Below are 112,121 nucleotides of genomic sequence, written 5' to 3'. Positions count from 1 at the left end.
AGAGCTCGGCGAGGGCTCGGCCCTGCCCAGCGAGCGGGAGCTGGCCGAGCGGTTCGAGGTGTCGCGGGTGACGCTGCGGCAGGCGGTCACCGAGCTGGTGCTCGAAGGCCGCCTGACGCGCAGGCAGGGCAGCCGCACCGTCGTCGCGCCGCCGAAGCTGGTGCAGCCGCTGCAACTGGCGAGCTACACCGAGGGCGTCCGGTCGCAGGGCCTGGAGCCGGGCCGGACGGTGATCGGCGTCGAATCCCGGTCGGCCGACGCGCAGCTGGCGGCGGACCTCGGTCTGGCCCCGGGCGGCGAGGTGGTGCACGTCGAGCGGGTGCTGCTGGCCGGCGGTGAGCGCGTCGGCCTGGAGTCCAGCTACCTGCCGAAGGACCGCTTCCCGGAGCTGCTCGGGGATTTCGACCCCACCGGCTCGCTGTACTCGTTCCTGCAGGACGAGCTGGGCGTGCGCTTCGGCGAAGCGGAGGAGCGCATCGAGACGGTCCTGGCGACGCCGCGCGAGGCACTGCTGATCGGCACCAATCCGGCGACCCCGATGATCCTGCTGCACCGTCGCTCCTGGACGCCGGAAGGCGAACCGATCGAACGCGTCCGCTCCCTCTTCCGAGGCGACCGCTTCAGCTTCATCACCCACCTCCGCGACTGACCCGGGGCGGGAGGGCCGTGCAAGGTCACGAACGGATAACTGATCTAGTCCTTCGGTCGGTGTTCACCTGGGGTTCGGTCGGTTTCCACTGGGGATTCGCGGACGGCCGCGAGCGTGTGCGGCGTGCGAGTTCTGATTGTTGGCGGCGGCGTGCTCGGCACCATGCACGCGCTGCGGGCCCTGGAGCGGGGCCACGAAGTGGTGCACCTGGAGCGGGAAGCCGAGGCCCGCGGGGCTTCGGTCCGCAACTTCGGGCTGATCTGGGTCAGCGGCCGGGAACCCGGGCCGGACCTGGAGGTGGCCCTGCGCGCCCGCCAGGACTGGGAGCGCATCGCCGCGGACGTGCCGGACCTCGGTTTCCGCGGCAACGGCTCGCTGACAGTGCTCCGCACGCCCGGCGAGATGGCCGTCGCCGAGGAGTTCGTCGCCCGGCCCGACGCCGCTGAGCGTGGCACCGAGCTGCTTGACGCCGCCGAGGCTCGGACGCTGAATCCCGCGCTGCGGGGCGAAATGCTCGGCGCGCTCTGGTGCGAGCAGGACGGCGCGGTCGAGTCGCGGACCGCGCAGCCCGCGCTGCGCGCGCACCTGGCGAAGACCGGCCGCTACACCTGGCTCCCCGGTCGCGAGGTCCGCGACGTCGGCGAGGGCTGGGTGCGCGATGACACCGGGCGGCGCCACGAGGCCGATCTGGTGGTCCTCTGCACCGGCGCGGCGCTCGGCGGTCTGGTGAAGGAACTCCGCCCGGAGCTCCCGGTGCGCCGGGTGCGGCTGCAGATGATGCAGACCGACCCGCTCGACGAGCAGCTGACCACGTCGCTGGCCGACGGCGACAGCATGCGCTACTACCGCGGCTACCGGGGCGAGGAGCTCGACGCGCTCAACGCCACCGAGCCGCAGCCGCCGGTGGCCGCCGCCAACGGCATGCAGCTCCTGCTCGTCCAGCGGCTGCACGGCGGGCTGACCATCGGCGACACCCACGAGTACGACGAGCCGTTCTCCTTCGACGTGCACGAGGACCCCTACGAGCACCTGCGGCAGCGCGCCGAGGAACTGCTCGGCCGCCCGCTGCCGCGGATCGTGCGCCGCTGGGCCGGGGTTTACGCGCAGACGGCGGACAAGTCGCTGGTCGTGCACCGCGAGCAGGTGCTGCCGGGCGTCTGGCTGGTGACCGGCCCCGGCGGGCGCGGCATGACCTGCTCGCCCGCCATCGCCGCCGACACGTGGCAGGAGGTCGAGGGATGATCGAGCTGGCAGTGCTGGACATGGCGGGCACCACGGTCGCCGACGACGGCCTCGTGGAGCGGGCGTTCACCCAGGCCATCGCCGACATCGGCGTCACGCGGCGGCCGTCCATGCTGGAGCACGTCCGCCGCACCATGGGCGAGTCCAAGATCACCGTCTTCCGGCACCTCTTCGACGGCGACGAAACCCTCGCGCAGCAGGCGAACCAGGCCTTCGAGCACGCCTACGCGGAGCGGGTCGCCGACGGCGAGTGCCGCCCGATCGACGGCGCGGAGGCCGCCATCCGGCAGCTCCGCGACAACGGCGTGCGGGTCGCGCTGACCACGGGCTTCTCCGAGACCACGCAGCGCCAGATCCTGGCGGCGCTGGGCTGGGAGGGCCTGGCCGACCTCACCCTCACCCCGGCCCAGGCGGGCCGCGGCCGCCCCTACCCGGACATGGTGCTCACCGCGCTGCTGCGGCTGGGCATCGACGACGTGCGCGCGGTCGCCACCGCCGGCGACACCGTCTACGACGTCCGATCAGGACTCCGCGCCGGCGCCTCCGTCGTCGCAGGCGTCCTCACCGGCGCGCACTCGCGCGAGGCGCTCACCGGCGCCGGTGCCACCCACGTCCTCGAATCCGTCCGAGACCTCCCGGAACTCCTGTCCGCAAAGGAAGAACAGTCGTGAAACGGATCAGTCGAGTCCTCGTCGGACTGGCCGCGGTCGGCCTGCTCGCGGGGTGCGGCCCGAGCGCCGCGCAGCAGGGCGGTGACTCCGACCAGCTGGTGTTCGCCGCCATCCCGTCGGAGGAATCCGCCAGCCTGCAGCAGGACTACCAGCCGGTGCTGGACCTGCTGGCGAAGGAGACCGGCAAGAAGATCACCTTCCAGAAGGCCACCGACTACGCCGCGATCATCGAGGGCCAGCGCGCGGGCAAGATCGACATCGCCAAGTACGGGCCGTTCTCCTACGTGCTGGCCAAGCAGCAGGGCGTGGCGGCCACCGCGGTCGCCGGCCAGGTCGAGGAGAAGGGCGCCGAACCCGGCTACACCTCCTACGCCATCACCCGCCCGGACACCGGCATCCGCTCGCTGGCCGACTTCCGCGGCAAGAAGGTCTGCTTCGTCGACCCCACCTCGACCTCCGGCTACCTGTACCCGAAGGCGGGCCTGCTGGAAGCGGGCATCAACCCGGACACCGACGTGCAGGCGGTCTTCGCCGGTGGCCACGACGCCTCGGCGATCGCCGTCGCGAAGGGCGACTGCGACGCCGGTTTCGCCTACGACAGCATGGTCGACCGGCAGCTGATCGAGAAGGGCCAGCTGCAGGCCGGGCAGCTCAGCGCGGTGTGGAAGTCGGCGGTGATCCCGGGCGACCCGATCGCCCTCTCCGACGACCTCGACCCGGCGGTCAAGGACAAGATCACCGCCGCGCTGCGGGACAAGGCCAACAGCGATGCCCTGCGGGAGAACGGCTTCTGCACCGGTGACTGCAAGATCGGCGACATCGGCGGCTACGGCTTCGCCCCGGTCGACGACGCCTTCTACGACGGCATCCGCGAGGTCTGCGCGACGACCAAGGACGAGCAATGCCAGTGATCAGCTTCGACCGGGTCGGCAAGTCCTTCGGTGAGGTGCGGGCGCTCGACGAGGTCACCCTCGACGTCGAGCCCGGTGAGATGGCGGTGCTGCTCGGCCTCTCCGGCTCGGGCAAGTCGACGCTGCTGCGACACGTGGACGGACTGCAGCGCGCCACTTCCGGCACCGTGCAGGTGCTCGGCGAGGACGTCGGTGCGCTGCGCGGATCGGGTCTGCGCGCGCTGCGGCGGCGGGTCGGGTTCGTGTTCCAGCAGTTCCACCTGGTCGGCTCGCTGACCGTGCTGGAGAACGTGTGCACGGGCGCGCTCGGCAGCCTGCGCGGCCCGCGCCTCGGGCTGTTCACCTATCCCAAGCGCGTGCGGTTCGCCGCGATGGAGCAGCTGGAGCGGGTCGGCCTGACCGACCAGGCGCTGCAGCGGGCGGACACGCTCTCGGGCGGTCAGCAGCAGCGCGTCGCGGTGGCCAGGGCGCTGCTGCAGAAGCCGGAGATCCTGCTCGCCGACGAGCCGGTCGCCTCGCTCGACCCGGATTCGGCGGCGCAGGTGATGAACCTGATCGCGGAGATCGGCCGGGAGGACGGGCTGACCGTGCTGTGCAGCCTGCACCAGGTGGACCTGGCGCTGAGCTGGGGCCACCGGATCATCGGGCTGCGGTCCGGGCAGGTCGTGCTGGACACGCCGGTCGAGGGCCTGGACCGCGACGCGGCGATGTCGATCTACGCCAAGGTCGGTTCCGCCGACCTCGCCGCGGTGGGGTGAAATCCTTGACCACCACCGCAGAAGCGCCGCGCCGCACGCTCGCCCGCCCGACGCCGACCGGCACCGCGGCGGCCGTGGTCGTGCTGGCTCTGCTGGGCGCGGCGATCTGGGCGTTCAGCTCGCTGCGCCTGAACATCGCGACGTTCGTGGACGGCGCGGCCAACGCGGTCGACTTCGCCGGCCGGACCCTGCCGCTGGACTTCCCGCCGCTCGGCGAACTGCTGGCGCTGTGCGGGCAGACGCTGGCGATCGTGGTCTGCGCGACCCTGCTGGCCTCGCTGATCAGCGTGCCCGTCGCGGTCCTCGCGGCGAGCAACACCGCCCTGGGCGGCACCAGCCGGTTCGGCGCGCGCGTGATCATCGTGGTGGCGCGGGCGATCCCGGACGTCGTGCTGGCGATCGTGTTCTTCCGGATGTTCGGCTTCGGCGGCCTGACCGGCGTGCTGGCGATGGGCCTGCACTCCATCGGCATGATCGGCAAGCTCTACGCCGACGCGATCGAGCAGATCGACGAAGGCCCGCGCACCGCCATCCGCGCGGCGGGCGGGACCAGGCTGCAGCAGCTGGTCACCGGCGTGCCGCCGCAGGTGCTGCCGTCGTTCGTGGCGACCTCGCTGCACCGCCTGGACATCAACCTGCGGGTCTCGGTGGTGCTGGGGTTCGTCGGCGTCGGTGGCCTCGGCCAGGCGATCTCCGACTCCCTGCGCACCCTCGACTACCAGCGCGGAATGGCGCTGGCGTCGGTGGTGTTCGGGCTCTGCGTGCTGGTGGAGGTCGTCTCCGGCGCGATCCGCCGCGGCCTGCTCGGCGTGCGGGAAGAGCGCCGCGGCCCGCTCGCGGCGGTCCGGCGCCGGGTGCAGATCCCGGCTCCGCGGCGGGAGACCGCGATCGTCGCCGAGCGGGCTTCGTCGCCGCGGCCGATCAGTCCACCGTGGACGGCCGGGCGAGTCCGCCGCACCGGCTGCTGGCTGGTGACGGCCCTGGTGGTGGTCGCCTCCGTCTGGGGCGCGGACATCTCGCTGGCCCAGTTCCAGCGCGCGATCACCGACTTCGGCCCGACGCTGGCGCTGTTCTGGCCACCGGAAACCGGCGGCATCCTCCCGGAGCTGCTGGCCGAACTCCTGGTCACCGTCCAGATCGCCCTGGCGGCCACGCTGATCGGCGCGATCCTCGCGCTGCCGGTGGGTGCCCTGGCGGCGAACAACGTGGCCCCGAACCCGGCGGTGGCGAAGTTCTTCCGCGGTGTGGTGCTGGCGGTCCGAGGCGTCCCGGAACTGGTGCTGGCGATCGTGTTCGTGGTGATCACCGGCCTCGGCGCGGTGGCGGGCGCGCTCGCCCTCGGCGTCGGCTCGGTGGGCCTGCTCGGCAAGCTGGTGGCGGACTCGCTGGAGGAGGTGGACCGCGGCAAGGAACGAGCGCTGCGGGCCACGGGTGCGAGCCGCCTCCAGGTGTTCTTCGCGGCGACGGTCCCCCAAGCGGCCCCGGCCTTCGTCGCGCACGTCCTGTACCAGCTGGACACCAACCTCCGCTCGGCGACCCTGCTGGGCCTGGTCGGAGCGGGCGGGATCGGCTACTACCTCCTCAACGCCTCCAGGGTCCTGGAGTTCGGGGTGGTGACGACGGTCCTGGCACTCACCTTCGCGGTGGTGATGCTGGTGGAACTCCTCGCCCTCTGGCTCCGAAGGCTCGTCCGCTGACGGCGAGGCGTCCGCCCCGGTACCCGTGAGTGCTTTGTGGGGCTATAGCACCCCAAAGCACTCACGGGTCAGGACCTGCGAAAGTTCCACAGCCAGCCCGCCTCTTCCGCAGCACGAGCACGGGCGAGCCGGTGGCTGGAGCGCGGGTTCAGGTTAGGGCGAGGAGGCTGACGGCGACGGCCGCCGTGCCCAGGCCGATGAGCTGGCCGCGGTGGATGCGCTCGGCGAGGACGCCTCGGGCGAGCAGGACCGTGCCCGCCGGGTAGAGGGCGACGATCACGGCCACGACGGCCAGGTCGCCGCTGCGGGCGGCGAGCAGGAACAGCAGGTTCGCCGCGGAGTCCAGCGCTCCCGCGGTCGCCGAGATCGCGTACGCCGGGCGCTCGGGGCCGAGTCTGCGGTGCAGCAACGCCGCCGCCGTCAAGGTGATGGCCGAGGAGACCGCGCGGCCGACGATCAGCGGAGCCACTCCGCTGTCGGAGGGCGCTCGGTGCAAGAAGATCAGCTGGAGTGCGATGGCTGCCCCGGCGCCGAAGGCCAGCAGCAGGGCAGTGCGCGACGGGCGGGCTGAGCGCGCGCCGGGCCCGGCGCTGACCAGCACCACCGCCGCCAGCGCGAGCGGCAGGCCCACCAGTCCGGCGGCGGCCAGGTGCTCGCCCTGCAGCAGCCCCGCGCCGACCGGCAGCACGGCGGAGACCAGCGCGGTCACCGGGGACAGGACGTTCATCGGGCCTATCGCCAGGGTGCGGTAGAGCAGGACGAACGCGGCGGCCGATGCGACGCCCGATGCGGCGCCCCAGCCGACGGCGGCCGTGCTGAACGAGGCGCCGAGCAGCGGCCACAGCAGCAGTTCGACCACGAGGCTGGCAGGCGCGGCGATCATCACGGTGCGCAGCACGTGGGCCTTGCGCGCGCCGACGCCGCCGAGGAAGTCGGCGCACCCGTAAGCGAGCGAGCTGCCCAGAGCCAGCAGCAGAGCGATCACGAAAAATCCCCTAGAATCAGCAGAACGACCCGACGGTACATCAGATTGACCGGATGGGGCAACCAACCGACCGCGCGGTGCAATCGATTGGTCGGCTGCGAGAGGGTGATCAGATGGCCGAGACGGCCGAAGCGCTGCGAACGGTCGCGCACAACGTCCGGGCGGCGCGGGTGCGCGCAGGCCTGTCCTTGGAAGAGCTCAGCCGCCGCGCCCAGGTCAGCAAGGGTGCGCTGGTGGGCCTGGAGAAGGCGCAGGGCAACCCCAACCTGGCCACCCTCGTCCGGCTGGCCGACACGCTCGGCATCTCGGTGTCGGCCCTGATGCAGGGTGCCGCGGAGGGCCGGGTCCGCGTCGTGGCCGCCGCCGACGTCGAGCCGCTGTGGACCGGGGAGCGAGGCGGCGAGGGCCGGCTCGTGCTGACGACATCAGGCCGGGCCCCGGTCGAGGTGTGGCGCTGGCAGCTGGAGCCGGACGAGGAGTACTCGAGCCATCCGCACCAGGCCGGGGTCGTCGAGACCGTCAACGTAATCGCCGGCCGGATGACCCTGGTCGTCGACGGGGTCGAGCACGCCGTCGAAGCCGGGCAGACGGCCACGTTCGACGGCGACACCGAGCACGCCTACCGCGGCTCCGGCACCGGGACCTGCCACCTGATCATGACGGTCCAGCTACCGCCGGCGGCCTGACCGGCGCGCGAAAGATCCTGCGCCGAGCGTCATTCCCACCAGAACGACCAGGTCCGGCGGCCCCGGATCTCCTGGGCGTAGGCCTCGATGGTGCCCGTCTCCTGGAGGATCCGGTCCGGGCAGAAGGTCCAGTGCTCCGCGGCCACCGCCGCCGCGTGGTCCGGGTCCTGGGGCGGGGCCGCGACGCTGAGGTCGAGGCGGTCCGGGCCGAGGCGGAGGAGGCGGGCGCCGAAGCGCTCCTCCCAGCTCCGCGCCATCGCCGACAGGCCCGCCGTGCGGGACACGTGGTTGGCCGCGCCCGACCAGCCCAGGGCGGTCAGGACGTCGGCGCCCCGGTGCACCGGGATCAGCGCCAGGCGGATGTCCTCGTCGATGAACTTCGGGAGCTGCTGGTTGGCCAGGATGTCCGGGTCCGCCAGCAGGTTCCCGGCCGGGGCCGGTCCGGGGCAGTGGTAGTCGAACGGGGCGAGGACTTCCAGGTCGTAGGCCGGTCCGAGCTCGTCGTCGGCCTGCACCAGGCCGTCCCAGATGCGGGCCATCACGTCGACCACCCGCCAGCGGTCGATGTGGTCCAGCGGTTCCGGCGGCACGACGCCGACGGTGCAGCGCTCGCCGTAGACCTCGTCGTTGTCGCACAGCAGCAGCGGCCACAAACCGCTCTGCCGGTGCTCGGCGCGCAGCGCGGCGACCAGCTGCGGAGCGGGCGGCTCATCGCTGATCCAGCACAGCGGCGCCGGAGCGGCGGCCATCATCGTCTGCTCGGTGAGGATCTCGCCGGGCGGCAGCGGTACCGACACCCCGGTGCCGAAAACCGCGGACAGATCGGCCGGAGCCCCCGCCTCCCGGTCGTCTCGCAACACTTCACCGCCTCCTCGCCGGACGCCCCTCATCGCGGACCACCTTAGAGCCTGCCGCTGGTCGTCCAACGCCTGGCGCGACGAGCCTGCGCGCTGTTCGGAGGAAAGGCCCGGCGGCAGCACGATCCGCCCGGTTTCCCGATCGGAGATGTGCAGGTCCACGGCCTGCGCAGCGGATTCCAGCGGTAACCGGCCCGCGATCGCGGCCGCAACTGTCCACTGGCGACCATTCGGAGCAGCTGCTCCAGGCCCGCGCGGACTCGACGGCGTGCAGGCGGCCTCGCCGGTGCTGCCGAGCAGCGCCACCCGGCGATCCGCCCGGCCGCATCCAAGTGCGGGACGCACCGGGGCCGGAGCCGTGCAGCAGACCAGAGCGCCGCCCGGGGCGAGCATCCGCGCCGACCCCGCCCGGCGCGAGTGCGGCGCCGGAGGCTCACCGGCCGGGGTGCGTGGCGGGGGACTGCGGCCGGTCCGGGTGGGACCGCACCGGCCGCTGCGGGTCAGCGCCCCTGGCGGGGCACGTGGGCTTCGATCTCGCAGTCGCCGCCCGGGTACACCAGGCCTTCGTGCCCGTCCTTGAAGCGCACGAAGTACGGTGGCGCCCCGTCCGGTCCGCGGACCTCCAGGATCTCGGCGATCTGATCGGCCTCGTCGACGTGCTTGCTGTGCACGTGCAGTTGGTCACCCACGGCTGCTCTCATGCCCATCACCTCCGCGGACCCAGACTAAGTGACCGGGGCCACACCTCGCAGGGCGCGGAGGGTGCTCAGCCGCCGACCTTCGAGCAGGTCGTGGCGACCTCCTGGTACTTCTCCAGCTGGGTGGTGGCCCAGTCGGCGCTGGCGTCCAGGTCGATCCGGCCCTCGGCGACCTGCTGCACCGACTGCTGCACGTCGAGCAGGTTCTGCCGCAGCGTCTGGTCGGCGGTCTTCTCGGCCAGCCGGCCGAGCTCGTCGACCTTGGCCTGGGCGTCGGCCTTGGCCTGCTCCGGGTCGGCGAAGTTGGGCATGAAGCTCGCGACGTTGAGCGCTTGCAGGCAGGCGTTCGCGGTGTCGAGGCTCTCCTGCGCGTTCTGGAGCTGCTCGTTGGCGTTCTCCAGGCCCTGCTGCGCTTCCTGCACCTGGCCGCACGCGGCCAGGCCGACCAGCACCGGCAGCGACAGCGCCACTGCCACGAACTTCTTTCGAGCTCGCATCTTCCCTCCGGGGCTCCGAGAGGCGCCGATCAGCGGCGCCTCTCTTGTACCCTATCGGCCGTCGCTCACCTGATGGGCGAAATGTCGCATCCCCTGAGATTTTCGGCGATCATTTCGGGTGGCGGGCCGCGGGCGATCCGGTGCTCACAGGTTGATCCACGCCATGATCTCCGGCGGCAGGTCGAGCTGGGCGAGCCAGGGCGCCGCGCCGATCCGGTAGAGCACCACCGAGCTCAGCACCACCGCCGCGATGGTCAGGCCCGGGCCGATCAGCGCCATCTCGACCTTGCCGCCGGTGCGCATCCGCATCGGTTTCGGCGGGGCCACCGGGTACCAGGTCTTGCCGCCCAGCGGCACCGGCCACAGCATCGGGCAGCCCTGCTCGGTGATCGCGTCGCCGATGAAGTGCGCGATGCAGCCGATCATCACCGCGACGCCGAAGGCCGCCGGGTTGGTCGGCTGGTCTCCCGCCCACGCCCAGCAGGCCACCGTGAGCAGCAGCGACGCCACCGTGATCAGGATCGCGTCCGAGCTCGACGACCAGGTGTGCATGATGCCGCGGACCGCGAGGCCGGCGAAGAAGAACATCAGGATGGCCACCGCCGCGCTCTCGCTGGTCTGCACGATGGCCGTGGTGATCAGCCCGGCGAGCACCGCGAAGACCACGGTGTGCGTGAAGCCGCGGTGGGTGCCCTCGCGATCGCTGTCGCGCTTGGTGCGGGTGAGGCGGTAGAGGAAGCCGCTGAAGCCGCTGATCCCGGCCGACGCACCGCGCGAGATGGCGCCGAAGGTGCTGGCCACGGTCGACTTCGGGTGGTCGATGTCGGGCAGCAGCGCCGCCCCGGAGGCCAGCGTGGCCCCGACCACCCAGGTCTTCGGGGATAATTGCCCGAGCGCGTGCGAATCGGCCAGGGCGGTCACGGCCGCCCATGCGGCCAAGCCGCTCATCGCGTGCGTTGGTCCGGTCGCCACGCCGCCCCCTAGTTGATCGCCTGCGTCGGTGGTCGAGCCTAGAAGAAGATCACGACACGAGGACGACGCGCCGAACAGTGGCGCATCGCGCGCGGATACGGGTGGTGGTCGGCGCGGGCCGGAGGGCACAATCGAACCCGATAGCAGTACGCTCGTACCGCTTGCATTCTCGCGAGAGGAGCACCCCGCCACATGAGCAAGATCAAGGTCCAGGGCACCGTAGCCGAGCTCGACGGCGATGAGATGACCAGGATCATCTGGTCCTTCATCAAGGACAAGCTGATCCACCCCTACCTGGACATCAACCTCGACTACTACGACCTCGGCATCGAGCACCGGGACGCCACCGACGACCAGGTCACCGTCGACGCGGCGAACGCGATCGCCAAGCACGGCGTCGGCGTCAAGTGCGCCACCATCACCCCGGACGAGGCCCGGGTTGAGGAGTTCGGCCTGAAGAAGATGTGGCGGAGCCCGAACGGGACGATCCGCAACATCCTCGGCGGCGTCATCTTCCGCGAGCCGATCGTCATCTCCAACATCCCGCGCTACGTGCCGACCTGGACCAAGCCGATCGTCATCGGCCGTCACGCGCACGGCGACCAGTACAAGGCCAGCGACTTCAAGGTCCCCGGCCCGGGCACCGTCACGATGACCTACACGCCGGAGGACGGCAGCGAGCCGATCGAGTTCGAGGTCGCCAAGTTCGGTGCGGACGGCGGCGTCGCGATGGGCATGTACAACTACCGCAAGTCCATCGAGGAGTTCGCGCGCGCGTCGTTCCGCTACGGCCTGGAGCGCAACTTCCCGGTCTACATGTCGACCAAGAACACGATCCTGAAGGCCTACGACGGCATGTTCAAGGACGTGTTCCAGGAGATCTTCGACGCCGAGTACAAGGCCGAGTTCGACGCCAAGGGCATCACCTACGAGCACCGGCTGATCGACGACATGGTCGCCAGCGCCCTGAAGTGGGAGGGCGGCTACGTCTGGGCCTGCAAGAACTACGACGGTGACGTCCAGTCCGACACCGTGGCGCAGGGCTTCGGCTCGCTGGGCCTGATGACCTCGGTGCTGATGACCGCGGACGGCAAGGTGGAGGCCGAGGCCGCGCACGGCACGGTCACCCGCCACTACCGCCAGCACCAGCAGGGCAAGCCGACCTCGACGAACCCGATCGCGTCGATCTTCGCCTGGACCCGGGGCCTGCAGCACCGCGGCAAGCTGGACTCCACCCCCGAGGTCGTCGGCTTCGCCGACACCCTGGAGCGGGTCGTCATCGAGACCGTCGAGAGCGGCAAGATGACCAAGGACCTGGCGCTGCTCGTCGGCGGTGACCAGCAGTACCAGACCACCGAGGAGTTCCTCGCGACGCTGGACGAGAACCTGCAGAAGAAGATGGCCAACGGCTGATCCTTCGGCAGCTCACGCGAACGCCGCTCCCACCAGGGGGCGGCGTTCTCGCTTTCCGCCGGGACTACTGCCTGCGCACGGGTGACACACGGGCTGTTGAACGGGGCGTGCTGAGGGGTGCTCCGGGTACCGCCGGGCCTGGTCGGCGCTGAAGCTGGGGGCGTAGTGCCCGACCAGGAGGTTTGCCGTGTTCTTCGTGCCCCGCTCACTGCTGCTCGTCGGTGCCGGTGCGATCGGCGCGATCTACTTGATGAGCGCGAACCAGGCCGGTAGCGCCCCCGAAGCCGCCGAGCCCTGCGCCTTCCACGTCGCCGCCGACGTGCTCAACGTCCGCTCCGGGCCCAACGCCGCGGACGGCAAGGTCGGCACCCTGCGGCAGGGCGAGCAGGTCGAGGCGCTGCCCAACGTCGTGGACGGCTTCCGGGAACTCGGCGGTGGCCGCTGGGCGGCGCAGCGATTCCTGCTCCCGGCGCCGGGGAGCAGCTGCGCGCCGTGATTGCCCGGGGTGGTGCGAAGCCGCGATCCGGGCTCCGCTAAGCTCTACGGCACGCGGTCAACACCGCCCCGCGCGATTAGCTCAGCGGGAGAGCACTACCTTGACACGGTAGGGGTCACTGGTTCAATCCCAGTATCGCGCACCAGCTTCGGGAACCCTCGTCGACGTTCAACGCCGACGAGGGTTTTTCCATTCGTGGTCGCCGATCGGCCGCGCACTGCCCGCGGCCGTTTCGCCGCCTCGCCAGCGGTGCCGGAGGGGCACGTCGGGCGGGCGTTCGGGCAAAACCCGCACCGGTGAACCGCTTTCGCTCCGCCGCGCGTGCCACCGTGGTCGTGGCAGAACGGCGGAGCGCCCGATCGGCCGCGGGGCAGGTCGGACACCGGAGAAGTGCGTGGTGGGCGGCTCCGGTCTCGCCGAATGCCGTCCAACTCGGGCAGTGCGGAGCGGGCGGTCCCGAAATCGCGGACACCGCACCGGTTTTCGGCGTAGACTCGCCGAGGTCCCGATCTTCCGCAGGCGGGGCACGGGGGAATCGCGACCGCGAGAACGGTCGGTGAACTCCTCCCGTTTCCCCGGAACACCAGAATGAGGCAGCGGCGTGCCGTCGAATCCGCACGACCGCGGTCAGCGCGGCAACGGTCTGCTGGCCGCGCTGGCCGGGTTGACGCTCCTGCTCGGAGTGCTTGCCGTGCTCGCGCCGGTGAAGGCCGACGCACCGCTGGTCACCTGGCCGCGCGCCGGTGACCCGGCACCGTCGACGGTGCTGCCGCTCTCGCCGTACCGGCCGCTGGACTTCACCGCCACGATCCCGTGCGAAACGCTGCGCACCAGCGCGGGAGCGGCGCTGCGCACGCACTCGCCGGACAATCCCGGCCTGGAAGTGACCGCCGATGCGGGGCGAGCGCGCTTCCTGGTCGACGGCAGCGAGATCCTCGCCGATCCGCTGCGCGCGGCGTGCGAGTACCAGGTGGTCGCCGACGCCGACGGCCTCCGCGTCTCCCGGGACGGCGCGCTCCTGGTGTCCCGGCCGGACCTGCTGCCACCGCAGGTCTCCGAGCTGTCCACCACCGGTTCGACCGACGGCCTCGAAGTCACGCTGCACACCGATGCGCGCTACGAATCCTCGCCCACCGCGCTGAAGATCGCGCTCCTGCTGGCGCACGCGGCGTGCCTGATCGCGCTGCTGGTGCTGGCCTGGCGGCGGTGGCGCGGCGGGCAGTCGATGCGCGGCCTGACGATCCCCCGCTTCGCCGCAGCCGATGCGGTGCTGGTGCTGGTCGCCGCGGCGTGGGTGCTGCTCGGGCCGGTCAACATGGACGACGGCTGGTACCTGATGATGGCTCGCAACGCGAGCGAATCCGGTTACCTCGGCAACTTCGTCTACATGTTCAACACGACGGAGAACCCGTTCGTGGCCAGCCAGTACCTGCTGCAGTGGTGGGGCGAGCTCGGCGGCTGGTCGCTCTGGTGGATGCGCCTGGTCCCGATGTTCTGCGGGATCGTGACCTGGGTGCTGCTGCGCATCGTCCTCGCCACGCTGCTCGGCCGCGCCGCGCACCTGCGCGCGGTGCCCTGGGCGCTGCTGGTCGCGCACCTGGTCTGGTTCCTCTCCTACGGCATGTCGCTGCGCCCGGAGCCGCTGATCGTGGTCTTCGCGGCGGCGGCGCTGCTGTTCGCCGAGGCCGCGAACCTGCGGCACTCGATCGGCGCGCTGGCGGTGGCGACGGTGTTCGCGGCGCTGGCCATGACGGTCTCGCCCTCCGGCCTGGTCGCGGCCGCGCCGCTGGTGCTGTGCCTGCCGTGGCTGCTGCGCTGGCTGCGCCGCCAGCCCTGGTCGGGGCGCATCGCGGCGGTGCTGCTGGCGGCGGCGTCGGCGACCGTCGTGGTGCCGGTGGGTTTCGCCGACGCGACCCTGGGCGACGTCCTCGAAGCGACCGACGTCCACCGCTGGTACTACCTGTCCTTCCCCTGGTACGAGGAGTTCGAGCACTACAAGACGATGCTCAACACGGCCGGCTGGGCGCGCCGGCTGCCGGTGCTGCTGACGCTGGCGATCGTCGCCGTCGTGGCGCTGGCCAGTGGTCGCGGCGGGATGGGCCGGGACCCGATCCGCCGACTGCTGCTCACCAGCGCGATCACCACCGCGATCGCGCTGGTGCTGATCGCGTTCAGCCCGACGAAGTGGGTCAGCCACTTCCACGCGGTGGCCGCCGCGCCGACGGTGCTGCTGGCGGCGGCGCTGCTGCGCTCGCCGCTGCCGCGCCGCGCCGGACCGGTGGTCGTGGGCGCGAGCCTGCTGCTGATCATCGGCGCGGTGTCGCTGAGCTTCGCCGGGGACAACTGGTGGATCCCGTTCTCCGACGCCGGGCAGCGCTTCGGCGAACACCTCAACCGGGATTCGCAGACCAACAACCTCGAACCGCACTTCGGCCCGCTCTACCTGCGAAATCCGCTGCTGTGGACCGGAGTCGCGGTGGTGGCGTTCGGCTGGGCGAAGTGGCGTCGCCGCCATGGCCGTCCGGTGCGCCTGGGCCCGGACCGCGCGGTGCTGGGCGCTGCGTCGGTCGGCTCGGTGCTGCTGATGATCGCGCTGTTCAGCTACGCGCCGATCGGCCAGGCACCGGGCTGGACGATCGCGCGCTCCGGCGTGCAAACCCTCTTCGGCGACGGCTGCGGCCTGGCCAGCGATGTCCGCGTGCAGCTGCCGTCCGGGCGGCTCGGCGCGCCGAGCGAGCCGGAGCTCACCGGTGACTTCCAGGTCGGCAACGTGCTGCCGACCGGTCCGTGGCCGGAGCCGACGACGATCTGGAACACCGACCGCCCGGACGGCACGACACCGGGCGTCGGCGAGCTGGTCACCGGCTGGTACCCGCTGTCCGGCCAGGGCACGCACGTGACGGTGCCGGTGGCCGGGCTGCTCGCGGGCCAGGGTCTGAAGGTCGAGTTCGCCGCTCCCGGCGGGGTCGTCGTGCAGAAGCTGCACCCGGAGCTGCGCCGGTCCGCGCTGCGCGAGTGGCAGCAGCTCGCGACGCCGATCCCGGCGGGAGCGCAGTCGGTGCGGGTCGTCGCGACCGACCAGGTGACCGGCGCGCGGTCGTGGCTGGCGGTCGCGGAGCCGAAGACGACCGAATCCCGCCCGATCACCGAGCTCACCAGCGGCCGCGCGGTGCTGGCCAACCACATCAACGCGCCGCTGTGGCCCTGCGTCGACCAGGTCGGCATCCGCCACGGCATCACCGACACCCCGGCGGTGCGGCTGACCGCCGACGAAGGGCTGCCGCCGGAGTGGCTGGACAACATCAGCTACCTGGAGTGGGGCGGCGCCTGGATGCAGACGACCAGGGAGTGGACGCAGACCCGGCTGGCCGCGGAACTGCCCGGCGGCCCGCCGCGGTTGCCGTGGGGCAACGTGTTCGTGGTCCGCTACCAGCACCCGGTGGGCCGCTACGACCTGACCGTCTCGCAGGAGACCAGGTGGGGCTGGACGCGGCTGCCGACGCTGGCCGACAACGACTACCCGGTCATCGCGCGCAACGCCGGAGTGCAGAAGCCCGACGTCGACAGCTGAGCCTCTTCGGGCAGTCGTCCTTCCCGCGCCGCTGCCGCCCGACTGCCTGCGTGCCTCGTGGCCGACCGGATACTGTGGCCGAAGTCGACCGGGAGAAGCGGGTTCGAAGGATGACGCAGGCTGATCGCGCCCCGGACCACCGCACCGACGGGCGGTCCGGCGCACCGAGGATCCTGGTCGTGGAGGACGATCTCACGGTCGCCCAGGTGGTCACGGGCTACCTGAACCGGGCGGGTTGCACGCCGGTGCACGCCTCGGACGGCGCGATGGGCCTGGAACTGGCGCGGCAGATGGCGCCGGACCTGGTCGTGCTCGACGTGATGCTGCCGGGTCTCGACGGCATCGAGGTCCTGCGCGAGCTGCGCACCTCCAGCCAGGTCCCGGTCATCATGCTGACCTCGCTGGGCGAGGAGGAGCACCGGCTGCGCGGCCTGGAATCCGGCGCCGACGACTACCTCGCCAAACCGTTCAGCCCGCGCGAGCTGGTGCTGCGGGTCCGGTCCGTGCTGCGCCGCACGGCCGCCGTGCCACCGGCGCCGGCCGATGAGGTGCTCCGCGCCGGAGACCTGGTGGTGGACCGCACGGCACGCGTGGTCAGCAAGGCCGGCCGCGAGCTGGGCATGACGGTCAAGGAATTCGAGCTGCTGGCGTTCCTGCTCCGCAACGCGGGCCGCGTGGTGCGCCGCGACGAGCTGATGCGCGAGGTCTGGTCGCACGACTTCGGCGATGCCTCCACCGTGACGGTGCACGTCCGGCGGCTGCGGGAGAAGATCGAGGACGACCCGTCCCGCCCGGCGCTGCTGAAGACGGTGTGGGGCGTCGGCTACCGGTTCGACCTCCCCGGTGCCGGGGCCGGCGGACGATGAACCTGGCGCTGATCGCACTGATCGCGGTGTGCGAATCGCTCGGCGTCGGACTCATCGGCCTGGTCGTCCTGCGGCTGCTCCGCGACTACCCGGTGGGCTATTCGCTGGTGGCGGTCATCATCATCACCGTCGGCGCGATCAACACCAGCACCGTCACCGCGGTGCTCCTGGAGCGCTCGGCGGAGCTGCCCGCCGGGGTGGTCCTCGCGGTCGTGCTGATCGCCGGGGTGGTGGCCGTCGGGATCGGGCTGCTGCTCGGCCGGTCGGTGATGAACGGCAGCCGCCAGCTGGCCGACGCCACCCGCTCGCTCGGCCTGCAGCAGCGGTTCCGGCAACCGGAGGACCTGCCGAGCGCCGAGTTCGCCGAGCTGGCCCGCGAGCTCTGGATCACCAGCGACAAGCTCGCCGAGTCGCGGCGGCGCGAGGCCGAATCCCGCCGCCGCGAGCAGGCGCTCGACGCGTCCCGGCGTCGGCTGGTCGCGTGGATCTCGCACGACCTGCGCAGCCCGCTGGCCCGGCTGCGCGCCCTCACCGAGTCCATTGAGGACGGCGTCGTGGACGATCTCCGGGACTACTGCGGGAAGATCCGCGCCGACACCGAGATCCTCTCCGGGATGGTGGACGACCTGTTCGAGCTCTCCCGGATCCAGTCCGGCGTGCTGAACCTGAGCCCGCGGCAGGTGGCGCTGGACGACCTGCTCAGCGACGAGGTGGCGGCGCTCGGAGTGGTGGCCGGTGAGCGCGGGATCGGCCTGCGGGCCAGGACGATCGAACCGGTCGTGGTCGACGTCGACGACCGGGCCATCACCCGGGTGTTCAACAACCTGCTGGGCAACGCGATCCGGTACGCGCCGGAAGGCTCGGCGGTGACGGTCGACGTCCGCGCGACCGCCGGCTGGGCCGCGGTCTCGGTCAGCGACGAGTGCGGCGGGATCCCGGAAGCCGACCTCGACTCGGTGTTCGACATGGGCTGGCGGGGCGAGGACGAGCGGACGTTCGGCAGCAGCGGTGGCGGCCTCGGCCTGGCCATCGTGCAGGGCCTCGTGCACGCGCACAGCGGAACGGTGTCGGTCCGCAACGTTCCGGGCGGCTGCTGCTTCGAAGTCCGCCTCCCGCTCTCGGCCCGGTAGGCGGGCTGCCTCGGTGCGGCCTGGATCGCGCCGAACGCGGCTTCGCCGTCGTCCGGGGTTGGTACTGTCACGCCATGCCCGTCCCCGAGGCCGTGCGCAAGCGGATCCGGACGTTCCTCGACGAGGACGACGAGATCCGCTACGTGCTGCCCGCCGACGTCCTGATGAGCGTGCAGCCGAGCGTGCTGGTCGTGGTGAGCCGCAAGGCGATCACCGTGCTCTCGACGGGCTTCTGGTCCAGGAAGCGGCCGAAGTCGGTCCTCGCGCGGTTGCCGCGCGGCACCGTGCTCGGGCCGGTGGAGATGCTGCCCTCGCCCTGCTTCCGGATCGACGGCATCGACTACGAGATCGACGAGGAGTACGTCGCGGTGGTCAACGCCGCGGATTCGGAGCTCACCTCGCCCCGGGACTTCCCGCCGGATCCGCTGCCCGATCTCTGATCCGCGGACTCGCACCTTCCGTGAATGAGAGTCACATTCTCGTTGTGCGGTAACACGATTGGGAAAGTCCACTGGGGACTGTTATCCGATTCGATCACCGCGTCGTTACCGATCGCCGCTGGCAACCACCCGTTGTGATGACTCGATGCGAGATTTCCCGACGGCGCTGGTAGAGATCTAACCGGACGTCCGAAAACGCCGTCCACACCCGAAATTTCCTTGCATGGAGGTTATGATGCGCGCTCGCTGGATGCTGGGTGCTCTTGGTGCCATGGCTACGCTCGCGATGGCTCCGGCTATGCCCGCCTCGGCGCAAGCCGAGTGGGGTTACTCCACGGAAATCACGAACGTCGCCAACGGGGCGCACTGGGTCCAGTCCTCTGGCCCGGCTGTCGAAAGCACGAAGCAGCCGATCCACATGCTGGGCGACCGCGCCCAGTGGAACGTCGAACGGCAGGAGGACGGCACGGTCACCATTCGCAACATGGCCTCCAACCAGTGCGCGGAGAGCCTGCTGGAGCCCAACGCTCCGGTCTTCACCGCGCCCTGCAACAAGTGGGACGAGGCTCAGCGGTGGAGCCTCAGCCACCGCTGGGACGGCTTCGTCATCACGCCGGCGTCGACCCCGCACCTGGCGGTCGTCGCGAGCTCTGACGAGTACCGCAGCACCCAGCTGGTGCTCGGCGTTCGCCCGTACGACTCGCAGGACACCCCCAACGCGGTGTTCCGCCTGAACTACTGAGTTCTGCCCGCTTTACCCGGGGCGCTCCCAATTCCGCCCCAGTCGGCTCTGAAGCCCGTTGGCCCGGCGCGGTCGTGCCGGACCAGCGGGCTTCGTCGTGCCCGCGTCGAGTCACCGCTTGGAGTGATCACCGGTGTCGCTGCCGGGGCGGAGTCCGCACTTCCCGATAGGTTTCTGCTGCCCGTCGACCGAGTGGGGGCGACCGGAATTCCATTGGCATATTCCTGCCGATGCCATCCCGGTGATTCGGAAGTGCAATGAAGGGAATCAATTGATGCGTACTGCTAAGCGCGTGGTCACCGCAGCGGTTCTGGGGCTGCCACTGCTGCTGGGTGTCGCGAGCCCGGCGCTGGCCGCTGAAGGCAAGGCCCGGCCGCCGAAGGCGTCGGAAATCCTGAAGCAGCTGCAGTCGCAGGAGACGCAGAACCACACGGTGCAGAACAACATCAACGTCTCGCCGATCACCCAGATCAACAACGGCAAGGGCGAGCAGAACGCGGTGAACTGGGTCGACCAGAGCAACGAGAACGACACGGAGCAGAACGAAGCCGCGATCCAGGACGAATCCTGATTCGCGGCTCGGCTGGATGAGTCTCACCGGCTCGTGCTGCGCGGCGGTTCCGGTCGCGGCCACCGGCCGGTCCGGTCATCCACCGCGGTGAGAGGCGCTCAGCACGCGAACTGCTTGGCCCGGCGATCAGTTTCGCCGGGCCAAGCAGTCATTACCACTGTGCTGACTCAGTGGCGGTCAGTGGCGACCTCAGTCCTCGTCTTCCGCGTACTGGCCGGCGTTCTGCTCGGTGGAGCTCTCGTTGCTCTGGTCGACCCAGTTCACCGCGTTCTGCTCGCCCTTGCTACCGACCTGGAACTGGTAGATCGGGGAGTAGTTGGTGTTCTCCTGCTCGGTGCTGGCTTCCTGCTCCTGCTCCTGCTCCTGGACATCGCCGTGGCACTTCTTCGAGTGGCAGGGCTTGCCGTCGCCGTGGTGACCGTCGGCGAATGCCATGGCCGGAGCACCGAACAGCAGCGGCAGACCCAGGGCGGTGGCAGCGATGACGCGCTTGGCAGAACGCATGTCGAAAATCCCTTTCATAATGACTTTTGTGAATAGCGACGGATGGAATCCGCACAGCAATGTGGGAGCATCGGCTGTGCGGGGCCCTGGTCGGGATTTGAGAAATCCCGCAGCAGCGGGACTGCCCAAAACATAGCGCGCCCGGAACGGCGTGCAACCCGGAAATATCGGTTCTCACCTCATTTGGTGATCGAGAGCGTGAATATTCCGTTGGTCATTTCGCGCTGATGACCGTCGATCGGGCCAGGATGTTCGCTGTCAGCAGCCGTGCCCCGCCGGTGCCGCTCTGATGTGTTCACGCGATCGGGCAGCGGTCATCGTGGCAGTGGTCAGATTAATCACCGTGGGTTGTTCCGGGCTGGATGTATTCGATTTGTGCGCCGACGTGCGCTGCACGAGGAGATGGCGCGGAACTGCTGATTTGTCGATACGAAACCTGTCGGATGCCGTCGAGCGGTGCCGCCAGCGGGTTAATTCGGATTACCGAGAGTCGGGTTTTGGAGTGGATCCGCCGCTGGGTTGGGGCAACCGTCGTCCTGTCGAAGGACGGCGGAGGCGCGGAGGCCGGGCCTACCGTTCGGCGGTGAGTTGCGATCACCGGATCGGGGACGCTCGATCGGTGATCCTTTCTTGCTCGCCCGGAGCGATCGTCTGCGGTGCGGTAAAGAAGAAAAGGGTTTCTTTTCCGCTCGGACGGAGGATGACGCGAAATGTCCGAAATTCGGTTGCTCGGCCGGGCCGCAGCGGGTGTGGCGTGCGCGGTGGCAGTGCTGATCCCCGGAGCCGCTGCGGCGGCCGGTGAGAACACCGCGGGGCAGAGCACGGTGACGTTGTCGGTCACCGAGACCAACCAGCAGACGAGGTCGGTGACCCTGCACTGCGATCCGGTGGGCGGCGACCACCCGCAGGCTGTCGCGGCGTGCCACCAGCTGCAGCTCGTGGACGGGAACATCCAGCGCCTGGACGCGCGCACCGCGAGCAACTGCACGAAGGACCGTCGCGGCGTCAGCGCGGAGGCGAAGGGCAACTGGCGGGGCAAGCCGGTGGAATTCCGGCTCTCGGCGGCCAATTCGTGCTCGCTCAAGGCGCGCACCGGCGTGCTCTTCGACTTCTGACCGGTGCATTCCCCAGGCTTGCCGCGAACGGCAAGGAACGAGGCGTGAAAGCCGCTGTCCCGTGGGCCCCCCTCGCGCACTCCACGGGCCGGAGCCAAGGCGGGCTCGAGCGCCGGGCGTGACTCAGCCCGGCGAGCTGCCTGCGCCCCGTTCTAGGTGGCTCCACCGCGAGGTGGAGCCACCACCACTCGTCGCGCCGGAATTCGGTGGTGAGAGGAGAAGAACCCGGTCACAACGCGAATCGGGGAGCAGGCCCGCGGTCTGCTCCCCGATTCGCGTTGTCGTGCCGGATCAGCAGCGACCGGTCAGCAACCGGTCGACGACGACAGCGCCGCCGCTGGTGACGACGAGCCGGGAGTCCCGGCCGTTGTCGATGCTGATCGCGTTGACCGAGGTCCCGCCGCCGGCGACCTCGCCCGCCGCGCGCTCGGTTCCGTTCACCAAGACCGAATAGCCGACGCGCTGGTCGTCCCTGGCCGTGCTGTGCATCGTCAGCTCGACCATCGGGTAGGTCTGCCTCAGATGTGCCGGGACGAGCGGCGAGTCCAGGCGCAGGCACTGCACCTGGCCCACTTCGACGCGCAGCGGTGGCCCGGCGGGTGCAGCCGTTGCGGCGAACGCCGGGCCACCGGCCGCCAGCGCGCCCAACGCGGCCAGAAAGACTGCTGCCTCGCGGTGAATTCCCATGATCTGCCTCCTCGCGGTACTTCCGTGTCGGGATCGCTAAAGAACGCTAGGTGTGCAGCGCCCGGCGCGCACGGCGAGACCGCTCACGCCGAGTCCGCGCGAAAGCCCTTGGCGCATCTCGAATTCGCCGTGATATTTCCTTGATCGTTTCGTGATCGGGCGGGATCTTACTTCCTGATCTTTGTCGCGGCAGCCGAGTTTCTTCATCTGATCAGTTAAGTTGCGCTCATGGAGAACGATGCGTTGAACGACGCAGTGTGATCGCGCAGCCGCCCGGGTGGCGGTTGATCCACTTTGGTGTGGCAGGAAATGCGGGACGCCCGGAATCGATGGCAACGTATGTCGTGCCGGTCGGCGCACCCCCCAAATCCCGGAAAACCCCGGGAATACTGCCGGTCGGCGATGATCGGATCATGGATGGGAGTCCAAGTAATGCGTACTTCGCTTCGTCTTATCGGTGTCACCGCTGCTTGCGCCACCGTGCTGGCCATCGGCTCGCCCGCCTTCGCCGGCGGCGGGAAGGGGCACGGCAAGGGCAAGGGCGACGACCACGCGTCGTCCCAGGCCTACGGTGGCAACGGTCAGGGTGGCAACGGTGGCGTGGGCGTGAACGTCCTCAGCGGCCTGAGCATCCTGTCGAGCGGTGACGGCGGGAACGCGTCGGCCGGTAACGGTGGCGCGGGTGTCGGCGGCGACGCCTCCTCCATCGCGGGCAACGACTGACGACGGCGGGCAACGCCGTAGCGTCTGGTTGACGAAATATGCCGATCCGCTCAGTGCGGGTCGGCATATTTCATTTTTTCCGAAGCCCCAGGCGTTTTCGTTGCCGTGGCAAGGAAGATCGTTCGCTCCTACGGGTGATCGGCGCTGCGCTTCGCATGTCGATGTGCTTGTCCTGCGGGTTCCGGTGGGAAGGTCCACGCGTCGGTCCGGGTTGTTTCCGCCGGAGAGGTGCGGAGAGCCTGACGGCACTGGTTCCCAATCCGATTGGAGTCATGCAGTGCGCAGTACTGTGCGTGTCCTGTTCGCTGGTCTGTCCGCCGCCGGAGTGCTCGCCCTGGCGGCGTCCCCGGCCTTCGCGGCGAAGAAGGACAAGGAGTCCGACGACGACTCCACGGTCACCGCGGCCGCGGAAGGCGGCAACGGCGGCCACGCCGGCAACGGCGGTTTCGGCATCAACTTCTGCCCGGCGATCGGTGTGCTGGCCCCGGCTTCCGCCGAGTGCGGCGCGGGCAACGGCGGCAGCGCCGATGGCGGCGACGCCGACGCCTACGCCGAGGACGACAGCAAGGACAGGGTGTACAAGCGCGGCAAGTGAGCGTTGCGACCCGGGTGCTGGTTCGCACTGTCCGCACCCGGGCCCCGCAGCGGAAATGGGTCGGCTCCCACTGGGAAGCCGACCCATTCTCGTGTCCGGGCGCGGAAGGCGCCGCCGCTCAGTCCTCCTCGTCGCCGCCCTGGGCGGAGACCGACTCGGAACCGTCCGCGCTCGAACCGTTCGTCCCGCTCGAGCACTCGATGGTGATCGGGTTGCTGGACTGGAGCAGTCGGCAGACACCGAGTCCGCTGCCCTTCTCGCCCGGGCTGCCCGCGTTGCCGCGCTCGGCATCGGCGGAGGGCTCGGCGAGGCCGTCGGGAGCGATGACGAGGCTCGGCGCGATCACGCCGAGACCGAGCACGGCGGCGCTGCCGAGCAGGCGGACAGCGGTGGCCACCGTCCTGCCTCGCGGTCCCGGTCCTCCTCGGTTCGCAGTGGTGGTCGCGCGCGGGGACGTGATCACGCGTGCCGGGGTTTCCCGGTCCGGGGTCGCGTCGAGATCACCTGGGATGCGGTTGGTCGGGGTTGGCACGGGTCAGCTCACTCTTCCTCTTCGTCCCGGCTGTCGTCCTCGGCGTAGGCGTCGGCGTCACCGCCGTTGGCGCTCCCGCCGTTGCCCGCGCCGCAGCTGGCCTCGGCCTTGGCCAGCAGACCGATCGCCGGGCAGGCGTTGATGCCGAAACCGCCGTTGCCGGCGTGACCGCCGTTGCCGCCTTCCGCGGCCGCGGTGACCGTCGAGTCGTCGTCGGACTTCTTGTCCTTCGCGGCGAGCGCCGGGCTGGCGCCCATCGCGAGCAGCCCGGTGGCGGCTGCGCCGGCGAGGAGGACACGAATCGTGGTGCGCACTTCGGAAACTCCGATCTGACTGATTGCCGTTCTGCGTCGAACCGGCCGTGAAACCCGGTTCTTCGGGCCCGGCCGCGTGAGACGCGGACAACCTTCCACCGGCGTGATCGAGTGCGCGGTCAACACGCCGGGGCGCGCTGGCCGACCACACTTTCGTTTAAGTAGTCGGCTCAGCCACCGGCCATGGCGCCGACGATCAGGTACGGCTCCGCGCCGGCGGCGACCTCCGGCGGGAGCGGGGAGTCCGGTGATTCGTGCGAGAGGTCCTGCTCGCAGGCGAAGAAGCGGATGAACGCGCGGCGCTGCTTCGTCTCGCGGTCGCGAACAGCGCCGCGCAGCACGGGATATCGCGCTTCCAGCGCGTCGAGCACCGTGCGCTGCGTCGGTCGCCCGTCGAGGTCGAGGACGACCTCGCGGTCGGTGATCCCGGCCAGCGTGCGCAGGTGGTTGGGGAGTCGGACGCGGATCATGGCAGCGTTTGCACCTCCACGGAGAGCACCGACGGCAGGTCGCGGACGATCGGCCGCCAGCTGTCGCCGGCATCGGCCGATGCGTAGACCTGGCCGCCGGTGGTGCCGAAGTAGACGCCGCACTCGTCGAGCGAGTCGACCGCCATCGCATCGCGGAGAACGTTGACGTAGCAATGACTCTGCGGCAGCCCGTCGGTCAGCGGCTCCCACTCGCCGCCGCCGGTCCGGCTGCGGTACACGCGCAGCTTGCCCTCCGGCGGGTAGTGCTGCTCGTCGCTCTTGATCGGCACCACGTAGACGGTGTCCGGCTCGTGCGCGTGCACGTCGATCGGGAAGCCGAAGTCGGTCGGCAGGTCCCCGCTGATCTCGTACCAGGACTCGCCGGCGTCATCGCTGCGCATCACGTCCCAGTGCTTCTGCATGAACAGCACGTCCGGGCGCTCGCGGTGCACGGCCAGGCGGTGCACGCAGTGGCCGACCTCGGCATCCGGGGACGGGATGCCCTCCGAGCGCAGGCCGCGGTTGATCGGCTTCCAGGTCTGCCCGCCGTCGTCGGTGCGGAATGCGCCCGCCGCGGAGATGGCTGTGTAGAAGCGGTTCGCGTCCTCCGGCGCCTGGATGATCGTGTGCAGGCACATGCCGCCGGCACCGGGCTGCCAGCCGGAGGCCGATCCGTGCTGCCGCAGGCCGGGCAGCTCGTGCCAGCTCTGCCCGCCGTCGGTGGTGCGGAACAGGGCGGCGTCCTCGGCCCCGGCGTAGGCGGTGTCCGGATCGGTGGGCGATGGTTCGAGGTGCCAGACGCGGGTGAACTTCCACGGCTGCTGGCTGCCGTCGAACCACTGGTGGGTGCCGGGCGTTCCCTCGTAGGCGAAGTGGTTGTCGACCGGCTGCCAGCTCCGGCCGCCGTCGTCGGAGCGCTGGATCTGCTGGCCGAACCAGCCCAGCGACATCGAGGCGTAGATCCGGTCGGGATCGGCGGGGGAGCCCTTGAGGTGGTAGAGCTCCCAACCGCCGAAGTGCGGCCCGCTGATGTCCCACTCCTGCCGCTTGCCGTCCGCGGTCAGGACGAACGCACCCTTGCGGGTGCCCACGAGTACTCGGACGCGACTCATCGCTAGCTCCCTGGAAGCTCTTCGACCCGGCGGTTCGGGTCGACTGGACCGGTCGGGGGTACTGTCTACTCCGTTCACGCGCATCTCGCGCGGTCGTTCCACCTAGGTAGACCTGCTCCGAGCGCGTTTCTCACCGCTGCCCGCTGTTGTCAGACAAGAGGGTGGTGACGTGCCGCATACCCGTTTGACTGCCGGGACCGAGCTCTCCTAACTTGTCTGACAACAGCAAGGGAGTTCGGCATGGCGGCCAGGCGTCCGCAGCGACGACCGGTCGTGGAGCTCTACGAGCGGATCGTCGAGGCGATCCGGCGGGGTACCTACCCGCCGGGCTCGACGCTGCCCGCCGAACCGGAACTCGCCGGTGACCTCGGGGTGAGCCGTCCGGCGCTGCGCGAAGCGCTGATCCTGCTGCAGGAGGACGGCGTGATCACCGTCCGGCGCGGCGTGGGCCGCACCGTCAACGCCCGCCCGGCCCGGCGCGGCTTCGAGCGGCTGCAACCGGTCGAGCAGCTGCTCGGCGGGGACGGCGCGGTGGTCCGGCCGCTGGTCCGGGCGGTGGAGGAGCCGACGGATCTGGTCATGCAGCACCTGCCCGTCCCGGCCCGCTGCGAGATTCGGTTCTGGGAGAGCGTGGTCGCCGTCGACGGGGTGCCGAGCTGCCTGGTGGAGGAGTGGTGCGCGCCCGACGATGCGCTGGCCGCCGTCGACCCGGCCCTCCCCGGTGCGCTGACCGCCGCCGCGGCGCAGCCGCGCACGATGCTGCACGCGGTCACCGCCCTGCACCTGCCGCTCAGCGGCACGAGTTCGCTGACCGCGACCGTGCTCGGACGGCGTCGCGGCGAGGTGCTGGGACGGTCGCCGGACACGCCGGTCGTGCTGATCACCCAGGTCGTGTCGGTGGAGAGCGCTCCGCTGATCGCGGCCAAGTACGCGCTGCCCAGCGGCGCACCGGGCATCCCGGTGCGCCAGTCCCGATGACCCGAAGCAGAAAGGCGCAGCAACCGATGGCGTCCGAGGAAACCCTGATCGTCGATTGCGACACCGGCATCGACGACGCGCTGGCGCTGCTGTACCTGCTCGGCGATCCGGGCGTGCGGATCGGCGCGGTGACCACGGTGTTCGGCAACACCGACCCCGGCACGGCGGCGCTCAACACGCTGCGGGTGCTGGAGCTGGTCGGCCGGTCCGACATCCCGGTGGCCGTCGGCGCCGAGCACGACCGGCGCGGCAACAGGCATCTCGCGCCGGACGTGCACGGCGCGGACGGCCTGGGCAACACCGACCTGCCGGCACCCAGGACTTCGCCGATCGCGGAACCCGCCGCCGAGCTGATCGTGCGCATGGCGCGGGAGAACCCCGGCACCGTGCACCTGCTCGCGGTCGGCCCGCTGACGAACCTCGCCGCCGCGCTGCAGCTGGAGCCGGAACTGCCCCGGCTGGTCAAGCACGTCACGATCATGGGCGGCGCGATGCTGCACCCGGGCAACGTCACGCCGGTCGCCGAGGCCAACATCAGCAACGACCCGGAAGCGGCGCGGATCGTGCTGCGCGCCGGCTGGCCGGTGACCCTGGTCCCGCTCGACGCCACCATGACCGAGGCGATCACCGAGGAGCAGCGGCGGCGACTGGCCGAGTTCGGCTCGCCGGTCGCGACCTTCACCGCCGCGATCCTCGACCTGTACCTGGACTTCTACGCGCGGCACGCCTTCGGCGAGCGCAAGGCCGCCTGCCACGACCCGCTGGCGGCGGCGATCGCGGTGGGCGACGTCGAGCCGCTGCTCGCCCCGGTCGTGCCCGTCGACGTGGAGACCGGCGACGGGCCGGCGCGCGGGATGACGGTCGCGGACCTGCGCGGGCAGTACCGCGGCTTCCCGGAGAACGGGGCGGCGACGGTGCGGGTGGTCCTGGAGACGGACCGCACCTTCGGCGACCGGCTGGTCGACCGGCTCTGCTCCGACGTGCCGAACCTGGGCGCGGCCTAGCGTTTTCGCTGGTGGTGGCACGTGAGTGCTTCGGGGCGCTATAGCACCCCAAAGCACTCACGGCACCTGACCGGCGCGGGTGGTGGCTCAGCGGCCGTCGCACAGGGCGGTGTCGACGGCGGCGAGCACCGCTCGGATGTTCTGCTCCGCGTCGTCCTCGCCGGAGGTGCCGGGCAGCGCGGTGACCGCGACTCCGGCGGAGCGGCCGTCGTCGGTGACGCCGCCGCGGGTCTCGTAGCCGAAGATGTCACCGCCGTGGCCCCAGTACTCGCCACCGCAGGACAGCGGCGTCTTCGACAGGCCGAGCCCGTACTCCACGCCGTCGCCCAGGTCGGCGGGCACGGTGGTGCGCATCTGCGCGAGCTGCTCGGCGGGCAGCAGCTTCCCGCCGAGCAGGGCGCTGTAGAACTCGTTCAGGTCGCCGTTGGTGCTGATCAGCGCACCGGCGGCCCAGGCCCAGCCCGGATCGATCTCGGTGGCGTCGACGACCCGGCCGTCCGCATTGGCGGCGTAGCCGCGCGGGTGCGGCCCGCGGACGGTCCGGTCCCCGATGCCGGGCCAGTAGGTGTTGCGCAGCCCGACCGGCCGGATCACCCGGTCCGTCACCTGCTCGGACACCGGGCGGCCGGTGACCCGCTCGATCAGCAGCCCGGCCAGCACGTAGTTGGTGTTGCTGTACTCCCAGCGCGCACCGGGCGGGAAGCTCGCGGGGTGGGCGAGCGCGATGTCGAGCAGCTCCCGCGGCTGCACGTAGCGGTCGCGCAGCGCCTCCAGGTCGTCGACGCCGAGGTGTTCGGTGTAGTTCGGCAATCCGCTGGTGTGCTGCAGGAGCTGGCGCACGGTGATCTGTCGCCCGTCCACGCCCTCGCCGCGGACGAGGCCGGGCAGGTAGTCCTCGATCGGCGAATCGAGGCCGACCTTCCCCTCGGCGACCAGCTGCAGCACGACGACCGCGACGAACGCCTTGGTGTTGCTGCCCGCCCGGATCCGCCCGTCCAGCGGCGGTGGGGTCCGGTCGCCGAGCTCCGCGGTGCCCGCGACGTAGGACCGGGCCCGATCGCCGATGCCCGTGGTGGCGAGCGCGGCGGGGAAGTGCTCGTCGCGGACGAGCCCGTCCAGGCTCTGCTGGATCGCCGTGCGGTCACCGGTGGAAGCGATCGCGGGCCCGATCGCGCCACCGGTCAGCAAGGTCGCGGCGGCCATCCCGGCGAGCAGTGTCCTCTTCATGTCGTCCTCCCTTTCGCTGCGTGCCGACGAAGATTCGCAGCGGGAGCACGTGCCGGACGATGACGCGGGAACCCCGGTGCGGGGTGCAGCCGGCGACACCCCCGGCCGGGGACTCCGTTGGATAGCCTTCGAGCGATGACGACTCCGAAGGAGCGGTTGCGCCCGGTCGACCTGGCCCGGGCGGCGGGCATCTCCACCCAGCAGGTCCGCAACTACCTGGACGACGGCGTGCTGCCGCCGGCGGAGCGCACGGAGGCCGGTTACCGCAGCTTCCGCAGGCGGCACCTGCGGGCGCTGCTCACCTACCGGGCGCTGGTCAGGGGATTCGGCATCGGAACCGGGCAGGAGATCATGCGCGCGGTGCACGCGGACGAGCTGCCGAAGGCGCTGGAACTGATCGACGCGGGGCATGCGGCCCTGCACGAGCAGCGCCGGGGCCTGGACCGGACGGCAGCGGCGCTGGAGGCGGTGGCCGACCGGGTTCGTGCGCCGAAGGCGGATCTGCGCATCGGTGAACTGGCCGGTCAACTGGGAGTGCGGACTTCGGCGCTGCGCGTCTGGGAAGCCGAGGGGCTGCTGACGCCGGACCGGGAGCGGGGCACCGGGTACCGCTGCTACCGCGCCGCCGACGTCCGCGACGCGCAGCTGATCAACATGCTCCGCCAGGGCCGCTACCCGCTCCCGCAGGTCCGCCACGTCCTGGACGAGCTGCGCCGGACCGGCAGCCGCGACGCCTTGCGCGAAGCGATCGCGCAGCGCCGCGCGGAGATCACCGCCCGCGCCGGCGCGATGCTCGAAGCGGCGAGCCACCTGCACGCCTACACCACCGCGCCGGACGATTAGTCCACTGAGGACCCCGATCGAGTTCCCGCGGTCCACCGCGGGAACTCGATCTCTTCGGGGGTTCCCGGGCGCAGTCCACTGAGGACGCAAGCGCCGGGGTCGGGGCGGGGTCTGTGGCGGTGCCGCCGCGTCAGGCGGGGACCGCGAGCCAGGTCGAGCGGCCGGCGTGCGTCGGCATCCAGCAGCCCGCGGCGGGCGAACCCATGTCCGGGGCGGGGTCGGCGAGACCCAGCAGCTCGTTGATCACGTCGCGCGCCGAGCCGTTGGTGCGCCACAGCACCTTGCTCGGGAACAGCACGTCCGGTTCGTCGCCGGGGACCCGGGCCGCGTCGGCGTCGTTCTCCCCGAAGAGCTGCAGGATGTCGAAAACACCCCGGTGCACCCGGATGCCGACCACGGCGACCAGGCCACCGTCGGCATCACGCGGGTGCGCGAACTGGAAGTCGCGCGCGACCAGGGCTTGCAGGCCGTTCGTAATGTCGTACATGGCGCCACCGATATCCGTCGTGCGGTTCGGGCTTCCGCTGCTGCGGAAAGTCCCGGTCCGTCAGGCGATCAGGTCGTCGAACTCGCCGTCCTTGGCCCCGTGCAGGAAGGCGGCGATCTCGTCCCGGCTGTAGACCAGTGCCGGTCCCTCCGGATAGCGGGAATTCCGGACCGCCACCCCACCATCGACCAGTGGTGCCAGTTCGACGCAGTTGCCCACTGCTCCGCTGTGGCGGCTCTTGCGCCACGCCGCGTTGGGCAGCTGCTTCGCGGGCATCCCGTTCTGGATGTTCGGCATCCGAACCCCCCGATTTCCCCGACTAACGCTGCACGACCATCTGCACGTGCAGTTGATCGTGCAGACAAGTTAGCAGGTGCAGATGCACGATTGAATGCACGTGCACGCCGGTGAGACGTTGATCACTGTGGTCTGGACCTGGTGGCCGGTCGTGTGCTCGGTCGTTCGCGCGCGTCAGCACGCCTCGTGACCTGCGGATTTTCCGCGCGCGACGAAGAGAGCTGCGGAATCGGCTGCTCTGGGCGAGTGATCGGCGTGTCTAAAAATGGCCAGCGCGGGCCGGGTGCTCAGGCCTGGGCGAGGGCGGCTTTGAGCGTCTTGCGGGTCTGCTCCGGGGTCTGCGCGTCCACCGCGAGCCGGTGGCTGACCTTGCTGTAGACCTCGACCTCGTCCGGCTTGTCCAGGTAGAGGGCGCCGCAGAGGTGTTCCAGGTAGACGATGTCCGGCAGCTCCGGTTCGGCGAAGCGCAGGATGGTGAACGCGCCCTCCGCGCCCGACCTGCCCAGCTCGAACGGCAGGATCTGCAGCGTCACCGAGGCCAGGCTGGTCGCTTCGAGCAGGAACTCGATCTGCTCGCGCAGCACCTCGCGGCCGCCGATCGGGCGGTGCAGCACCGATTCGTCGATGACCGCCCACACCCGCGGCGCCTTCGGCTGGCTGAACAGCTTCTGCCGCTGCATCCGCAACCGGACCCGGCGGTCCAGCTCGTCCTCGGTGAACTCCGGGCGGCCCTGGGTGGCCACCGCGCGGGCGTAGCCCTCGGTCTGCAGCAGGCCCGGCACGAACTGGATCTCGTAGGTCTGGATCCGGGAGGCCGATTCCTCCAGTCCGACGTAGTCCTGGAACCAGCCCGGCATCAGGTCGTTGTAGCGGTGCCACCAGCCCGGCTCGTTCGAGCGGCGGACCAGGTCCAAAAAGGACTCGCGTTCGGTGTCGTCGGAGATGCCGTAGAGCGTCAGCAGGTCCACGACGTCGCGTTCCTTGAAGCCGACCCGGCCGAGCTCCAGCCTGCTGATCTTCGATCCGGAACCGCGGATCGCGTACCCGGCGTCCTCGCGGGAGATCCCGCTCGCCTCCCGCAACCGGCGCAGCTGGCTGCCGAGCACGAGGCGGCGCGCAGTGGGACCGCTGCTCGTGGCGCTGTCCGGGGCCACGCGAGACCTCCTGGGGAATGGACACTACGACGACTAGTCGTGATCCGACCGTGGAACGTTACGGGACGGCATAGTAGTGGAATCGGGCCGCAGGTCGAGCGCCTTGCCCGGATTGGACCAGCCTACCCGGCCGTAACCAGGCGAAACCGATCAAATACCCTGTGTGCGTCGAGGCGCTGTCGATCGGGGGAGCTCATGACGCGGACCGGTGAGGCGATTCCCGGCGGAATCAACCCGGAGCGGCCGAGCATCGCCAGGGTCTACGACGCCGTGCTGGGTGGCAAGGACAACTACGCGTCCGATCGGGTGGTGGCGGGCGAGCTGCTCTCGGTCGCGCCGGGGCTCGGCGAGCTGGCCCGCGACAACCGGGCCTTCCTGGTGCGCGCCACCCGGTACCTGGCCGGGACCGCCGGGATCGACCAGTTCCTGGACTGCGGCGGCGGCCTGCCCACCGCGGACAACCTCCACCAGGTGGCGCAGCGCGCGAACCCGGACGCCACCGTGGTCTACGTCGACAACGATCCGATGGTGGTGGCGCACGGCCGGGCGCTGCTCGCCGAGAACGAGGACGTCCGGTACGTGGCCGGTGATCTGGCCGATCCGGCGGCGCTGCTGGCCGATCCCGTCATCGCCCGCGGGCTCGACTGGTCGCGGCCGATCGCGCTGCTGCAGCTCTGCACCCTGCACCACCTGCCGGACGAAGTCGGGGTGGCGGAGCTGATGGCGCGCTACTTCGAGGCACTGCCGCCGGGTTCCTACCTGGTGCTGAGCCACCTGTTCCGACCCGGTGCGGAAGACCCGGAGGCCGCCGAGCTGGCCGAACGGCTGGAGCCGGTCTTCCTGCGCAGCGCGCTGGGATCCGGCCGGTTCCGCACCCGCGAGGAGATCGCCGCCTGCTTCGCGGGCGCGGAACTCCTCGACCCGGGCCTGGTGACGCTGTCCGACTGGTGGCCGGACGGCCCGCGCGCGGAGCGGCCGGCACCGGCGCGGCGACTCCTCCTCGGCGGCATCGCCCGGAAACCGTGAAGCTCTCGCCGAGGCTCGCCGCGATCGTCGAGGCGCTGCCGCTGCGACCTGGGATGCGCGTCCTGGAGGTGGGCGGCGCTCCCGGTGCCGCGGCGCTGGCGGTGTGCGAGCGAGTCGGCCCCGACGGGTACGTCCTGGTGATCGACCGCTCGGCGAAGGGCGTCGCGCTCACCGAGCGCAACGCCGCTCCGGCGATCGCGGGCGGACGTCTCGGTGTCCGGCAGGTGGCGGCGGAGGAATTCACCCTGCTGCCCGGCGAATTCGCCTACGACCTGGCGTTCGCCGTCCGGGTGGGCGCGTTCGACGGCCGCCACCCGGAGGCCGGTGTCGCGGCGCGTCGGCGGATCCGGGAAGCGCTCGTGCCGGGCGGGCGGCTCCTGATCGACGGCGGCTCGCCGCTGCGGGAAGTGGCTCTGGCGTGAGCTAGTGCTCGAAGGTTTCGACCGAGGTCGGGCCCGCGTGCCAGGTGGCGATCAGCGTGGAGGCGTCGTCTTCGGTGCTGAACTCCACGCGCAGCCAGCCGTCCGGGTGCTCCCAGGTCTGAACCGTGTAGCCGGGGCGCGGCGTGGCCGAGATCAGCGTCGCGCGTTCCGGGCGCACCGAGAGCACGACCGTGCCGCCGTCCACCTCGAAGGTGCGCACGTCAGCGGCGGTTTCGCTCTCCGGCGGCGGCTCGGGGACTTGGGTGTCCACTGTGGTCGGAGGCGGGGGTTCGGGCGTCGAGGTGCTGCTGGGGGCCGGGAGCGGCGTGCTCGGCGGCGGTGGTGGTGCGACGACGGGACGGGCCGCCTTCGGCGGTGCCGGCTGGTCGAACACCGTGTCCTGGATGATGTCCCGGACGCCGAGCCAGGTCACCGTGACGGCGGCGGTGGTCGCCACCAACCACACGCCGGCGTAGGTGAAGGCTCGATGGATTCGCACGGGAGCGCAATCTTCCACGGTCGCACCGACTTCGCGCAACCACCCGGCCCGGCCGGTGACGTGGCGAGGTTCACCGAAGCACGAACCGGTACCACCGTCCCGTTATGGTGCCCGCCATGGCTGTGGTGCTGGTTGTCGAGGACGATCCGGTGGTGCGCGCTGCGTTGATCCGCGACCTGACCGCGCGCGACTGGGTGGTCCGCAGCGTCGGAACCGCGCTCGACTCGTTGCGGGAGGTCTCCGAGCACCCGCCCGACGTCATCATCCTCGACCTGGGGCTCCCGGACCTCGACGGCGGCGAGACCCTCAAGATGATCCGCGGCGTCTCCGACGTGCCGACCATCGTCGCGACCGCCCGCGACGACGAGGCCGAGATCGTCCGCCTGCTGCGCGCCGGCGCGGACGACTACCTCGTCAAGCCGTTCTCCAGCGAACACCTCAACGCCCGCATCGAAGCCGTCCTGCGCCGCGCTCGCGGTGCGCAGCCGACGCAGCTGATCACCGTCGGCGGGCTGCGCATCGACGTCGAGAGCCGGGTGGCGGTGCTCGACGGCGACGAGCTGGAGCTGACCCGTCGCGAGTTCGACCTGCTCAGCTACCTGGCTTCGCGGCCGGGGCGGGTGGTGCCGCGCCGCGAGCTGCTGTCCCAGGTGTGGCGGCAGTCCTACGGCGACGACCAGACCATCGACGTCCACCTGTCCTGGCTGCGCCGCAAGCTGGGGGAGAGCGCCGCCGAACCGCGCTACCTGCACACCGTGCGCGGCGTCGGGGTCAAGCTCGTGGAACCGGAATGAGGCGCACCGTCGTGCTGGTCGCGCTGGCGGTGACCTCGATGGTCGCGCTGGCGTTCCTCATCCCGCTCGGCCTGATGATCCGCGAGATGGCCCGGGACCAGGCGATGTCCGACGCCGAGCGGCAGGCCGTCGCGCTCGCGCCGGTGCTGGCCACCACGGACGACCGCGGACTGGTCGGCAAGGCGGTGGCCAGCACCCGGGCCGGTCAGCTGAACCGGCTCGCGGTGCACCTGCCCGGCGGCGAGGTCGTCGGCACGACCAGGGTGAGCGCGGCCGAGCTGGCGCGGGCCCACGCGCGGGCCGTGACCGTCGAGGTGCCGGGCGGCGCGGCTTTCGTGCAGCCGATCGCGCTGGACGGCGGGCGCACGGCGGTGGTCGAGGTCTTCGTCGCGGAGGCCGACCAGGTCCGCGGCGTGTGGCGGTCCTGGATGGTGCTGGGCGCGGTCGGGTTGCTGCTGGTCATCGGCTCTCTCCTGGTCGCCGACCGGTTGGCGGCGCAGACGGTGCGCGCGACGATCCGGCTGGCCGAGGCATCGTCGGCGCTGGGCGCGGGAGACCTCGCCGTCCGGGTGGATCCCAGCGGCCCGCCGGAACTGGTGGCCGCGGGTCGGGCGTTCAACACCATGGCCGACCGGGTGCGCCAGCTGCTGGCCGCCGAGCGGGAGATGGCGGCGGATCTCTCGCACCGCCTGCGCACCCCGCTGACCGCGTTGCGCCTCAACGCCGAAGCCCTCGGCGACGACCAGGCCGCCGAGCAGACCAGGATCGCCATCGACCGCCTGGAGCGCGAGGTGGACCTGGTGATCACCAGCGCCCGCCGGGCCGGTCCGCGCGAGGACGCCGACTGCGACGTGGCGGCGCTGCTGCGCGAGCGGCTCGAATTCTGGTCGGCGCTGGCCGAGGACCAGCAGCGGCCGTGGAGCCTGCGCGGCGCGGACGGATCGGTCATCGTCCCGGTGCCCGCCGCGGAACTGGCTGCGTCGGTGGACGCGGTGGTGGGCAACGTCTTCCGGCACACTCCGGAGCGCACCGAGTTCGTGGTGTCGTTGCAGCGCAACGACGGTGTGGTCGGCGTGATCGTGGAGGACGCGGGGCCGGGAGTGGCGGAGCTCTCCGAGGCCGTGGAACGCGGTCGCAGCAGCGCCGGATCGACCGGCCTGGGCCTGGACATCGCCCGCCGGGTCGCGGAGTCCACCGGTGGCCGCCTCGCGGTGGACCGCTCCAGCCTCGGCGGCGCCCGGGTGTGCATGTGGCTCTGGCAGCGCCCGGCGGCACCGAGGCCGAACCGCCGCCGGGACCGCCGTCGCGGCCGCCCGATCAGGTGAGCGGCGGAGGGCGACCCGACCGGAGGCGCCCGCTACCTCGGAAAAGATCATCCGGGCGGGTGGTGACCGCGTGCGTGGATCGTCGGGGCCGGTGGTTACCCTCGCGGGCGTGCTGACTGTGTCGAGCGTGAACGTCAACGGCCTGCGCGCGGCCGCCAAGAAGGGTTTCGTGGAGTGGCTGGCTGCCACCGGCGCCGATGTCATCTGCATGCAGGAGACGCGCGCGGAGCCCGACCAGCTCACCTCCGCCGTCCGAGAACCCGAGGGCTGGCACGCGCTGCTCGCGCCGAGCTCCGCGAAGGGCCGTGCCGGGGTGGCGATCTACAGCCGGGCCGAGCCCGAGGCGGTGCGCATCGGTTTCGGCTCGGCGGAGTTCGACGAGAGCGGCCGGTACGCCGAGATCGACCTGCCGGGTCTGGTGATCGGCAGCCTGTACCTGCCCAGCGGCGAGGTCGGCACCGAGCGGCAGGACGAGAAGGAGCGCTTCATGAAGGAGTTCCGCCAGTACCTGGACGGACTCCGCGAGCGCGCCGCCGCCGGCGGTCGCGAGGTGCTGGTGTGCGGTGACTGGAACATCGCGCACCAGGAGATCGACCTGAAGAACTGGAAGGCCAACCGGAAGGAAGCGGGCTTCCTCCCGGAGGAGCGCGCCTGGTTGACCGACCTGTACGAGAGCGGCTACACCGACGTGGTCCGCCACCTGCACCCGGAGGGCCCCGGCCCGTACTCGTGGTGGTCCTACCGCGGCAAGGCCTTCGACAACGACTCCGGCTGGCGCATCGACCTCCACGTGGCCACCGAGGGCCTGCTGCGGTGCGCGACCGAGGCGGTGGTGGAGCGCGCCGCGACCTACGACCAGCGCTGGTCCGACCACGCCCCGGTCACCGTGACCTACCAGCTCTGATCGCGGTGCGCCCTTCGCTCGACGGCGGATGCTGAGATCCGCTGTCGAGCTGGGCCGGTTCAGGAGCGGGTGAGGGTGTTCTGGCGGGCTGCCACCCACCAGCGGCCCTGTTCTTTCACCAGGACGTAGAGGGCGATCATCGCGGGATCGACGTCGATGAGCTCGCCGTCGGCCGTGGTGGCCCGGGCGTGCTTGTGCGCGATGGCGACGTCCGGGCGCAGGAACGTGATGTCGCTGAGCTCGTACTTCGCGTACTCCTCGCGGAGGAACCCGGCCAGGCCCTTGCGGTTGGACTCCAGCAGCGCGTCCCAGCCGGAGATCTGCACGCCCATGGCGTTGACGACCGTGGCGTTGCGCGTGAAGTGCGCGGTCAGGAGGTCGGGATCGTTGGTGTTGAAGGCGGTTTCGGTATCGGCGATCACCTGCTCGATCGCGGCCACGTCCGGTTCGTGATCGGTGGCGGTGTCCTCGACGACGGGGTTCGGAATGCTCATGGCCATGAGCGTGCAACTTCGAGCAATGTCGAAGTCTCTGCGATGTGCGGCGGATCACCCCGGCGTCGAGGTCTCGCGCGCGTTGGTCGGCACGGTCTCCGGGAACGCGGCGAGCATGTGCGGCAAGTATTCGACTTGGATCACCGAGAGGTTGCCAGGACTGACCGCGGCTCTGCGGCGGTTGCTGTCAGCGTAGGCGGAGCTGTCAGCGCTTGGCGTAGGTCAGGTGGACGACTCCGCCGGGGATGCGTTCGGCGCTGGTCAGGTCGAACTGCTCGGGGCTGAATTCTCCGTCGAACAGGGCAATGCCGGCGCCGGCGACGACCGGGTTGAGCTTGATGATCAGCTCGTCGATCTCCGGGCGCAGGGCTGCCGCCAGCTTCGCGCCGCCGACCAGCCAGATCTTCTTGCCCGGCCGGGCCTTGAGCTCGCGGATCTTCTCGACCGGGTCCGTCGCGACCAGTTGGACTCCAGGATCCGGGCTCTCCGTCAGCGTTCGCGAGAACACGTAGTGCTCCAGGTGCGCGTAGGCGTTGGTGATGCCCGCCCGCAACCCGACCTCGTAGGACCTCCGCCCTTCGACGACGGTGTCGAAGTGCCGGTGCTCGGCCTCGGCGATGCCGAGGGCCTCGCGCGCGTGGGTCGGCACGATCTCCGGGAACGCGGCGAGCATGTGCGGCAGGTATTCCGGGGTGGGCGTCATGAGCCCGTTGCTGCTCTGGTCCGAGCGGTCGGGCGAGGCGATGAAGCCGTCGATGGTCGCCGCGGCCAGGTAGGTGAGCTTTCGCAAGGTCGTCTCCGTTCAGCGCTTGGTGTAGGTCAGGTAGATGACGCCGTTGCCGAAGACCCGGGTGTCGGCCAGGTCGAACTGCTCGGGGCTGAATTCGCCGTCGAACAACGGGATTCCGGCACCGGCGACGATCGGGTGGAGCTTGATGACCAGCTCGTCGATCTCCGGGCGCAGGGCTGCCGCGAGCTTCCCGCCGCCGCAGAGCCAGATGCCCATGCCGGCTTCCCGCTTGAGCTCGCGCACCTTCTCCAGCGGGTCGGTGGCGACGAATTCCACCGTGGGATCGGTGCTTTCGTCGACGGTGCGGGTGAACACGATGTTGCGCAGGTGCTGGTAGGCGTTCGTCATGCCGTCGCCCACGCCCATCTCCCAGGTGCCGCGTCCCTGCAGGACGGTGTCGAAGTGCTTGTTCGGCACGCCTTCGAGACCGAGCAGCGGGCGGAAGTGCGTCGGCATGATCTCCGGGTACTCCTCGCGGGTCGGTCGGGCGTGGTCGCCCTCGATCAGGAAGAAGTCCGGGTTGTCCCCGGCCGGTCCGGTGATGAAGCCGTCGATGGTCGAGGCGATCAGGTAGGTGAGCTTCCGCATGGATTCCTCCGGCGAACCACTGTGGCTGTAGTGCTTCAAATGTAGTACTCTGGATGTAGTGGTTGTCAAGCGGCATTTTCGGAGGAGTCATGGTCCAGAACACCGAACGGCGGATCGCGCTGGTCGACGCGGCGATCGAGGTGCTGGCGCGGGACGGCGCGCGCGGTCTGACCTTCCGCGCGGTGGATGCCGAAGCGGGCGTGCCGAAGGGCACCGCGTCGAACTACTTCGCCAACCGGGACGACCTGCTCAACCAGGTCGGCGCGCACATCCACCGGAAGCTGGCGCTCGACCCGGCGGAGCCGGCGGCGGCGCAGCTGCCGCCGTCGCGCGAACTCCTCACCGAGCTGATGCGCGCGCTCTACCGCCTCATCTCCGAGGACCGCACCGGCTGGCTGGCACTGCTGGAGCTCCGCCTGGAGGCCACCCGCCGACCGGAACTCCAAGCGGCGCTGACGAAAACCCTGCGCGAGAACCTGAGCCTCAACGTCGAGGGCCACCGCGAGTCCGGCATGCCCGGCGACGAGATGACCACGGTGCTGCTCTACTACGCGATGTCCGGCCTGATCCTGGAGCACCTGACGGTCCCCGAAGTCCTCTCCGGCTACGACGAGGACGCCCTGATCGAAACCTTCGTGACCCGCTCGCTCGGAACCTGATTCAAAGGTTCGGCACCTTCGGGCATTCGGTGCGGTCTCGCCTGCCTGCAACAGGTTTCGCGCTCGAAGCAGGTGGTTCGTCGCGGCGATCCCCACCTCGAACGCGTCCACCGACGGCTGCGCGTCGAGGTGTCGGGGCGACCAGTCGGCACACCTGGGCCCAGGAGTGCAGCGCCCAGCCATCGCCGGACACGGCTGACGGGAATCCTCCCGGCCGGCGACGGGCAGTTGCTCGGGCGGTTCCAGGGTCAGCGGGCGATGAGGTCGTTGAGCGGGGTGCCCGGGTCGGCGAGGGCTGCCGTGTCGACCGTGGTGCCCGAGGTGATCAGGGTTCTCAGCTGGTCCTGGACGTCCCAGACGTTCACGTTCATCCCGGCCACGACCCGGCCGCCGTTCAGCCAGAAGGCGATGAACTCGCGTGCCGCCACGTCGCCGCGGAAGACCACCTGCTCGTAGCCGCCCGGCTCGACGTGGCCGAGGAACTCCATGCCGATCCCACCCGCATCGGGGGCGTACTGGTCGGTGAAGAAGTAGGGGAGCTCCGAGTACTCCGCGTCGCGGCCCAGCATCGCGGCCGCCGCGGTCGCCGGCTGGTTCAGCGCGTTCGCCCAGTGCTCGACGCGGATCTGCTTGCCCAGCAGCGGGTTGAAGGCGTTGGCCACGTCACCCGCCGCCACGATGTTCGGGTCCGGGGTGCGCAGCGAGGCGTCCACCAGGATTCCGTTCTGTACCCGGAGACCGGCCTGCTGGGCGAGCTCGACGTCCGGCTCCACGCCCACCGCGACCAGCACCGCCGCTGCCGGGACCTCGGCGCCGTCGGTCAGCCGGACGCCGGTCGTGCGGCCGCCGCTGGTGCGGATCTCGTCGACCGCGGTGCCGAACCGGAACTCCACGCCGTGCGCCCGGTGCAGGTCGGCGAACACCTGCGCGACCTCGGGGCCGAGCACGCGCAGCAGCGGCAGTTCGGCCGTCTCGACGACCGTGACGGCCACCCCGGCGGTGCGGGCCGCGGCCGCGACCTCCAGGCCGATCCAGCCCGCGCCGACCACGACGAGCCGGTCGACCTCGGCGAGGGCCTGCTTGATCCGGTCGGAGTCCTCGACGCGCCGCAGGTGCAGCACGCCCTCGGCTTCGATGCCGGGCACCGGCAGCGACCGCGGGTGCGCTCCGGTGGTGATCATCAGCTTGTCGAAGTCGATCCGGGCGCCGTCGGCGAGCTCGACCTGCCGCAGCGACCGGTCGATCCGCCGCACCGACACCTGGAGCTGGAGGTCCACCCGGTTGTCGGCGTACCAGCCCTCGTCGTGCACGTAGGCCGCGTCGAATCCGGTGTTGCCCAGCAGGTAGTCCTTGGACAGCGGCGGCCGTTCGTAGGGCCGGTGCGGTTCGTCGCCGAGCAGCGCGATCCGCCCGTCGAACCCCAGCGCCCGCAACGCCTCGGCACCCTTGGCACCGGCCATCCCGGCGCCCACGATCACGAACCGCTCCGAATCCCCCACGACGACCTCGCTCCCACCGGTTCCGCGCTCCGGTCGAGCGTCCGTCCCCGGCTTCTCCCGGGCAACCTGGCGAAAAGCGCGGAGGGCACCTCCGCCCGGCCGGAACCGGTCGGAGATGCCCTCCGGCATCACCTGTTCGAGGGGACTCGGATCAGCGGACGGCGTCCAGGGCGTCGATCAGCCCGGCGCCGTAGAAGCCCGCTCCGCTCTTGCCACCGGTGCAGACCGCGTCCGGCTTGCCGTCGCCGTCCGGGTCGTAGTTCTGCGGGCACTCCAGCGCGTCCGCCTGGTTGGCCAGCGCGCCGATCACCTGCTGGCTGCTCCACTCCGGGTGGGCGCTGCGCAGCAGCGCGGCCACACCGGCCGCGTGCGGGCCCGCCATCGAGGTGCCCTGCATCCAGCCCCAGCCACCGCCGGGCACCGAGGACAGCACCCGGCCGTTCTTCGACGGGGTGTCCGGGATCTGGTTCTTGTCACCGCCCGGGGCGGTCACCGTGATGGAACCCATGCCGTAGTTGGAGTAGTACGACTTCACCGCGTCGACGCCCACCGCGGACACCGAGACCACGCCCGGCAGCTCGCCCGGCAGGATGCGGCAGTCGTGCCCGGTCTGGCGGTCCTGCGTCGGGCCGCCGTTGTTCGGGCTGTTGGTGTCGCGGATCGGCTTGGACAGGTCCCAGTTGCTGTTGCCCGCCGACGTCACGGTCAGGACGTCCTTGCTGTTGGCGTAGTCGACGGCGCGGCGCACCGCCTCCGCCGCGGCCCGCTGGTCCGGGTCGCTGTCGCACCACAGGTACCACGGGTCGACGAAGTAGGAGTTGTTGGTGACGTCGATGCCCTGCTCAGCGGCCCAGATGAAACCGCAGATCGCGTACTCGGGGTAGATGAACCCGTCGTCGTCGATGAGCCGCACCGAGGCCAGGTTGACCTCCGGGGCGACACCGGTGATGCCGACGCCGTTGCGCGCCGCGGCGATGGTGCCCGCCACGTGCGTGCCGTGGTCCTGCGTCGGGTCCTGCGGCTGCCAGGACTCCTGCCGGGTGTCCGGGACGCCCTGGTTGACGCAGCTCACCGACTTGGAGACGTCCAGGTTCGGGGCGAGGTCCGGGTGCGTCGGGTCGATGCCGAAGTCCAGCACGCCGACGGTGATGTCCTTGCTGCCCTGGGAGATCTGGTGGGCCTGGTCGGCCTTGATCTGCCGCATGTCCCACTGCTCGGGCTCCAGCGGCTCCTGCCCGGCGGCCTGCGCGGCGAACGCGGCGGCGTTGACGGTGCCCTCCAGCGTCTCCAGCCGCGTCGACTGCGCGGGCGGGAGCTGCTCGGCGAGGTTGCGGGTGTTGCCCGCCTGCTCGACCGCGGGCTGGCTGCGCACCTGGTCGGCGAAGCCGGGATCGGTGGAGGTCGCCACGACGACGCCGATCTGCGGCCAGCTCTGCACCACGGTGCCGCCGACGGCGCGGACCGAGTCCTCGGTCAGCTTCAGGCCGTCCCCGGTCGGTCCGAGCACGACGAAGTGCGCGGGCGCCGCGGTGCTCGCCGGCGCCGGTTCGGCGGTGCCGATGACACCGGCCGGCACCAGCAGAGCCAGTGCGAGGGCCGATCCGGCGATGCGCGCGGTTCTCCCCCTCATTCCTTTGCGTGACACGCGTCCCTCCTATGGAGACAGAGTGTGATCCACCCAGTGGTATTCGTCGGATTCTGCGCCTGATTTGGGGATGGCCGGTAGGGCGAAACGGAGTAATTCACTAGCCGAGAGTGAGCCGTGCGCCACGTCGTTGGTGGCTGCGTTCCCCGGTGCATCGGACTTAGAGTCGGCAGGTGTCGGTAGTAGATCTGCAACTCGCCCAGCCGGAACCAACCCCGAGCGCATCGGCCATGCGCCGAGCGCTCCGCCGGGCCACCGACGGTGTTTCGCTGGACGCCGCCGAAGCCGCCGTGCTGCTGCACGCTCGCGGCGATGACCTGGAGAAACTGCTGGCCGCCGCGGGCCGCGCGCGGGATGCGCACCTGGTCGCCGAGGGGCGGCCGGGCATCGTCACCCACGCCCGCAACGTGTTCATCCCGCTGACCCGGTTGTGCCGCGACCGCTGTCATTACTGCACGTTCGCCACCGTCCCGCACCGCGTCGAATCGGCGTTCCTGGAGCGCGAGGAGGTCGTGGAGATCGCCCGGCAGGGCGCCGCCGCCGGCTGCACCGAAGCGCTGTTCACATTGGGCGACCGGCCGGAGGAGCGCTGGTCGGCGGCCGCGGAGTGGCTGGAGGCGCGCGGCTACTCCTCCACTGTGGACTACGTGCGGTCCTGCGCGATCGCGGTGCTGGAGGAGACCGGGCTGCTGCCGCACCTGAACCCCGGCGTGCTCTCCTGGTCGGAGCTGACCAGGCTGAAGCCGGTCGCGGCGAGCATGGGCATGATGCTCGAGACCACCGCCGAGCGGTTGTGGCGGGACAGGGGCGGACCGCACTTCGGCAGCCCGGACAAGGAACCCGCGGTCCGGTTGCGCGCGCTGGAGGACGCCGGGCGCGTCGCGGTGCCGTTCACCAGCGGCATCCTCATCGGCATCGGGGAGAACCGCACCGAGCGCGCCGAGTCGCTGCTCGCGCTGCGCGGCATCGCCCGCCAGTACGGGCACCTGCAGGAAGTCATCGTGCAGAACTTCCGGGCCAAGCCGGACACCGCGATGCGCGACGTGCCCGACGCCGACCTGCACGACCTGGCCGCCACCGTCGCGGTCGCGCGGCTGCTGATGCCCTCCGGCGTCAGCGTCCAAGCGCCGCCGAACCTGGTCGGCGACCAGCAGCTGCTGATGCTGCGGGCCGGCATCGACGACTGGGGCGGGGTGTCCCCGGTGACCCCGGACCACGTCAGCCCCGAGCACCCCTGGCCCCGGCTGGACGAGCTGGCGGCGACCACCGCGGAGGCGGGCTTCGAGCTGCGCGAGCGCCTCACCGCCTACCCGCGCTACGTGCGGGCGGGGCTCGCGGGCGACAGCACGCAGTGGCTGGACCTGCGGGTGGCCGGGCACGTCGCGGCGCTGGCCGCCGCGGACGGCCTGGCTCGGCCGGACGCCGAGATCGCCGGCCGCGAGTGGCAGGAGCCGGACGGCGGGTTCGACTCCATCGGCCGCACCGACCTGCACCGAAGCATCGACACCACGGGCCGCACCGAGGACCGCCGCGGCGACTTCGACACCGTCTACGGCGACTGGGACGAGCTGCGCGCCCAAGTGCCCGCAGACGCTGCCCCGGAGCGCCTCGACGCCGACGTGCGCGCCGGGCTCCGGCTGGCCGCCTCCGACCCGGCCGCGCTGCTCGACCAAGCGCACCACGACGCGGCGATGGCCTTGCTGACCTGCGACGGAGCGGCGCTGGACGAGCTCGCCCGGATCGCCGACGAGCTGCGCGCGGAGGTCGTCGGCGACGACATCACCTACGTGGTCAACCGCAACATCAACTTCTCCAACATCTGCTACGTGGGCTGCCGGTTCTGCGCCTTCGCGCAGCGCGAGCGCGACGCGGACGCCTACCGGCTCTCGCCGGAGGAGGTCGCCGACCGCGCCGACGAGGCGTGGCGGGCCGGGGCGACCGAGATCTGCATGCAGGGCGGCATCGACCCGCGGCTGCCGGTGTCCGGCTACGCCGACCTGGTGCGCGCGATCAAGCAGCGGGTGCCGGAGATGCACGTGCACGCCTTCAGCCCGATGGAGATCGTCAGCGCCGCGGCCAAGGCCGGGGTGAGCATCGCGGACTGGCTGGCCGAGCTGAAGGAGGCCGGGCTGGGCAGCATCCCGGGCACCGCGGCGGAGATCCTCGACGACGAGGTGCGCTGGGTGCTGACCAAGGGCAAGCTGCCCGCCGCCGAGTGGGTCGAGGTCATCAGCACCGCGCACCGGCTGGGCATCCCGTCCTCGTCGACGATGATGTACGGCCACGTCGACACGCCCGAGCACTGGCTGGGCCACTTCCGGACGCTCGCCGGGGTGCAGGACACCGCCGCCGAGCACGGCAACGCGGGGCTCACCGAGTTCGTGCCGCTGCCGTTCGTGCACCGCAACGCGCCGATCTACCTCGCCGGGCTCGCCCGGCCGGGTCCCACGAACAGGGACAACCGCGCGGTGCACGCGATGGCGCGCGTGCTGCTGCACGGCCGCATCGACAACGTCCAGTGCTCCTGGGTCAAGCTCGGCGACACCGGGACGACCGAGGTGCTGCACGGCGGCGCCAACGACGTCGGCGGCACCCTGATGGAGGAGACCATCAGCCGGATGGCGGGCTCCGAGCACGGTTCGGAGCGCAGCGTCGAGGAGCTGCACGAGCTGGCCGCGAGGGCGGGCCGCCCGGCGCGCCAGCGGACCACCACCTACGGCCGTCCGGGCCGGGTGCAGCTGGGCGTCAGCCCGGCATGAACACCACGCAACTTCCATTGAAATCTCACGTGAGATTTCAATGGAAGTTGCGTGTACTCGGCACCGGACCCGAAAGTGTGTGTCTTAAGTCACACTCGTCACTGGATCGGGTTGCCGGTCGAGCGGCTGATCCGGCCGCTGGCCTGCGTAGTTCTACCTAGGGCAGACCCGAATTCGCGTGCGTCCAGGCGGAAAATATGATCATTCCGTCGTGGTCGGGACACGCAAAGCGACCACGCGCGTAACGGTCGACCGGTACGGTCCGCCACCAGACTCGGACGAATGCTGACCCGAACGGGTCAACTGTCGTTAGGGAGACGCGCTCGTGCGTAGCCGAATATCTCGCGTGGTCACGCGAGTCTCCGCGCTCGGAGCCGCTGTCGCAGCGGCGTCGCTGACGACCGCGACGGCGGCCACCGCCGAACCGCTGGCGCTGACCGTGCGCGGACCGCTGGACTCGCTGGCCACTCCGGTCGGCCTCACCGCGGTCGGGCTCGGCGTGGTCGGCATGGTCGCGGGGGCCTTCCGGAAGAAGAAGGTCCAGCCCGAGAACCAGCGCAAGACCTCCTGACCCGGAGGTCGCTCCGACGGGTGCGGCGGCACTTGCGAGAATCAGCTGCGTGAGCAGCGACACCGCACCTCAGAACAGCCAGTCCGCGGCTCGGCCGCGCGTGTTGTCCGGCATCCAGCCGACCGCCGACTCGTTCCACCTCGGCAACTACCTGGGCGCCCTGCGGGAGTGGGTCGCCATGCAGGACGAGCACGACGCCTTCTACTGCGTCGTCGACCTGCACGCCATCACCGTCGAGCAGGATCCGGCGCAGCTGCGCCAGCGCACCCGGCTGTCCGCCGCCCAGCTGCTCGCCCTCGGCATCGACCCGGACCGCTCCACGCTGTTCGTGCAGAGCCACGTCCCGGAGCACGCCCAGCTCAGCTGGGTGCTGGAGTGCCAGACCGGCTTCGGCGAGGCCGGCCGGATGACCCAGTTCAAGGACAAGTCCGCGCGGCAGGAGGCCGAGCACGTCAGCGTCGGGCTGTTCACCTACCCGGTCCTGCAGGCCGCGGACATCCTGCTCTACCAGGCCGACGCGGTCCCGGTCGGCGAGGACCAGCGGCAGCACCTGGAGCTGACCCGCAACCTGGCGCAGCGGTTCAACTCCCGCTACGGCGCCACCTTCACCGTCCCGGCCGCGCACATCCCCAAGGGCACCGCGAAGATCTACGACCTGCAGGACCCGACCGCCAAGATGAGCAAGTCGGTCCCGGCGGGCGTGGTCGAGCTGATGGAGACGCCGAAGCGCTCGGCGAAGAAGATCCGCTCCGCGGTCACCGACCTGGAGCGCGAGATCCGCTACGACGTGGACAACAAGCCCGGCATCAGCAACCTGCTGGTGATCTACTCGGCGCTGACCGACCGCAGCATCCCGGAGCTGGAAGCGGCTTACGAGGGCAAGGGCTACGGCGACCTGAAGAAGGACCTCGGCGAGGTCGTGGTCGAGTTCGCGACGCCGTTCCAGGAGAAGGTCCACGGCTACCTCGACGACCCGGCGGAGCTGGACAAGGTGCTGCACCGCGGCGCCGAGCGGGCCCGCCAGGTGGCGAGCGAGACGCTGCGCACCGTGTTCGATCGGGTCGGCTTCCTGCCGCCGATGGGCTGAGCTGATCATCCGCGGGTAGCCTGCAGCCGTTCGGGGGAAGCCGTTGCGGCTGGAGGTGCACCGTGGCCGGGCAGCAGGACGAGAAGCCGGGACGGATGGCGGTGCTGCGTCGCAAGCACCCGTGGCTGGACCGGCTGATCCGCGCGTTCGAGCGGTACCAGAAGCAGTACGGCGACTACTACGCCGCGGCGATCACCTACTTCAGCGTGCTCGCGCTGGTCCCGCTGCTGATGATCGCCTTCGCGGTCGCCGGTTTCGTGCTGGCCGGCAACCCCGAGCTGCTCGGGCGGCTGCAGGACTCGATCACCTCGGCGGTGCCCAGCCCGGCGATGAGCCAGATGCTGACCGGCGTCGTCGACCAGGCGATCCGGCAGGCGGGCGCGGTCGGGGTGATCGGTCTGCTCACCGCGCTGTACTCCGGCCTGGGCTGGATGACGAACCTGCGCGAGGCGCTGACCGCGCAGTGGACCCAGGTCCCGGACCAGCAGCCGATGCTGCGCCGGATGGTCTCCGACCTGCTGTCCCTGATCGGCCTCGGCGCGGCGATGGCGCTCTCGTTCGGGATCAGCGCGCTCGGCGGCGTCGGGCTGCGGCTGTTCGAGCTGGTCGGGATCCAGCACACCACGGCGGCGGTGTACTCGCTCCGGGCGCTGACCACCGTGCTGTCGCTGACGGCGAGCTGGCTGGTGTTCCTGTGGGTGCTGGCGAGGCTGCCGCGCAAGCCGGTCACGCTGCGCACGGCGGTGTGGGGCGCGCTGTTCGCCGCGATCGGTTTCGAGATCCTCAAGCAGGTCGCGGTGATCTACCTGAACAGCGTGACCAGCTCGCCGGCCGGAGCGGCGTTCGGCCCGATCCTCGGTCTGCTGGTCTTCGCGAACCTGACCTCGCGGTTCATCCTGTTCGTCACGGCCTGGACGGCGTCGGCCCCGGAGAACATGGAGACCGTGCCGACGCCCCCGCCGGGCCCGGCGATCATCCGCCCGGTGGTCCAGGTCCGCCGAGGCGTCGGCGCACGGGCCACGGCGAGCCTGGTCAGCCTGGGAGCGGTCGCCGGCTGGTCGCTGCGCCGACGCCGCTGACGGTTCGAGGACCGTGAGCGTTTCGGGGTGCCATAGCGCCCCAAAACGCTCACGGCAGTTCGAGCAGCCCGGCCTGCCGGTACACCGACTCCAGGTAGGCGGTGGCCCCGGCGACGTCGAGCGGTTCGGGCTGCACCATCCGGAAGAGCACGGCACCGACCATCATGTCGATCAGCACGTCCAGGTCGGCATCGACCGCGATCGTTCCCTCGGCCTGCGCGCGCTCCAGCAGCGCCCGGGTGTTCCGCCGCCGGGGCACGACGTAGTTCTCCCAGTAGGTCGCCATCAGCTCCGGGTGGCTGACGCTCGCCCCGAAGATGCGGGCGATCATCGCGCGCAGCCGCGGTTCGGCGATCGCCTCGGCGAGGCCCGGCAGCAGCTTCCGGACCAGCGTCGTCACCGGCAGATCGGCGAAATCCGCCGGTGCTTCGGGGATTCCGTCCCGGGCGGCCTCGATCGCGGCGGCCAGCACCGCTTCCTTGGAGTCCCACCGCCGGTACACGGTCAGCTTGCCGACGCCGGCGCGCTTGGCGATCTGCTCGATGCTGGCGCCCTCGACGCCGCCCTCGATGAACACCTCCAGCGCGGCCCGGAGGATCGCCCGGTCCGCTTCCGGATTGCGCGGCCGCCCGCGGGCCGGTCCTGCCTCCGCGCGATTCGTGGTCGATCCGGTTCGGCCCCGGGGCTCGGGCTGACGCGGGCTGCTCATGAGGTCCTCCCGGTCAGCAGCAGGGTTGTTCGGAGCCAGTGGGTGAGGTCGGCCGCGCTGGTTCCGCGCCAGGCCAGATGGGCGTCCGGGCGTATCAGCCAGATCTCGTCCCGGTGATCTTCCGGCACGAGGTGCACGGCGGCATCTCCGAGCGGGGTTTCGGGCCGCCGGCCGGAAAGCACCGCCCAGCGGCCGCGGAGCTCGGTGTGCAACCGCGTCGGGCGGCCGTCGGCGTCCTGGCACACCAGGTCCGGCACCCGGTCGCCGGGCCGGGGCCGCGGGCCGCGGCGGGAGCCGAGCGGGCCGTTGCGGTAGTTCACCCACAGCTGCGATGCCAGCCAGGTGCCGCGCCGCTGGACGGCGCCGAGGTTGGCCACCCGGGTGAACAGGTTGCGCACCGCCCGGCCGGCGATCCCGTTGGCCAGCATGATCTTGGTGTTCGCCGTGGTGCCGCGCAGGACGTCCTCGGCCAGCGGTCGCCGTTCGGCCTGGTAGGTGTCCAGCAGCGCGCTCCCGGCTCGACCCCGCACCACCAGCGCCAGCTTCCACGCCAGGTTCTCGGCGTCGCCGATGCCGGTGTTCATGCCCTGACCGCCGAACGGGCTGTGGATGTGCGCGGCGTCCCCGGCCAGCAGGACCCGCCCGGCGCGGTAGCTGTCGGCGAGCCTGCGGTGGATGCGGAACGCCGAGGTCCAGGTGGCCTCGCGCAGTCGTGCGTCGGTGCGGCCGGTGCGCTCGGGGAGCAGGCGCCGCAGCTGCGCCAGGACGTCGTCCTCCGCGTGCTCGACGTCGGCCATCACCCGCCACCGGTCGTCGGTCTCGCTGCGCATCGGCATCGCGAGGAACAGCCCGTCCCGGGCGAACCAGCCCGAGGAGCCGAGCCGGTCCAGGTCCCAGTCGGTGTCGACGTCGGCGAGCAGCCACTGGTCCACCAGCTGTGCGCCGGGGAAGCCGATGCCGGTGAGCCTGCGGACCGCGCTGTGCGCGCCGTCGCAGCCCACCGCGTAGTCCGCGCGCGATGTCTGGCCGGAGATCGTGGCGGTCACGCCGTCGGCGTCCTGCACCAGGTCGGTGAGCTCGCGATCCCACTCGACCGCGCCGCCGAGCTCGGTCAACCGCCCGCGCAGCGCGGCCTCCACCTCGGCCTGCGACACCAGCAGCGCGGAGAGCTGGTCGCCCTCGATCTCGCCGAAGCTGATGGTGGCCAGCGGTTTGTCGGCGGCGTGCAGGGTGATCCGGATGGCGTGCTGGGCGCGATCCGGCAGGTCGCCGAGCGCGCCCAGCCGGTTGAGCACCTCGACGCCGCGCGCGTGCAGGATGTTCGCCCGCGACGTCGTCGCCGGGCCCGCGGCCCGATCGATGACGCGAACCGGCACGCCGTGCGCGCGCAATCCGCACGCCAGCGCCAAGCCGGTCGGGCCGGCTCCCACCACGAGAACGCCCATCACCGCTCCAATTAGTTAACGATACGAGACCGTTAACTAATTGAACCACGGCCGGTGGCCGCCCGGTAGTGCGCTCGGATCAGGGGTGGTCGTCGCCGCCGCTGCGCCGACGGCGGGCGAGTGCGGCCCGGCGCCGCTGCACCGCGATCGCGGCGACCACGGCGGCAGCAGCCGCCGCCAGCAGCGCGAGCGGACCGCCGACCGTGCCGAACATGGGGTCCTCCGACTGCGCCTGCACCGACTGGTCCACCGGCTGGACATCGGCGATCGGCGCCGGGGAAGCGGTGACCAGTTCGCCGACCGGGGCGCCGTTGAGCTCGAAGCCGTAGTCCAGCAGCCGCATGGTCTGCGCGGACAGCCGAACCGGCTGGTTCTCGCCGCGCATCAGCACCGCCACCAGCCGCCGCCCGCCGCGGTCGGCCGCGCCGATGTAGGTGTGCCGGGCGTCGTCGGTGAACCCGGTCTTGCCGCCCAGCCCGCCCGGGTAGGCCCGCAGGACCTGGTTGTCGCTCCAGACCTCCAGCGGTGGACCGCCCGGTGCGCCGGGCAGGAAGGCCTGGTGCGTGCTCACGATCTCGGCGAACGCCGGGTTCTGCATGGCCACCCGGAAGATGACCGCCAGGTCGTAGGCGGAGGTGCTCATCCCCGGGCCGTCCAAACCGGACGGTGTCGCCGCGCGGGTGTCCAGCGCGCCGAGCGACTTCGCCAGCGCGTTCATCTTGTCGACGGTGGCCTCGACGCCGCCCAGCTTCATCGCCAGCGCGTGCGCGGCGTCGTTGCCGGACCGCAGGATCAGCCCGGTCAGCACCTCCCGGACGGTGTAGGTGGCGCCGGGAGCGAGCCCGACCCGGCTGCCCTCCTGGTTGGCGTCCTCCTGGGTGGCCACGAGCGTGTCGTCGAGCTGGAGATCGCGGAGCGCGACGAGGGCGGTCAGCACCTTGATGGTGGACGCCGGGCGGTGCCGGGCGTGCGGCTCGTGCGCGGCCAGCACCGCACCGGTGTCCAGATCGGCGACCAGCCAGCTGGCCGCGCTGATCTCGGCCGGCGGCGCGGGAGCGTAGACCGGGAAGGCGGGCCCGCACCCGCCCAGCTGCTCGCCGCCGACGGGCGTTTCAGGCACCGGCACGGGCTCCGGGACGGGCTGGCCGGGTAACGGCACCTCGGAGGTGTCCACCGGCGGCGGGGGCACGGCGATGTAGCAGTCCTCGGCGTGCGCGGTGCCGCTCAGGAGCGGGAGCGCCACGCCGAGAGCGCAGAGCGCGACCTTGGTGCGAAGCAGGAATACCGGACCGCGGGCACGTCGAGGCACACGCAGCAGGCTAGCCAATCCACCGAGCCCGCGTGTCGGCAACGTCCACCCGGACAGGTGGGTGAGGCGGCTTACAGCGGATACTGGCCCCGTGACGATTTCCCGACGTGTTGCGCTGTTCCTGCTGGCCTTCGGCGTGTGGTCCTACCTGCTGTGGCCGAACTTCGCGCGCAACATCTGGAACAGCGACCGCTCCTGGGCCGACGGCTCCCCGACGAGCTACCTGATCGTGCACCTGGTGATCGCGGTGGTCTCCCTGGTCCTGGGCACGATCATCGGCATCATCGGCTGGCGAGCCTTCCGCGCCACCCGCAAGAGCTGACCGCCCCGGAAAGCGGAACCGGCGCCCACCCCGAGGGGTGAGCGCCGGTTCAGACGTGTCCGGTGCCTCAGCGGCGGCGGAACATCAGGGCTCGCTTGACCTCCTGGATCGCCTTCGTGACCTGGATGCCACGGGGGCAGGCGTCCGTGCAGTTGAAGGTCGTGCGGCAGCGCCACACGCCGTCGACGTCGTTGAGGATGTCCAGGCGCTCCTCGGCACCCTCGTCACGGCTGTCGAAGATGAAGCGGTGGGCGTTGACGATCGCCGCCGGGCCGAAGTAGTTCCCGTCCGACCAGTACACCGGGCACGACGTGGTGCACGCCGCGCACAGGATGCACTTGGTGGTGTCGTCGAAGCGGGCGCGCTCGGCCACCGACTGGATCCGCTCGCGGGTCGGCTCGTTGCCGGAGGTGATCAGGTACGGCTTGATCGTCCGGTAGGCCTCGAAGAACGGCTCCATGTCGACGATCAGGTCCTTCTCCACCGGGAGGCCCTTGATCGGCTCGATGGTCAGGGTGGTCTCGCCGCCCTTGGCCAGCAGGTCCTTCATCAGCACCTTGCAGGCCAGCCGGTTGACGCCGTTGATCCGCATCGCGTCGGACCCGCACACGCCGTGCGCGCAGGACCGGCGGAAGGACAGCGAACCGTCGATGTACCACTTGATGTAGTGCAGCAGGTTCAGCACGCGGTCGGACGGCAGCGCCGGGATCCGGTAGGACTCCCAGTGCAGGTCCTCGTCTGTCTCCGGGTTGTACCGCAGGATCTTGACGGTCACCATCGTGGCGTCGTCGGGGATCGGCGGTGCGTCGTCCGGGATCTGGTTCTTCTCGGGGGACGTGGTGGCGGCGGTCATCAGTACTTACGCTCCATCGGCTGGTACCGGGTGACGACGACGGGCTTGTAGTCCAGCCGGATGTCGGCCTGGAAACCGGTCAGCCCCAGCGGGGCGTCCGGGTCCTCCTCCTCCGGCAGCACCTTGTACTGCATGCTGTGCCGCATGAAGTTGACGTCGTCGCGGGCGGTGTAGTCCTCGCGGGCGTGCCCGCCGCGGGACTCCTTGCGGGCCAGCGCGGCGTTGACCAGCGCCTCGGCCAGGTCGAGCAGGAAGCCCAGCTCGATGGCCTCGAGCAGGTCGGAGTTGTACCGCTTGCCCTTGTCGTGCACGGAGATGCGGCCGTAGCGCTCCTTGAGCGCCTGCACGTCCGACAGCGCCGTCTTCAGCGTCTCCTCGGTGCGGTACACCGAGGCGTTGGCGTCCATCGTCTGCTGCAGCTCGGTGCGGATCGTGGCGACCCGCTCGCCGCCGTGCGCGGTGCGCAGGTGGTCGACCATGCCCTCCACGAGCTTGGTCGGGTTCTCCGGCATCTCGACGTGGTCGTGGTTGAGCGCGTACTCCGCGGCGGCGATGCCGGAGCGGCGGCCGAACACGTTGATGTCCAGCAGCGAGTTGGTGCCCAGGCGGTTCGAGCCGTGCACCGAGACGCAGGCGCACTCACCGGCGGCGTAGAGGCCGGGGATGACGTTCTCGTTGTCCCGCAGGACCTCGCCCTCCACGTTGGTCGGGATGCCGCCCATCGCGTAGTGCGCGGTCGGGTAGACCGGCACCGGCTCCTCGGTCGGCTCCACGCCCAGGTAGGTGCGGGAGAACTCCATGATGTCCGGCAGCTTCGCCTCGAGCAGCTCTTCACCGAGGTGGGTGACGTCGAGCAGCACGTAGTCCTTGTTCGGGCCGGCGCCGCGGCCCTCCAGCACCTCCAGGGCCATCGACCGGGCGACGATGTCGCGCGGCGCGAGGTCCTTGATGGTGGGGGCGTAGCGCTCCATGAACCGCTCGCCGTCGGCGTTGCGCAGGATGCCGCCCTCGCCCCGGACGCCCTCGGTGATCAGGATGCCGAGGCCGGCCAGACCGGTCGGGTGGAACTGGTAGAACTCCATGTCCTCCAGCGGCAGGCCCTTGCGGTAGATGATGCCCATCCCGTCGCCGGTCAGGGTGTGCGCGTTCGACGTGGTCTTGAAGACCTTGCCGAAACCGCCGGTCGCGAAGATGACCGCCTTGGCCTGGAAGACGTGGATCTCGCCGGTGGCCAGCTCGTAGGCGATGGCGCCGCTGCAGACCTGCTGCCCGTCGGGGCCGTCGCTGAGCATGATGTCCAGGACGTAGAACTCGTTGTAGAACTCCACGCCGTGCTTGACGCAGTTCTGGTACAGCGTCTGCAGGATCATGTGGCCGGTGCGGTCCGCGGCGTAGCAGGCGCGGCGCACCGGCGCCTTGCCGTGGTCGCGGGTGTGGCCGCCGAACCGGCGCTGGTCGATCTTGCCCTCGGGCGTCCGGTTGAACGGCAGCCCCATCTTCTCCAGGTCCAGGACCGCGTCGATGGCCTCCTTCGCCATGATCTCGGCGGCGTCCTGGTCGACCAGGTAGTCACCGCCCTTGATCGTGTCGAAGGTGTGCCACTCCCAGTTGTCCTCTTCGACGTTGGCCAACGCCGCGCACATGCCGCCCTGGGCGGCACCGGTGTGCGAACGGGTGGGGTAGAGCTTGGTCAGCACGGCGGTGCGGGCGCGCTGCCCGGATTCGATCGCGGCGCGCATCCCGGCGCCCCCAGCGCCGACGATGACCACGTCGTACTTGTGGAATTGCATGGTCGCCTCCTCGGGCGGCGGCGAGGTCCGGGGTAGGCGACGACCTCGCCGCGATGTGGTCGTCTGCGGCTAGCCGATGTTCGGGTCGAAGGTGAACAGGACGAAGGTGCCCAGACCCACGGTCAGCAAGACCGAGACGTACAGCAGCATCTTCAGCCAGAAGCGCGTGCCGTCCTTGCGCGAGTAGTCGTTGATGATGGTGCGCAGTCCGTTGCCGCCGTGCAGGCCGGCCAGCCAGAGCATCGTCAGGTCCCACATCTGCCAGAACGGGGACGCCCAGCGGCCTGCCACGAAGGCGAAGTTGATCCGCTGCACGCCGCCGTCCAGGAACAGCATGATCAGCAGGTGGCCCAGCACCAGGAACAGCAGGACCACACCGGACAGCCGCATGAACAACCAGCTGTAGAGCTCGAAGTTGTTGCGGCGGGCGGCCGGCCGGGAAGGGGAGCGCGGCTTCTCCACGGAAAGCGGTGCGTCGGTGACGGTCATTGCGCTCAACCCCCGAGGAATTCGTTGACCGCGCGGCTGAGCAGGCTGATCGCCGCCGGGATGATCAACACCAACCAGAGGACCACGACGGTCCACAGCATCGGCTTCTGGTACTTGGTGCCCTTGGACCAGAAGTCGACCAGCATGACGCGGATGCCGTTGAACGCGTGGAACAGCACCGCCGCCAGAAGACCCAGCTCGAAGAGGATCATGATCGGGTGCTTGTAGGTCTCGATGACCGTGTCGTACGCGTTCGGCGACACCCGCACCAAGGCGGTGTCCAGGACGTGCACGAACAAGAAGAAGAAGGTGAGTACGCCCGTGATCCGGTGGGCGACCCACGACCACATGCCCAGATCGCCGCGGTAGAAACGCCCCTTAGCGCGCGGCGCGGTGGCGCGCTCCGGTGCGTCGGCCGCGGAGGCGGTGGTGCTGGCCATGGTGGAAGGCCTCCAACCTCGCTGGTGGACTGACGGCCCCGTCCGGGAACAAGAGCGACCGGCCCCGAGTCGCAGTTGGTCCCAATTGGCATTGGGTGCAGCACGCCCGTCACCGGCCACGAACTGGGGCCTTGACGCATCGGATGCTAGACCCGACCAATCGCCCAGGCCTACTCGCCCGTGCTCTCTGTGATCGACCAGACAAGCCCGCTGCTCCGGTTGATCGATGTAGAAATCATTTCGTGACACGCGAGCAATGCTCAAGCAGCAGCGTCAAGGCTTAATTTCGAGAGCCACGTCACCGAATGGCGTGCGCCGCGGACCGGACGAACAATTCACCGAGGACGACACCTTCGGGTGGAAGTTCGTCCGGCACCGCCGTGCCCCGGCACGGCGGTTCGGGGGTGCGGCGGGACCGACAGGAAAGGGGAACGGCATGCGGCGGACGCCGATCTGGAGGCGCTCGGGTGCCGGAGGTTCACGAACGGGCATCGCGGTAGCCGTGCTGCTCACCGGCTCGCTGGTGCTGGCCGGCTGCGCGAAGGACGGAGGCGGCGGGGGCACCAACAACGCCGAGGGGCAGGGCTGCCGGCTCAACGCCCCGCCGACCGCGACCGCGCCGCCGGTGCAGCCCACCCAGCCGCAGGCCCCGCCGGACGCCAAGCAGATGCGGGTCGGGCTGGCCTTCGACATCGGCGGGCGCGGCGACGCCTCCTTCAACGACGCCTCGGTGGCCGGGCTGGACCGGGCCAAGGCGGAGATGGGCTTCACCGACGTCAAGGAGCTCGACGCCGGAGCCGGTGAGCCGGAGGACGCCAAGCAGACCCGCCTGCGGCAGCTGGCGCGCGAGGGCTACAACCCGGTGATCGCCGTCGGCTACGCCTACGCCGACTCGGTCAAGGTCGTCGCGCCGGAGTTCCCGGGCACCAAGTTCGCGATCATCGACGAGCAGGTCGACGGCGTGCCCAACGTCACCTCGCTGGTCTTCGCCGAGGAGCAGGGCTCGTTCCTGGTCGGCGTGATCGCCGCGCACCGGTCGAAGAACTGCCAGGTCGGTTTCGTCGGCGGTGTGGAGACGCCGCTGATCCAGAAGTTCCAGGCAGGCTTCGAGGCGGGCGCCAAGGCCGCCGCGCCGGACATCGAGATCGACAGCAAGTACCTGACGCCGGCCGGTGACTTCAGCGGCTTCCAGGACCCGAACAAGGGCGCCGAGGTCGCGACCGGGCAGCTGGAGTCCGGTGCGGACGTGGTCTACCACGCAGCGGGCGCGTCCGGGAAGGGCGTGTTCTCCGCGGTCAAGCAGGTCGGCGCGAAGGCGATCGGCGTGGACTCCGACCAGTACAACCAGCCGACGGTGGCCGAGTACAAGGACGTGATCATCTCGTCCATGCTCAAGCGCGTCGACCTGGCGGTCTACGACTACATCTCGGCGGTGGCCCGCGACGACCTGGGCTCGCTGCCGAAGAAGTTCGACCTGGCCATCGACGGCGTCGGCTACTCCACCTCCGGCGGGATGGTCAACGACCTGGTCCCGGTGGTGGACGCCTACAAGGCCGCCATCGCCAACGGCGACATCAAGGTCTCCGACAAGCCGTGACGTCCCGGCGCAGGGCACCCCGTCCGCGGGGTGCCCTGCGCGTTCGCACTGGGCGGTTGGCGGTTTCGCGCCAAGACCGTCCCAACCGGACCGAATCCGTCCATTGTTGAGCGTCCGTCCGCCTCGCGACCGCGAGACGACGTCACCTGGAGCACGATGAAAACCGCCACCGAGCCGGAATCCGGCGATCCACCGGCCGTCGAGCTGACCGGCATCACCAAGACCTTCCCCGGCGTGATCGCCAACTCCGACGTGAACCTGTCGGTGCGCGCGGGCGAGGTGCACGCGCTGTGCGGCGAGAACGGCGCGGGCAAGTCGACGCTGATGAAGATCCTCTACGGCATGCAGGCCCCGGACTCCGGCACGATCCGGGTGCGCGGCGCGGAGGTCCGGCTGCGCACGCCGGCCGAGGCGATCCGCGCCGGGATCGGCATGGTCCACCAGCACTTCATGCTGGCCGACAACCTGACCGTGCTGGAGAACATCGTGCTCGGCGCGGAAGGCGTGCACGGCATCGGCGCCAAGGCCCGCCGCGCGGTGCTGGACCTGGCCGCCAAGGCCGGTTTCGAGGTGCGCCCGGACGTGCTGGTCGAACGGCTCGGCGTGGCCGACCGGCAGCGGGTGGAGATCCTCAAGGTGCTCTACCGCGGCGCGCGGATCATCATCCTCGACGAGCCCACCGCGGTGCTGGTGCCGCAGGAGGTCGACGAGCTGTTCACCACGCTGCGCACCATGCGCGAGCAGGGCTTCACGTTCCTGTTCATCTCGCACAAGCTCGACGAGGTGCGCGCGATCGCCGACACGATCACGGTGCTGCGCCGCGGCACCACCGTCGGCACCGTGCCCACCGACGAGGTCACCAACCAGCGGCTGGCCGAGATGATGGTCGGCAGCGAGCTCCCGGTGCCCGAGCGCGGCGAGTCCACGGTGACCGACCGCGAGGTGCTCGTCCTGTCCGGGCTTTCCGCGTCGGAGCAGGACCGCGTGGTGCTGTCCGACGTCGACCTGGTGGTGCGCGCCGGTGAGGTCGTCGGCATCGCCGGGGTGGAGGGCAACGGCCAGACCGAGCTGGTCGAGGCGATCATGGGCATGCGCCCGCTCGACGCGGGCCGGATCGCCCTCGGCGAGCGCGACCTGACCGGACTGCCCACCCTGGCCCGCCGGGAGGCCGGCATCGGCTACGTGCCCGAGGACCGGCACCGGCAGGGCCTGCTGCTCGACGAACCGCTCTGGTACAACCGCATCCTCGGCCACCAGACCCGCCGCCCGGTGGCCCGCGGCAGGTGGCTGGACCGGCAGGGGGCGAAGGCCGACGCGACGCGCATCGTCGAGCAGTTCGACGTCCGCACGCCCGGCATCGACACCGACGCGTCCGCGCTCTCCGGCGGCAACCAGCAGAAGTTCGTGGTGGGCCGGGAGCTCTCCGGCGATCCGGTGCTGCTGATCGCGGCGCACCCGACCCGCGGCGTGGACGTCGGAGCGCAGGCGGGCATCTGGGACCACCTGCGCGCCGCCCGCGCCGAAGGCCTGGCGGTGCTGCTGATCTCCGCCGATCTGGACGAGCTGATCGGCCTGTCCGACACCATCCGCGTGATGCTCCGCGGTCGGCTGGTCGCCGAGGCGGACCCGCGCTCGGTGACCGCGGAGGAACTCGGCGCGGCGATGACCGGCGCCCAGGACGGTGAGGTCGCATGAGCAAACCCGTGCCAAGCCGAGTTCTGCGCAACCGCACATCAGGGGACCGTGGCGCGACCCGGCCACAAGAAACCGCGAAACGCGAGATCACCCCCGAACGCAACCACCACTGTGCACCGCGGAGAGGCGGCACCGTCTCATGAACAACTGGCGCGTACGCCTGCTGCCTGCGGCGCTGGCGATCGTCTTCTCGGTGGTGCTGTGCAGCGCGGTGCTGCTGATCTCCGGGGCGAACCCGATCGACACGCTGCTGGAGATGATCGCCCAGGTCGGCCGGGGCATGACCGCGGTGAACATCGTCAACACCGCGGGTGCCTACTACCTGGTGGCCATCGCCGCCGCGATCGGGTTCCAGATGAACCTGCTCAACATCGGCATCGAGGGCCAGTACCGGCTGGGCGCCTGCGTGGCGGCGATCGTCGGCGGCGCGGTCAGCCTGCCGTTCGGGCTGCACGCGGTGCTGGTCGTGGTGATCGGTGCGGTCACCGGCGCGCTGTGGTGCGGGATCGCCGCGGTGCTGAAGGTCTACCGCGGCGTGTCCGAGGTGATCTCCACGATCATGCTCAACACCCTGTCCATCGGCCTGATCGCCTTCCTGGTGGCCACCTTCGGCGAGATGCGCGGCAACACGCAGGGCACCGTGCCCATCCCGGCCAGCGGCCAAGTGCCGGGGATCCCGCTGGGCGGCGCCGGGACGATGTTCGGGCTGGTGCTGCTGTCGGTGGCCGTCGGCGTCGGGTACGCGGTGCTCGTCGACCGCACCCGCTACGGCTTCCAGCTGCGCGCTTCGGGGCTGTCGCCGACCGCCGCGCTGGCCGGTGGTGTCGACTCCAAGAAGATGATCATGTCGGCGATGCTGATCTCCGGTGCCATCGCCGGGGTGGCCGGGCTGCCGGAGATCCTGAGCCGCGACCACACCTTCACCATCAACTTCCCGACCGGCTACGGCTTCGCGGGGCTGGCCATCGCGCTGCTCGGCCGCAATCACCCGATCGGCATCGCCTTCGGCGCGCTGCTGTGGTCCTTCCTGGACAAGAGCTCGCTGACGCTGGACAACATCGGGGTGCCGAAGGAGATCGTGACCATCCTGCAGGGCACCATCGTGCTCTCCGTGGTGGTGGCCTACGAACTGGTGCGCCGTCGCGAGCTGGCCGCCGAGCAGCGGCGCGTCGGCCGGGCGCTGGGCACTGAAGCACCGGCCCCAGCCGGAACCGGAGGTGAGCGGGCATGACACCTCTTGTGTCGACCGGAGTCCTGCTCGACCGCACCCCAGGGACCGTGATGCGACCTGGCCACGAGAAACCACCGAGCGCGAGAGCAACGCCCGACGTGACCACCACTGAAGAACGCGGAGAGGCGGGCCGCGCGTGACGACCACGGTGACCAGCGAATCGACGAAGGTGCCGCCGCAGCCCACGCGGCGGATGCCGGGCTGGGCGCGCGTCCTGCTGTGGGTGGTGGTCGCGTTCGTCGCGGTGTCGATCGCCTCCTACCAGACCGGGGTGCCGCAGCTGACCTCATCGGGAACCATCCAGTCCGCGGTGCGGCTGGGCATCCCGATCCTGCTGGCCGCGCTGGGCGGTCTGTGGGCCGAGCGCGCCGGGATCATCAACATCGGTCTGGAAGGCATGATGATCCTCGGCACCTGGGGCGGCGCCTGGGCCGGCTACCAGTGGGGGCCCGTCGCCGGGCTGGTCGCGGCCGCCGTGTTCGGCGCACTGGGCGGCCTGGTGCACGCGATCGCCACGGTGACCTTCGGGGTCAACCACATCGTGTCCGGCGTGGCGATCAACCTGCTGGGCGCGGGCATCGCGAAGTACCTATCGACGCTGGTGTTCGAACCGATCTCGCGCAACCCGCGGGAGTCGCCCGCGGTGCCGAAGTTCGACACCTACTCGGCGCAGCCGCTGGGCACCTGGCTGCAAGAGCTGGAGGACATGCAGCGGGTCGGCCTCTCGGACGTGGCGGGCATCCTCGGCGGCCTGGTCACCGAGGTCTCGCCGCTGACCATGCTGGCCTACCTGCTGGTGCCGGTGAGCTACCTGGTGCTGTGGCGCTCGCCGTTCGGGCTGCGGCTGCGCTCCTGCGGGGAGAACCCGGTCGCGGCGGAGTCCCTCGGCGTCAACGTCTACCGGTACAAGTACCTGGCGGTGATCATCTCCGGTGCGCTGGCCGGCATCGGCGGCGCGGCGCTGATCCTCAACCCGGGCCAGGCGGGCTACCTGGAGGGGCAGACCAACAACCGGGGCTACATCGGCCTGGCGGCGATGATCTTCGGCAACTGGCGGCCGGGCGGTCTGCTCGGCGGTGCGGCGCTGTTCGGCTACTCCGACGGTCTTCAGCTGCGCAGCGGCGGGACCAGCGTGCACGCGCTGTTCTACGGTGCGACGCTGCTGCTCGTGGTGGTCGCGGCGGTGCAGGTGTGGCGGCGCAGCTGGTTCGCCGCCGGCGTCTCGCTGGTCGCGGCGGCGGTGATGTACGCGGTGTACTGGTACACCGACGAGCTGCCCACGGAGCTCACGGCCTACACCCCGCACCTGGTGACGCTGGTGGTCCTGGGCGTGGCGTCGCAACGACTGCGACCACCCGCGGCCAACGGCCTGCAGTACCGCAGAGGAGTCGATTAGTGACCACGGTGGACTGGGAAGCGCTGCGCGCGGCGGCGGTGGAGGCCGCCGCGCAGGCCTACTGCCCGTACTCGGGTCTGCAGGTGGGTGCGGCGGCGTTGTGCGATGACGGCCGCGTGGTGACCGGCTGCAACGTGGAGAACGCCTCCTACGGCATCACCCTGTGCGCGGAGTGCACGATGGCCGGTCAGCTCCGCCTGACCGGCGGAGGCCGCTTCGTCGCGGTGGCCTGCCGGAGCGGCGCGGGCGACCTCCTGATGCCCTGCGGCCGCTGCCGCCAGATCCTCCAAGAGCTCGGCGGCCCGGACTGCCTGGTCGACACGCCCCGAGGCGTCCTGCCGATGACCGAAGTCCTCCCCGACGCCTTCGAGCTCTGAGAAGCAGTTGCCGACGTTCTCAGCGAGAGTTCGGCACCGTGGGTGGGCGCGTTTTCTCATGAAATCGGCGGCGTTTTCGACGGAGAGGCGCGGTGCGTGCCGCAGCCGATTTCAAGAGAGCTCTGACGTCGCCACGAGGCGCCCGGTCGCGCGATCGTCACGGCCCGGGGCGGAGCTGCTACTGGCTTCACCCGGTTGAGGTGTATCTGTTCGGGGGGTTCGGTTCTCTTTATAGGTGAGAGGGTTCTTGCGGGTTCTGAGGAGGCGGGCATGCATTCTGCGGTCGACGTGATTCGGGTGAAGCGGGACGGCGGTCGGCTCAGCGATGAGCAGATCGACTGGGTCGTCGACGCCTACACGCGCGGGCAGGTGGCGGACGAGCAGATGGCCGCGCTGGCGATGGCCGTGCTGCTGCGCGGCATGACGCCGGAGGAGACCGCGCGGTGGACCGCGGCGATGGTGGCCTCCGGTGAGGTGTTAGCGCTCGGCTCGGTCGGGCGGCCCACTGTGGACAAGCACTCCACCGGTGGCGTCGGGGACAAGATCACCTTGCCGCTGACGCCGTTGGTCGCCGCGTGCGGCGCCGCCGTGCCGCAGCTGTCCGGGCGCGGATTGGGGCACACCGGCGGGACTTTGGACAAGCTGGAGTCCATCCCCGGCTGGCGGGCGCAGCTCTCGGTGGCGGAGGTGCGCGCGCAGCTCGACGAGGTCGGGGCGGTGGTGTGCGCGGCGACGGAGGGGCTGGCGCCGGCCGACCGGAAGCTCTACGCCCTGCGCGACGTGACGGGCACGGTCGAGTCGATCCCGCTGATCGCCAGCTCGATCATGAGCAAGAAGATCGCCGAAGGCGTGCAATCGCTGGTGCTGGACGTCAAGTGCGGCTCCGGCGCGTTCATGAAGGACCTCGACCAGGCGCGGGCACTGGCCACCGCGCTGGTGGAGATCGGCAGCGCCAGCGGTCTGCGCACCAGCGCGCTCATCACCGACATGTCCGTGCCGCTGGGCCGGGCGGTCGGCAACGCCCTGGAGGTCGCCGAAGCGGTCGACGTGCTGCGCGGCGGTGGCCCGCCGGACGTCGTGGAGCTGACGCTGGCCCTGGCCCGCGAGATGCTCGACCACGCGGGCCTGTCCGAAGTGGACCCGGCGGCCGCGTTGGCCGACGGTCGCGCGCACGACTCGTGGCGGCGGATGATCGAGGCGCAGGGTGGTGATCCGGCGGCGGAACTGCCCCGGGCGCGGCACATCGACGTGATCACCGCGCCGCGCGCCGGAGTGCTGACCGAGCTAGACGCGTTCGCCGTCGGCATCGCGGCCTGGCGGCTGGGCGCGGGACGAGCCCGCAAGGAGGACGACGTCGACCACGCCGCGGGAGTTCTGTGCCTGGCGAAACCGGGGGACAGCGTGGCTGCGGGGCAACCGCTGCTGGAGCTGCACACCGACCGGCCGGAAACCGTTGCGGCTGCCCGTGAAGCGTTGCAGGGCGCATACGAGATCAGCGACGCCGACCGGAGGTCGACGCCGCTGATCCTGGACCGAGTGGCCGCGAAGGGCGAACCGAGCTGACGAGAGGCGGCCCGGGGCTTCCCGGACCGCTTCTCAGAGCGAATCAGGCGCTTTCGGCGGTGAAGTCGTCCTCGCCGTCGGTGATCGCCTTGTCGGTGGTGTCGCGCTTGGCGCTCTTGGAGCGGCCGCGACGCTGCTGGCGGGGCAGCGTGGTGGGCGGCGGCGGAGCCGAGGGCGCGCTGCCGCCGAGGATCAGCTCGGCGAAGGTCGCCATGGCCTCGTCGAGCTGCCCGGCGTGGCGCCGCTCGCTCTCCTCGTTGGCCTCGCGCACCAGGGCGTTCAGCGCTTCGCTGTCCGGGCGCGACGAGAGCGTGCCCGACAGCTGCGTCAGGTTCTTCGACAGCGTGCCGCCGAGGTCGCCGAGGCCGGTCTTGACGCCCTCTTCGACGGTGTCGAGGCGGCTGGTGAAGCCCTGCTCGACGGTGTCGATCCGGGTGTTGACGTTGTCCTCGACCTGGTCGAGCCGGGACGAGACCTCGCCGAGCCGGTTGGTGAGGTGCTCCAGGCGGTCGGCCAGCTTGTCCAGCTTGTCGGTCGGGTCCACCGCGGGGCGGGCGGCGAGCTGGTCGAGCTTGGCGTCCAGCTGGTCGCGGGTGCCGGAGACGGCGTCGGCGAGCGCGTTCTGCGCGCTGCCGGTGGATTCGGCGACCGCGCGCTGCAGGGCCTCGCGGGTGCCGTCGAGGTGCTCGTGCACGCCCTCGTCGATCTCGGCGAAGCGGCCGCGCAGGCTGGTCTCCAGGGAGTCGATGCGCTCGCGCACCGGGCCGTGCACGGTCGCGGGCAGCGACTCCAGCCGACCGTCCTGCTTGTCCAGGTGCAGCCCCAGCTCGTCCAGGCGCTTGTGGATGTGGCCGAGCTTGTCCTCCAGGCCGTCCATCCGGCCGACCACGCCGTCCATCCGCCCGGAGACCCCGTCGAGTCGGCCGTCGAGCTGGGCGAACGGTTTGGCCAGCTTGTCCACCAGGCCGTCGACGGAACCCTTCAGCTCGAGCAGCGCACCGTCGTGCGCTTCGAGCTTGGCCAGGGCTTCGTCGAGTCGTTCGGCCAGCACGCTGACTTCGGTGCGGTCCGGCAGCTCGGACAGGCGCTTGCGCACGGAGCCCAGCGACTCCAGCGGGGAGAGCCGGGCGTGGATCTCGTCCAGGGCGTCGAAGATCTGCTGTTGTTCGCTCTCGCGGATCTCAGCCGCACGCGTGAGCATGTTCCGCATGCGGTCGAACGACATGTTCTCGGTCACGGCTAGGGGCGTCCTTCGTCGAGGGGAGGTGAGGACTCACCGAGCCTAGCCATTCACTTCTCGTGTTCCCAGGCACCCCCCGATACATTGCGTCACCACTCCTCGGGAGATGACTCCATTCGGAGCAGCATTCTTCGGCCAAGAAGTCCAGCCGACTCGCCGCCGATTGCTTTAAGCGTTGTAATTGGGTCCATCCGGGTGAGTTTTGCGTGATGGCCGTCCGACTTGCCGAACACCGGAAACCCGCAGTTCTCGAAGTTGTGACCAGGTTTTCGCTGGTAGCTGACAGTGAACCCGATACTCGCCCCCTGTAACGTGGGTGCATGTCGACTCCGGTGAACCTGAACACCATCCGGCAGGCGCCCAAGGTGCTGCTGCACGACCACCTCGACGGTGGGCTGCGGCCGCAGACCGTGATCGATCTGGCGCAGGCTGCCGGGTATTCCGAACTGCCCCACGAGGACCCCGCTGAGCTGGGCAACTGGTTCGAAGCGGCGGCAGATTCCGGGTCGCTGGAGCGGTACCTGGAGACCTTCGCGCACACCGTGGCGGTGATGCAGACGGAGGAGGCCCTGGCCCGCGTCGCGGCGGAGTGCGCCGAGGACCTGGCCGAGGACGGCGTGGTGTACGCCGAGGTCCGCTACGCCCCGGAGCTGTTCCAGGAGGGCGGGCTCGCCCTCGACCAGATCGTGCAGGCGGTCCAGGACGGATTCCGGGAAGGCGAGCGGCGAGCCGCGGCCGCCGGGAAACGTATCCGAATCGGTACCTTGCTGTGCGCGATGCGGCAGAATGCGCGCTCGCTGGAAATCGCCGAGCTCGCCGTCCGGTACCGGGACGCGGAAGTCGTCGGCTTCGACATCGCCGGCCCGGAGGCCGGATTCCCGCCCACCCGGAACCTGGACGCGTTCGAATACCTGCGCCAGCAGAACGCGCATTTCACGATTCACGCCGGTGAGGCCTTCGGGCTCCCGTCGATCTGGGAGGCCATCCAGCACTGCGGCGCGGAACGGCTCGGGCACGGCGTCCGCATCGTCGACGACATCAAGGTCGACGAGGACGGCTCGGTGCACCTGGGCCGCTTGGCGTCCTACGTGCGGGACCGGCGGATCCCGCTGGAGATGTGCCCGTCGTCGAACCTGCAGACCGGGGCCGCCGCGTCGATGGCCGAGCACCCCATCGGACTGCTGGCCAAGCTGCGCTTCCGGGTCACCGTGAACACCGACAACCGGCTGATGAGCCACTGCTCGATGTCCGGCGAGTTCGCCGCGCTGCACGAGGCCTTCGGCTACGGCTGGGAGGAGATGCAGTGGTTCACGGTGAACGCGATGAAGTCGGCGTTCATCGGCTTCGACGAGCGGTTGGAGCTGATCAACGACGTGATCAAGCCCGGCTACGCGGCACTGCTGGGCTGATCGGGCGCCGCGCGTCGTCCGAAAGGGGCTGCGCGGGCGGTGTCCTCGGTGGATACTCCAGGCCTGAAGGCGATTCGTGTACGGCGCGAGATCTGCGGCGCCGCACAAGGCCGGGAGGGAACCGTGGCACGGGGTGGTGAACCAACGCTGATCACGTCGGTGCAGCGCGCTCTTCGGTTGTTGGAGGCGGTCAGCGAACAGCCGTCGGGCACCACCGCGAAGCACCTGTCCAGGCGGACCGGGATCGCGCTGCCGACCACCTACCACCTGTTGCGCACCCTGGTGCACGAGGGATATCTCGAGAAGCTCGACGACGGCGCGTTCATCATCGGCGAGCAGGTGGCCGGGCTGCACTCGGCTGCGCAGGACCAGGGCCTGCGCAGCCGGGTCCGCTCGGTGATGACCCAGCTGCGCGACGATCTGAACGCGGCGGTCTACCTGGCCCACTACCGCGACGGCGAGGTGGTGGTGACCGACATCGTCGACAGCCCGCGCATGCCGCGGGTGGACACGTGGGCCGACTTCAAGCAGGCCGCGCACGCCACCGCGATCGGGAAGTGCCTGCTTTCCGGGCTGAGCCGGGCCGAACGCGCGGACCACTTCGACCGCTACCCGCCCGCGGACCTCACGCCGCGCACGATCACCCGGATCCGCGACCTGATCGAGAGCCCGGAGCACCCGGTGGTCGCCGACACCGAGGAGTACTCGCTGGGCACGGCGTGCTTGGCGGCACCGGTCCTGGGTGCCGATTCGCCGATGACGCTGGCGATCTCGTTCCCGGCGCGCAAGCTCGCCGCGGTTTCCTTCGAAGCGCCGCTGCGCGTGGCGGCCGGGGAGATCTCCCGGAAGCTCGCGGTGGCCGGCGAGTTTCCCACTGCTGGGTGAACTTCGCGCGGAGGGGCTCGGCTCACCTGCGCTCAATCACTATCTGAAATATTCCATCTTGTTGAATTCCATACGTTTCGCGAGCATCTTTCGCAGCGGGGGCGTATTCGGTGAGGGGCGTCGAACCCTCAGCGACGTCCCTCACCGGTGCAAAGGCTGAGGGGAACCATGTACGCGGGCGACGACAGGACACTGCTCGAAGCGGTCCGATTCGGCTCGTCCGAGGCATTCGCCGAACTGTACGCCCGGCACCGCGCGGCCGCGCGGACGATGGCCAAGCAGGTCGCGCCGACTCCGGCCGATGTGGACGACCTGGTCGCCGAGGCGTTCGCGAACATCCTGGACGTGCTGCGGCGCGGTGCCGGTCCGGAGACGGCCTTCCGCGCCTACCTGCTCACCACCATCCGGAACCTGGCCGCCGCGGCCGGCAATCGCGAGCGCCGCGTGCACCTGGCCGCCGAGCTCGACGGCCTGCACCCGGACGAGGTCCTGCCGTTCATCGACCCGGCGGTGGCGGAGCTGGAGCGGAACCTGATCAAGCAGGCCTTCACCCGGCTGCCGCGGCGCTGGCGCCACGTGCTCTGGTACGTGGAGGTGGAGAACCAGACGCCGGCCGAGGTGGGCAGGCGCTTCGGGATCAGCCGCAACAGCGCGGCGGCGCTGACCTACCGGGCCCGAAAGGGCCTGCGGGAGGCCTACACCCAGGTGTGCCGGGGCGAACCCACGCAGCGCCGGCTCGCGGCCCCGGGCCAGCTCCTCGCCGTCGCCTGATCCGCGACTTCCGGCCGCGCACCTGCCGAGCGCGCGACCAGCCCGGCGCGGTGCCGGTCGAGTACGCAACTTCCATTGAAATTGACAGTGCGATTTCAATGGAAGTTGCGCTGCGGTAGAGGGAGCCGGAAGCCTCAGTGGGTGCGGAAGCGCTCTTCGAGGGATTCGACGAGCTTGCGCCAGACCTCGACCTCGGCGTCGAACGGCCCGCTCGGCGGCAGCCGGTTCGGGCTGGGGCGCAGCACGAACGAGACCAGCCAGCCGAGCCGCTCCGACGGCTGGAGCGCCTTCTCCACGCTGTTGTCGCCGGCCCAGGCCGCCGCGTCCATCAGCAGCTCCTCGGCCAGGTCCAGCTGCGTCGGGTCCACTTCGGACGGTCCGCTGCCGAGGTCGGCGTCCAGGCCGGTCAGCACGTAGGTGTTGTCGTCGTCGACCTCGACGTCGAGCTCGCCCGCGGTCGCCTTCTCCCGCACCTGCGACCAGGTCGAGACCCGCTCCAAGTCGGTGCCGGTGACCGCGTCGTCGTCGGCGATGAACCGGGCCAGCGCGCGGGCGCTCGGGAACACGTCGATCTTCCCGTCGCTGCCCAGGAACACCGGGTCGTCGTCGAGGTAGCAGCGCAGCGAGTAGTGCTCGCCGGTGCTGGTGATGATCCGGATCGGGTCGATGCCGACCTCGCCCCAGAACCCGAGCTCGCCTTCGTCGAGCTCGTCCACGTCGGACTCGTCGGCGATGCCCGCCGCGTCCTCGTCCTCCGCGTCGGCCTCCAGCGCCTCGGCCAGCTCGGCTTCGGCGGTGGCGACGGCGTCGGCGGGCACGTCGGGGGTGGTGACCACGGCGTCGATGGCGTCGAGCACCTCGTCCCAGCGCTCCACGACGACCTTGCACAGCTCGGTCCAGCGGCGCTGGCCGTCCTTGCCGGAGAAGGCGAAGGTGCCCTGGTCCAGCAGCGCGAAGCCGTCGGCGGAGTCCAGCACCTCGTGCACCGCGTCCAGCTCGCAGACGTCGGCCAGCGAGCGGGCGATCTCGACGATGTCGGCGAGCTCGCCGACGGTCCAGGTGTCCAGCGGCTCGGCCACCAGCTCCGGAACGCCGACCAGGTCGTACTGGTGGTCCTCGTCCGGGCTCAGGTCCTCGGCGGCGAGCTGGGGCACCACGTGCCACGCCGGGTGGTCGTCGAGGTCGTGCTCCCGGGCGGTGCGCACGAACGCCGCCAGGTGAGCGGGATCGGGGAATGCGTAGAGGTCGTCCTCGTGCCCGAGGAACGCCTCCCACTCCTCGCCGTCCTCGCGCCAGCGCGGCGCCCACAGGGTGACGACGTCGCCCTGCGGCAGCCCGAGCTCGATGGGGACGATGTCCTGCGCCATCTCTCTACCTCCGGTCACCGAACCAGACCTCGCGGAAGCCTACGGGTTGTCCGTTCACAGCGTGTTCCCCGGTCCGGCTGTCACCGTATCGAGCCCGTGGTGTGCAACGGTCGACGGAACAATTCGTAACGATCAGTCGTCGGAACGGTGATCGAGTCCCAATCGGGTTGGGCTGTTCGGCTCAGCGATGGCCCCGGTCGGGGGTGAGGTCACCTTTGGCGGTACCCCTCCGGAGCCTTCCCGGCGACCATGATCGGAATGGATGTCGCGGAACTGTGGTCGGAAATCGTGCGCTGGTTGTCCGAGCACGCACCGGTCACCGCAGCGGCCTTGCTGACGCCCGTGCCACCGCCGGACCTGGCCGAGCTGGAGGCGGAGTTCGCCGTCGAGCTGCCTGCGGAACTGCGTGAGCTCTGGCTGTGCTGCGGCGGAACCGGGGTGGACGTGCTCGCCGACGTCCTGCCGCCGTTCTACACGCCCTACAGCGCGCTCGAAGCGCGCCAGGCGTGGCGCGATCACCGCAAGCACTGGGCGGCGCAGTGGGAGCGCCCGGCCTGCGACTACTACGCGGGTTCGCCGGGTTCGAGCTTCCACCCGGCGTGGATCCCCATCGCCGGTGACGGTTTCGCCGACGAGCTGGTGGTGGATCTGCGCCCGGGGCCGCTGCACGGTTGCGTCTTGGAGTGGGAGCAGGAGGCGGGGCAGGTCCTCCGCCCGGAGTGGAAGAGCGTCGCGGCGATGCTCTCCGACGTCCGCCGCTCCCTCCTGGAAGGGGCCCCGGCGGGCCACAGCTACCCGACGGTGACCGAGGACGGCCGCCTCGACTGGCAGATCCGCTGACCCATCCGACCCCGTTGAGCTGCGGTCGTCGCAGCGCACGTCCTGTTCTCGCGGTTGCGCGATACCTCTGCGCGGCCCACTAGTTTGCGACGCCTACTAGTTGGTGTTACGTTGTCGGCATGGCGGACAGGACGATCTCGGGGCGGCAGGCGCAGTGGTTGCGCGGCGTGCTCGACCTCGCCGTGCTGGCTCTGCTGGCCGAGGGCGGCGAGGGCTACGGGTACACGCTGCTGCAGCGGCTCGCCGAGGCCGGGCTCCCGGGCATGAAGGCCGGGACGCTCTACCCGCTGCTCAACCGGCTCGCGGCCGATGGGCTGCTGAGCGCCGAGTGGCGTGCTGGGGAAGGCGGCCCCGGGCGAAAGTTCTTCGCGCTCACCGACGAGGGGCGCGCGGCGCTCGCCGAGCAGGGGCCGAAGTGGATCGAGTTCGCGAAGAACTCGATCTCAGTTGTGGAACGAGGGGTGCAGTCTTGATGACGCTGGACGAGAAGTACCGCGACGAGCTGCTGGTCGCGCTGCGGATGCACGAGATCTCCGGCGAGCGCGTGGGAGAGGTGCTGGCCGAGGTGGAGGCGCACGTGCGCGAGACCGGGGAGGACCCGGTGGAGGCATTCGGCAAGCCCCGGCAGTACGCCGCGCAGGTCGCCGAGCAGCTGGACGGCAGCACCGGCAAGCGCTCCACGATGGAGGTGGCGATCAGCGCTCTGGCCACCGCGGCGCTGGTCATGTTCGGCTCGGAATTCCTGCTGGAAGCGCTGTTCGAGCCCTCCGGCGTGGTCACCTACACGATGAAGGACACCGTCGCGCTGGTGTCCCTGCTGGTGCTGGTGGTCCTCGGCGTGATGCTGGCGTTCAAGGCGTACACCGCCAAGCGCGGGAACACTGTCTACGGAGGTGCTGCGGTGGCAGCGTTCGCCCTGGGGATCCTGGTGCAGTTCGCGTCCGGTCGGCTGCTCGACGACGTGGCACCGCTGTACCAGCTGCCGAGCTGGCTCGCGATCGTGCTCGGGGCAGCGGGGCTCGCAGGCGCCATCGCTCTCCTGGTGCGCGCCACCCGTCGGGGCCGGGTGGTGTACCCGAAGGTCAAGTGAACGCGCAGACCTCCGCGATTTCCATTGAAATCAGGTCTTCGATTTCAATGGAAGTTGCGGATCCCTCCGGCGTGTCGGGCACCGACACGCCGGAGGCGTCGCAATTTCAATGGAAATCGCACGTCCGATTTCAATGGAATCGCGTCAGGTGCCGACGGGGTGCCAGACGGTCTTGACCTCGGTGAAGGCGCGGAGGCGCTGGAGGTCCGGCTCGCGGGTCCAGTCCGGTTCGCCGCGCACCGGCAGGACCCGCTTAACCGTGTCCGCCGCCGCGCGGGCCAGTTCGGTGCGCAGGTCGGCCGGGGCTCCGGTCGGGTCGAGGGCGTTGACGTCGGCGTGCGAGGCCAGCCACGGGCCGAGTTCGGCGGCCCGGCCGGTGAGCACGTTGACCACGCCACCGGGCACGTCGGAGGTGGCCAGCACCTCGGCGAAGGTCACCGCGGGCAGCGGCCGGTCCGCGCTGGCGACCAGCACGCAGGTGTTGCCCGCCGCGAGCACCGGCGCCACCACGCTGATCAGGCCGAGCAGCGCGGATTCCTGCGGTGCGAGCACCCCGACCACGCCGGTGGGCTCCGGGACGCTGAACGAGAAGTACGGTCCCGCCACCGGGTTCGCCGCGCCGAGCACCATCGAGATCTTGTCCGTCCAGCCCGCGTACCAGACCATCCGGTCGATCGCGGTGTCCACCGCGGCGTTGGCCTGCGCGGTGGAAAGGCCCTCGGCGGCGGCGATCTCGGCGGCGAACTGGTCGCGCCGCCCCTCCATCACCTCGGCGATGCGGAACAGCACCTGGCCGCGGTTGTAGGCCGTCGCGCCCGACCAGCCGGCGAACGCCTTGCGCGCGGCGGCGACCGCGTCGCGGACGTCCTTGCGGGACGCGTGCGCGGCGTTGGCCAGGAACCCGCCGTCCGCGGCGTGCACCGGGTAGACCCGGCCGGACTCCGAGCGCGGGAACGACCCGCCGATGTAGAGCTTGTAGGTCTTGGCCACGGCCAGCCGCTCCGGGTTCTCAGACATCGAGGTACGCCTCCAAACCGGCCCGGCCGCCCTCCCGGCCGAATCCGGACTCCTGGTAGCCGCCGAACGGGGCGGTCGGGTCGAAGCGGTTGAAGGTGTTGGCCCACACCACGCCGGCCCGCAGCTGCTGCGCCGCCCACAGGATCCGGGAGCCCTTCTCCGACCAGATCCCGGCCGACAGGCCGTACGGGGTGTTGTTGGCCTTGGCGATGGCCTCGGCCGGGGTGCGGAAGGTCAGCACCGACAGCACCGGGCCGAAGATCTCCTCGCGGGCGATCCGCATCGACTGCTGCACGCCGGAGAACACCGTGGGGGCGAAGAAGAACCCGCGATCCGGCAGCGGGCACGGGCTGGTCCAGCGCTGCGCGCCCTCGGCGTCCCCGCTGTCGGCCAGCTCGGTGATCCTGGCCAGCTGCTCGGCGGAGTTGATCGCGCCCACGTCGGTGTTCTTGTCCAGCGGGTCGCCGACCCGCAGCGTCCGGATCCGCGCCCGCAGCCGCTCCAGCAGCTCCTCGGCGACCGACTCCTGCACCAGCAGCCGGGAGCCCGCGCAGCAGACGTGGCCCTGGTTGAAGAAGATCCCGTTCACGATGCCTTCGACGGCCTGGTCCAGCGGGGCGTCGTCGAAGACGATGTTGGCGGCCTTGCCGCCCAGCTCCAGGGTCAGCTTCTTGCCCGTTCCGGCGACGGTGCGCTGGATCTGCTTGCCGACCTCGGTGGAGCCGGTGAAGGCGACCTTGTCGACGCCGGGGTGGGCGACCAGCGCCGCACCGATGTCGCCGGCGCCGGGGAGGATGTTCACCACGCCCGGCGGCAGCCCGGCCTGCTGGCAGATCTCGGCGAACACCAGCGCGCTCAGCGGGGTGGTCTCGGCGGGCTTGAGCACCACGGTGTTGCCGCAGGCCAGCGCCGGGGCGATCTTCCAGGCCAGCATCAGCAGCGGGAAGTTCCACGGGATGACCTGCCCGGCCACGCCCAGCGGGCGCGGGTCCGGGCCGTACCCGGCGTGGCCGAGCTTGTCGGCCCACCCGGCGTGGTGGAAGAAGTGCGCCGCGGCGGTCGGGATGTCGGCGTCGCGCGACTCCCTGATCGGCTTGCCGTTGTCCAGCGTCTCCAGCACCGCGAGCTCGCGCCCGCGCTCCTGGATCAGCCGGGCGATGCGGAACAGGTACTTCGCGCGCTCGGTGCCCGGCATCGTCGACCAGGTCGAGTCGAAGGCGCTGCGCGCCGCCCGCACCGCGGTGTCCACATCGGACTCGTCGGCGCTCGCGACCTCGGCGAGCACCTCGCCGGTGGCCGGGTCGATGCTCTTGAGCGGCTCGCCGCCGCCGTCGGTGAACTCGCCGCCGACGAACATCCGGTAGCTGGGCTTGAGGTTCGCGATGTCCCGCGATTCCGGGGCGGGTGCGTACTCCCAGGGGCTTTCGGTCATCAGTCCACCGCCACGTGGTCGGGGCCGCTGTAGTGGCCGTCGAGCTGGGTGCGCCGCTGCATCAGCAGATCGTTGAGCAGGCTGGACGCGCCGAAGCGGAACAGCTCCGGGGTGAGCCACTCCGGCCCGGCGACCTCGTGCACGGCCACCAGGTAGCGGATCGCGTCCTTGGTGTTGCGGATCCCGCCCGCCGGTTTGACGCCGCGCAGCTCGCCGGTGGCGTCGCGCCAGTCGCGGACCGCCTGCAGCATCAGGTGCGTCACCGGCAGGGTCGCGGCCGGGGAGACCTTGCCGGTGGAGGTCTTGATGAAGTCGCCGCCCGCCAGCAGCCCGAGCCAGGACGCGCGCCGCACGTTGTCGTAGGTGGCCAGCTCGCCGGTCTCCAGGATGACCTTGAGGTGCGCTTTCCCGCAGGCCGCCTTGACGGCCCGGATCTCGTCGAAGACCTGCCCGTAGCGCCCGGCCAGGAACGCGCCGCGGTCGATCACCATGTCGATCTCGTCCGCGCCGGCTGCCACCGCGTGCTCCACGTCGGCGAGCTTGACCGCGCGCGCCGCGCGGCCGGACGGGAACGAGGTGGCGACCGAAGCCACGTGCACACCGGTGCCGTCGAGCTCCTGCACCGCGGTGGCGGCCAGGTCGGAGTACACGCAGACGGCGGCGACCTGCGGGGTGTCCGGTCGCTCCGGGTCGGGGCGGCGGGCCTTGGCGCACAGCGCCCGGACCTTGCCCTCGGTGTCGGCGCCCTCCAGCGTGGTCAGGTCGACCATCGAGATCGCGGTGTCGATCGCCCAGCGCTTGGCGTCCTTCTTGATGCTCCGGGTCGCGAGCCCGGAGGCCCGCTGCTCCAGGCCGACCTGGTCGACGCCGGGCAGGCTGTGCAGGAAGCGCCGGAGCGACCGGTCGTCCCGGACCGCATCGGAGAGCTCGGATGAACTCGGCGACTGTGCCATGCCCGGGAGTCTAAGTGCCCGGCTCGCCGGACCGCCGGGCCTGGAGTGATCACGCCAGCACCGGCGTCAGCGACCGTGTCAGCGCAACGTCAGGGCGGTGTCACGACGGCCGCCGAGAGTTGGCGGCATGACGACGAAGAACAGCGCTTCCCCGGCCACCTCGACCTGGACCGGCATGGTGCCGGTCGACGACGCGGAACTGGCGGTCACCGACACCGGCGGTGCCGGTGTCCCGGTGGTCTACCTCAACGGCCAGTTCGCCACCCAGGGCTACTGGCGGCGCGTCCTCGCCGAGCTGGGCCCCGACTTCCGGCACATCACCTACGACGAGCGGGCCCGCGGGCGATCTAAGCGGTCGGCGGACTGCTCCTTCGAAGCCGCCGTCCGGGACGTCGACGCCGTGCTCGCGGCCCGGGGCGTGGACCGGGCGCTGGTGGTGGGCTGGTCCTACGGGGCGTTCGTCGCGGCGCACTGGGCGAACCGGAACCCGGACCGCGCCCTGGGTGCGGTCATGGTCGACGGTGCGCAGCCCTACGACTGGCTGGACGACGCCATGGAGCAGCGGATCCGGAAGCTGTTCAAGCGGCTGAGCTGGGTCCTGCCGCTGGTGCGCCCGACGGGCCTGGCCCCGCGGATGTCCGCCGAGCAGATGGCCGAGATCAACATCGAGCTCGGCGAGCTGGCCCGCGAGCGCGAGCTCGGCCCGGTGCTGGACGGCATCACCGTCCCCGCGCGGTACGTGCTCGCCTCGGGCTCCTCCTTCGGGAGCAAGGGCGACGAGCAGGAACGGCTGCGCGCGGCCCTCGGCGCGGTCACCGCCCGCAACTCGAACATCGAGATCAGCGCGAAGGTCGCGAGCAACCACGGTGCGATCCTGCGCAAGGACTTCGGCGCCATCGCCGGGGCAGTGCGCGAGATCGCGGCTCTCGATCGCGCCGGTCGCTGAGTCGACCAGCGGGGTGCCCTTCGTCCTGCGGGCGGGACGGCCGCTCCCGGCATACTGGGCGCAGGCTCAGGTCGGACGGAGGGCGCATGCTGATCGGGGAGTTGTCGCGGATCAGCGGGGTCGATGCGCGGTTGCTGCGGTACTACGAGGCGCAGGGCCTGCTCGAACCGCGGCGGGGCGCGAACGGCTATCGCGAGTACGACGAGGACTCGGTCGTGGTGGTGCGGCAGATCCGCGCCCTGCTGGAGGCCGGGCTGTCCACCGAGGTGATCCGGGCGGTGCTGCCCTGCGTCCGCGGTGAGCTGCCGGAGTTCGACTGGTGCGTGGACGTGCGGGCCATCATGGACCGGGAGCTGGCGATCGCCGAGGAGCGGATCGCCGAGCTGCAGCGCAGCCGCAGCAACCTGGCCGGATTCCTCGGCAAGTCCTGATTCACGGCGCGACGAGCGGTTCCGCCCGGTGCGCCCGGTGCAGCAGCTCCAGGAACTCCGGCGCCGCCGGCACGTCGGTCGCATCGATCCGGTGCACCGCGATGCCCGGCGTCCAGGAGTTCATGACCACCGCTCCCGCCAGCTCCGGGAGGTCGGCGGGCCGGATCTCCTCGGTCCGCTGCGGCACGCCGAGTCCTTCCAGCTGCCTGCGGACGGTGCCCATCATGGTTCCGCCGAGCATGTCGGCCTCGGGCCACACCACGGCTTCGCCGTCCCAGAAGGCCAGGTTCCAGATCGAGGCCTCGCTGAACCGGCCCCGGCGGTCGAGGAAGGCCGCGTCGTCGAAGCCCTGCGCCACGGCTCGCCGCAGGTAGTGGGTCTTGGCCACCTCGCCCACGTGCTTGAGCTCCGGGAGGGCGCGTTCGTGCTCGACGGTCATCAGCGACAGCGGGCCGGTGGGGCCGGAGGCCGCGGGCGAGGTGCGGACCAGGACGTCGAGCGTCCCGTCGGCCGCGGTGAACTCGCCCGCGTTCGAGTAGACGGTGGCGAGCAGCGAGTGGTCGGCGGGCGAGCGTTCGATGGCGGTCCGCAGGTGGTCGCGCACCCGCTCGTCGGGCAGCGCCTGGCCGAACATCGTCAGCGAGGCGTTCCGCAGCCGCTCCAGGTGCAGGTCGAGGCCGCGCACGCCGCCATCGCGCACCTGCATGGCGGTCATGTGCGCGAACCCGGCGAAGGCCAGCGGTGCCAGCTCCGCGGCGGTGGCTTCCCGGCCATTGCGCTGAACGACGAAAGAGGACATGAGTGGCTCCTGAGCTCGTGCTTCCCGTCTGGGCTCAGGACGGACGCTAGGGCCTCCAACCGGTTGGAAGGTCAACCCGCAGTGGCCCGGAACACAGCTGCGGCATGCTGGTTTCCGATGCGCACCGATTGGGATCCGGCCTCTCCGGCAGAAGTGCACGAGCTGTTCGCCGCTCTGGCGGCTCCGTGGTGGCTGGCCGGCGGCTACGCCGTCGAGCAGGCGCTCGGTCGGTCGCTGCGCGAGCACGGCGACATCGACGTCCTGGTGCTTCGCCGCGATCACCTGGCGGTTCAGCAAGTCCTGCGCGGGTGGGAGTTGTGGGCCGCCGATCCACCGGGAGCGCTGCGGCCGTGGCGGTCCGGGGAGATCCTGCCCGCCGAGGTCTGCGATGTCTGGTGCCGTCCGGCGGCCGACCAGCCGTGGCGGATCCAGCTGATGATCGACGAGTCCGACGGCGAGTGCTGGACCTCGCGGCGCAACCCGCGCGTGCGCCGCGAAGTGCGGTCGATCGGCCGCACCGGCGCGAGCGGAATCCCGTACCTGGCGCCGGAGATCCTGCTGTTCTACAAGGCCAAGGACACCCGGCCCAAGGACGAAGCGGACTTCGCCGCCCTGCTGCCGCTGCTCACCCCCGACCAACGCCGATGGCTGGCCGGGGCCATCGCCGACACCTACGGCACCCACCCGTGGCTGGCGCACGCCAGTCCGGGCTGACATGCGGCGGGACCGAGGAGGAACCGGTCGGTCCGCCGCGCTCATCGCTCAGCGCACTGGCCCGGTGCCTCGCACACGAGGACGATGGACTTCTCGTCGATGTTGGACGGGTCGACGGTGTAGTCGTTGTAGTCCACGCCTTCGAAGTAGGTGTCGAAGTCGCGCTTCCACTCGGCGCTGCCGACGTAGCTCTTCAGCAGCTTCTTGATCTCGTCGAACTCCTGCTGGTGGCCCTTGGGCATCCCGATCCCGTAGTACCCGTTCTGGCCGAAGGTGCGCTGCAGCAGCTTGAACTCGCCCTTTGAGTGGGCGGCGAAGCCCTCCAGGATGAGCTTGTCGGTCATCACCGCGTCCACTTCGCGCTTGCTCAGCTTCTCCAGGCAGGCCTGGAAGCTCGGCGCGGTCTGCGGTTCCTGCCCGTTCAGCTCCTCCTTGATCAGGTCGAACGAGGTCGTGCCGTCGGCCGTGCACGCCTCCGCCCCGGAGAACGCCCCCACCTGATCGGGACCCGTGTAGTCGTTCCTGACCAGCACGCCCGACTGGGACCGGAGGTAGGGGCCGACCATGTCGATCTTCTCGCGCCGGGGGTTGGTGATCGAGTAGCTGGCGATCACCAGGTCGACCTTGCCCTGCTGCAGGAAGATCTCCCGGTTGGCGGAGGTGATCGGCTGGAAGAGCGGTTCGCGGCCGAAGTGCTCCGCGATCTGCCGGCCGAGCTGGATCTCGAAGCCCTGGTAGGTGGTGGGGTCGTGCGGCCTGCTGCCTGCGAGACCGGGCTGGTCGACCTTGACCCCGATCCGGATGTACTTGGCGTCCTCGAACAGCGCGGGCGACGTCGAGCACCCGGTGGCCAGCAGGAGCAGGGCGGCGAGCGAAAGGACTGCTGCTTTCATGGTTCCCCTCAGTTGTGCAGTTCCGCGCGGGTGACCTGGACCTGCATCCGGCAGTCGACCAGCGCGTTCATCGTCAGCGCGCCGCCGATGTCCGGGTTGCCGCGGACCGGCAGCGTCCGCTCCTCATCCGACTTGAACCGGATCTCCTCCGAGCTGCCGTCCAGGAGCAGCTCGACCGAGGTGGTGCTGTCCGTGCCGCAGTCCTGGAACCTCTCGCTGTCCGGGGCGTCGGTGATCCGGAAGCTGATGGTCAGGTGGTCCCGGGGCTCGGGGACCTGGATGGTGAAGGTCGCGCGCTGGCCGTTCATCAGCACCGGCAGGTTCTGCTGAGCTCCGTCGAAGCGCACGTTCGCCTTGACGTCGATGCTGCGGAAGCTGTCGTAGAGCAGGTAGCCCAGGGCGCCGAGCACGACGAGGACAAACGCCGAGGCCAGCGCTCCCCACACCGCCGGGCGGCTGTCGGACGGGCTCGCGATCAGGGCGATGACGCTGACCGTGAGGCTCAGGACGCCCGCTATCTCCGCACCCGCGTTGATCCGCAGGAGCCAGGCGGTGAAGCCGAACAGGCACAGGAAGAACAACAGGGTCCAGAAGAACCTCGGCGGCAGCGGTGTTTTCAGTTTGGAAAAGTCCGGCACGGTGTCGAACCCCCATGTTCGCCCTCTTGCGGCACTTGCTGCGGTTGAGTCGCCGGCATCTTCATCAGAAGACGCCGCAGGCCGGTCGCGGGTTGTGCGGCGACGGTGATGCACGGTGAACGACCACGTGCGCGACGGTGTTCCGCGTGGCGGGAGTGTTGCGCCGAACGGAGCGAGTTCAGGGTTGAACGGCCGGTTGTCACCTGTTCGGCCTAGAAAAGCCCGTGAGCGCTTTGGGGTGCTATGGCCCCACAAAGCGCTCACGGGCCTTGACCTGGGCCGCCAGCCGCAGGCCCGGCAGGTTGCGGCCGACAGGCGGGTCTTCGGCGAGCGGTCGCCGCGGTGCGGTGCGGGGCAGCCGGTCACCGCCGCCCGCTGGCCGAATCCGGATGCTCCGAACGCGCCGCCCGGAACGATCACCGGTCACTAGCCTCGGGGACGCCAACGGCTCACACGAGGAGATCTGGTGCGCAGAATTCCGTTGTGCGCGGCGGTATCCGCCGCGCTCGTGCTCTCCACCCTGACCGGCGCGCAACCCGCGCTGGCCGGTGGTGCCGACCTCGCCTGGGAACCCTGCGGCGAGCAGCAGGGCGAGTGCGCTTCGGTCGAAGTCCCGCTCGACTGGCAGGACCCGGACGGGGCGAAGATCGAGATAGCCATCGGGCGATTACCCGCGACCGAACCGGAGAACCGCATCGGCGTGCTGTTCGCCGCGCCGGGCGGGCCGGGTGCCTCGGGCATCGACATGTACGTCAACAGTCCCGACGCGCTGTCCGTCGGCGAGCTGCGCAAGCGGTTCGACATCGTCAGCTGGGACCAGCGGGGCGTCGTGCGCAGCAGCGAGGTCCGGTGCAGCGCCGAGCTGCTGGAGCAGAAGCCCAGCAGCTTCCCCGAATCCGAGCAGGAGTACCAGGCCCTGCTGGACTACAACGCGAAGCTTGGCGAGGACTGCGAGCAGAACAGCCCGGCCTTCGGCCTCGTCGACACGGTCAGCGCGGTCCGCGATCTCGACGCGATCCGCGCCGCGCTGGGCGAGGAGCAGCTGAACTTCTACGGCGCGTCGTACGGGACGCAGGTGGGGCAGCAGTACGCGGAGCTGTTCCCGCACCGGGTGCGGTCGATGGTCCTCGACTCGAACATGGACCACAGCATGCGCTCCGGTGGTGACTACATCGCGACGACGACCGAGGACCAGGAAGGCGCGTTCAACGCCTTCGCGGACTGGTGCGAGCGCACGCAGAACTGCGCGCTGTACGGCGCTGACGTCCGCGCGCTGTGGGCCGACCTGCACGGCAAGGCCGAAGCCGGAACGCTGATCGACCCGGTCGACGGCGAACCGCTGAGCGCGGAATTCCTCCGCCGCGAGCTCAAGGCCGCGATGTACGCGCCGGAAGAGCGGTGGTTCCCGCTGGCGGAGCGGTTCCGGGCGCTGGCGGGCGGTGGCCCGGCGGTCGCCGCGCAGGCCGCGCCGGTGGAACTGGCGCAGAACTCCTACCAGGCGATCTGGTGCGATGACTGGCGCTGGGACGTCGGGAACTTCGCCGAGCTGCAGAGCTACCGGGACCGGGCCGAGCAGCTCGCGCCGCAGACGAAGCTCTCCCCGTTCTGGAGCGATGTGGCCACGTGCCTCGGCTGGCCCGGGGAGGTCAGCAACCCGCAGCACGAGCCCGAGATCGCCGGAACACCGCCGATCCTGCTGGTCACGGCCCGCTACGACGTGGCGACGCCGAACGCCTGGAACCGGACCGTGGCCGACCAGATCGAGAACTCGGTCCTGCTGCACTACGACGGCATCGGCCACGGGCAGTACTACCACAGCCCCTGCGTGACCGATTACGTCGACGACTACGTGACGACGCTGCGAACACCGGCGCCCGACACCCACTGCGAAGCGGTCTGGCCGACCGAACCGGCGGGCTGACGGCGAGGCCGCCCGCGAAGCGCGTGCTTTCCGGGCTCCGGGAAATTCACGGCCTCGCGGGCGGTCGGGTGCGACGCCCGGCCGTTCGGGATGGCGATTTCGCGGGAAATCGGCGATCGCCGGGCGTGGAAGCGGGCGATTCCGCGCGAAATCGCCACACCACCCGCCGACGCGCCGGGCGAGCGGCTCCCCTCGCGGAGGAGGAGCGGCAGCCCCTTCGGCAGAATCGGGAGCCGGTTCGGGGGAGAGTCGGCCGACCGTGCGGCCTGGTGCGTGCGATCTGGAGGTTCGGTGATCCAACTACCCAAAGCGCTGCTGTGGGACCACAACGCGCACTACCACTCGTGGCTGCTGCGGCAGTTGCCGCCGCGGAGCGCGCGAGTGCTCGACGTCGGTTGCGGGACCGGCGCGTTCGCGCGGGGGCTCGCGGAGCGGGCGGAGCACGTCGATGCGGTGGACGTCTCGCCGGAGATGATCGAGCGCGCCCGCCGCGGGTCGGCGCGCAACGTCAGCTGGTTGTGCGGTGACGTGCTGGACCTGCCGCTGGATGCGTCGGGGTACGACGCGGTGACGGCGATTTCGAGCCTGCACCACATGCCGCTGCGCCCGGCGCTGACCCGCCTCGCCGACCTGCTGCGCCCGGGCGGAACCCTCGCCGTCGTCGGTCACTACCGCAAGCAGACGCCGACGGACTTCGCCCTGGACGCGGTGACCCTCCCGGCGAACGCGGCCGTCGGCGCCTACAAGGCGGCCCGAGGCCGCGCGGGCAAGCCCCACGACGAAGGCATGCCGGTCAAGGACCCGGCGAACACGCTCCTGGAGATCCGCACCGCAGCAGCGGACATCCTCCCCGGCGCAACGGTCAGCCGCCGCCTCTTCTGGCGCTACACCCTCCTGTGGCGCAAAACCGGCTCCTGACCTCCCGGAGGAGTGTGCCGATCACCGGCTAGATCATCAGCCGTCAGGAGGCCGTGAGCGCATCGACCAGCCGCTGCCGGTCGTGAGTGCGAAACAGGGCTGGAACACTGTCACGCACTCACGACAGCTCAGTGGCGGAACGGCCCCGTGATCTCGTAGGTGATGCCGTCGGAGGAGGAGCCCGAGGTGCCGCGCTGGGACGAGAAGTAGAAGCGGTCGCCCGCCGGGTTGAACGCCGGTCCGCACAGCTCCGACTCGTCCTGGTCGTTCACCCGCACCACCGGTGCCACCACGTCGTCCGGCGTGATGATGCAGATCTCCATGTTGCCGCCGTCCTCGGCCACGTAGAGGTCGCCGAAGTCGCTGCTGGTGATGTTGTCCACGCCGCTCAGATCACCGCCGCCGTCGTAGGCCAGCTCGAAGGTGTCGTCGGCGGCGTTGAACTGCCACACCCGGTCATCGCCCTTGGTGGTGAACCAGCAACGGTCGTTGGCGTAGTGGCAGCCCTCGCCGCCGTCGAAGCGCTTGGCCTCGGAGACCTGCTCGCGCGTCGGGGTGTCGCCGTCGGAGGGCAGCGGTTCGGGCACCTCCACCCAGGTGGCCTTGCCCGAGGTCTCCGACCCGGCGGCCAGGACCTCCAGCACGCCACCCGCGCCGAGGTCGCCCCAGTTGTTCGGCCGGAACCGGTAGAAGCAGCCGTCGGGTTCGTCCTCGGTCAGGTAGATGACCTTGCGCACCGGGTCGCAAGCGGCTGCCTCGTGGTTGAACTTGCCCATGGCGTCCCGGCGCACGGCCTCGTTGCGCCCCCACGGGTCGGTCTCGAAGACGTACCCGTAGCCGACCTCCTCGCAGGACAACCAGGTGTCCCAAGGCGTTTTGCCGCCCGCGCAGTTGCGCCGGGTGTCGTCCAGGATCCGGTAGGCGTCGGCGATGTTCCCGCCGGCGTCGAACCGGACCGCCCCGACCCCACCGCCCGGCTCGATCTCGGAGTTCGAAACGTAGATCCAGCCGTCCCCGTCGGCGAAGCACGCACCGCCGTCAGGAGCGTCGTGCCAGGTGTAGGACGTGCCCTCGACCTGCTCCCCGGACCGCGCGATGATCCGGCTGGTGAAGCCCTCCGGCAGTTCCAGCCCGTTGCCATCGGCAGGCAGCAGCGGCCCGTACGGCCCTTCCGCCAGCCGGTTCGGCACGGACACGGCAGCCCCGGTCCACAACCCGCCGGAGAAAGCAGCAACCCCGCCACCTACCACGGCAGCCCGGAGAAAAGAACGACGCCGCACAACGACTCCTCTCAGTCCGTCGGCGGCGGAACCCCATCCTGGCTGAAGCGGCGGGAGGTCAACTACCGCCGTTCGGCTCATCCGCCATCAGCTGCCCGGGACGAGCCACATTCGCACGGTGTCGTTCTCCCGCCCTACGGTGACCAGGGTGCTGCCGTCCGGGCTGAACGCCGCGTCGCGGACGTCGGACAGGGTGTCGATCTTCTTCCCGGTGTCGGTGTTCCACAGCTCCAGCGTGTCGTCCGAACCGGAGAACCCGGCGAGGTGGTTGCCGTCCGGGCTCAGCGTGAGCGAATCGAGCCGGAGCTCGGGGAGGATGATGGGCTGCCGCACCTGGTTCTGGCCAGCGGGGTTCCAGAACCGCATCGTGCCGGCATCGGCCAGGGAATCGTTCGGGGTGTTGCGGTAGCCGGTGGTCACCAGCAGGTCGCCGCCGGAGCTGAACGCGAAGCCCTCGAGGTCCTCGCCCTGAGGAAAGCTGATCGGGTTGCCGATGCGCTGTTGGCTGGCGACGTCCCACAGCTGCAGGGTCACGATGCCGTCGGAACTCGTGCTCGGGACGGCCAGGATGCGGCCGTCCGGGCTGAAGCCCGATCTCCAGCCGCCGTCGAAGGGAGCGATCGGCCGGCGGCTGGCGACGTCCCACAGCTGCACGTAGCTGCCGGAATCGGCGTCGCTCTTCACGGCCAAGGCGCGACCGTCTGCCAGGAGTTCGGGCGGGTCGATGGATTCGCTGCTGTTGTCGTCCGGGTGGGCCTCGACGGTGAACGGGGCGCCGATCTGGTTGCCGCTGGCCACATCCCACTGCTGCACGATCCAACGCGCGCTGGTGGTGTCGCCGGACTCGATCGTCTCCACTCCGGCCGTGGTCAACGTGCGGCCATCCGGGCTGAACGACAGGTCGCCCAGATCGGCGAAGGCGACGATGCTCTGGCTCGTGGGCTGCTGGCTGTCCACGTCCCACAGCTGCAGGGTGCCGTTGGTGTAGGCGACCGCCAGGGTGCTGCCGTCCGGGCTGAACTCCGCGGTCCACGGCGACCCGTCCCCGCTCATGGCGCCGACCTGCTGGAACTCGGTCGTCGGTTTGCGCAGAACCGGCCCCAGCGCCCAGGCGAGGACGCCGATCAGCGCCACGGCGACGACGAGTGCAGCGGTGCGGAGCGCCCGGGACCGGGTGGGCGGGGACGGCTCCGGGTCGTTGTCCAGCCGGGTCTCGACCACCGTCGGCGGACCGGCTTGGTGTGTCGTGCGGGTTCGCGGCGACTCTTGAAGGAGCTCAGCGACGTCGGCCTGTCGCCGAGCGATCAACTCGTGCACCGCGGTCGGCCAGGGCTGGGCCGACGGTGTGATCGGGCCGATCGACTCCAGCACCTCGGCCGGGGTCGGCCGGTTGGCGGGCTCCCTGTCCAGGCACGGTTCGACGATGCGCCGCACCGGCGGTGGAACCTCGGTGAGGTCCGCCTCCGCGCGCACGACGTTGTTGAGGGTGCGCAGCGTCGAGCTGTCGGCGAACGGGCTGTCACCGATGCAGGCGGCGACGATGACGACGCCGAGGGAGAACACGTCGCTGGCCGGGGTCACCGGGTCGCCGCTGGCTTGCTCGGGGGACATGAACCCGGGCGAGCCGATCAACCAACCGGTGCGGGTCAGCTCGCTGGTGCGGTCGCCGCTGATCGCCCGGACGATGCCGAAGTCGATCACTCGCGGGCCGTCGTCGGTGAGCAGCACGTTGGCGGGTTTGAGGTCCCGGTGCACGAGGTCGACCCGGTGGATGTGGGTCAGCGCCGTGGCCAGCCCGGCGGCCAGCCGCAGCGCCGGTTGCTCGGGCAGCGTGCCGGTGGTCGTGATGACCTCGTGCAGCGAGGGGCCGGGTACGAACACCGAGGCCAGCCAGGGCGTGGGTGCATCGGGGTCAGCGTCGATGACGGCGGCGGTGTAGGCGCCGGAGACGGTCTGGGAAGCTTCGACCTCGCGGCGGAACCGAGCCCGGAACCCGGGCTCTTCGGCGAACTGCTCGTGCACCAGCTTCAGCGCGACGAGCCGTCCATCGGGGCCGCTGCCCAGCAGCACCCGGCCCATCCCGCCCCGGCCCAGCTCGGCGAGCATCCGGTGCTGACCGATCTCGCGCGGGGTCGAGGGCGCCAACGGTCGTACCGCCGACCCGGAGCTGGAGCGCGGGTGTTGAGTTGTGCGACCTGCCATGATCCCCTCTCCGGAACCGCTCGGTAACCCCCAGCCCGCTGCGGTTGTGATCGAAGTTACCCGGCGATCGACCGTCGGTGTTGCGGGTTCGGCAACTCCGCGTAAGACGCTCGTTCGAGTGACGCCTGTCCGGGTCTTGCGTCGCCTGGTGCGGGGTAGCCGGAAGGCGGCATGCACAGGGGAAGCGCGCGTCCTCACCCGGAGGTGGTCCGTCATGAAAGCAGTCGTGTACCAGGAGCCCTTCTCGGTCGCGATCGGCGAGGTGGACCGGCCGAGCATCCAGCACCCCAACGACGTGATCGTGCGGATCACCTCGACCGCCATCTGCGGCTCCGACCTGCACATGTACGAGGGGCGCACGGCGGCCGAGCCGGGCATCGTGTTCGGCCACGAGAACATGGGCATCATCGAGGAGCTCGGGTCCGGCGTGACGAGCCTGAAGCGCGGTGACCGCGTGGTGATGCCGTTCAACGTCGCTTGCGGGTTCTGCAAGAACTGCATGGCGGGCAACACCGGGTTCTGCCTGACCGTCAACCCCGGTTTCGCCGGCGGCGCCTACGGCTACGTCGCGATGGGCCCCTACAGCGGTGGGCAGGCCGAGTACCTGCGGGTTCCCTTCGCCGACTTCAACTGCTTGACGCTGCCATCCGACGGCAGCCACGAGGCCGACTTCGTGCTGCTCGCCGACATCTTCCCGACCGGCTACCACGGGTGCGAGCTCGCGCAGGTCTCGCCGGGCGAGAGCGTCGTGGTGTACGGCGCCGGGCCCGTCGGGTTGATGGCCGCCTACTCGGCGCTGCTGCGCGGGGCCGCGCGGGTGTTCAGCGTCGACCGGGTCCCGGAGCGGCTCGCCAAGGCGGAGCAGATCGGCGCCATCCCGATCGACTTCTCGCAGGGTGATCCGGTCGCGATGATCAAGGAGCAGACCGGTGGCGAGGGCACCGACAAGGGCATCGACGCGGTCGGCTACCAGGCCCAGGTCGGCGACGGCAGCAAGGAAGAACCGGCGGTGGTGCTGAACTCGCTGATCGACACGGTCCGCGCGACCGGGCGGCTGGGCGTGCCGGGGCTGTACGTGCCCGCCGACCCGGGCGGCCCGACGGACGAGGCGAAGAAGGGCATGCTGCTGGTCTCGGTCGGCCGGATGTTCGAGAAGGGGCAGGTCATCGGCACCGGGCAGTGCAACGTCAAGCGCTACAACCGGCAGCTGCGCGACATGATCATCGCGGGCCGGGCGGAGCCGAGCTTCGTGGTCTCCCACGAGCTGTCCCTCTCCGACGCCCCGGACGCCTACCGGAAGTTCGACCAGCGGATCGAGGGCTACACCAAGGTCGTCCTCCACCCGTGAACCGGCGGGTACTGAGCGCGCCCCGGCAGCCCGGGCTGCCGGGGCGTTCCGGCTACCGCAGCGCGATGTCGACGACGACCGGCAGGTGGTCGGACGCCGTCGTCGTGATCACCTCGGCGCGGTGGACATCGATCCCCGGCGAGGCCAGGACGTAGTCGATGCGCATCCTCGGTGCCTCCGCGTCGAAGGTGAAGCCGTCGCCTCGCCCGGCGATGGGCCAGGTGTCGACGAGGTGCTGGGTGATCTCGGCGATCTCGGGCGCCTCCGGTGTGGCGTTGAGGTCACCGGTGAGCACCGCGGGGAGGTCCCGCCCGGCGACGATCTCGTTGATCGCCGCCACCTGCGCCGAGCGCTCGGCTTGCGAGGTGTGCTGCAGGTGCGTGTTGAGGAGGAGCATCTTCTTGCCCCGCACGTTGATCCGCGCCTCCAGCAGCCCGCGCTGTTCACCTTCCGGCGCCCGCGGGAGCAGCGTGTTGCGGGAGTCGAGGATCGGGAAGCGGGACAGGATCGCGGTTCCGTACTGACGTCGCGGCTCGCCGGGGTCGGTCGGGTCGAGGTCGAGGTTGGCGCCGTAGGCCACGTGCATCCCGAGGCGGCGGGCCAGCCACGCGGCCTGGTCGGCGAAGTCGCTGCGGTCGGACCAGTGCCGATCGACCTCCTGCAAGCCGATGACGTCGGCGCCGGAGCCCTCGACGACCCCGGCGGTGCGCTCGAGATCGAGCACGTCATCGGTTCCCGCGCCGTGCTTGATGTTGAACGTCGCAACGGTGAGGTGCCGCGGCGGGACATCGGCGAACGCCATCGGCGCGAGCACGGTCGCGACCAGGGCCAGGGCGGCGACCAGTGCGGACAGGCCGAACGAATGCTTCACGGAGTACCTCCGAATCGGTCGAACGGACCATTCCTACCGACCGATGTTGAATTCGCCTGGCCCTCGGCCGAACGCCCAGGCCAACCGGAGGTGTACCTTGCCTCCGGCACCGGCACCGGCTGTGCTGTTCGTGAGCCGTGAGTGTTTTGGGGTGCTATAACGCCCCAAAGCGCTCACGGGTCCAGCTGAAACGGAGCCTGTCACGCCGGCCCTGCTCAGCGGTCGAGGATCGTGCGGAGGGCGCGCTCCAGGTCGACGGGGGCGCCGGCTCCCCGGCTTCGCCAGGCGATGAAGCCGTCCGGGCGCACCAGGACCGCTCCGTCGGTGGTGACGCCGTACTTCCCGGTCCAGTCGCCGGTCATCTCGCCGCCGAGCAGATGCGCCCGCAGGCGGACGCCGAGGTCCGAGGCCAGCTGCTCGGCCGCCTTCGCCCACGCCCCGGATTCGGTCAGCAGCACGAACTCCCGGCCGAACAGGTCGATCGTGGACAGGTCACCGTCTGGAGCGGACAGAAGGACGTGCGGCGCGCGGGAACCGGGACGGCCGGTGGGCGCGATCGGGTCTTCCAGTAGTTCGCCCGCGTCACCGGGCTCGGCGACGACCGCGCCGTTGTGCCGGCAGCCGAACAGCAGCACGCCCGGGTTCTCGATCGGCGGGGTGTCGTCGTCCCGCTGCAGGTGCGGCATGTTGCGGGCGATGGCGTTCTTGAACTGGTTCTCCGCGATCAGCTCGCCGACCGGCCGCCGCTCGGCGTCGTGGCTGTCCAGCAGACCCGGCCCGGCCTCGCCGCGGAGCACGGCGGCCAGCTTCCACGCCAGGTGGAAGCCGTCCATGATGGCGGTGTTGCCGCCGAGCCCGCCGTGCGGCGGCATGGTGTGCGCGGCGTCGCCGACCAGGTGCACCCGCCCGCTGGAGAACCGGTCCGCGACCCGCATCGCCGCCACCGTGGTGTCCGCGGAGACGATCTCCGCGGCGAGGTCGGGCACGCCGGTGGCCAGCCGGATCTGCTCCAGGGCGCGGTCTTCGGAGAAGTCGCCGATGCCCTCGTGCTCCGGGTCGTAGCCGACGCCGACGACGAACAGGTCCGGCTCGTCGGTGCTGACCACCACGCCGGTGCCACCGGAGAGCCGCGGGTTCTGCAGGTAGTAGAGGACCTGGCGGTCGCCCACGACCGGAGCGAGGTCGGCGCGGATCAGCCAGTGGACGGAGTGCCCGAGCGTGCCGCGGCCGTGGGTTCCGATGCCCAGCCGCTCGCGGATCGGGCTGCGGTGCCCGTCGGCGGCCACCAGGTAGTCGGCGTGCGCGGTGCTGGTCCCGGCGGCGCCGGAGAGGACCGCGCGCACCCCGGATTCGTCCTGCTCGAAGGACTCCAGGGCGGTGGCGAAGCGGATCTCGGCGCCCAGTTCGCGGGCGCGCTCGGCGAGGATGCGCTCCGCGGCGGCCTGGCTGGCGTCCGCTGAGCGGGCGGGCGTCAGGTCGTCCAGCGGCAGGAACGTGTCGTGCAGGATCTCGCGGAACACCGGGCCGCTCGCGCTCTCGGCTATGCGGATCAGGAATCCGGTGTCCTTCGGCGAGGCCTCGACCATCGCTTCGGCCAGCCCGACCAGGTCCAGCGCTTCCATCACGTGGTGCTGCTGACCGCGCGCCTTCGGGTGCGTGGAAGTGCCCGGATGGCGTTCGACCACCAGCGAAGGCGTGCCGTGCAGGCCCAGGAAGACGGCGGTCGACAACCCGGCGAGCCCGGCGCCGGCGATCAGGACGGGAGTGCGTTCGGACATCGTGACAGCTCCTTCGAACGGCGTTCGTGCTACGAACAGTGTTCTACAGACGAACAGTGTTCGCGTCAAGTACGGTGTTCGCAGCAGCGATCGAAGTGGGGAGAACGATGTCCGTGCCCGTCCCGCCCTGGCGGCAGCGCGTCGCGCGCGAGCGGTCGGTCAAGCAGCCGCTGAGCCTGGAGCTGATCGTGCGCACCGCGCTCGACCTGCTCGACGCCGAGGGGCTGGACTCGGTCAGCATGCGCAAGGTCGCGCAGCGGCTGGGCACCGGTGCGGCTTCCCTGTACGCCTACGTGCGCAACAAGGACGAGCTGCACGAGCTGATGCTCGACCTGGTGATCGGCGAGATCGCGCTGCCCGAGCCCGACCCGGCGAAGTGGCAGGAGCAGCTCAAGGAGCTGATCCGCCAGCAGGTCGCGGTCTTCGGCGCGCACCCCGGCATCGCCCAGGTCGTCATGCGCACCCCGGCGCCGACGGGCCCGAACGCGCTGCACGTCAGCGAGGCGATGATGGCGATCCTGCGCGCGGCGGGGAAACCGGACCGGGTGGTCGCTTTCGCGGTGGACGTCCTCGCCCTCTACGCCACGGCGGTGTCCATGGAGCGCACCGCGGACTTCGGGCTCAGCGACGCGGAGCGCGGTGAGCGGATGGCGCAGGTGCAGCAGTACTTCTCGGAGCTCCCGCCGGAGCGCTTCCCGTCGATCACCGCCCTGCTCCCGGCCCTGATGTCCGGCACCGACGAAGAGCGCTTCGAGTTCGGCCTGGACCTCCTGGTCAAGGGCATCGCCGCCACCGACGGCTGACCCGGCACCCCGGTGGCGCAATTTCAATTGAAATCAGCCCTTCGATTTCAATTGAAATTGCGCGCCCGTCGGCGTGTCGGGCACCGACACGCCGATCGCGCGTCGGGATCTGGTGCGATTTCAATTGAAATTGGACGTGTGATTTCAATTGAAATTGCGCCGGTCGCACGCCGGTCGCACGCCGGGTGATCGGTGGTTGACGCTCCGGAGTGGACGGTTGCGACCGGCGACACGTTCCCGACCAGCTGCGACGTGGATCCGGGAGTCGGCCGTTACTGTTGTCGGTCATGGATGTTCGGGTCGTGGACCACCCCCTGGCGAAGGCAAGGCTGTCCACCATGCGCGACGCGCGCACCAACAGCGCCGCGTTCCGCGCCGCCTTGCAGGAGCTCACGCTGATGCTCATGTACGAGGCCACGCGGGACGCCGAGGTCGCGGTGGAGCCGATCCACACCCCGGTGGCGCGCACCGACGGCTACCGGCTGGCGCACCCGCCGCTGCTGGTGCCGGTGCTGCGGGCCGGCCTGGGCATGGCCGACCAAGCGCACCGGTTGATCCCGGAGGCGCAGATGGGCTTCGTCGGCCTGGCGCGGGACGAGACCACCCTGCAGCCCACGCCGTACCTGGAGTCGCTGCCCGCCGACCTGTCCGGTCGCCCGGTGTTCGTCCTCGACCCGATGCTGGCCACCGGCGGTTCGATGGTCCACACGATCCGGATCCTGACCGAGCGCGGCGCCAGCGACGTCACCGCGATCTGCACGCTGGCGGCGCCGGAGGGCGTGCGGCGGCTGGAGGAGTCCGGTCTGCCGGTCCGCGTGGTGACCGCGAGCATCGACGATCGCCTGAACGAGTCGGGCTACATCGTCCCCGGCCTCGGCGATGCCGGTGACCGCGAGTACGGCGCCGTCTGATCCCCTTCCCGGATTTAACGCAATAGCGAGAACCTCCTCCGCTCGGGCCTGCGCCTCGGTCGGGGGAGGTTTCGCTCTGCCCGGAAAACTGGGAATTCCCTGGTCCGAGGCGTCTCCAGGTGGAGGTTCTCCCGGAGTCCGGCCGCAGCAGCAGTTTTCGGCCGAACAGGCGATAGCTGGTCTAGACCTGATCCGAATATGGTCTATACCACACATGGAGCGATCCCCCCGATGAAGTAGGAGTCGCCATGTCCTCTCGAAGTCGCAGATTCCCGTTCCGGCTCCCGGTGCTGCTCGCCTCGGTCCTCGCACTGGGACTGCCCCTGCTGGCCTCCCCGGCGGGCGCCACCGACGCCCCGGCGGACACCCGGCCGCAAGCCGCCGACGAGGCCCAGTCGCAGGCCGCCGCCCGCAAGGTCGGCTACTTCACCCAGTGGTCGATCTACGGCCGCAACTACTTCGTCAAGAACCTCGACACCTCCGGCACGGCCGCGAAGCTGACCCACATCAACTACGCCTTCGGCAACCTCAACACCGCGGGCCAGTGCTTCCAGGTCAACCAGACCGGTGAGGGCGACGCCTGGGCCGACTACCAGCGCCGGTTCACCGCCGAGCAGACCGTCAGCGGCCAGGCCGACGCCTACGACCAGCCGCTGGCAGGCAACCTCAACCAGCTCAAGCAGCTCAAGGCGAAGTACCCGCACCTGAAGGTCTACATCTCCTTCGGCGGCTGGACCTGGTCGAAGAACTTCCACAACGCGGCGGCCACCCCGCAGTCGCGCGCCGCGCACGTGAAGTCCTGCATCGACATGTGGATCCGCGGCAACATGCCCAAGATCGGCGGCGAGCCGCAGGGCGGCGACGGCGTCGCGGCGGGCATCTTCGACGGCGTCGACCTCGACTGGGAGTGGCCCGGCTCCGAGGGCGGCCCCGGCAACGTGGTCGACCCGGCCGACAAGCAGAACTTCACCGCGCTGCTGCAGGAGTGGCGCACCCAGCTCGACGCCGTCGGCAAGGAGACGGGCAAGACCTACGACATCAGCGCCTTCCTGCCCGCCGACCCGGCGAAGATCGAGGCCGGGTTCGAGGTGCCCAAGGTCTTCGACCTGCTGACCTTCGGCACGATCCAGGGCTACGACCTGCACGGCGCCTACGACCCGACGACCAACCACCAGTCGGCGATCCTCAGCCCGGAGGGCGACCCGTCGCCGGAGAAGTGGAGCATCGACCAGACCATCAACGCCTGGCGCACGGCAGGCGCGCCGAACGACAAGATGGTGCTCGGCGTGCCGTTCTACGGACGTGGCTGGACCGGTGTGACGAACCAGAACAACGGCCTGTTCCAGAACTCGACCGGACCCGCTCCGGCGACCTGGGAGGCGGGCATCGAGGACTACAAGGTGCTCAAGTCCAAGGCCGGTCAGTACACCCTGCACCGCGACGAGCAGGCCGGTTTCGCCTGGCTCTTCGACGGGACCACGTTCTGGACCTACGACGACCCGACCGAGATCAAGCGCAAGGTCGACTACCTGAAGAAGCAGGGCCTCGGCGGCGCGATGATCTGGTCGCTCGACGGCGACACCCCGGACGGCGAGCTGATGACCGCCCTCCACACGGCCCTCGGCTAGGGCCCGGCGAACGGTCGTGCTCGGTGTGGTGACGCCAGGTCGGGCACGACGCGCTGGCCCCGGGGACCACAACCCCCCGTCGCTCCGGGGTCAGCGCCTCCAACCTGCGATACCGTTCACCAGCGCCCGCTCGTAGCGGGCGCTGGTGTCGTCGCGGGCCAGCGGGGAGTTCAGCTCCAGCGAGACCAGGCCGTGCACCAGGGCCCAGGCGGCGAAGGTGATCTCGCCCGGGTCGGTGTCGGCCAGCAGGCCCTGCTCGATGCCGCGAGCGACGGCGTCCTCAAGCGGCCGGATGCTGCGCAGCGCGGTCTGCACCGATTCCTCGTCCGGGACGAAGTCCGGCACCGCCCGGCCGAACATGATCGAGTAGAAGTGCGGGTTGGCCAGCGCGCTCTCCCGGTAGGCCAGGCCGAGCGCGCACATGTCGGCCACCGGGTCGTCGGTGCGGGGCACCTGCGCCATCCGGTCGCCGAGCCGCTGGAAGCCCTCCGCGTACAGCTCGCGGACCAGGCCCGGCTTGCCGCCGAACAGCGAGTACACCGCGGTGGTGGAGGTCCCGACGTCCGCGGCCAGCCGCCGCAGGCCGAGCCCCTCCGGGCCCTGTGCGGACAGCAGTTCGCCCGCGCGATCCAGCAGCCGGGTGCGCAAGGCGTCGTCGTGCGCTCGCGGTCTAGCCATTGAGGTCTTCCAAACTCGTTCTGCGTGGCGGTGCGGGTAGCGGAACCTCAACGCCCGCCCGGGCTGCGGGTGCTCGGTCTTGTGCATGACCGATGCGCGGCGGCCGGGCCGTCCTCGCCAGGCGAACGCCGAGAACCTGCAGCGGCGCAAGCTGCGCGGATGGGCCCGGAAGCGCCTTCGGCGCTCGGCGACGACCTGTGCGCCCGCCGGGTGCCGGGTATCGCGGTCACGGTTGCCGACCGGGATGAGAGGGACTCATCGTCCGAAACTATCGCCTCCCGCGAGTGGTATCAGCGCGATACCATCGCGGCATGGCCATGACCCTGCGCCTCACCGATGAAGAGAACCAGCGGCTCGCCGAGCTGGCGGCGGCCGAAGGTCGCTCCAAGCAGGAGGTCGTGCGCAGCGCGCTGGCCGACCGCTGGGCGCGGCAGCAGAAGGAGCAGCAGCTCGACGAGGTCGTGCAGCGGGTGCTGCCGCGATACCGGGGCTTGCTGGACAAGCTCGGCACCGCATGATCGAACATTGACCGCGTGATCGTTTACCTCGACACGTCGGATCTGCTCCTGCTCGCCACGGCGGTGACCGACGGCGACCTGATGGTGCGGGACGGCGGCCTGCTCGACGCGGCCGCGTACCGGCCGCACGCCGAGGTGTTCGGCGTGCCGGCCTACGAGACGTTGTGGCTGAAGTCCGCCGCGCTGCTGGACTCGATCGTCCGCACCCGCCCGCTGGCGGGCGGCAACTGGCGGCTGGCGTGGGTGGCCGCGGTGGCGATGTGCGACCTCAACGGCTGGTGGGTGGAGGCCGCCGACGACGCGGCGCTGGAGATGGTCCGCGAGGTCGGCCGTGACCAGCTGGAGCTTCCCGAAATCGCTGGTCACCTGGAGTCCTGGGCGAAGCCGAAGGCGTGAACCGGGCCCGGACGCGGTGGTGGCCCGGTCGGTATCTCCGGCCGGGCCACCGCGATCGTTGTGCGGGTCAGGCGGCGGGTCCGCTTTGCAGCTTGCGCATCGCGATCGGTGCGCCCGCCAGGTCCTCTTCGTTGCAGAGCAACTTCAGGTCGTAGTAGGGGGCACCCTCGCGATCGTCGTAGTCCAGGTGGACTGCGATGACGTCGAGCGGTTCGCCCAACCAGTCCTGAGCTGCGCGGAGCCACTTGGCGGAACGCTCCAAGGCGGCCGGTAGGTCGTTGTCGCGGAACTCGACAGGTCGGTAGGGAACGCCCTGAACCTGGTCGTGTGAACCAGGGGGCTGTGGGAGATCCACGGAGACGCCGGAGTCGTCGAGTTCGAGTCGGATCGATTCCTCACTCACTGTCGCAGCGTAACCCCTCGGGCCCCGCAAATGCTGCCGGAGTCCCTGCGGAGATGTCTTCCGACGGCCTGGATGGGGTGGTTCGGGGGATCTGCACCGTTACCGAGCGCGAGGAGGAGGGCGCCCCGAACATCGCACGTTGATGAGGGAAGGCGGGCTTTGCCCAGGGCGCCCCCTGTCGTCAAGGGGCGCGCCCCGACGACACGATCAGGTTACTCCGCGGCTTCGTATCAAGATCAACTGGGGTTCTTCTGCTGTTGCGCGACCGGAAACCCGGGTGCCCGCGTCACTCGATCATGAGCCCGGCCGCGATGGTCGCGCCCAGCTCCCAGCAGGCCGCCAGATCGGCCTTGTCCGGGGCGCCCAGGACCGTGACCGGTTCGGCGACCTGCTGCCAGGAGAGCCCCGTGGTGATCGACCGGATCGCGCGCTGCGCGCCCTCCACGCCCTCGTTGCCGTGCACGTAGTAGCCGAACGGGCGACCCGCGGTGGAGTCCAGGCACGGGTAGTAGATCGTGTCGAAGAAGTGCTTGAGCGCGCCGCTGATGTAGCCGAGGTTCGCCGGGGTGCCCAGCAGGTAGCCGTCGGCTTCGAGGACGTCGCTGGCGGTCGCGCTCAGCGCCGCGCGGCGCACCACCTCGACGCCTTCGATCTCGTCGGTGGTCGCGCCGGCGACGACCTGTTCGAACAGCGCCTGCATCCCGGGCGACGGGGTGTGGTGCACGATCAGCAGCCGGGGCATCTCAGCCTCCTCGCACGAGTTCGGAAACGGCGCGCTCCAGCGCGGCGAGGCGGTCCGCGGCGCGCCGCTTGGCGGTGGGCAGGTCGTCGACCTGTTCGACGACCTGCAGGTAGCACTTGAGCTTCGGCTCGGTGCCGGACGGCCGGATGACCACCCGCAGGCCGCCTGCGCCGGTGACCACCAACGCGTCGGTCTCCGGCAGCAGGTCACGGACGTCCACAGTGGTCCCGGCGAGCTGCGCCGGGGGCTGCGCCCGCAGCCGCCGCATGGTCCGGGGGATCACGCTCAGGTCGGAGACCCGGACCGAGATCTGCCCGGTCTCGTGCAGGCCGTGCTCGGTGGAGAGCTCGTCGAGCAGCTGCGGGAGCGAGCGCCCCGCGGCCTTCAGCGCGGCGGCCAGGTCGGCGGCCAGCACCGCGGTGGAGATGCCGTCCTTGTCGCGCACGAAGTCCGGGTCGACGCAGTGGCCGAGCGCTTCCTCGTAGGCGTAGACCAGCCCGGTTCCCGCGCCGTCCCCGGCGCGCACCAGCCACTTGAACCCGGTCAGCGTCTCGTCGTAGCGGACACCGAACTCCGCGGCGATCGAGCGCAGCATGGTCGCGGAGACGATCGTCGTGGCCACCAGCGGGTCCGGCGCCGCCTCGCGGTCCAAAGTGGACAGGATGTGCCAGGCGAGCAGGACGCCGGTCTCGTCGCCGCGGAACATCCGCCAGACGCCGTCCACCGGCGCGCCGAGCGCGCACCGGTCGGCGTCCGGGTCCAGCGCGATCGCCAGGTCCGCGCCGACCTCCGCGGCCAGCGCCAGCAGCGCGTCCGTCGTCCCCGGCTCCTCCGGGTTCGGGAACCCGACGGTGGGGAAGTCCGGGTCCGGATCGGCCTGCGAAGCGACCAGGTGCACGTCGTCGAAACCCGCGCGGTGCAGCGCCTCCCGCAGCGGCCGGGCGCCGACGCCGTGCAGCGCGGTCGCCGCGATCCGCAGCCCGCGGGCGCTGCCGCGCGGCAGCGTCGCGACCCGGGCGAGGTAGTCCTCCAGCGCCGAGGAGTGGACCGACCAGCTCTCCGCGCGCGGCACCGAGTTCGCCGCCGGAGCAGCGGCGACGGCGGCCTCGATCTCGCTGTCGGTGGGGTTCACCAGGTGGGTGCCGCCACGCAGGTACAGCTTGTACCCGTTGTCCTGCGGCGGGTTGTGCGAGGCGGTGATCTGGATGCCCGCGACGGCGTCCAGCGCGCGCACCGCGTGCGCGAGCACCGGCGTCGGCAGCGGCTCGGGCAGCACCCGCACGTCGAAACCGGCGGCCGCCAGCACACCGGCGGTGTCGGCGGCGAAATCGGCCGATCCGTGCCGCGCGTCCCGGCCGACCACCACGACACCGCCGCCGTGGCCGTGCTCGTCGAGCCACTTCGCCACCCCGGCGGTCGTGCGCACGACCACCGCGCGGTTCATGCCGTTCGCCCCGGCGCGCACCGCGGCGCGCAGACCCGCGGTGCCGAACCGCGGCATCCCGGACATCCGGTCCGCCAGTTCCGGCGAGTCGGCGTCGACGAGCCGCTGCAGCTCCGCCCGCGCACCCGGATCGACGTCCTCCGCGATCCACCGCTCAGCCGCGGCCCGCGCGCCAGTCCCGCACACTTCCACCGATTCGCCCACGAGGCCTCCGATGCGAATGCCAACACCCGAGCGGAGATCATCCCAGCTCCGCCGCGATCCCGTGGGGTCGTGAGCGCGAAAATCCCGCGCTCACGAGCCCACGTGCTGGTCAACGGGTCGGAGACCAAGCGGACGCCGAGGCTTCACTGCCCGCACCGCCGCGCAGAACGGGTCTCGGAGCTGGACTTCAGGAGGCTTCGACGACCGAGCGCAGCAGCTGGCCCATGCGGCTGGCCGACGCGCGGCCCGCTTCCAGGACCTCCTCGTGGTTCAGCGGTTCGCCGCTGAGCCCCGCCGCCAGGTTCGTCACCAGCGACAGGCCGAAGACCTCGGCGCCCGCGGCGCGGGCCGCGATCGCCTCCAGCACCGTCGACATGCCGACCAGGTCGACGCCCATGGTGCGCAGCATGCGGATCTCGGCGGGCGTCTCGAAGTGCGGGCCGGGCAGCCCGGCGTAGACGCCTTCCTCCAGCGTCGGGTCGATGCCGCGCGCGAGCTCCCGCAGCCGCGGCGAGTACAGGTCGGTGAGGTCCACGAAGTCCGCGCCCACCAGCGGCGACCGCGCGGTCAGGTTGACGTGGTCGCTGATCAGCACCGGCTGCCCGACCTGCATGCCCTCGCGCAGGCCGCCCGCGGCGTTGGTGAGCACCACCGTGCGGCACCCGGCCGCGATCGCGGTGCGCACGCCGTGCGCCACCGGGTCGATGCCCTTGCCCTCGTAGAGGTGCGTGCGGCCGAGCATGACGAGCGCCCGCTTGTCGCCCACCTGCACCGAGCGGATCTTGCCGCTGTGCCCGATCGCGCCCGGTGCGGTGAAGCCCGGCAGCTCGGCCATGCCGATCTCGGCGGCGGGCGAGCCGATCTCCTCGGCGGCGGGCTGCCAGCCGGAACCGAGCACGACGACCAGGTCGTGGCGTTCGACGCCGGTGGCCTCGGCGAGCGCGGTGGCGGCGGCCGAAGCGGAGGCGGACGTGTCGATAGCAGTACTAGAGGTCACGGCCGCGCAGCTTAGAGGCTTTTCCGGCTTCGCGTTGCGAGCACGCCCCGCCGGGCTCGTCAGGACGCGCTGGTGTCGAGGGTCGGTGCGATCTCGTTGAGCATCGCCTGGCTCTGGGAGCTCAGCCCGGGCGGCCCGGTGACCCGCACGATCCACAGGTCGTCGTCCCGGCGGACCAGCTCCGCCTCCGTGGTGCGCGGGGCGGGGTCGGCCTGCCCGTTGAGCATCGGCCGCACCGTCGTCGTGTAGATCAGCCGCTTGCCGTCGCCGTTGTCGGTCACGCTGTCCACCTGGATCTGGTTCCCGCCGCTCACGCTCAGCGGCAGCCGGTCCAGGTAGTCGTCGATGTCGTGGCCGGAGCTGAAGAAGTTGCCGTAGCGCTGCACGGCGATCTCGAAGAGGCCGTCCGGCGACACGTAGGACGTCACCAGGCTGTTGGCGACATCGGTGCGCTCGCTCTGGAACGTCTGCCAGCCGCCGGGGCTCGCTTGCGGCGCCAGGATCTGGAACTTCCCGCCCGAGGGAGCGGCGGTGTGCTTGGCGTTGCCGGCGGTCTCGACCAAGCCGAGCTGCTCGGCCAGCGGCGTCTCCGCGGCAGGGCTCGACGGCGTCCCGGGCTCGGGCAGGACGTCCTTGCCCAGGGAGAGCCGGGTGAGGGCGAAGCCACCGGCCAGCGCGGCGGCGAAGAGCACGACGGCGGCCACGCCCAGCGCGACCGCGGCCCACGGCGAGCGGCGGCGCGGCGGCGGGTCCTTCAGCTCGAACGGCGGCAGCCCGGGGTCGCGGGCCAGCGGGGCGGCCTGCGCGCCGAGGGTGGGCTGCTTCGGCCGCGGCGGTGGCGGGTTCGATGGGGTCGGCGGCACCAGCGAGCGAACCCGCACCGTGGGGGCCTCCGGGTCGAGCAGCATCGCGAACGGGCGCGCGCCCGGCGGCGGCAGCAGGTGCTGCACCCGGCGGCGGACCTCGGTCAGCGACATCCGCCGCGTCGGGTCCTTGACCATCAGCCCGCTGATGATCTCGCCGATCGGGCCGGAGCGGCTCACCTGCGGGACGGGGCCGCGCACCACCTCGGTCACGGTGGCCAGCGGATCGTCACCGACGTCGTAGGGTGCCCGGCCCTCGACGACGGCGAACATCGTCGCGCCCAGCCCCCACAGGTCGGCCGATGCCCGCACGCCCTCGCCCGCCGCGACCTCGGGCGCGATGTAGGCCGGGGTGCCCAGCAGGATCCCGGTGCTGGTCAGGGTGTGCTCGGCGATGTTGCGGGAGATGCCGAAGTCGCTGACCTTGATCCGGCCGTCGTCGCCGATGAGCACGTTGCCCGGCTTGACGTCGCGGTGCACGATGCCCGCCCGGTGCGCGGCGTCCAGCCCGGCCGCGACGCCGTCGACGATCACCGCGATCTGCTGGTCGTCGAGCGCGCCGTGCTCCTCGAGGATCGCCGCGAGGCTCTGCGACGGCACCAGCTCCATGACCACGAACGGCTCGCCGCCATCGCGGGCGACGTCGTAGAGGGTCACCACGTTGGGATGCGACAGCACCGCGATCGCCCGTGCCTCGCGGAGCGCGCGCTCGCGCATCTCGGCGGCTTCCTCGTCGGGCATCCCCGGCGGGAGCTTGACCTCCTTGACCGCCACCGGGCGGCGCAGCAGTTCGTCGGTGCCGGCCCACACGGTGCCCATCGCACCGCCGCCGAGCTTGCGTTCCAGGCGGTACCGGTCACCGATCAGCCGACCGGCGCCGGCGAGGGTGTTGTTGTCGTTCGCGGGCACGATCGCATTCTCCACGGCCGACCGCGGCCGCGAGGCCGAACGGGTCGATCGTTGCGGAGCTGGGACGGCCTGCCCGCACCGGAGCGATCAGCGGCGATTGCCCGTATCAGCGTTACAAAACGTGAGTAATCCCACCCGGAACGGCACTGCGGACGCGTTGTTGTCGCAGCTAACGTTATTTCGTCGCAACGAAAAAACCGGTGTCGATCCGCTGCCGTCCGCAAGATCGCGGATTGGCCCGGATACGTGTGTTTCGGATAAGTTGGGCGCCGATCGGACCTCGCTGACATCGGTGGCCCGAGCCTTCTCAACGCCGATATTCGCAGCGTCGCGCGCAAGGAAGCAACATACACCTGCTTCGGGGTGCGTCCGCGTTGACGGTGGCGAACGATCCCGGGGGCGCCGGGTGTCGGCCGGTCGAGCTGACCACGACCTATCGACGTCGAGGAGGTGCCCTTGCTCGCGTTCGTCGTCGTGCACCTGCTGGTGGCCCTGGCACTCCCGTTCCTGGCCCGGCGCAGCACCCGAGCCGCATTCCTGACCGCAGCCGTTCCGCCGGCTGCGGCTCTGCTCTGGGTGCTCGCGCAGGCCGGACCGGTGCTGTCCGGGCAGACGATCAGCGAGACAGTCGAGTGGGCACCGCTGATAGGCCTGCAGTTCGCCTTCCGGCTGGACGCGCTGGCGCTGCTGATGACCATCCTGGTCGCCGGCCTCGGCGCCGTGGTGCTGGTCTACGCCGACTCCTACTTCAGCCGCGGTGGCGGCGACGCCCGGCGCTCGGCCCCGCTGCTGCTGGCCTTCGCCGGGGCGATGCTCGGGCTGGTCTTCTCCGACGACCTGATCACCGTCTACGTCTTCTGGGAACTGACGACGATCTGCTCGTTCCTGCTGGTCGGGCAGGCCGGGCTCAGCCGCGAATCGCGCCGCTCGGCGCTGCAGGCGCTGATGATCACCAGCCTGGGCGGGCTGGTGATGCTGCTCGGCTTCGTGGTGCTCGGCGAGACCGCGGGCACCTACCGGATCTCCGAGCTGGCCGCGAACCCGCCGGGCGGCGCCGCGACGGTGGTCGCCGCGCTGCTGATCCTGGTCGGCGCGTTCACCAAGTCCGCGCAGATCCCGTTCCACAACTGGCTGCCCGCGGCGATGGTCGCGCCGACGCCGATCAGCGCCTACCTGCACGCCGCGTCGATGGTCAAGGCCGGTGTGTTCCTGGTGGCCCGGCTCGCGCCGGTGTTCACCGGCGTGCCGGAGTGGAAGCTGGCCGCCATCGCCTTCGGCCTGGTCACGATGCTCGTCGGCGGCTGGCGAGCGCTGCACGAGTACGACCTGAAGAAGCTGCTGGCCTACGGCACCGTCAGCCAGCTCGGCTTCCTGATGGTGCTGTTCGGCGCGGGCACCCACACCGGCGCGATGGCCGGTGCCGCGATGCTGCTCGCGCACGGCATGTTCAAGGCCACGCTGTTCCTGGTCGTCGGCATCATCGACCACCAGGCGGGCACCCGCGACATCCGCAAGCTCTCCGGACTGGGCCGCGAGCTGCCGTGGCTGGCGGTGATCGCCACCCTCGGCGTGGCCTCGATGGCCGGGCTCCCGCCGATGCTCGGCTTCATCGGCAAGGAGGCGGCGTTCAGCGCCTTCCTCACCGGCGGTCGACCGGACCTGCTGGTGGACGCGGTGCTGGTGCTCGGCTCGATGCTGACCGTCGCCTACAGCCTGCGGATGCTGTGGGGCGCCTTCGCCGACAAGCCGGAGCTGCCGCGGACCAAGGCCAAGAAGCCCAGCGCGGAGGCGCTGATCCCGGCCGGGCTGCCCGCGCTGGCGGGCATCGTGCTGGGCATCGGCTACCCGGTCGCCGACAAGCTGGCCAGTTCCTACGCCGAGGTCTTCGCGCCGGTCGACGACCCGTACCACCTGGCGCTCTGGCACGGCTTCAACCTGCCGCTGCTGCTGTCCGCCCTCGCCGTCACCGGCGGTGTCGCGCTGCACCTGGGCCGGGTCCAGCTGACCGCGGCGCGCAAGAAGCTGCCGCGGCCGCTGGACGCGCAGCGCGGCTACGAGCGGATCATGGCGCTGCTGGAGCGGGTGGCGGTCGGCGTCACCGGCCGCCTGCAGGTCGGTTCGCTGCCGACCTACCTCGGCATCATCCTGCTGACGATGCTGGCGATCCCGGGCTCCGCGCTCCTGGTGCGGGCCGCGGTGCCGGACGATCTGCGGGCGTACGACAACCTCCTGCAGGTGCCGCTGGCCCTCGTGGTGATCGTCGCGGCGATCGCGGTGCTGCGCTCGCGCCGGCGGCTGACCGCGGTGCTGCTGGTCGGCGTCGTCGGCTACGGCATCGGTGGGCTGTTCATCGTGGACGGCGGCCCCGACCTGGCGCTGGCCCAGTTCCTGGTGGAGACGCTGACGCTGGTGGCGTTCGTGTTCGTGCTGCGGCGGCTGCCGGTGCGCTTCACCCAGTCCGACACCGCGAAGGCCTGGCAGGCGCCCAAGGCGGTCATCGCGATCGCCGCCGGGTCCTTCATCTCGCTGGCCGCGGTGATCTTCAGCAGCGCGCGCCAGGCCCCGCCGGAGGCCAGCGAGGCGTTCATCGCCAACGCGGAGAAGGGCGCGGGCGCGACCAACGTGGTCAACGCGATCATCGTCGACTTCCGCGCCTTCGACACCGTCGGCGAGATCGCGGTGCTGGCGATCGCCGCGACCGGGGTGGCCAGCCTGATCCTGGCCTCCCGTCACGAACGCCGGAAGCGCAGCACGCGAGTACCGCCGATATCGGTGAAGACGCCGGTCAAGCAGCAGGAGGAGGTGCGCGAATGACGACGACGCCGATGAAGCGTCCGTCCTGGACGACCTGGGACGCGCCCACCGAACGGTGGCTGCTGTCCGGTTTCTGCCGGGACGGCAAGCAGCGCACCGTGCTGCTGGAGCTCGCCGCCCGCATCATCTTCCCGACCGTCCTGGTGCTGTCCATCTACCTGCTGTTCGCCGGGCACGACCGGGCGGGCGGCGGGTTCAGCGGCGGCCTGGTCGCCGGGCAGGCCTTCGTGCTGCGCTACCTCGCCGGTGGCCGGATGGACGACAGCGCGATCGTCTCGATGCGGCCGCCGGTGCTGATCGGCATGGGCCTGACCATCGCCACCACCTCGGCGTTCCTGCCGCTGCTGTTCGGCGGCGAGCTGCTGGAGACGGCGATCTACAAGTTCACCGTGCCACTGCTCGGCGAGATCAAGTTCGTCACCAGCGTGCTGCTCGACAGCGGGGTGTACCTGCTGATCGTGGGCGTGGTGCTGGACCTGCTGCGCACCTTGGGCTCGGGCATCGAGGCCGACGTCGACGCGGCGGAGCGGGGGCAGCGATGACGATCAACCTGACCATGGCGGTGGTGCTCGCCGTCCTGTACTCGGTCGGCTTCTACCTGTTGATGCAGCGCTCGCTGATGCGGATCCTGCTCGGCATCGTGATCCTCGGGCACGGCTCGAACCTGCTGCTGCAGACCGCGGGCGGCCCGCCGGCCGGCGCCGCGATGATCGGCACCACCGATCCGGCGCAGATGGCCGACCCGCTGCCGCAGGCGATGGCGCTCACCGCGATCGTGATCACCTTCGCGCTGACCACGTTCCTGCTGGCCCTGGCCTACCGCTCGTGGACGCTGCTCGGCCACGACGAGGTCCGCGACGACCTGGAGGACCGGCGCATCCAGCGGCTGGAGCGCCGGCTGTCCGAGTCCGAGGAGGACGGCGCCGAGGAGCTGGAGAAGGAGGCCACCCAGTGACCGTTCTCGTGGCCCTGCCCGTGCTGCTGCCCCTGCTCGCCGCCGGGTTGTCGCTGGCGCTGGGGCGCTTCGCGGACATCCAGCGCGCGCTCGGGCTGCTGGTGCTCGGCGCGATCATCGTGGACGCGGCGGTGCTGCTCTACGTCGCCGACCGGTTCGGGCCGGTGGTGCTGCAGATGGGCGCCTGGCCGGCGCCGTTCGGCATCACGCTGGTCGCCGACCGGCTCTCCGCGCTGCTGCTGATGATCTCCTCGGTGGTGACCTTCGCGGTGCTGATCTACTCGATCGGCCAGCGCATCACCGACTACGGCCGGGAGCGCTCCAGCACCACGTTCCACCCGATGTACCTGATGCTGTGCGCGGGCGTCTCGCTGGCCTACCTCACCGGCGACCTGTTCAACCTGTTCGTCGCCTTCGAGATCATGCTCAGCTCGTCGTACGTGCTGATCACCCGGCGCACCACCGCCACCCGCGTCCGCGCGGGCATGACCTACGTGATCGTCAGCCTGGCCTCCTCGCTGCTGTTCATCACGATGATCGCGCTGGTCTACGCCTCGACGGGCACGGTGAACCTGGCCGACCTGGGCGAGAAGGTGCACCAGCTGCCGGACGGGCTGCAGATCGCGCTGGCGCTGCTGGTGGTGATCGTCTTCGGCGTGAAGGCGGCCATGGTGCCGCTGCACTTCTGGCTGCCGGACAGCTACCCGACCGCGCCCGCGCCGGTCACCGCGGTGTTCGCCGGGCTGCTCACCAAGGTCGGCATCTACGCGCTGATCCGCACCCAGACGCTGGTGTTCAGCCATTCCGAGAGCTGGAACCTGATGCTCGGCATCGCGCTGATCACCATGGTCGTCGGCGCGCTCGGCGCGCTGGCCCAGAACGACCTGAACCGGTTGCTGTCCTTCCTGCTGGTCAGCCACATCGGCTACATGCTGTTCGGGCTCGGCGTCTACGACGTGGTCGGCCTGACCGGCGTGATCCTCTACGTGGTGCACCACATCACCGTGCAGGCCGCGCTGTTCCTGGTCAGCGGTCTGATCACGCGGCACACCGGCACCGTGGCGCTGACCCGGATGGGCGGCCTGGCGAAGGCCGCGCCGATGATCGCGGTGCTGTTCGCGCTGCCCGCGCTGACGCTGGCCGGGGTGCCGCCGTTCTCCGGCTTCGTGGCCAAGCTGGCGCTGCTGCAGGCCGGTGTCGGCGCCGGGACCTGGACGGCCTACGCGGTCACCGGCGGCCTGGTGCTGACCAGCCTGCTCACCCTCTACGCCATGGCACGGGTGTGGACGCGGGCGTTCTGGGGGCAGGTCAAAGCTCCCGAGCAGGACCCCGATCCGACCGATGAGCTGGTCGTCGGCACCGCCACCTCGAACCGCCCGATGGTGGTGGCCAGCGGCGTGCTGGTGGCCACCAGCGTGGTGATCGCGCTGGTGGCGGGCCCGCTGGCGGAGGTCAGCGGGCGGGCCGCCGAGGACCTGATGCACGGCGAGACCTACCGGAGCGCGGTGTTGGGAGGTGCCGTCGAATGACCGAGCGGATCACCCGTCGCGGCGGGCTGCTGCGGCGGCTGCCGATGGTGGCCTGGCTGACCCTGGTCTGGGTGATGCTGTGGGGCACCTTCGACCTGGGCACGCTGTTCTTCGGCCTGGTGGTGGCGGTGTTCGTGGCGACGCTGTTCCCGAACCCGGCCATCCGCACCAACATCGCGGTGCGCCCGCTGCGGGTGCTGCAGCTGGTCGGCTACCTGGCGTGGGACCTGGTGATCTCCACCGGGCGGGTCTCCTGGCAGGCGGTCACCCAGGGCCCGAAAGCGCCCGCCGGGATCGTGGCGGTGACGCTGCGGACCGACTCCGACCACATCACCGCGATGGTGGCCAACGCGCTGTCGCTGGCCCCGGGCAAGTTCGTGCTGCAGATCGACCGGGTCCACCGCATCTGCTACGTCTACTCGCTCGGCATGCGCGCGGCCGACGCCGAGTCGGTGCGCCAGGAGGTGCTCGCCCTGGAGCGGCGGGTGGTGCGGGCGGTCGGTTCGAGGGCGGAGCTGGCGCTGGTCAGCGGAACGGAGGGAAGCGCATGACATCTCTCGTGCCGACCGGAGTTCTGCTCGACCGCACATCGGGGGGCGTGATGAGCCACGAGAAACCGCGAAACGCGAGTTCGGCGCCGGGCGCGGCCGCCACTGAGGATCGCGGAGAGGCGGACTGCGCATGACCTGGGTGTTCATCGTGACCGTCGGCCTGCTGAGCGTGGCCGGGCTGCTGGTCCTGGTGCGGCTGATCCTCGGCCGCACCACGCTGGACCGGATCGTGGCCGTCGACGTGTTCGTCACCGTGATCATCGCCGGGACGTGCGCGGGCATGGGCTGGGTGCAGGACGGTTCGAACATCGCGTTGCTGGCCGCCTTCGCGCTGCTGGCGTTCATCGGGTCGGTCAGCGCTGCCCGGCTGGTCGAGAAGAAGGAGCCGTACCGATGAGCCTGCTGGACGTCTTCTCCGCGGTCTGCCTCATCGGCGGTGCGCTGTCCTGCCTGCTCGGGGCCATCGGCCTGCTGAGCTTCCCGGACGTGCTGGCCCGCCTGCAGGCCGCCACCAAGCCGCAGACGCTGGGGCTGATGCTGATCCTGATCGGGACCGCCGTGCAGCTCGACTTCATCTACGCGTCGGGTCTGATCCTGGTGGCGCTGTTCCAGATGCTCACCGCGCCGGTGATGGCGCAGCTGGTGGGCCGGGCGGCCTACCGCGCGGACAGCATCCGCCGGGACACGCTGGTGGTGGACGAGCTCGGGGACCGCATCGAACGGGAGCGCCGGGACCGCTGATCCGATCCGGCACATCTCGCACGCGACCGGTCACAGTGCGCGCCGACTATGATCAAATGGTCCTGTACGGGTGACCACGAAAGTGTCGGTAGTCCGACGCGGCTGCAGAAGGATGTGGAGCCATCATGTGGCGGACCGGCCGCGTTCTCGCTGGCCTCGCGATCGCGTTGTCCCTGTTCCTGGTCCCTCCGACGGCGGTCGCCGAGGAGGTCTCCGCACCACCGACGACCGCCGTGCTCGCGCAGGAGCCGCCGCCCGCACCGCCCGCCGACCAGCCGCCCGCGGACGCCGGCACCGATGCGCGCCAGCGCATGGGGATCGGCATCGCCGGTATCGTGCTGATCGGCGCGGTGCTGCTGTCGCGCCACCTCCGCAAGAAGCCGGTCTTGTTTGTCAAGTGGAAAAAGTAGTAGACCACCCGGAAACCGGCCGGCCGGTCTGTTCTTTGCGGAATAATTTCGCTGTCAATTCTCGCCATGGACTAGACCTGACGGCGAACCTGTGGGATTTTCACAACTGACTACGTGCGTAGGCGCAAGGCCCTCCAGGTGACAACAGTCCCTGACGTGCGTAGATCGGGGCGAACGCCCCCCACGAACGTGGGCCGGCACCGGGAAGCCCCCCGACCGGTGCCGGCCCACACCCTTCCCGCCGGCTCCTCGGGCCCCTGCGGCGGACTCTCCCCGAGTGGTTGTTGAACGCGAAATCAATGTGCGTTGAAAACAATTCTTCGGCCGGGCTGAAACGGCGCCACCCGTTCGTCGCAGTGTGCGTACCGGTCGGCTAGACGTTCCGCATCGGTGCAGTCCCGCTGTTCCGGATGATGCAGGATGGGCGCCAAATGAGTACTGCGCCCGCCCCGCACCGCGATCACGACCGTTCCGCCACCGCGCGCTGCCGCGCCTCGGTGCAACGCCACGAGCGCGAGCTGGTCGAGCTCTCCCGCAGCATCCACGCCGAACCGGAACTCGCCTTCGCCGAGCACCGCAGCGCGGCCAAGGTCGCCGACCTGCTCGCCCGGCACGGCTTCGAGGTCCGCACCCCGGTGGCCGGCCTGGACACCGCGCTGGTCGCCGAGCGCGGCAGCGGCGAGCTGGTGGTGGCCGTCTGCGCCGAGTACGACGCGCTGCCGGAGGTCGGTCACGCCTGCGGCCACAACGTCATCGCCGCGGCCGCGGTCGGTGCCGCGCTGGCGCTCGCCGACGTCGCCGACGAGCTGGGCATCACGGTCCGGCTGATCGGCACTCCGGCGGAGGAGACCGGCGGCGGCAAGGTGCTGATGCTGGAGCGCGGCGTGTTCGACGACGTGGCGATGGCGATGATGGTGCACCCCGGTCCGGAGGACATCTGCCGCCCGGTCTCGCTGGCCATCACCGACCTGGAGGTGCGCTACACCGGCCGCGAGGCGCACGCCGCCTCGGCTCCCCAGCTGGGCCTCAACGCGGCCGACGCGCTGACCGTCGCGCAGGTCGCCATCGGCCTGCTGCGCCAGCACCTCGAGCCGCAGCAGATGGTGCACGGTATCGTCACCGCAGGTGGCGCGGCGCCGAACATCGTTCCTGCGCACACCGCGGCGGTCTACAACTTGCGCGCTGCCGAAGCGCGTTCCCTGCAGCGCCTGGAGAACCGCATCCGGGCCTGCTTCGAGGCGGGCGCGACGGCGACCGGGTGCACGCACGAAGTCGTGCAGATCTCCCCGGTCTACGCGGAGCTGGACCCCGACGGCTGGTTGTCGGAGGCCTACCGCCGCGCGATCACCGAGCTCGGGCGGGAACCGCTCGACCGAGGTGCCGAGCAGAGCCGGGTCATCGGCAGCACCGACATGGGCAACGTGACCCGGGCCCTGCCCGCGATCCACCCGATGATCGCGATCGACTGCGGCGGCGCGGTCAACCACCAGGTGGAGTTCGCCGCGGCCTGCGCGACCCCGACCGCCGACCGGGCGGTGCTGGACGGGGCGCTGGCGATGGCCTGGACGGCGGTGGCCGCCGCCGCGGACGGCGCCCAGCGGGAACGCCTGCTGGCGGCCGTGCGCGCTCGGAGTTCGTCGGAAGAGTTCTGCACACCGGTCGGCGGCGCGCACCGCGGGCCGGGTGCGGGTGCCCAGCAGGACGCCGGGGGCGCGGCGTGAGCGGTGCTGCCGCTTGCCGCTCGTGCCGCGCACCGGGTCCGGACGCCCCGCAAGACACTGGAGGAATGGCGTGACCGTGGTGGATTCTCGTGGCTCGGACCCGGGACGGCCCTCGAACAGCGGTTCGGTGGTGGAGGAGGCGAGCTGGCCCGCAGCGGCGCAGGGCACGCTCCTCGCACCGGGCGTGGACGGGCCGTCCGCGCCGATCGGCAGCACCATGTCGGGCGTGGACACCAGTGTCGGGGCCGTGGCGGACCTGGGCGCCGGCCGCGGGCCGTCCTGGCTGGACTCCTGGTTGGCCGAGAACGCCCAGCGGGTGGTGGCCTGGCGGCGGCACATCCACGCCCACCCCGAACTCTCCCGCGCCGAGCACGAGACCACCGCCTTCCTCGTCGAGCAGCTCACCAGGGCGGGGCTGAAGCCGCAGGTGCTGCCGGTGGGCACCGGCCTGGTCTGCGACATCGGCGAGGAGCGGCCCGGCGGCCGCACCGTGGCGCTGCGCGCGGACATCGACGCACTGCCGCTGACCGAGGCCACCGGGCTCCCGTACTCCTCCACTGTGGACGGTGTCGCGCACGCCTGCGGTCACGACGCGCACACCACGGTCGCGCTGGGCGCCGCGCTGGCGCTGGCCTCCGCGCCGGAGCTGCCCGGCCGGGTGCGGCTGATCCTCCAGCCCGCCGAAGAGGTGATGCCGGGCGGCGCGCTGGACGTGCTGGCCGCCGGGGCGCTCGACGGGGTGGACCGGATCTTCGGTCTGCACTGCGATCCGCGGTTGCCGGTCGGGCAGATCGGCACCCGCGTCGGCGCCATCACCTCGGCCAGCGACCTGCTGGAGCTCCGCCTGACCTCGCCCGGCGGGCACACCTCGCGCCCGCACCTGACCGCGGACCTGGTGCACGCGCTGGGCACCGTCATCACCGGCCTGCCGACGCTGCTGTCGCGCCGCGTCGACCCGCGCACCGGAACCGTCCTGACCTGGGGCGCGGTGCACGCGGGTGAAGCGCCGAACGCCATCCCGCAGGACGGGGTGCTCACCGGCACGCTGCGCACCGGCGACCGCGACACCTGGGCGAAGCTGGAGCCGCTGGTGCACGAGCTGGTGCACAGCCTGCTGGCGCCGCTCGGCGTCGGGTTCGACCTCCAGCACCGGCGCGGCGTGCCGCCGGTGGTCAACGACCAGGAGAGCACCGAGCTGTTCCGGGCGGGCATCGAAGCCGCGCTCGGCGAAGAAGCCCTGGCGAGCACCCCGCAGTCCTCGGGCGGCGAGGACTTCGGCTGGTACCTGGAGCACGTGCCGGGCTCGTTCGCGCGCCTGGGCGTGCACTCCGGGTCGGGCCGGGTCAAGGACCTGCACCAGCCGACGTTCGCGCTGGACGAGCGGGCCCTGCTGGTCGGTGTCCGGGCGATGGTCCACACGGCCCTGCGCACCCTCCGGAGCTGACTCCGCGGAGTCCCACCTGATCGAGGTGTATCCACTCGCAGCTGTATCTGCGGGCGGGGTTCGCGCCTCTGTATGGGTATGAGAACGAAAATCACCTGCCCTGGAGAACGAACCCCGAACGCAGTCGTGGAGTGGCCGCCCTCGGCCAGGCACGGCGCGATGACCTGCCGGGACGCCGAACGGCTGCTGGGCCCGGACGAGCTCGTGGCGGGCCTGGCCGCCGGTGAGTGGGTGCAGCCCTGGCACGGCGTGGTGGTCCCGGCGGCCCGCGCCGGCGATCCGGTGACCCGTGCTGCCGCCGCGCTGCTGCGGGCCGGACCGCACTCGGTGCTGTCCGGCCCGACAGCGGTGGCGATGCACGGCTGCGGCCCGGCCGACGAGGTCGTGGACGTGACGATCCCCTACGGCCGCGAGGTGCGCTCGCAGCCGGATCTGACGATCCACCAGGCGTGGGTCCGGGAGTGCGACGTCGTGGAGCTGGACGGCCTGCGCACCCAGGCCCTGGACTTCGCGATCACCGATCTGCTGTGCACCGGCGATCAGCGCCAGGCCCTGGACTGCCTGGAACAGGCGCTCGGCCGGCTCGGCGAGGGGGCCGAGCGCTTCCGCGCGCTGGTCGCCGAGCGGATCGCCCGCCGCCGGGACCGCCGTGGCACCCGGCGGGCGAGCGCGCTGCTCGGGCTGGCCTGGGCCAAGCCGCGTCCCGCGCTGGCCGCCGGGATCGGCGGTGCGCGATGAGGACTTCAGCGCTGGAACCAGGCGGCGGCCTGAGCCGCTTCCCGCGCGGCGATGAAGCGCGCGTACGCGTCGTCGTAGGTGGCCCGGTTGGCCCCGATGGGCAGCAGCGGCTCGGACGTCCCGACCAGCTCGCGGGCGACCTCGGTGAGGCTGCGGCCGGTCAGCAGGGACTGCGCGGTCACGGTCGCGCCGCGGGCACCGGCCTGCTCGTCGGTGGTGCGCACGACCGGCAGCCCGGTCACGTCCGCGATCACCTGGCGCCACAGCCGGTTCGCCGAACCACCGCCGGTGAGCCGGAGCTCGGTGGGCTGCGCGGCGCTGGCCCCCAGGCAGTCCCGGATCGCCATGGCCAGCCCCTCCAGACAGGCCCGCGCGATCTCGGCCGGACCGTGCTCCAGGCTCAGCCCGTGCAGGCTGCCGCGCGCGGCCGGGTCGTAGAACGGCGCGCGCTCACCGGCCAGCGAGAGGTAGGGCAGCATCAGCAGGCCCTTGCTGCCGGGCTCGGCCTGTTCGGCGAGATCGGTGAGGTCTTCGGGGTTGGGCAGGCCGAGCATCCGGCAGGTCCACTCCACGACCTCGGTGCCCGACAGGGTGGCGCTGGCGAGCATCCACCGGCCCGGTTCCGGCGTGCGCAGCGACATGCCCACCGGCGTGCGGTCGAGCCGCGGGCTGTCGCTGATCACCTCGGTGCAGATCGTGGTGCCCAGGATCGTGCAGGCCTGGCCGGGTTCGGTGACACCGGCGCCGATGGCCGTGGAGATCACGTCGTACGCGCCGAGCACCACCGGTGTGCCCGCCGGGACGCCGAGCCGCTCGGCCGCGGCGTCGCGCAGCGGTGCGATCCGCTGCCGACCGTCCACCACGTCGGGCAGCAGCGGCTGCGCCCAGTCCAGCCCGAGCTCGGTGAGCACGGTGGGGGAGTACTGCCCGGTCCGCGCGTCGAGGAACGGGTTCGAGGCTTCGGAAACGTCCCAGGCGAGGCGCCCGGTCAGGCAGTGGAACAGCCAGCCGCCGCAGGTCAGCACCTTCGCGGACCGCTCGAGCCGGGCCGGGTCGTGCTCGGCGAGCCAGCGCAGCTGCGCGTGCGGCAGACCGCCGAACCCGACCGATCCGTTGATCTTGAACAGCTCGGCGAGCACCCCGGAATCGGCCCAGTCGGCGGCGATCCCGGAAGCGCGGGCGTCGTTCCAGAGCAGCGCGGGGCCGGTCGGTCGGCCGGCGTCGTCGACCAGCCAGCAGCCGTCGCCCTGGGCGGTCAGCGCGAGCGCTGCGACGTCGGATCCGGCGGCGGCGGTGAGTTCGGCGACGGTGTCGGCGACCGCGCTCCACACCTCCTGCATGTCCTGCTCGGCCCAGCCGGGCCGCGGGTGCTCGACCCGGGTCGGGCGGCGGGCGACCGCCAGCTCGGTCCCGTCCGCCGCGTAGGCGACGCTCTTCACCACCGAGGTGCCGGCGTCGATGCCGATGGTGATCACGGGCGTTCCCTCCAGATCCCGCCTGCCGGGTCGGCCGGTGCGCGACCCGAGAACATCACAGCATTGTGTGTTAAAAATTTCAAGATAGGTGTTATGTTTGCGATGGGATGTGACACCACGATCCCGGTAGTGGACCACCACCGGAAGGACGCGCCGTGCCGCCTGAACCCACCACCGGCCGCATCGACCTCGTGCTGCTCGACGTCGGCGGCCCGGTCTACGACGACAGCGCCTACCGCGACGCGCTGCTGCG

Annotated in this window: 114 protein-coding genes and 1 tRNA gene (2 of these 115 running past the window's edge); 68 read left to right on the top strand and 47 right to left on the bottom strand. The window is 70.7% G+C overall.

What is annotated here, in order from left to right:
• The 6 genes from C4T78_RS30115 to phnE form a co-directional block, all read left to right on the top strand.
• Positions 1–649: the 3' portion of a GntR family transcriptional regulator gene (locus C4T78_RS30115; protein WP_235863532.1), read on the top strand. Its footprint begins 107 nt before the window's first position; only the last 649 of its 756 coding nucleotides appear in the window; its start codon lies off the left edge, out of view; the stop codon is at positions 647–649.
• 123 nt (positions 650–772) lie between these two features.
• Positions 773–1,891 carry a TIGR03364 family FAD-dependent oxidoreductase gene (locus C4T78_RS30110; protein ID WP_093352918.1) on the top strand — a complete coding sequence of 373 codons (1,119 nt, stop codon included), beginning with the start codon at positions 773–775 and terminating at the stop codon, positions 1,889–1,891.
• The gene (locus C4T78_RS30105; protein WP_093352559.1) at positions 1,888–2,562 is read left to right on the top strand and encodes a phosphonatase-like hydrolase; all 675 of its coding nucleotides are present in this window, start codon (positions 1,888–1,890) and stop codon (positions 2,560–2,562) included. The genes C4T78_RS30110 and C4T78_RS30105 overlap by 4 nt, the downstream gene beginning before the upstream one ends.
• Positions 2,559–3,473: a phosphate/phosphite/phosphonate ABC transporter substrate-binding protein gene (locus C4T78_RS30100; protein ID WP_093352561.1), complete on the top strand. Its 915-nt coding sequence runs from the start codon at positions 2,559–2,561 to the stop codon at positions 3,471–3,473. Before C4T78_RS30105 ends, C4T78_RS30100 begins: the two co-directional genes overlap by 4 nt.
• Positions 3,464–4,231, top strand: a complete 768-nt coding sequence (gene phnC, locus C4T78_RS30095) for a phosphonate ABC transporter ATP-binding protein (protein ID WP_093352564.1) — start codon at positions 3,464–3,466, stop codon at positions 4,229–4,231. Before C4T78_RS30100 ends, phnC begins: the two co-directional genes overlap by 10 nt.
• A gap of 5 nt (positions 4,232–4,236) precedes the next feature.
• Complete coding sequence (gene phnE, locus C4T78_RS30090; RefSeq protein WP_235863533.1) at positions 4,237–5,928, top strand: phosphonate ABC transporter, permease protein PhnE; 1,692 nt, start codon at positions 4,237–4,239, stop codon at positions 5,926–5,928.
• 148 nt (positions 5,929–6,076) lie between these two features.
• On the opposite strand, the gene C4T78_RS30085 is transcribed toward phnE, so the two are convergent.
• Complete coding sequence (locus C4T78_RS30085) at positions 6,077–6,913, bottom strand: EamA family transporter (protein WP_093352568.1); 837 nt, start codon at positions 6,911–6,913, stop codon at positions 6,077–6,079.
• Between the two features lie 113 nt (positions 6,914–7,026).
• Between C4T78_RS30085 and C4T78_RS30080 the strand changes: the two genes are divergently transcribed.
• A complete protein-coding gene (locus tag C4T78_RS30080; RefSeq protein ID WP_093352570.1) occupies positions 7,027–7,599 on the top strand; it encodes a helix-turn-helix domain-containing protein in 573 nt (190 codons plus the stop codon).
• A gap of 29 nt (positions 7,600–7,628) precedes the next feature.
• Here the strand turns inward: C4T78_RS30080 and C4T78_RS30075 are convergent, their stop codons facing one another.
• The 4 genes from C4T78_RS30075 to C4T78_RS30060 form a co-directional block, all read right to left on the bottom strand.
• Positions 7,629–8,459 (bottom strand): DUF4253 domain-containing protein, encoded by an 831-nt coding sequence (locus C4T78_RS30075; protein WP_235863534.1) that lies wholly within the window; start codon positions 8,457–8,459, stop codon positions 7,629–7,631.
• Between the two features lie 497 nt (positions 8,460–8,956).
• On the bottom strand, positions 8,957–9,157 hold the full coding sequence (locus C4T78_RS30070) for a DUF1918 domain-containing protein (RefSeq protein ID WP_093352575.1): 201 nt from the start codon (positions 9,155–9,157) through the stop codon (positions 8,957–8,959).
• 65 nt (positions 9,158–9,222) lie between these two features.
• Entirely contained in the window at positions 9,223–9,651 is a 429-nt protein-coding gene (locus tag C4T78_RS30065; protein WP_093352577.1) for a DUF8711 family protein, read from the bottom strand.
• A gap of 144 nt (positions 9,652–9,795) precedes the next feature.
• Complete coding sequence (locus C4T78_RS30060) at positions 9,796–10,623, bottom strand: metal-dependent hydrolase (protein WP_093352580.1); 828 nt, start codon at positions 10,621–10,623, stop codon at positions 9,796–9,798.
• A 192-nt stretch (positions 10,624–10,815) separates the two neighbouring features.
• On the opposite strand from C4T78_RS30060, the gene C4T78_RS30055 reads away from it, so the two are divergent.
• The 9 genes from C4T78_RS30055 to C4T78_RS30015 all read left to right on the top strand — a co-directional run bounded on the left by C4T78_RS30055 (position 10,816) and on the right by C4T78_RS30015 (position 19,852).
• Entirely contained in the window at positions 10,816–12,036 is a 1,221-nt protein-coding gene (locus C4T78_RS30055; RefSeq protein WP_093352582.1) for an NADP-dependent isocitrate dehydrogenase, read from the top strand.
• 187 nt (positions 12,037–12,223) lie between these two features.
• Entirely contained in the window at positions 12,224–12,532 is a 309-nt protein-coding gene (locus C4T78_RS30050) for an SH3 domain-containing protein (protein WP_093352585.1), read from the top strand.
• 70 nt (positions 12,533–12,602) lie between these two features.
• Positions 12,603–12,677 (top strand) — tRNA-Val (locus C4T78_RS30045).
• A 456-nt stretch (positions 12,678–13,133) separates the two neighbouring features.
• Complete coding sequence (locus C4T78_RS30040) at positions 13,134–16,103, top strand: arabinosyltransferase domain-containing protein (protein ID WP_093352587.1); 2,970 nt, start codon at positions 13,134–13,136, stop codon at positions 16,101–16,103.
• Between the two features lie 110 nt (positions 16,104–16,213).
• Entirely contained in the window at positions 16,214–16,969 is a 756-nt protein-coding gene (locus C4T78_RS30035) for a response regulator transcription factor (RefSeq protein ID WP_093352589.1), read from the top strand.
• Positions 16,966–18,099 carry a sensor histidine kinase gene (locus C4T78_RS30030; RefSeq protein WP_093352591.1) on the top strand — a complete coding sequence of 378 codons (1,134 nt, stop codon included), beginning with the start codon at positions 16,966–16,968 and terminating at the stop codon, positions 18,097–18,099. The genes C4T78_RS30035 and C4T78_RS30030 overlap by 4 nt, the downstream gene beginning before the upstream one ends.
• A gap of 74 nt (positions 18,100–18,173) precedes the next feature.
• Complete coding sequence (locus tag C4T78_RS30025) at positions 18,174–18,539, top strand: hypothetical protein (protein WP_093352594.1); 366 nt, start codon at positions 18,174–18,176, stop codon at positions 18,537–18,539.
• Between the two features lie 271 nt (positions 18,540–18,810).
• Positions 18,811–19,281, top strand: coding sequence for an RICIN domain-containing protein (locus C4T78_RS30020; RefSeq protein ID WP_143185857.1), 471 nt, complete (start codon positions 18,811–18,813; stop codon positions 19,279–19,281).
• 274 nt (positions 19,282–19,555) lie between these two features.
• On the top strand, positions 19,556–19,852 hold the full coding sequence (locus C4T78_RS30015) for a hypothetical protein (protein WP_093352919.1): 297 nt from the start codon (positions 19,556–19,558) through the stop codon (positions 19,850–19,852).
• A 189-nt stretch (positions 19,853–20,041) separates the two neighbouring features.
• Here the strand turns inward: C4T78_RS30015 and C4T78_RS30010 are convergent, their stop codons facing one another.
• Positions 20,042–20,356 (bottom strand): hypothetical protein, encoded by a 315-nt coding sequence (locus C4T78_RS30010; protein WP_093352599.1) that lies wholly within the window; start codon positions 20,354–20,356, stop codon positions 20,042–20,044.
• A gap of 710 nt (positions 20,357–21,066) precedes the next feature.
• Between C4T78_RS30010 and C4T78_RS30005 the strand changes: the two genes are divergently transcribed.
• Positions 21,067–21,471 carry an SSI family serine proteinase inhibitor gene (locus tag C4T78_RS30005; RefSeq protein WP_093352602.1) on the top strand — a complete coding sequence of 135 codons (405 nt, stop codon included), beginning with the start codon at positions 21,067–21,069 and terminating at the stop codon, positions 21,469–21,471.
• Between the two features lie 291 nt (positions 21,472–21,762).
• On the opposite strand, the gene C4T78_RS30000 is transcribed toward C4T78_RS30005, so the two are convergent.
• On the bottom strand, positions 21,763–22,158 hold the full coding sequence (locus tag C4T78_RS30000; RefSeq protein WP_093352604.1) for a hypothetical protein: 396 nt from the start codon (positions 22,156–22,158) through the stop codon (positions 21,763–21,765).
• Between the two features lie 432 nt (positions 22,159–22,590).
• Here C4T78_RS30000 and C4T78_RS29995 point away from each other — a divergent pair, with 432 nt between their 5' ends.
• Together C4T78_RS29995 and C4T78_RS29990 are read left to right on the top strand one after the other, a co-directional pair.
• The gene (locus tag C4T78_RS29995; RefSeq protein WP_093352607.1) at positions 22,591–22,881 is read left to right on the top strand and encodes a hypothetical protein; all 291 of its coding nucleotides are present in this window, start codon (positions 22,591–22,593) and stop codon (positions 22,879–22,881) included.
• 277 nt (positions 22,882–23,158) lie between these two features.
• Entirely contained in the window at positions 23,159–23,476 is a 318-nt protein-coding gene (locus tag C4T78_RS29990; protein ID WP_177247597.1) for a hypothetical protein, read from the top strand.
• A 118-nt stretch (positions 23,477–23,594) separates the two neighbouring features.
• Here the strand turns inward: C4T78_RS29990 and C4T78_RS29985 are convergent, their stop codons facing one another.
• The 4 genes from C4T78_RS29985 to C4T78_RS29970 form a co-directional block, all read right to left on the bottom strand.
• Entirely contained in the window at positions 23,595–23,873 is a 279-nt protein-coding gene (locus tag C4T78_RS29985) for a hypothetical protein (protein ID WP_093352609.1), read from the bottom strand.
• A gap of 143 nt (positions 23,874–24,016) precedes the next feature.
• The gene (locus C4T78_RS29980; protein WP_177247598.1) at positions 24,017–24,322 is read right to left on the bottom strand and encodes a hypothetical protein; all 306 of its coding nucleotides are present in this window, start codon (positions 24,320–24,322) and stop codon (positions 24,017–24,019) included.
• Positions 24,323–24,492: 170 nt separating this feature from the next.
• A complete protein-coding gene (locus C4T78_RS29975) occupies positions 24,493–24,792 on the bottom strand; it encodes a MoaD/ThiS family protein (RefSeq protein ID WP_093352612.1) in 300 nt (99 codons plus the stop codon).
• A complete protein-coding gene (locus C4T78_RS29970) occupies positions 24,789–25,904 on the bottom strand; it encodes a WD40/YVTN/BNR-like repeat-containing protein (protein ID WP_093352614.1) in 1,116 nt (371 codons plus the stop codon). Before C4T78_RS29970 ends, C4T78_RS29975 begins: the two co-directional genes overlap by 4 nt.
• Before the next feature lie 240 nt (positions 25,905–26,144).
• On the opposite strand from C4T78_RS29970, the gene C4T78_RS29965 reads away from it, so the two are divergent.
• Both C4T78_RS29965 and C4T78_RS29960 read left to right on the top strand, forming a co-directional pair.
• A complete protein-coding gene (locus tag C4T78_RS29965) occupies positions 26,145–26,882 on the top strand; it encodes a GntR family transcriptional regulator (protein ID WP_093352617.1) in 738 nt (245 codons plus the stop codon).
• Positions 26,879–27,886 carry a nucleoside hydrolase gene (locus tag C4T78_RS29960; RefSeq protein WP_235863535.1) on the top strand — a complete coding sequence of 336 codons (1,008 nt, stop codon included), beginning with the start codon at positions 26,879–26,881 and terminating at the stop codon, positions 27,884–27,886. Before C4T78_RS29965 ends, C4T78_RS29960 begins: the two co-directional genes overlap by 4 nt.
• Positions 27,887–27,973: 87 nt before the next feature.
• Here the strand turns inward: C4T78_RS29960 and C4T78_RS29955 are convergent, their stop codons facing one another.
• Entirely contained in the window at positions 27,974–29,113 is a 1,140-nt protein-coding gene (locus tag C4T78_RS29955; RefSeq protein ID WP_093352622.1) for a serine hydrolase domain-containing protein, read from the bottom strand.
• A 135-nt stretch (positions 29,114–29,248) separates the two neighbouring features.
• Here C4T78_RS29955 and C4T78_RS29950 point away from each other — a divergent pair, with 135 nt between their 5' ends.
• Complete coding sequence (locus tag C4T78_RS29950) at positions 29,249–29,956, top strand: MerR family transcriptional regulator (RefSeq protein WP_093352624.1); 708 nt, start codon at positions 29,249–29,251, stop codon at positions 29,954–29,956.
• Positions 29,957–30,086: 130 nt separating this feature from the next.
• Here C4T78_RS29950 and C4T78_RS29945 read toward each other — a convergent pair whose 3' ends face one another.
• From C4T78_RS29945 to C4T78_RS29935, 3 genes are all read right to left on the bottom strand, one after another.
• Positions 30,087–30,443, bottom strand: a complete 357-nt coding sequence (locus C4T78_RS29945; RefSeq protein WP_093157305.1) for a hypothetical protein — start codon at positions 30,441–30,443, stop codon at positions 30,087–30,089.
• Positions 30,444–30,503: 60 nt separating this feature from the next.
• A complete protein-coding gene (locus C4T78_RS29940; protein ID WP_093157303.1) occupies positions 30,504–30,740 on the bottom strand; it encodes a DUF397 domain-containing protein in 237 nt (78 codons plus the stop codon).
• Positions 30,741–31,027: 287 nt separating this feature from the next.
• Complete coding sequence (locus C4T78_RS29935; RefSeq protein WP_093157302.1) at positions 31,028–31,894, bottom strand: Sco1979 family transcriptional regulator; 867 nt, start codon at positions 31,892–31,894, stop codon at positions 31,028–31,030.
• 195 nt (positions 31,895–32,089) lie between these two features.
• Here C4T78_RS29935 and C4T78_RS29930 point away from each other — a divergent pair, with 195 nt between their 5' ends.
• Both C4T78_RS29930 and C4T78_RS29925 read left to right on the top strand, forming a co-directional pair.
• Positions 32,090–32,920 (top strand): SAM-dependent methyltransferase, encoded by an 831-nt coding sequence (locus C4T78_RS29930; RefSeq protein ID WP_093352626.1) that lies wholly within the window; start codon positions 32,090–32,092, stop codon positions 32,918–32,920.
• The gene (locus tag C4T78_RS29925; RefSeq protein WP_093352629.1) at positions 32,917–33,342 is read left to right on the top strand and encodes a class I SAM-dependent methyltransferase; all 426 of its coding nucleotides are present in this window, start codon (positions 32,917–32,919) and stop codon (positions 33,340–33,342) included. The genes C4T78_RS29930 and C4T78_RS29925 overlap by 4 nt, the downstream gene beginning before the upstream one ends.
• Position 33,343: 1 nt before the next feature.
• Here C4T78_RS29925 and C4T78_RS29920 read toward each other — a convergent pair whose 3' ends face one another.
• On the bottom strand, positions 33,344–33,841 hold the full coding sequence (locus C4T78_RS29920; RefSeq protein ID WP_093352631.1) for a hypothetical protein: 498 nt from the start codon (positions 33,839–33,841) through the stop codon (positions 33,344–33,346).
• A gap of 116 nt (positions 33,842–33,957) precedes the next feature.
• On the opposite strand from C4T78_RS29920, the gene C4T78_RS29915 reads away from it, so the two are divergent.
• From C4T78_RS29915 to C4T78_RS29905, 3 genes are all read left to right on the top strand, one after another.
• Positions 33,958–34,635: a response regulator transcription factor gene (locus C4T78_RS29915; protein WP_093352926.1), complete on the top strand. Its 678-nt coding sequence runs from the start codon at positions 33,958–33,960 to the stop codon at positions 34,633–34,635.
• Positions 34,632–35,960 (top strand): sensor histidine kinase, encoded by a 1,329-nt coding sequence (locus tag C4T78_RS29910; RefSeq protein ID WP_093352634.1) that lies wholly within the window; start codon positions 34,632–34,634, stop codon positions 35,958–35,960. The genes C4T78_RS29915 and C4T78_RS29910 overlap by 4 nt, the downstream gene beginning before the upstream one ends.
• Positions 35,961–36,069: 109 nt before the next feature.
• The gene (locus tag C4T78_RS29905) at positions 36,070–36,864 is read left to right on the top strand and encodes an exodeoxyribonuclease III (RefSeq protein WP_093352637.1); all 795 of its coding nucleotides are present in this window, start codon (positions 36,070–36,072) and stop codon (positions 36,862–36,864) included.
• A gap of 59 nt (positions 36,865–36,923) precedes the next feature.
• On the opposite strand, the gene C4T78_RS29900 is transcribed toward C4T78_RS29905, so the two are convergent.
• The 3 genes from C4T78_RS29900 to C4T78_RS29890 all read right to left on the bottom strand — a co-directional run bounded on the left by C4T78_RS29900 (position 36,924) and on the right by C4T78_RS29890 (position 38,736).
• Positions 36,924–37,358, bottom strand: a complete 435-nt coding sequence (locus tag C4T78_RS29900; protein WP_235863536.1) for a YybH family protein — start codon at positions 37,356–37,358, stop codon at positions 36,924–36,926.
• A 205-nt stretch (positions 37,359–37,563) separates the two neighbouring features.
• Complete coding sequence (locus C4T78_RS29895) at positions 37,564–38,148, bottom strand: dihydrofolate reductase family protein (protein WP_093352642.1); 585 nt, start codon at positions 38,146–38,148, stop codon at positions 37,564–37,566.
• Between the two features lie 12 nt (positions 38,149–38,160).
• Positions 38,161–38,736, bottom strand: a complete 576-nt coding sequence (locus C4T78_RS29890) for a dihydrofolate reductase family protein (RefSeq protein ID WP_093352644.1) — start codon at positions 38,734–38,736, stop codon at positions 38,161–38,163.
• A gap of 89 nt (positions 38,737–38,825) precedes the next feature.
• On the opposite strand from C4T78_RS29890, the gene C4T78_RS29885 reads away from it, so the two are divergent.
• A complete protein-coding gene (locus C4T78_RS29885; protein ID WP_093352647.1) occupies positions 38,826–39,395 on the top strand; it encodes a TetR/AcrR family transcriptional regulator in 570 nt (189 codons plus the stop codon).
• Positions 39,396–39,643: 248 nt separating this feature from the next.
• Here C4T78_RS29885 and C4T78_RS29880 read toward each other — a convergent pair whose 3' ends face one another.
• Both C4T78_RS29880 and C4T78_RS29875 read right to left on the bottom strand, forming a co-directional pair.
• A complete protein-coding gene (locus C4T78_RS29880; RefSeq protein WP_093352650.1) occupies positions 39,644–40,894 on the bottom strand; it encodes an NAD(P)/FAD-dependent oxidoreductase in 1,251 nt (416 codons plus the stop codon).
• A gap of 151 nt (positions 40,895–41,045) precedes the next feature.
• Complete coding sequence (locus C4T78_RS29875; RefSeq protein WP_235863537.1) at positions 41,046–42,539, bottom strand: S8 family peptidase; 1,494 nt, start codon at positions 42,537–42,539, stop codon at positions 41,046–41,048.
• 173 nt (positions 42,540–42,712) lie between these two features.
• Between C4T78_RS29875 and C4T78_RS29870 the strand changes: the two genes are divergently transcribed.
• From C4T78_RS29870 to yhjD, 4 genes are all read left to right on the top strand, one after another.
• Positions 42,713–45,298 (top strand): bifunctional FO biosynthesis protein CofGH, encoded by a 2,586-nt coding sequence (locus C4T78_RS29870; protein ID WP_093352654.1) that lies wholly within the window; start codon positions 42,713–42,715, stop codon positions 45,296–45,298.
• Positions 45,299–45,644: 346 nt separating this feature from the next.
• Positions 45,645–45,869, top strand: a complete 225-nt coding sequence (locus C4T78_RS29865; RefSeq protein ID WP_093352657.1) for a hypothetical protein — start codon at positions 45,645–45,647, stop codon at positions 45,867–45,869.
• Between the two features lie 49 nt (positions 45,870–45,918).
• Positions 45,919–46,956 carry a tryptophan--tRNA ligase gene (gene trpS, locus C4T78_RS29860; RefSeq protein ID WP_093352659.1) on the top strand — a complete coding sequence of 346 codons (1,038 nt, stop codon included), beginning with the start codon at positions 45,919–45,921 and terminating at the stop codon, positions 46,954–46,956.
• 62 nt (positions 46,957–47,018) lie between these two features.
• Entirely contained in the window at positions 47,019–48,035 is a 1,017-nt protein-coding gene (gene yhjD, locus C4T78_RS29855; RefSeq protein WP_235863538.1) for an inner membrane protein YhjD, read from the top strand.
• Between the two features lie 49 nt (positions 48,036–48,084).
• On the opposite strand, the gene C4T78_RS29850 is transcribed toward yhjD, so the two are convergent.
• From C4T78_RS29850 to C4T78_RS29840, 3 genes are all read right to left on the bottom strand, one after another.
• Entirely contained in the window at positions 48,085–48,744 is a 660-nt protein-coding gene (locus tag C4T78_RS29850; RefSeq protein WP_093352661.1) for a TetR/AcrR family transcriptional regulator, read from the bottom strand.
• On the bottom strand, positions 48,741–50,189 hold the full coding sequence (locus C4T78_RS29845; protein ID WP_177247599.1) for an FAD-dependent monooxygenase: 1,449 nt from the start codon (positions 50,187–50,189) through the stop codon (positions 48,741–48,743). Before C4T78_RS29845 ends, C4T78_RS29850 begins: the two co-directional genes overlap by 4 nt.
• A 79-nt stretch (positions 50,190–50,268) precedes the next feature.
• Positions 50,269–51,432, bottom strand: a complete 1,164-nt coding sequence (locus C4T78_RS29840) for a D-alanyl-D-alanine carboxypeptidase family protein (RefSeq protein ID WP_235863539.1) — start codon at positions 51,430–51,432, stop codon at positions 50,269–50,271.
• A gap of 157 nt (positions 51,433–51,589) precedes the next feature.
• Between C4T78_RS29840 and C4T78_RS29835 the strand changes: the two genes are divergently transcribed.
• Positions 51,590–51,820 carry an SCO4848 family membrane protein gene (locus tag C4T78_RS29835; protein WP_093352666.1) on the top strand — a complete coding sequence of 77 codons (231 nt, stop codon included), beginning with the start codon at positions 51,590–51,592 and terminating at the stop codon, positions 51,818–51,820.
• Between the two features lie 67 nt (positions 51,821–51,887).
• Here C4T78_RS29835 and C4T78_RS29830 read toward each other — a convergent pair whose 3' ends face one another.
• The 4 genes from C4T78_RS29830 to sdhC form a co-directional block, all read right to left on the bottom strand.
• Entirely contained in the window at positions 51,888–52,598 is a 711-nt protein-coding gene (locus tag C4T78_RS29830; protein ID WP_374703916.1) for a succinate dehydrogenase iron-sulfur subunit, read from the bottom strand.
• A 74-nt stretch (positions 52,599–52,672) separates the two neighbouring features.
• A complete protein-coding gene (gene sdhA / locus C4T78_RS29825; protein ID WP_093352669.1) occupies positions 52,673–54,463 on the bottom strand; it encodes a succinate dehydrogenase flavoprotein subunit in 1,791 nt (596 codons plus the stop codon).
• A 69-nt stretch (positions 54,464–54,532) separates the two neighbouring features.
• Positions 54,533–54,952 carry a succinate dehydrogenase hydrophobic membrane anchor subunit gene (locus tag C4T78_RS29820; protein ID WP_093157274.1) on the bottom strand — a complete coding sequence of 140 codons (420 nt, stop codon included), beginning with the start codon at positions 54,950–54,952 and terminating at the stop codon, positions 54,533–54,535.
• Between the two features lie 5 nt (positions 54,953–54,957).
• Positions 54,958–55,392 carry a succinate dehydrogenase, cytochrome b556 subunit gene (sdhC, locus tag C4T78_RS29815; protein WP_093157273.1) on the bottom strand — a complete coding sequence of 145 codons (435 nt, stop codon included), beginning with the start codon at positions 55,390–55,392 and terminating at the stop codon, positions 54,958–54,960.
• A gap of 436 nt (positions 55,393–55,828) precedes the next feature.
• Here sdhC and C4T78_RS29810 point away from each other — a divergent pair, with 436 nt between their 5' ends.
• The 6 genes from C4T78_RS29810 (at position 55,829) to C4T78_RS29785 (ending at position 63,251) form a co-directional block, all read left to right on the top strand.
• Entirely contained in the window at positions 55,829–56,989 is a 1,161-nt protein-coding gene (locus tag C4T78_RS29810; RefSeq protein ID WP_177247600.1) for a BMP family lipoprotein, read from the top strand.
• Positions 56,990–57,145: 156 nt separating this feature from the next.
• Positions 57,146–58,684: an ABC transporter ATP-binding protein gene (locus tag C4T78_RS29805; protein ID WP_093352674.1), complete on the top strand. Its 1,539-nt coding sequence runs from the start codon at positions 57,146–57,148 to the stop codon at positions 58,682–58,684.
• A 139-nt stretch (positions 58,685–58,823) separates the two neighbouring features.
• Complete coding sequence (locus tag C4T78_RS29800) at positions 58,824–59,915, top strand: ABC transporter permease (protein ID WP_093352676.1); 1,092 nt, start codon at positions 58,824–58,826, stop codon at positions 59,913–59,915.
• Positions 59,916–60,108: 193 nt separating this feature from the next.
• Positions 60,109–61,311: an ABC transporter permease gene (locus tag C4T78_RS29795; protein WP_093352934.1), complete on the top strand. Its 1,203-nt coding sequence runs from the start codon at positions 60,109–60,111 to the stop codon at positions 61,309–61,311.
• Positions 61,311–61,688 (top strand): cytidine deaminase, encoded by a 378-nt coding sequence (locus C4T78_RS29790; RefSeq protein ID WP_093352678.1) that lies wholly within the window; start codon positions 61,311–61,313, stop codon positions 61,686–61,688. The genes C4T78_RS29795 and C4T78_RS29790 overlap by 1 nt, the downstream gene beginning before the upstream one ends.
• Before the next feature lie 270 nt (positions 61,689–61,958).
• Positions 61,959–63,251, top strand: a complete 1,293-nt coding sequence (locus C4T78_RS29785) for a thymidine phosphorylase (protein ID WP_093352680.1) — start codon at positions 61,959–61,961, stop codon at positions 63,249–63,251.
• A 43-nt stretch (positions 63,252–63,294) separates the two neighbouring features.
• On the opposite strand, the gene C4T78_RS29780 is transcribed toward C4T78_RS29785, so the two are convergent.
• Positions 63,295–64,488 carry a hypothetical protein gene (locus C4T78_RS29780; protein WP_093352682.1) on the bottom strand — a complete coding sequence of 398 codons (1,194 nt, stop codon included), beginning with the start codon at positions 64,486–64,488 and terminating at the stop codon, positions 63,295–63,297.
• Positions 64,489–64,811: 323 nt separating this feature from the next.
• On the opposite strand from C4T78_RS29780, the gene C4T78_RS29775 reads away from it, so the two are divergent.
• The 3 genes from C4T78_RS29775 (at position 64,812) to C4T78_RS29765 (ending at position 67,556) form a co-directional block, all read left to right on the top strand.
• The gene (locus C4T78_RS29775; RefSeq protein ID WP_093352685.1) at positions 64,812–65,900 is read left to right on the top strand and encodes an adenosine deaminase; all 1,089 of its coding nucleotides are present in this window, start codon (positions 64,812–64,814) and stop codon (positions 65,898–65,900) included.
• 123 nt (positions 65,901–66,023) lie between these two features.
• A complete protein-coding gene (locus tag C4T78_RS29770) occupies positions 66,024–66,785 on the top strand; it encodes an IclR family transcriptional regulator (protein ID WP_093352687.1) in 762 nt (253 codons plus the stop codon).
• 168 nt (positions 66,786–66,953) lie between these two features.
• Entirely contained in the window at positions 66,954–67,556 is a 603-nt protein-coding gene (locus tag C4T78_RS29765) for an RNA polymerase sigma factor (RefSeq protein WP_093352690.1), read from the top strand.
• A gap of 134 nt (positions 67,557–67,690) precedes the next feature.
• Here C4T78_RS29765 and C4T78_RS29760 read toward each other — a convergent pair whose 3' ends face one another.
• Complete coding sequence (locus C4T78_RS29760) at positions 67,691–68,923, bottom strand: SatS C-terminal domain-containing protein (protein ID WP_093352692.1); 1,233 nt, start codon at positions 68,921–68,923, stop codon at positions 67,691–67,693.
• A gap of 258 nt (positions 68,924–69,181) precedes the next feature.
• Here C4T78_RS29760 and C4T78_RS29755 point away from each other — a divergent pair, with 258 nt between their 5' ends.
• From C4T78_RS29755 to C4T78_RS29745, 3 genes are all read left to right on the top strand, one after another.
• Positions 69,182–69,763, top strand: a complete 582-nt coding sequence (locus C4T78_RS29755; RefSeq protein ID WP_093352937.1) for an SMI1/KNR4 family protein — start codon at positions 69,182–69,184, stop codon at positions 69,761–69,763.
• Between the two features lie 119 nt (positions 69,764–69,882).
• Positions 69,883–70,236, top strand: coding sequence for a PadR family transcriptional regulator (locus C4T78_RS29750; RefSeq protein WP_093352695.1), 354 nt, complete (start codon positions 69,883–69,885; stop codon positions 70,234–70,236).
• Complete coding sequence (locus C4T78_RS29745) at positions 70,236–70,853, top strand: HAAS signaling domain-containing protein (protein WP_093352697.1); 618 nt, start codon at positions 70,236–70,238, stop codon at positions 70,851–70,853. The genes C4T78_RS29750 and C4T78_RS29745 overlap by 1 nt, the downstream gene beginning before the upstream one ends.
• Before the next feature lie 144 nt (positions 70,854–70,997).
• Here the strand turns inward: C4T78_RS29745 and C4T78_RS29740 are convergent, their stop codons facing one another.
• From C4T78_RS29740 to deoC, 3 genes are read right to left on the bottom strand one after another with little or no spacing between them, the layout of a single operon-like run.
• Positions 70,998–71,870 (bottom strand): aldehyde dehydrogenase family protein, encoded by an 873-nt coding sequence (locus tag C4T78_RS29740; RefSeq protein WP_093352699.1) that lies wholly within the window; start codon positions 71,868–71,870, stop codon positions 70,998–71,000.
• Positions 71,863–73,302 (bottom strand): aldehyde dehydrogenase family protein, encoded by a 1,440-nt coding sequence (locus C4T78_RS29735; protein WP_093352701.1) that lies wholly within the window; start codon positions 73,300–73,302, stop codon positions 71,863–71,865. The genes C4T78_RS29740 and C4T78_RS29735 overlap by 8 nt, the downstream gene beginning before the upstream one ends.
• Positions 73,302–74,255, bottom strand: coding sequence for a deoxyribose-phosphate aldolase (gene deoC, locus C4T78_RS29730; RefSeq protein WP_093352704.1), 954 nt, complete (start codon positions 74,253–74,255; stop codon positions 73,302–73,304). The genes C4T78_RS29735 and deoC overlap by 1 nt, the downstream gene beginning before the upstream one ends.
• 127 nt (positions 74,256–74,382) lie before the next feature.
• On the opposite strand from deoC, the gene C4T78_RS29725 reads away from it, so the two are divergent.
• Positions 74,383–75,201, top strand: coding sequence for an alpha/beta fold hydrolase (locus C4T78_RS29725; protein WP_093352706.1), 819 nt, complete (start codon positions 74,383–74,385; stop codon positions 75,199–75,201).
• An 86-nt stretch (positions 75,202–75,287) separates the two neighbouring features.
• Positions 75,288–75,632: a MerR family transcriptional regulator gene (locus tag C4T78_RS29720; protein ID WP_093352707.1), complete on the top strand. Its 345-nt coding sequence runs from the start codon at positions 75,288–75,290 to the stop codon at positions 75,630–75,632.
• A 1-nt stretch (position 75,633) separates the two neighbouring features.
• Here C4T78_RS29720 and C4T78_RS29715 read toward each other — a convergent pair whose 3' ends face one another.
• Positions 75,634–76,431, bottom strand: coding sequence for an aminotransferase class IV family protein (locus tag C4T78_RS29715; RefSeq protein WP_093352710.1), 798 nt, complete (start codon positions 76,429–76,431; stop codon positions 75,634–75,636).
• 117 nt (positions 76,432–76,548) lie between these two features.
• Here C4T78_RS29715 and C4T78_RS29710 point away from each other — a divergent pair, with 117 nt between their 5' ends.
• Positions 76,549–77,145 carry a nucleotidyltransferase domain-containing protein gene (locus C4T78_RS29710; protein WP_093352712.1) on the top strand — a complete coding sequence of 199 codons (597 nt, stop codon included), beginning with the start codon at positions 76,549–76,551 and terminating at the stop codon, positions 77,143–77,145.
• Positions 77,146–77,186: 41 nt separating this feature from the next.
• On the opposite strand, the gene C4T78_RS29705 is transcribed toward C4T78_RS29710, so the two are convergent.
• Both C4T78_RS29705 and C4T78_RS29700 read right to left on the bottom strand, forming a co-directional pair.
• Positions 77,187–78,038 carry a transporter substrate-binding domain-containing protein gene (locus tag C4T78_RS29705; protein ID WP_093352715.1) on the bottom strand — a complete coding sequence of 284 codons (852 nt, stop codon included), beginning with the start codon at positions 78,036–78,038 and terminating at the stop codon, positions 77,187–77,189.
• Positions 78,039–78,046: 8 nt separating this feature from the next.
• The gene (locus C4T78_RS29700) at positions 78,047–78,676 is read right to left on the bottom strand and encodes a hypothetical protein (protein WP_143185859.1); all 630 of its coding nucleotides are present in this window, start codon (positions 78,674–78,676) and stop codon (positions 78,047–78,049) included.
• 466 nt (positions 78,677–79,142) lie between these two features.
• Between C4T78_RS29700 and C4T78_RS29695 the strand changes: the two genes are divergently transcribed.
• Both C4T78_RS29695 and C4T78_RS29690 read left to right on the top strand, forming a co-directional pair.
• Positions 79,143–80,597, top strand: coding sequence for an alpha/beta hydrolase (locus C4T78_RS29695; RefSeq protein ID WP_143185861.1), 1,455 nt, complete (start codon positions 79,143–79,145; stop codon positions 80,595–80,597).
• Between the two features lie 291 nt (positions 80,598–80,888).
• Entirely contained in the window at positions 80,889–81,515 is a 627-nt protein-coding gene (locus tag C4T78_RS29690; RefSeq protein ID WP_218161586.1) for a class I SAM-dependent methyltransferase, read from the top strand.
• A gap of 128 nt (positions 81,516–81,643) precedes the next feature.
• On the opposite strand, the gene C4T78_RS29685 is transcribed toward C4T78_RS29690, so the two are convergent.
• Both C4T78_RS29685 and C4T78_RS36820 read right to left on the bottom strand, forming a co-directional pair.
• Positions 81,644–82,795 (bottom strand): alkaline phosphatase PhoX, encoded by a 1,152-nt coding sequence (locus C4T78_RS29685; RefSeq protein ID WP_093352724.1) that lies wholly within the window; start codon positions 82,793–82,795, stop codon positions 81,644–81,646.
• An 87-nt stretch (positions 82,796–82,882) separates the two neighbouring features.
• Entirely contained in the window at positions 82,883–84,940 is a 2,058-nt protein-coding gene (locus C4T78_RS36820; protein WP_107916160.1) for a WD40 repeat domain-containing serine/threonine protein kinase, read from the bottom strand.
• A gap of 271 nt (positions 84,941–85,211) precedes the next feature.
• Between C4T78_RS36820 and C4T78_RS29675 the strand changes: the two genes are divergently transcribed.
• Positions 85,212–86,345, top strand: coding sequence for a glutathione-independent formaldehyde dehydrogenase (locus tag C4T78_RS29675; RefSeq protein ID WP_093352727.1), 1,134 nt, complete (start codon positions 85,212–85,214; stop codon positions 86,343–86,345).
• Positions 86,346–86,397: 52 nt separating this feature from the next.
• Here C4T78_RS29675 and C4T78_RS29670 read toward each other — a convergent pair whose 3' ends face one another.
• Positions 86,398–87,216, bottom strand: coding sequence for an endonuclease/exonuclease/phosphatase family protein (locus C4T78_RS29670; protein WP_235863540.1), 819 nt, complete (start codon positions 87,214–87,216; stop codon positions 86,398–86,400).
• A gap of 215 nt (positions 87,217–87,431) precedes the next feature.
• Entirely contained in the window at positions 87,432–88,994 is a 1,563-nt protein-coding gene (locus C4T78_RS29665) for an FAD-dependent monooxygenase (RefSeq protein ID WP_093352729.1), read from the bottom strand.
• 107 nt (positions 88,995–89,101) lie between these two features.
• On the opposite strand from C4T78_RS29665, the gene C4T78_RS29660 reads away from it, so the two are divergent.
• The 3 genes from C4T78_RS29660 (at position 89,102) to C4T78_RS29650 (ending at position 92,336) form a co-directional block, all read left to right on the top strand.
• The gene (locus C4T78_RS29660; protein ID WP_093352732.1) at positions 89,102–89,797 is read left to right on the top strand and encodes a TetR/AcrR family transcriptional regulator; all 696 of its coding nucleotides are present in this window, start codon (positions 89,102–89,104) and stop codon (positions 89,795–89,797) included.
• Between the two features lie 287 nt (positions 89,798–90,084).
• Positions 90,085–90,708 carry a uracil phosphoribosyltransferase gene (upp, locus tag C4T78_RS29655; protein WP_093157228.1) on the top strand — a complete coding sequence of 208 codons (624 nt, stop codon included), beginning with the start codon at positions 90,085–90,087 and terminating at the stop codon, positions 90,706–90,708.
• A 248-nt stretch (positions 90,709–90,956) separates the two neighbouring features.
• Positions 90,957–92,336: a glycoside hydrolase family 18 protein gene (locus tag C4T78_RS29650; RefSeq protein ID WP_093352736.1), complete on the top strand. Its 1,380-nt coding sequence runs from the start codon at positions 90,957–90,959 to the stop codon at positions 92,334–92,336.
• Between the two features lie 90 nt (positions 92,337–92,426).
• Here C4T78_RS29650 and C4T78_RS29645 read toward each other — a convergent pair whose 3' ends face one another.
• Positions 92,427–93,014, bottom strand: coding sequence for a TetR/AcrR family transcriptional regulator (locus C4T78_RS29645; protein WP_093352738.1), 588 nt, complete (start codon positions 93,012–93,014; stop codon positions 92,427–92,429).
• Positions 93,015–93,325: 311 nt separating this feature from the next.
• Here C4T78_RS29645 and C4T78_RS29640 point away from each other — a divergent pair, with 311 nt between their 5' ends.
• Both C4T78_RS29640 and C4T78_RS29635 read left to right on the top strand, forming a co-directional pair.
• On the top strand, positions 93,326–93,532 hold the full coding sequence (locus C4T78_RS29640) for a type II toxin-antitoxin system VapB family antitoxin (protein WP_093352741.1): 207 nt from the start codon (positions 93,326–93,328) through the stop codon (positions 93,530–93,532).
• Between the two features lie 15 nt (positions 93,533–93,547).
• Entirely contained in the window at positions 93,548–93,928 is a 381-nt protein-coding gene (locus C4T78_RS29635) for a type II toxin-antitoxin system death-on-curing family toxin (protein WP_093157222.1), read from the top strand.
• 67 nt (positions 93,929–93,995) lie between these two features.
• Here the strand turns inward: C4T78_RS29635 and C4T78_RS29630 are convergent, their stop codons facing one another.
• From C4T78_RS29630 to C4T78_RS29610, 5 genes are all read right to left on the bottom strand, one after another.
• Positions 93,996–94,331 (bottom strand): hypothetical protein, encoded by a 336-nt coding sequence (locus C4T78_RS29630; protein ID WP_093157221.1) that lies wholly within the window; start codon positions 94,329–94,331, stop codon positions 93,996–93,998.
• A 286-nt stretch (positions 94,332–94,617) separates the two neighbouring features.
• Positions 94,618–95,073 (bottom strand): flavodoxin family protein, encoded by a 456-nt coding sequence (locus C4T78_RS29625; protein ID WP_093352743.1) that lies wholly within the window; start codon positions 95,071–95,073, stop codon positions 94,618–94,620.
• A 1-nt stretch (position 95,074) separates the two neighbouring features.
• A complete protein-coding gene (locus tag C4T78_RS29620; RefSeq protein ID WP_235863541.1) occupies positions 95,075–96,721 on the bottom strand; it encodes a phospho-sugar mutase in 1,647 nt (548 codons plus the stop codon).
• A gap of 187 nt (positions 96,722–96,908) precedes the next feature.
• Positions 96,909–97,718 carry a purine-nucleoside phosphorylase gene (locus C4T78_RS29615; RefSeq protein WP_093352746.1) on the bottom strand — a complete coding sequence of 270 codons (810 nt, stop codon included), beginning with the start codon at positions 97,716–97,718 and terminating at the stop codon, positions 96,909–96,911.
• Between the two features lie 59 nt (positions 97,719–97,777).
• Positions 97,778–99,490 carry a serine/threonine-protein kinase gene (locus C4T78_RS29610; RefSeq protein WP_093352748.1) on the bottom strand — a complete coding sequence of 571 codons (1,713 nt, stop codon included), beginning with the start codon at positions 99,488–99,490 and terminating at the stop codon, positions 97,778–97,780.
• A 456-nt stretch (positions 99,491–99,946) separates the two neighbouring features.
• Here C4T78_RS29610 and mbhE point away from each other — a divergent pair, with 456 nt between their 5' ends.
• The 11 genes from mbhE (at position 99,947) to C4T78_RS29555 (ending at position 110,393) form a co-directional block, all read left to right on the top strand.
• Complete coding sequence (mbhE, locus tag C4T78_RS29605; protein ID WP_093352751.1) at positions 99,947–102,304, top strand: hydrogen gas-evolving membrane-bound hydrogenase subunit E; 2,358 nt, start codon at positions 99,947–99,949, stop codon at positions 102,302–102,304.
• Complete coding sequence (locus C4T78_RS29600) at positions 102,301–102,846, top strand: MnhB domain-containing protein (RefSeq protein WP_235863543.1); 546 nt, start codon at positions 102,301–102,303, stop codon at positions 102,844–102,846. Before mbhE ends, C4T78_RS29600 begins: the two co-directional genes overlap by 4 nt.
• Complete coding sequence (locus tag C4T78_RS29595) at positions 102,843–103,259, top strand: Na(+)/H(+) antiporter subunit C (protein ID WP_093352752.1); 417 nt, start codon at positions 102,843–102,845, stop codon at positions 103,257–103,259. The genes C4T78_RS29600 and C4T78_RS29595 overlap by 4 nt, the downstream gene beginning before the upstream one ends.
• Positions 103,256–104,788 carry a Na+/H+ antiporter subunit D gene (locus C4T78_RS29590; protein ID WP_093157213.1) on the top strand — a complete coding sequence of 511 codons (1,533 nt, stop codon included), beginning with the start codon at positions 103,256–103,258 and terminating at the stop codon, positions 104,786–104,788. Before C4T78_RS29595 ends, C4T78_RS29590 begins: the two co-directional genes overlap by 4 nt.
• Positions 104,785–105,339 (top strand): Na+/H+ antiporter subunit E, encoded by a 555-nt coding sequence (locus C4T78_RS29585; protein WP_093352755.1) that lies wholly within the window; start codon positions 104,785–104,787, stop codon positions 105,337–105,339. The genes C4T78_RS29590 and C4T78_RS29585 overlap by 4 nt, the downstream gene beginning before the upstream one ends.
• A 130-nt stretch (positions 105,340–105,469) precedes the next feature.
• Positions 105,470–105,736: an MrpF/PhaF family protein gene (locus C4T78_RS29580; RefSeq protein WP_093352757.1), complete on the top strand. Its 267-nt coding sequence runs from the start codon at positions 105,470–105,472 to the stop codon at positions 105,734–105,736.
• On the top strand, positions 105,733–106,080 hold the full coding sequence (gene mnhG, locus C4T78_RS29575) for a monovalent cation/H(+) antiporter subunit G (protein WP_093352759.1): 348 nt from the start codon (positions 105,733–105,735) through the stop codon (positions 106,078–106,080). The genes C4T78_RS29580 and mnhG overlap by 4 nt, the downstream gene beginning before the upstream one ends.
• A gap of 125 nt (positions 106,081–106,205) precedes the next feature.
• Positions 106,206–106,490, top strand: a complete 285-nt coding sequence (locus tag C4T78_RS29570; RefSeq protein ID WP_093352762.1) for a hypothetical protein — start codon at positions 106,206–106,208, stop codon at positions 106,488–106,490.
• 431 nt (positions 106,491–106,921) lie between these two features.
• Positions 106,922–108,211, top strand: coding sequence for a M20 family metallopeptidase (locus C4T78_RS29565; protein ID WP_093352765.1), 1,290 nt, complete (start codon positions 106,922–106,924; stop codon positions 108,209–108,211).
• A gap of 70 nt (positions 108,212–108,281) precedes the next feature.
• A complete protein-coding gene (locus tag C4T78_RS29560; RefSeq protein WP_374703913.1) occupies positions 108,282–109,655 on the top strand; it encodes a M20 family metallopeptidase in 1,374 nt (457 codons plus the stop codon).
• A gap of 159 nt (positions 109,656–109,814) precedes the next feature.
• A complete protein-coding gene (locus tag C4T78_RS29555) occupies positions 109,815–110,393 on the top strand; it encodes a hypothetical protein (protein WP_093352767.1) in 579 nt (192 codons plus the stop codon).
• A 5-nt stretch (positions 110,394–110,398) separates the two neighbouring features.
• On the opposite strand, the gene C4T78_RS29550 is transcribed toward C4T78_RS29555, so the two are convergent.
• Positions 110,399–111,868: an FGGY-family carbohydrate kinase gene (locus C4T78_RS29550; protein ID WP_093352770.1), complete on the bottom strand. Its 1,470-nt coding sequence runs from the start codon at positions 111,866–111,868 to the stop codon at positions 110,399–110,401.
• 155 nt (positions 111,869–112,023) lie between these two features.
• On the opposite strand from C4T78_RS29550, the gene C4T78_RS29545 reads away from it, so the two are divergent.
• Positions 112,024–112,121, top strand: the beginning of a protein-coding gene (locus tag C4T78_RS29545; RefSeq protein ID WP_093352773.1) for an HAD family hydrolase. Its footprint extends 607 nt past the window's final position; only the first 98 of its 705 coding nucleotides appear in the window; its start codon is at positions 112,024–112,026; its stop codon lies beyond the right edge, outside the window.

It is taken from the genome of Saccharopolyspora kobensis, from assembly GCF_900108315.1.
Lineage (GTDB): Bacteria > Actinomycetota > Actinomycetes > Mycobacteriales > Pseudonocardiaceae > Saccharopolyspora > Saccharopolyspora kobensis.
This window is presented reverse-complemented; position numbering and strand designations above follow the sequence as displayed.

Coding starts and splice junctions, on each gene's coding strand:
- C4T78_RS30105 (WP_093352559.1), top strand. CDS start 1,888: ATGATCGAGCTGGCAGTGCTGGACATGGCGGGCACCACGGTCGCCGAC.
- phnC (WP_093352564.1), top strand. CDS start 3,464: ATGCCAGTGATCAGCTTCGACCGGGTCGGCAAGTCCTTCGGTGAGGTG.
- C4T78_RS30080 (WP_093352570.1), top strand. CDS start 7,027: ATGGCCGAGACGGCCGAAGCGCTGCGAACGGTCGCGCACAACGTCCGG.
- C4T78_RS30070 (WP_093352575.1), bottom strand. CDS start 9,157: ATGAGAGCAGCCGTGGGTGACCAACTGCACGTGCACAGCAAGCACGTC.
- C4T78_RS30065 (WP_093352577.1), bottom strand. CDS start 9,651: ATGCGAGCTCGAAAGAAGTTCGTGGCAGTGGCGCTGTCGCTGCCGGTG.
- C4T78_RS30055 (WP_093352582.1), top strand. CDS start 10,816: ATGAGCAAGATCAAGGTCCAGGGCACCGTAGCCGAGCTCGACGGCGAT.
- C4T78_RS30035 (WP_093352589.1), top strand. CDS start 16,214: ATGACGCAGGCTGATCGCGCCCCGGACCACCGCACCGACGGGCGGTCC.
- C4T78_RS30030 (WP_093352591.1), top strand. CDS start 16,966: ATGAACCTGGCGCTGATCGCACTGATCGCGGTGTGCGAATCGCTCGGC.
- C4T78_RS30025 (WP_093352594.1), top strand. CDS start 18,174: ATGCCCGTCCCCGAGGCCGTGCGCAAGCGGATCCGGACGTTCCTCGAC.
- C4T78_RS30020 (WP_143185857.1), top strand. CDS start 18,811: ATGGCTACGCTCGCGATGGCTCCGGCTATGCCCGCCTCGGCGCAAGCC.
- C4T78_RS30015 (WP_093352919.1), top strand. CDS start 19,556: ATGCGTACTGCTAAGCGCGTGGTCACCGCAGCGGTTCTGGGGCTGCCA.
- C4T78_RS30010 (WP_093352599.1), bottom strand. CDS start 20,356: ATGCGTTCTGCCAAGCGCGTCATCGCTGCCACCGCCCTGGGTCTGCCG.
- C4T78_RS30005 (WP_093352602.1), top strand. CDS start 21,067: ATGTCCGAAATTCGGTTGCTCGGCCGGGCCGCAGCGGGTGTGGCGTGC.
- C4T78_RS30000 (WP_093352604.1), bottom strand. CDS start 22,158: ATGGGAATTCACCGCGAGGCAGCAGTCTTTCTGGCCGCGTTGGGCGCG.
- C4T78_RS29995 (WP_093352607.1), top strand. CDS start 22,591: ATGCGTACTTCGCTTCGTCTTATCGGTGTCACCGCTGCTTGCGCCACC.
- C4T78_RS29975 (WP_093352612.1), bottom strand. CDS start 24,792: ATGATCCGCGTCCGACTCCCCAACCACCTGCGCACGCTGGCCGGGATC.
- C4T78_RS29970 (WP_093352614.1), bottom strand. CDS start 25,904: ATGAGTCGCGTCCGAGTACTCGTGGGCACCCGCAAGGGTGCGTTCGTC.
- C4T78_RS29965 (WP_093352617.1), top strand. CDS start 26,145: ATGGCGGCCAGGCGTCCGCAGCGACGACCGGTCGTGGAGCTCTACGAG.
- C4T78_RS29960 (WP_235863535.1), top strand. CDS start 26,879: ATGACCCGAAGCAGAAAGGCGCAGCAACCGATGGCGTCCGAGGAAACC.
- C4T78_RS29955 (WP_093352622.1), bottom strand. CDS start 29,113: ATGAAGAGGACACTGCTCGCCGGGATGGCCGCCGCGACCTTGCTGACC.
- C4T78_RS29950 (WP_093352624.1), top strand. CDS start 29,249: ATGACGACTCCGAAGGAGCGGTTGCGCCCGGTCGACCTGGCCCGGGCG.
- C4T78_RS29945 (WP_093157305.1), bottom strand. CDS start 30,443: ATGTACGACATTACGAACGGCCTGCAAGCCCTGGTCGCGCGCGACTTC.
- C4T78_RS29940 (WP_093157303.1), bottom strand. CDS start 30,740: ATGCCGAACATCCAGAACGGGATGCCCGCGAAGCAGCTGCCCAACGCG.
- C4T78_RS29930 (WP_093352626.1), top strand. CDS start 32,090: ATGACGCGGACCGGTGAGGCGATTCCCGGCGGAATCAACCCGGAGCGG.
- C4T78_RS29915 (WP_093352926.1), top strand. CDS start 33,958: ATGGCTGTGGTGCTGGTTGTCGAGGACGATCCGGTGGTGCGCGCTGCG.
- C4T78_RS29910 (WP_093352634.1), top strand. CDS start 34,632: ATGAGGCGCACCGTCGTGCTGGTCGCGCTGGCGGTGACCTCGATGGTC.
- C4T78_RS29900 (WP_235863536.1), bottom strand. CDS start 37,358: ATGAGCATTCCGAACCCCGTCGTCGAGGACACCGCCACCGATCACGAA.
- C4T78_RS29890 (WP_093352644.1), bottom strand. CDS start 38,736: ATGCGGAAGCTCACCTACCTGATCGCCTCGACCATCGACGGCTTCATC.
- C4T78_RS29885 (WP_093352647.1), top strand. CDS start 38,826: ATGGTCCAGAACACCGAACGGCGGATCGCGCTGGTCGACGCGGCGATC.
- C4T78_RS29850 (WP_093352661.1), bottom strand. CDS start 48,744: ATGAGCAGCCCGCGTCAGCCCGAGCCCCGGGGCCGAACCGGATCGACC.
- C4T78_RS29845 (WP_177247599.1), bottom strand. CDS start 50,189: ATGGGCGTTCTCGTGGTGGGAGCCGGCCCGACCGGCTTGGCGCTGGCG.
- C4T78_RS29830 (WP_374703916.1), bottom strand. CDS start 52,598: ATGGTGACCGTCAAGATCCTGCGGTACAACCCGGAGACAGACGAGGAC.
- sdhA (WP_093352669.1), bottom strand. CDS start 54,463: ATGCAATTCCACAAGTACGACGTGGTCATCGTCGGCGCTGGGGGCGCC.
- C4T78_RS29820 (WP_093157274.1), bottom strand. CDS start 54,952: ATGACCGTCACCGACGCACCGCTTTCCGTGGAGAAGCCGCGCTCCCCT.
- sdhC (WP_093157273.1), bottom strand. CDS start 55,392: ATGGCCAGCACCACCGCCTCCGCGGCCGACGCACCGGAGCGCGCCACC.
- C4T78_RS29810 (WP_177247600.1), top strand. CDS start 55,829: ATGCGGCGGACGCCGATCTGGAGGCGCTCGGGTGCCGGAGGTTCACGA.
- C4T78_RS29805 (WP_093352674.1), top strand. CDS start 57,146: ATGAAAACCGCCACCGAGCCGGAATCCGGCGATCCACCGGCCGTCGAG.
- C4T78_RS29800 (WP_093352676.1), top strand. CDS start 58,824: ATGAACAACTGGCGCGTACGCCTGCTGCCTGCGGCGCTGGCGATCGTC.
- C4T78_RS29795 (WP_093352934.1), top strand. CDS start 60,109: ATGCCGGGCTGGGCGCGCGTCCTGCTGTGGGTGGTGGTCGCGTTCGTC.
- C4T78_RS29785 (WP_093352680.1), top strand. CDS start 61,959: ATGCATTCTGCGGTCGACGTGATTCGGGTGAAGCGGGACGGCGGTCGG.
- C4T78_RS29775 (WP_093352685.1), top strand. CDS start 64,812: ATGTCGACTCCGGTGAACCTGAACACCATCCGGCAGGCGCCCAAGGTG.
- C4T78_RS29765 (WP_093352690.1), top strand. CDS start 66,954: ATGTACGCGGGCGACGACAGGACACTGCTCGAAGCGGTCCGATTCGGC.
- C4T78_RS29760 (WP_093352692.1), bottom strand. CDS start 68,923: ATGGCGCAGGACATCGTCCCCATCGAGCTCGGGCTGCCGCAGGGCGAC.
- C4T78_RS29755 (WP_093352937.1), top strand. CDS start 69,182: ATGGATGTCGCGGAACTGTGGTCGGAAATCGTGCGCTGGTTGTCCGAG.
- C4T78_RS29750 (WP_093352695.1), top strand. CDS start 69,883: ATGGCGGACAGGACGATCTCGGGGCGGCAGGCGCAGTGGTTGCGCGGC.
- C4T78_RS29745 (WP_093352697.1), top strand. CDS start 70,236: ATGACGCTGGACGAGAAGTACCGCGACGAGCTGCTGGTCGCGCTGCGG.
- C4T78_RS29740 (WP_093352699.1), bottom strand. CDS start 71,870: ATGTCTGAGAACCCGGAGCGGCTGGCCGTGGCCAAGACCTACAAGCTC.
- C4T78_RS29735 (WP_093352701.1), bottom strand. CDS start 73,302: ATGACCGAAAGCCCCTGGGAGTACGCACCCGCCCCGGAATCGCGGGAC.
- deoC (WP_093352704.1), bottom strand. CDS start 74,255: ATGGCACAGTCGCCGAGTTCATCCGAGCTCTCCGATGCGGTCCGGGAC.
- C4T78_RS29725 (WP_093352706.1), top strand. CDS start 74,383: ATGACGACGAAGAACAGCGCTTCCCCGGCCACCTCGACCTGGACCGGC.
- C4T78_RS29720 (WP_093352707.1), top strand. CDS start 75,288: ATGCTGATCGGGGAGTTGTCGCGGATCAGCGGGGTCGATGCGCGGTTG.
- C4T78_RS29715 (WP_093352710.1), bottom strand. CDS start 76,431: ATGTCCTCTTTCGTCGTTCAGCGCAATGGCCGGGAAGCCACCGCCGCG.
- C4T78_RS29710 (WP_093352712.1), top strand. CDS start 76,549: ATGCGCACCGATTGGGATCCGGCCTCTCCGGCAGAAGTGCACGAGCTG.
- C4T78_RS29705 (WP_093352715.1), bottom strand. CDS start 78,038: ATGAAAGCAGCAGTCCTTTCGCTCGCCGCCCTGCTCCTGCTGGCCACC.
- C4T78_RS29675 (WP_093352727.1), top strand. CDS start 85,212: ATGAAAGCAGTCGTGTACCAGGAGCCCTTCTCGGTCGCGATCGGCGAG.
- C4T78_RS29665 (WP_093352729.1), bottom strand. CDS start 88,994: ATGTCCGAACGCACTCCCGTCCTGATCGCCGGCGCCGGGCTCGCCGGG.
- C4T78_RS29660 (WP_093352732.1), top strand. CDS start 89,102: ATGTCCGTGCCCGTCCCGCCCTGGCGGCAGCGCGTCGCGCGCGAGCGG.
- upp (WP_093157228.1), top strand. CDS start 90,085: ATGGATGTTCGGGTCGTGGACCACCCCCTGGCGAAGGCAAGGCTGTCC.
- C4T78_RS29650 (WP_093352736.1), top strand. CDS start 90,957: ATGTCCTCTCGAAGTCGCAGATTCCCGTTCCGGCTCCCGGTGCTGCTC.
- C4T78_RS29645 (WP_093352738.1), bottom strand. CDS start 93,014: ATGGCTAGACCGCGAGCGCACGACGACGCCTTGCGCACCCGGCTGCTG.
- C4T78_RS29640 (WP_093352741.1), top strand. CDS start 93,326: ATGGCCATGACCCTGCGCCTCACCGATGAAGAGAACCAGCGGCTCGCC.
- C4T78_RS29625 (WP_093352743.1), bottom strand. CDS start 95,073: ATGCCCCGGCTGCTGATCGTGCACCACACCCCGTCGCCCGGGATGCAG.
- C4T78_RS29600 (WP_235863543.1), top strand. CDS start 102,301: ATGACGACGACGCCGATGAAGCGTCCGTCCTGGACGACCTGGGACGCG.
- C4T78_RS29595 (WP_093352752.1), top strand. CDS start 102,843: ATGACGATCAACCTGACCATGGCGGTGGTGCTCGCCGTCCTGTACTCG.
- C4T78_RS29585 (WP_093352755.1), top strand. CDS start 104,785: ATGACCGAGCGGATCACCCGTCGCGGCGGGCTGCTGCGGCGGCTGCCG.
- C4T78_RS29580 (WP_093352757.1), top strand. CDS start 105,470: ATGACCTGGGTGTTCATCGTGACCGTCGGCCTGCTGAGCGTGGCCGGG.
- mnhG (WP_093352759.1), top strand. CDS start 105,733: ATGAGCCTGCTGGACGTCTTCTCCGCGGTCTGCCTCATCGGCGGTGCG.
- C4T78_RS29570 (WP_093352762.1), top strand. CDS start 106,206: ATGTGGCGGACCGGCCGCGTTCTCGCTGGCCTCGCGATCGCGTTGTCC.
- C4T78_RS29565 (WP_093352765.1), top strand. CDS start 106,922: ATGAGTACTGCGCCCGCCCCGCACCGCGATCACGACCGTTCCGCCACC.
- C4T78_RS29555 (WP_093352767.1), top strand. CDS start 109,815: ATGACCTGCCGGGACGCCGAACGGCTGCTGGGCCCGGACGAGCTCGTG.